The 114,492-nt window shown below is 72.8% G+C and carries 98 protein-coding genes, 2 tRNA genes and 1 pseudogene (1 of these 101 running past the window's edge); 65 read left to right on the top strand and 36 right to left on the bottom strand.

What is annotated here, in order from left to right:
• Positions 1-346: the 5' portion of a polysaccharide pyruvyl transferase family protein gene (locus ACZ5GT_RS12015; protein ID WP_469019652.1), read on the bottom strand. Its footprint begins 1,067 nt before the window's first position; 346 of the gene's 1,413 nt are visible here — the first part of the coding sequence; it begins with the start codon at positions 344-346; its stop codon lies beyond the left edge, outside the window.
• Between the two features lie 212 nt (positions 347-558).
• On the opposite strand from ACZ5GT_RS12015, the gene proB reads away from it, so the two are divergent.
• From proB to ACZ5GT_RS11990, 5 genes are all read left to right on the top strand, one after another.
• A complete protein-coding gene (gene proB, locus ACZ5GT_RS12010; RefSeq protein ID WP_469019679.1) occupies positions 559-1,665 on the top strand; it encodes a glutamate 5-kinase in 1,107 nt (368 codons plus the stop codon).
• 141 nt (positions 1,666-1,806) lie between these two features.
• On the top strand, positions 1,807-2,268 hold the full coding sequence (locus tag ACZ5GT_RS12005; protein WP_469019672.1) for a hypothetical protein: 462 nt from the start codon (positions 1,807-1,809) through the stop codon (positions 2,266-2,268).
• A 61-nt stretch (positions 2,269-2,329) separates the two neighbouring features.
• Entirely contained in the window at positions 2,330-3,616 is a 1,287-nt protein-coding gene (locus ACZ5GT_RS12000) for a glutamate-5-semialdehyde dehydrogenase (protein WP_469019645.1), read from the top strand.
• Between the two features lie 151 nt (positions 3,617-3,767).
• Positions 3,768-4,325, top strand: a complete 558-nt coding sequence (locus ACZ5GT_RS11995) for an SCO2584 family spore wall biosynthesis protein (RefSeq protein ID WP_469019642.1) — start codon at positions 3,768-3,770, stop codon at positions 4,323-4,325.
• Between the two features lie 114 nt (positions 4,326-4,439).
• Positions 4,440-5,510 carry an SCO2583 family membrane protein gene (locus tag ACZ5GT_RS11990; RefSeq protein WP_469019639.1) on the top strand — a complete coding sequence of 357 codons (1,071 nt, stop codon included), beginning with the start codon at positions 4,440-4,442 and terminating at the stop codon, positions 5,508-5,510.
• 139 nt (positions 5,511-5,649) lie between these two features.
• On the opposite strand, the gene ACZ5GT_RS11985 is transcribed toward ACZ5GT_RS11990, so the two are convergent.
• Positions 5,650-6,774 carry a M48 family metallopeptidase gene (locus ACZ5GT_RS11985; protein WP_469019636.1) on the bottom strand — a complete coding sequence of 375 codons (1,125 nt, stop codon included), beginning with the start codon at positions 6,772-6,774 and terminating at the stop codon, positions 5,650-5,652.
• A 91-nt stretch (positions 6,775-6,865) separates the two neighbouring features.
• On the opposite strand from ACZ5GT_RS11985, the gene ACZ5GT_RS11980 reads away from it, so the two are divergent.
• The 13 genes from ACZ5GT_RS11980 to ACZ5GT_RS11920 all read left to right on the top strand — a co-directional run bounded on the left by ACZ5GT_RS11980 (position 6,866) and on the right by ACZ5GT_RS11920 (position 20,393).
• On the top strand, positions 6,866-7,060 hold the full coding sequence (locus tag ACZ5GT_RS11980; RefSeq protein WP_469019688.1) for a hypothetical protein: 195 nt from the start codon (positions 6,866-6,868) through the stop codon (positions 7,058-7,060).
• Between the two features lie 119 nt (positions 7,061-7,179).
• Positions 7,180-7,344, top strand: coding sequence for a hypothetical protein (locus ACZ5GT_RS11975; RefSeq protein WP_324785662.1), 165 nt, complete (start codon positions 7,180-7,182; stop codon positions 7,342-7,344).
• A 70-nt stretch (positions 7,345-7,414) separates the two neighbouring features.
• Complete coding sequence (gene nadD / locus ACZ5GT_RS11970; protein WP_469019632.1) at positions 7,415-8,146, top strand: nicotinate-nucleotide adenylyltransferase; 732 nt, start codon at positions 7,415-7,417, stop codon at positions 8,144-8,146.
• A 17-nt stretch (positions 8,147-8,163) separates the two neighbouring features.
• Positions 8,164-9,951 carry an LCP family protein gene (locus tag ACZ5GT_RS11965; protein WP_469019625.1) on the top strand — a complete coding sequence of 596 codons (1,788 nt, stop codon included), beginning with the start codon at positions 8,164-8,166 and terminating at the stop codon, positions 9,949-9,951.
• Between the two features lie 691 nt (positions 9,952-10,642).
• Positions 10,643-11,866 carry an ROK family protein gene (locus tag ACZ5GT_RS11960; protein WP_469019619.1) on the top strand — a complete coding sequence of 408 codons (1,224 nt, stop codon included), beginning with the start codon at positions 10,643-10,645 and terminating at the stop codon, positions 11,864-11,866.
• On the top strand, positions 11,863-12,795 hold the full coding sequence (locus tag ACZ5GT_RS11955) for a carbohydrate ABC transporter permease (protein ID WP_469019612.1): 933 nt from the start codon (positions 11,863-11,865) through the stop codon (positions 12,793-12,795). Before ACZ5GT_RS11960 ends, ACZ5GT_RS11955 begins: the two co-directional genes overlap by 4 nt.
• 118 nt (positions 12,796-12,913) lie before the next feature.
• A complete protein-coding gene (locus tag ACZ5GT_RS11950; RefSeq protein ID WP_469019606.1) occupies positions 12,914-13,705 on the top strand; it encodes a carbohydrate ABC transporter permease in 792 nt (263 codons plus the stop codon).
• Positions 13,706-13,769: 64 nt separating this feature from the next.
• The gene (locus ACZ5GT_RS11945; protein WP_469019599.1) at positions 13,770-15,038 is read left to right on the top strand and encodes an ABC transporter substrate-binding protein; all 1,269 of its coding nucleotides are present in this window, start codon (positions 13,770-13,772) and stop codon (positions 15,036-15,038) included.
• Positions 15,039-15,148: 110 nt separating this feature from the next.
• Positions 15,149-16,258, top strand: a complete 1,110-nt coding sequence (locus ACZ5GT_RS11940) for a glycoside hydrolase family 15 protein (protein ID WP_469019592.1) — start codon at positions 15,149-15,151, stop codon at positions 16,256-16,258.
• On the top strand, positions 16,255-18,492 hold the full coding sequence (locus ACZ5GT_RS11935) for a glycoside hydrolase family 31 protein (protein ID WP_469019586.1): 2,238 nt from the start codon (positions 16,255-16,257) through the stop codon (positions 18,490-18,492). Before ACZ5GT_RS11940 ends, ACZ5GT_RS11935 begins: the two co-directional genes overlap by 4 nt.
• A gap of 610 nt (positions 18,493-19,102) precedes the next feature.
• Positions 19,103-19,546, top strand: a complete 444-nt coding sequence (rsfS, locus tag ACZ5GT_RS11930) for a ribosome silencing factor (protein WP_324785665.1) — start codon at positions 19,103-19,105, stop codon at positions 19,544-19,546.
• Positions 19,546-20,214 (top strand): histidine phosphatase family protein, encoded by a 669-nt coding sequence (locus tag ACZ5GT_RS11925; RefSeq protein WP_469019496.1) that lies wholly within the window; start codon positions 19,546-19,548, stop codon positions 20,212-20,214. The genes rsfS and ACZ5GT_RS11925 overlap by 1 nt, the downstream gene beginning before the upstream one ends.
• A gap of 106 nt (positions 20,215-20,320) precedes the next feature.
• Positions 20,321-20,393, top strand: a tRNA-Ala gene (locus ACZ5GT_RS11920).
• A gap of 85 nt (positions 20,394-20,478) precedes the next feature.
• Here ACZ5GT_RS11920 and ACZ5GT_RS11915 read toward each other — a convergent pair.
• Entirely contained in the window at positions 20,479-21,426 is a 948-nt protein-coding gene (locus tag ACZ5GT_RS11915) for a helix-turn-helix transcriptional regulator (protein ID WP_469019493.1), read from the bottom strand.
• A gap of 120 nt (positions 21,427-21,546) precedes the next feature.
• Between ACZ5GT_RS11915 and ACZ5GT_RS11910 the strand changes: the two genes are divergently transcribed.
• From ACZ5GT_RS11910 to ACZ5GT_RS11895, 4 genes are all read left to right on the top strand, one after another.
• Complete coding sequence (locus ACZ5GT_RS11910) at positions 21,547-23,022, top strand: MFS transporter (protein WP_469019491.1); 1,476 nt, start codon at positions 21,547-21,549, stop codon at positions 23,020-23,022.
• Positions 23,023-23,091: 69 nt separating this feature from the next.
• Positions 23,092-23,265, top strand: a complete 174-nt coding sequence (locus ACZ5GT_RS11905; protein ID WP_469019488.1) for a hypothetical protein — start codon at positions 23,092-23,094, stop codon at positions 23,263-23,265.
• A 3-nt stretch (positions 23,266-23,268) separates the two neighbouring features.
• On the top strand, positions 23,269-23,502 hold the full coding sequence (locus ACZ5GT_RS11900; RefSeq protein WP_003976229.1) for a hypothetical protein: 234 nt from the start codon (positions 23,269-23,271) through the stop codon (positions 23,500-23,502).
• Positions 23,503-23,610: 108 nt separating this feature from the next.
• Positions 23,611-23,683 (top strand) — tRNA-Ala (locus ACZ5GT_RS11895).
• Between the two features lie 137 nt (positions 23,684-23,820).
• On the opposite strand, the gene ACZ5GT_RS11890 is transcribed toward ACZ5GT_RS11895, so the two are convergent.
• Both ACZ5GT_RS11890 and ACZ5GT_RS11885 read right to left on the bottom strand, forming a co-directional pair.
• Positions 23,821-25,437 carry an NADH-ubiquinone oxidoreductase-F iron-sulfur binding region domain-containing protein gene (locus ACZ5GT_RS11890; RefSeq protein ID WP_469019485.1) on the bottom strand — a complete coding sequence of 539 codons (1,617 nt, stop codon included), beginning with the start codon at positions 25,435-25,437 and terminating at the stop codon, positions 23,821-23,823.
• Positions 25,434-26,750 (bottom strand): cytochrome b/b6 domain-containing protein, encoded by a 1,317-nt coding sequence (locus ACZ5GT_RS11885; protein WP_469019483.1) that lies wholly within the window; start codon positions 26,748-26,750, stop codon positions 25,434-25,436. The genes ACZ5GT_RS11890 and ACZ5GT_RS11885 overlap by 4 nt, the downstream gene beginning before the upstream one ends.
• A gap of 408 nt (positions 26,751-27,158) precedes the next feature.
• On the opposite strand from ACZ5GT_RS11885, the gene leuS reads away from it, so the two are divergent.
• The 7 genes from leuS to holA all read left to right on the top strand — a co-directional run bounded on the left by leuS (position 27,159) and on the right by holA (position 37,425).
• Positions 27,159-30,047, top strand: a complete 2,889-nt coding sequence (gene leuS / locus ACZ5GT_RS11880) for a leucine--tRNA ligase (RefSeq protein WP_469019480.1) — start codon at positions 27,159-27,161, stop codon at positions 30,045-30,047.
• A gap of 187 nt (positions 30,048-30,234) precedes the next feature.
• Positions 30,235-30,975 carry a hypothetical protein gene (locus ACZ5GT_RS11875; protein ID WP_469019476.1) on the top strand — a complete coding sequence of 247 codons (741 nt, stop codon included), beginning with the start codon at positions 30,235-30,237 and terminating at the stop codon, positions 30,973-30,975.
• A 72-nt stretch (positions 30,976-31,047) separates the two neighbouring features.
• Positions 31,048-31,893, top strand: coding sequence for a DegV family protein (locus tag ACZ5GT_RS11870; RefSeq protein ID WP_469019472.1), 846 nt, complete (start codon positions 31,048-31,050; stop codon positions 31,891-31,893).
• Positions 31,894-32,412: 519 nt separating this feature from the next.
• On the top strand, positions 32,413-33,195 hold the full coding sequence (locus ACZ5GT_RS11865; protein WP_469019467.1) for a ComEA family DNA-binding protein: 783 nt from the start codon (positions 32,413-32,415) through the stop codon (positions 33,193-33,195).
• The gene (locus ACZ5GT_RS11860; RefSeq protein WP_469019461.1) at positions 33,192-35,789 is read left to right on the top strand and encodes a ComEC/Rec2 family competence protein; all 2,598 of its coding nucleotides are present in this window, start codon (positions 33,192-33,194) and stop codon (positions 35,787-35,789) included. Before ACZ5GT_RS11865 ends, ACZ5GT_RS11860 begins: the two co-directional genes overlap by 4 nt.
• A 98-nt stretch (positions 35,790-35,887) precedes the next feature.
• Complete coding sequence (locus ACZ5GT_RS11855) at positions 35,888-36,133, top strand: hypothetical protein (RefSeq protein WP_360745943.1); 246 nt, start codon at positions 35,888-35,890, stop codon at positions 36,131-36,133.
• Positions 36,134-36,441: 308 nt separating this feature from the next.
• Positions 36,442-37,425, top strand: a complete 984-nt coding sequence (holA, locus tag ACZ5GT_RS11850; RefSeq protein ID WP_469019449.1) for a DNA polymerase III subunit delta — start codon at positions 36,442-36,444, stop codon at positions 37,423-37,425.
• Between the two features lie 211 nt (positions 37,426-37,636).
• On the opposite strand, the gene rpsT is transcribed toward holA, so the two are convergent.
• The gene (gene rpsT, locus ACZ5GT_RS11845) at positions 37,637-37,903 is read right to left on the bottom strand and encodes a 30S ribosomal protein S20 (RefSeq protein WP_469019443.1); all 267 of its coding nucleotides are present in this window, start codon (positions 37,901-37,903) and stop codon (positions 37,637-37,639) included.
• Positions 37,904-38,123: 220 nt separating this feature from the next.
• Between rpsT and lepA the strand changes: the two genes are divergently transcribed.
• From lepA to ACZ5GT_RS11820, 5 genes are all read left to right on the top strand, one after another.
• Positions 38,124-39,992 (top strand): translation elongation factor 4, encoded by a 1,869-nt coding sequence (lepA, locus tag ACZ5GT_RS11840; protein WP_469019440.1) that lies wholly within the window; start codon positions 38,124-38,126, stop codon positions 39,990-39,992.
• Positions 39,993-40,297: 305 nt separating this feature from the next.
• Positions 40,298-42,172 carry an AMP-dependent synthetase/ligase gene (locus tag ACZ5GT_RS11835; protein WP_469019437.1) on the top strand — a complete coding sequence of 625 codons (1,875 nt, stop codon included), beginning with the start codon at positions 40,298-40,300 and terminating at the stop codon, positions 42,170-42,172.
• Between the two features lie 311 nt (positions 42,173-42,483).
• Entirely contained in the window at positions 42,484-44,592 is a 2,109-nt protein-coding gene (locus ACZ5GT_RS11830) for a SpoIIE family protein phosphatase (RefSeq protein ID WP_469019434.1), read from the top strand.
• 660 nt (positions 44,593-45,252) lie between these two features.
• Complete coding sequence (hemW, locus tag ACZ5GT_RS11825; protein WP_469019430.1) at positions 45,253-46,485, top strand: radical SAM family heme chaperone HemW; 1,233 nt, start codon at positions 45,253-45,255, stop codon at positions 46,483-46,485.
• Positions 46,486-46,586: 101 nt separating this feature from the next.
• Positions 46,587-47,159 (top strand): Uma2 family endonuclease, encoded by a 573-nt coding sequence (locus ACZ5GT_RS11820; RefSeq protein WP_469019425.1) that lies wholly within the window; start codon positions 46,587-46,589, stop codon positions 47,157-47,159.
• Here the strand turns inward: ACZ5GT_RS11820 and ACZ5GT_RS11815 are convergent.
• Together ACZ5GT_RS11815 and ACZ5GT_RS11810 are read right to left on the bottom strand one after the other, a co-directional pair.
• The gene (locus tag ACZ5GT_RS11815) at positions 47,143-47,949 is read right to left on the bottom strand and encodes a DUF3097 domain-containing protein (protein WP_469019418.1); all 807 of its coding nucleotides are present in this window, start codon (positions 47,947-47,949) and stop codon (positions 47,143-47,145) included. The genes ACZ5GT_RS11820 and ACZ5GT_RS11815 overlap by 17 nt on opposite strands.
• A 31-nt stretch (positions 47,950-47,980) precedes the next feature.
• The gene (locus ACZ5GT_RS11810; protein ID WP_469019411.1) at positions 47,981-48,712 is read right to left on the bottom strand and encodes an MBL fold metallo-hydrolase; all 732 of its coding nucleotides are present in this window, start codon (positions 48,710-48,712) and stop codon (positions 47,981-47,983) included.
• 151 nt (positions 48,713-48,863) lie between these two features.
• On the opposite strand from ACZ5GT_RS11810, the gene hrcA reads away from it, so the two are divergent.
• The 10 genes from hrcA (at position 48,864) to ACZ5GT_RS11760 (ending at position 59,662) form a co-directional block, all read left to right on the top strand.
• Positions 48,864-49,880 (top strand): heat-inducible transcriptional repressor HrcA, encoded by a 1,017-nt coding sequence (gene hrcA, locus ACZ5GT_RS11805; protein ID WP_469019405.1) that lies wholly within the window; start codon positions 48,864-48,866, stop codon positions 49,878-49,880.
• Positions 49,881-51,014, top strand: coding sequence for a molecular chaperone DnaJ (gene dnaJ, locus ACZ5GT_RS11800; protein WP_469019400.1), 1,134 nt, complete (start codon positions 49,881-49,883; stop codon positions 51,012-51,014).
• Between the two features lie 78 nt (positions 51,015-51,092).
• Entirely contained in the window at positions 51,093-52,166 is a 1,074-nt protein-coding gene (locus ACZ5GT_RS11795) for a nitronate monooxygenase (protein WP_469019397.1), read from the top strand.
• Positions 52,163-52,921 (top strand): 16S rRNA (uracil(1498)-N(3))-methyltransferase, encoded by a 759-nt coding sequence (locus ACZ5GT_RS11790; protein WP_469019394.1) that lies wholly within the window; start codon positions 52,163-52,165, stop codon positions 52,919-52,921. Before ACZ5GT_RS11795 ends, ACZ5GT_RS11790 begins: the two co-directional genes overlap by 4 nt.
• 32 nt (positions 52,922-52,953) lie before the next feature.
• Positions 52,954-53,346 carry a VOC family protein gene (locus ACZ5GT_RS11785; protein WP_469019391.1) on the top strand — a complete coding sequence of 131 codons (393 nt, stop codon included), beginning with the start codon at positions 52,954-52,956 and terminating at the stop codon, positions 53,344-53,346.
• Positions 53,347-53,466: 120 nt separating this feature from the next.
• The gene (locus tag ACZ5GT_RS11780) at positions 53,467-54,012 is read left to right on the top strand and encodes a hypothetical protein (RefSeq protein WP_469019387.1); all 546 of its coding nucleotides are present in this window, start codon (positions 53,467-53,469) and stop codon (positions 54,010-54,012) included.
• A gap of 84 nt (positions 54,013-54,096) precedes the next feature.
• Positions 54,097-57,294 (top strand): S41 family peptidase, encoded by a 3,198-nt coding sequence (locus tag ACZ5GT_RS11775; RefSeq protein ID WP_469019382.1) that lies wholly within the window; start codon positions 54,097-54,099, stop codon positions 57,292-57,294.
• A gap of 92 nt (positions 57,295-57,386) precedes the next feature.
• Entirely contained in the window at positions 57,387-57,740 is a 354-nt protein-coding gene (locus ACZ5GT_RS11770; RefSeq protein ID WP_324784312.1) for a histidine triad nucleotide-binding protein, read from the top strand.
• Positions 57,741-57,746: 6 nt separating this feature from the next.
• Complete coding sequence (locus tag ACZ5GT_RS11765; protein ID WP_469019379.1) at positions 57,747-58,652, top strand: ribonuclease Z; 906 nt, start codon at positions 57,747-57,749, stop codon at positions 58,650-58,652.
• A 20-nt stretch (positions 58,653-58,672) separates the two neighbouring features.
• Positions 58,673-59,662: an adenosine deaminase gene (locus tag ACZ5GT_RS11760; RefSeq protein ID WP_469019376.1), complete on the top strand. Its 990-nt coding sequence runs from the start codon at positions 58,673-58,675 to the stop codon at positions 59,660-59,662.
• Positions 59,663-59,689: 27 nt separating this feature from the next.
• Here ACZ5GT_RS11760 and ACZ5GT_RS11755 read toward each other — a convergent pair whose 3' ends face one another.
• Positions 59,690-60,493 carry an IclR family transcriptional regulator gene (locus ACZ5GT_RS11755; RefSeq protein ID WP_469019373.1) on the bottom strand — a complete coding sequence of 268 codons (804 nt, stop codon included), beginning with the start codon at positions 60,491-60,493 and terminating at the stop codon, positions 59,690-59,692.
• A gap of 105 nt (positions 60,494-60,598) precedes the next feature.
• On the opposite strand from ACZ5GT_RS11755, the gene ACZ5GT_RS11750 reads away from it, so the two are divergent.
• Both ACZ5GT_RS11750 and ACZ5GT_RS11745 read left to right on the top strand, forming a co-directional pair.
• A complete protein-coding gene (locus ACZ5GT_RS11750; protein ID WP_469019370.1) occupies positions 60,599-61,888 on the top strand; it encodes a glucarate dehydratase family protein in 1,290 nt (429 codons plus the stop codon).
• A gap of 111 nt (positions 61,889-61,999) precedes the next feature.
• The gene (locus tag ACZ5GT_RS11745) at positions 62,000-63,130 is read left to right on the top strand and encodes a carbohydrate kinase family protein (RefSeq protein WP_469019365.1); all 1,131 of its coding nucleotides are present in this window, start codon (positions 62,000-62,002) and stop codon (positions 63,128-63,130) included.
• Positions 63,131-63,703: 573 nt separating this feature from the next.
• On the opposite strand, the gene ACZ5GT_RS11740 is transcribed toward ACZ5GT_RS11745, so the two are convergent.
• From ACZ5GT_RS11740 to ACZ5GT_RS11720, 5 genes are read right to left on the bottom strand one after another with little or no spacing between them, the layout of a single operon-like run.
• Positions 63,704-64,057, bottom strand: coding sequence for a cytidine deaminase (locus tag ACZ5GT_RS11740; protein WP_469019360.1), 354 nt, complete (start codon positions 64,055-64,057; stop codon positions 63,704-63,706).
• A gap of 55 nt (positions 64,058-64,112) precedes the next feature.
• Complete coding sequence (locus ACZ5GT_RS11735; protein WP_469019355.1) at positions 64,113-64,472, bottom strand: MmcQ/YjbR family DNA-binding protein; 360 nt, start codon at positions 64,470-64,472, stop codon at positions 64,113-64,115.
• On the bottom strand, positions 64,469-65,776 hold the full coding sequence (locus tag ACZ5GT_RS11730; RefSeq protein WP_469019350.1) for a hemolysin family protein: 1,308 nt from the start codon (positions 65,774-65,776) through the stop codon (positions 64,469-64,471). Before ACZ5GT_RS11730 ends, ACZ5GT_RS11735 begins: the two co-directional genes overlap by 4 nt.
• Positions 65,773-66,270, bottom strand: coding sequence for an rRNA maturation RNase YbeY (gene ybeY / locus ACZ5GT_RS11725; protein ID WP_324784306.1), 498 nt, complete (start codon positions 66,268-66,270; stop codon positions 65,773-65,775). Before ybeY ends, ACZ5GT_RS11730 begins: the two co-directional genes overlap by 4 nt.
• Positions 66,271-66,283: 13 nt before the next feature.
• Positions 66,284-67,357, bottom strand: a complete 1,074-nt coding sequence (locus ACZ5GT_RS11720; RefSeq protein ID WP_469019346.1) for a PhoH family protein — start codon at positions 67,355-67,357, stop codon at positions 66,284-66,286.
• A gap of 399 nt (positions 67,358-67,756) precedes the next feature.
• On the opposite strand from ACZ5GT_RS11720, the gene ACZ5GT_RS11715 reads away from it, so the two are divergent.
• The 3 genes from ACZ5GT_RS11715 to ACZ5GT_RS11705 all read left to right on the top strand — a co-directional run bounded on the left by ACZ5GT_RS11715 (position 67,757) and on the right by ACZ5GT_RS11705 (position 71,184).
• Positions 67,757-68,233, top strand: a complete 477-nt coding sequence (locus tag ACZ5GT_RS11715) for a hypothetical protein (protein ID WP_360746018.1) — start codon at positions 67,757-67,759, stop codon at positions 68,231-68,233.
• A 277-nt stretch (positions 68,234-68,510) separates the two neighbouring features.
• Positions 68,511-69,857 (top strand): WxL domain-containing protein, encoded by a 1,347-nt coding sequence (locus ACZ5GT_RS11710; protein WP_469019342.1) that lies wholly within the window; start codon positions 68,511-68,513, stop codon positions 69,855-69,857.
• Positions 69,858-70,068: 211 nt separating this feature from the next.
• Positions 70,069-71,184: a DUF916 domain-containing protein gene (locus ACZ5GT_RS11705; RefSeq protein WP_469019339.1), complete on the top strand. Its 1,116-nt coding sequence runs from the start codon at positions 70,069-70,071 to the stop codon at positions 71,182-71,184.
• On the opposite strand, the gene ACZ5GT_RS11700 is transcribed toward ACZ5GT_RS11705, so the two are convergent.
• Complete coding sequence (locus ACZ5GT_RS11700; RefSeq protein ID WP_469019336.1) at positions 71,078-71,416, bottom strand: P-II family nitrogen regulator; 339 nt, start codon at positions 71,414-71,416, stop codon at positions 71,078-71,080. The two genes, ACZ5GT_RS11705 and ACZ5GT_RS11700, sit on opposite strands and share 107 nt — an antisense overlap.
• Positions 71,413-72,723 (bottom strand): ammonium transporter, encoded by a 1,311-nt coding sequence (locus ACZ5GT_RS11695; protein WP_469019333.1) that lies wholly within the window; start codon positions 72,721-72,723, stop codon positions 71,413-71,415. Before ACZ5GT_RS11695 ends, ACZ5GT_RS11700 begins: the two co-directional genes overlap by 4 nt.
• A gap of 174 nt (positions 72,724-72,897) precedes the next feature.
• Here ACZ5GT_RS11695 and era point away from each other — a divergent pair, with 174 nt between their 5' ends.
• On the top strand, positions 72,898-73,857 hold the full coding sequence (gene era / locus ACZ5GT_RS11690) for a GTPase Era (protein WP_469019330.1): 960 nt from the start codon (positions 72,898-72,900) through the stop codon (positions 73,855-73,857).
• 73 nt (positions 73,858-73,930) lie between these two features.
• On the opposite strand, the gene ACZ5GT_RS11685 is transcribed toward era, so the two are convergent.
• From ACZ5GT_RS11685 to ACZ5GT_RS11670, 4 genes are read right to left on the bottom strand one after another with little or no spacing between them, the layout of a single operon-like run.
• On the bottom strand, positions 73,931-75,202 hold the full coding sequence (locus ACZ5GT_RS11685) for an MFS transporter (RefSeq protein ID WP_469019325.1): 1,272 nt from the start codon (positions 75,200-75,202) through the stop codon (positions 73,931-73,933).
• A complete protein-coding gene (locus ACZ5GT_RS11680; RefSeq protein ID WP_469019321.1) occupies positions 75,199-76,506 on the bottom strand; it encodes a GH1 family beta-glucosidase in 1,308 nt (435 codons plus the stop codon). Before ACZ5GT_RS11680 ends, ACZ5GT_RS11685 begins: the two co-directional genes overlap by 4 nt.
• A 57-nt stretch (positions 76,507-76,563) precedes the next feature.
• Positions 76,564-76,830: a protealysin inhibitor emfourin gene (locus tag ACZ5GT_RS11675; RefSeq protein WP_469019318.1), complete on the bottom strand. Its 267-nt coding sequence runs from the start codon at positions 76,828-76,830 to the stop codon at positions 76,564-76,566.
• A 21-nt stretch (positions 76,831-76,851) separates the two neighbouring features.
• The gene (locus ACZ5GT_RS11670) at positions 76,852-77,925 is read right to left on the bottom strand and encodes a M4 family metallopeptidase (RefSeq protein WP_469019315.1); all 1,074 of its coding nucleotides are present in this window, start codon (positions 77,923-77,925) and stop codon (positions 76,852-76,854) included.
• A gap of 319 nt (positions 77,926-78,244) precedes the next feature.
• On the opposite strand from ACZ5GT_RS11670, the gene leuA reads away from it, so the two are divergent.
• The 4 genes from leuA to ACZ5GT_RS11650 all read left to right on the top strand — a co-directional run bounded on the left by leuA (position 78,245) and on the right by ACZ5GT_RS11650 (position 85,984).
• Complete coding sequence (gene leuA / locus ACZ5GT_RS11665) at positions 78,245-79,966, top strand: 2-isopropylmalate synthase (protein ID WP_469019312.1); 1,722 nt, start codon at positions 78,245-78,247, stop codon at positions 79,964-79,966.
• A gap of 185 nt (positions 79,967-80,151) precedes the next feature.
• Positions 80,152-80,847, top strand: coding sequence for a TerB family tellurite resistance protein (locus ACZ5GT_RS11660; RefSeq protein ID WP_469019309.1), 696 nt, complete (start codon positions 80,152-80,154; stop codon positions 80,845-80,847).
• A gap of 203 nt (positions 80,848-81,050) precedes the next feature.
• Positions 81,051-83,219 (top strand): CATRA conflict system CASPASE/TPR repeat-associated protein, encoded by a 2,169-nt coding sequence (locus ACZ5GT_RS11655; protein ID WP_469019306.1) that lies wholly within the window; start codon positions 81,051-81,053, stop codon positions 83,217-83,219.
• 374 nt (positions 83,220-83,593) lie between these two features.
• On the top strand, positions 83,594-85,984 hold the full coding sequence (locus ACZ5GT_RS11650; RefSeq protein ID WP_469019303.1) for an ATP-binding protein: 2,391 nt from the start codon (positions 83,594-83,596) through the stop codon (positions 85,982-85,984).
• On the opposite strand, the gene ACZ5GT_RS11645 is transcribed toward ACZ5GT_RS11650, so the two are convergent.
• Entirely contained in the window at positions 85,948-86,898 is a 951-nt protein-coding gene (locus ACZ5GT_RS11645) for a helix-turn-helix domain-containing protein (protein ID WP_469019300.1), read from the bottom strand. The genes ACZ5GT_RS11650 and ACZ5GT_RS11645 overlap by 37 nt on opposite strands.
• Before the next feature lie 248 nt (positions 86,899-87,146).
• Between ACZ5GT_RS11645 and ACZ5GT_RS11640 the strand changes: the two genes are divergently transcribed.
• From ACZ5GT_RS11640 to ACZ5GT_RS11630, 3 genes are read left to right on the top strand one after another with little or no spacing between them, the layout of a single operon-like run.
• The gene (locus ACZ5GT_RS11640) at positions 87,147-87,866 is read left to right on the top strand and encodes a hypothetical protein (protein WP_469019297.1); all 720 of its coding nucleotides are present in this window, start codon (positions 87,147-87,149) and stop codon (positions 87,864-87,866) included.
• A gap of 30 nt (positions 87,867-87,896) precedes the next feature.
• The gene (locus ACZ5GT_RS11635) at positions 87,897-88,070 is read left to right on the top strand and encodes a hypothetical protein (RefSeq protein WP_360746063.1); all 174 of its coding nucleotides are present in this window, start codon (positions 87,897-87,899) and stop codon (positions 88,068-88,070) included.
• A 27-nt stretch (positions 88,071-88,097) separates the two neighbouring features.
• Complete coding sequence (locus tag ACZ5GT_RS11630; protein WP_469019293.1) at positions 88,098-88,484, top strand: hypothetical protein; 387 nt, start codon at positions 88,098-88,100, stop codon at positions 88,482-88,484.
• A gap of 166 nt (positions 88,485-88,650) precedes the next feature.
• On the opposite strand, the gene ACZ5GT_RS11625 is transcribed toward ACZ5GT_RS11630, so the two are convergent.
• The 4 genes from ACZ5GT_RS11625 to ACZ5GT_RS11610 all read right to left on the bottom strand — a co-directional run bounded on the left by ACZ5GT_RS11625 (position 88,651) and on the right by ACZ5GT_RS11610 (position 94,667).
• Positions 88,651-89,367, bottom strand: a complete 717-nt coding sequence (locus ACZ5GT_RS11625; RefSeq protein WP_469019290.1) for a hypothetical protein — start codon at positions 89,365-89,367, stop codon at positions 88,651-88,653.
• A 10-nt stretch (positions 89,368-89,377) separates the two neighbouring features.
• Positions 89,378-89,749 (bottom strand): CATRA system-associated protein, encoded by a 372-nt coding sequence (locus ACZ5GT_RS11620; RefSeq protein WP_469019286.1) that lies wholly within the window; start codon positions 89,747-89,749, stop codon positions 89,378-89,380.
• 33 nt (positions 89,750-89,782) lie between these two features.
• Positions 89,783-93,568: a CHAT domain-containing protein gene (locus tag ACZ5GT_RS11615; RefSeq protein WP_469019283.1), complete on the bottom strand. Its 3,786-nt coding sequence runs from the start codon at positions 93,566-93,568 to the stop codon at positions 89,783-89,785.
• 163 nt (positions 93,569-93,731) lie between these two features.
• A complete protein-coding gene (locus ACZ5GT_RS11610; RefSeq protein WP_469019280.1) occupies positions 93,732-94,667 on the bottom strand; it encodes a dihydrodipicolinate synthase family protein in 936 nt (311 codons plus the stop codon).
• 95 nt (positions 94,668-94,762) lie between these two features.
• Between ACZ5GT_RS11610 and ACZ5GT_RS11605 the strand changes: the two genes are divergently transcribed.
• Entirely contained in the window at positions 94,763-95,206 is a 444-nt protein-coding gene (locus ACZ5GT_RS11605; RefSeq protein ID WP_469019273.1) for a phosphatase domain-containing protein, read from the top strand.
• Here the strand turns inward: ACZ5GT_RS11605 and bla are convergent.
• The 3 genes from bla to ACZ5GT_RS11590 form a co-directional block, all read right to left on the bottom strand.
• Positions 95,203-96,084: a class A beta-lactamase gene (bla, locus tag ACZ5GT_RS11600; protein WP_469019667.1), complete on the bottom strand. Its 882-nt coding sequence runs from the start codon at positions 96,082-96,084 to the stop codon at positions 95,203-95,205. The genes ACZ5GT_RS11605 and bla overlap by 4 nt on opposite strands.
• 145 nt (positions 96,085-96,229) lie before the next feature.
• Positions 96,230-97,909 carry an NAD(P)/FAD-dependent oxidoreductase gene (locus ACZ5GT_RS11595; RefSeq protein ID WP_469019268.1) on the bottom strand — a complete coding sequence of 560 codons (1,680 nt, stop codon included), beginning with the start codon at positions 97,907-97,909 and terminating at the stop codon, positions 96,230-96,232.
• Positions 97,885-99,600, bottom strand: coding sequence for an NAD(P)/FAD-dependent oxidoreductase (locus ACZ5GT_RS11590; protein ID WP_469019262.1), 1,716 nt, complete (start codon positions 99,598-99,600; stop codon positions 97,885-97,887). Before ACZ5GT_RS11590 ends, ACZ5GT_RS11595 begins: the two co-directional genes overlap by 25 nt.
• 123 nt (positions 99,601-99,723) lie before the next feature.
• Between ACZ5GT_RS11590 and recO the strand changes: the two genes are divergently transcribed.
• The 3 genes from recO (at position 99,724) to ACZ5GT_RS11575 (ending at position 101,998) form a co-directional block, all read left to right on the top strand.
• A complete protein-coding gene (gene recO, locus ACZ5GT_RS11585; protein WP_469019256.1) occupies positions 99,724-100,473 on the top strand; it encodes a DNA repair protein RecO in 750 nt (249 codons plus the stop codon).
• Positions 100,474-100,502: 29 nt separating this feature from the next.
• The gene (locus ACZ5GT_RS11580; RefSeq protein ID WP_469019253.1) at positions 100,503-101,354 is read left to right on the top strand and encodes an isoprenyl transferase; all 852 of its coding nucleotides are present in this window, start codon (positions 100,503-100,505) and stop codon (positions 101,352-101,354) included.
• A gap of 107 nt (positions 101,355-101,461) precedes the next feature.
• The gene (locus ACZ5GT_RS11575; protein WP_469019249.1) at positions 101,462-101,998 is read left to right on the top strand and encodes a YcxB family protein; all 537 of its coding nucleotides are present in this window, start codon (positions 101,462-101,464) and stop codon (positions 101,996-101,998) included.
• A 1-nt stretch (position 101,999) separates the two neighbouring features.
• Here the strand turns inward: ACZ5GT_RS11575 and ACZ5GT_RS11570 are convergent, their stop codons facing one another.
• Genes ACZ5GT_RS11570 through ACZ5GT_RS11555 form a run of 4 tightly spaced genes read right to left on the bottom strand, consistent with a single transcriptional unit; the run spans position 102,000 to position 105,132 of the window.
• Positions 102,000-102,422: a Fur family transcriptional regulator gene (locus ACZ5GT_RS11570; RefSeq protein ID WP_469019246.1), complete on the bottom strand. Its 423-nt coding sequence runs from the start codon at positions 102,420-102,422 to the stop codon at positions 102,000-102,002.
• 57 nt (positions 102,423-102,479) lie between these two features.
• Positions 102,480-103,382 (bottom strand): metal ABC transporter permease, encoded by a 903-nt coding sequence (locus ACZ5GT_RS11565; protein WP_469019240.1) that lies wholly within the window; start codon positions 103,380-103,382, stop codon positions 102,480-102,482.
• A complete protein-coding gene (locus ACZ5GT_RS11560) occupies positions 103,382-104,158 on the bottom strand; it encodes a metal ABC transporter ATP-binding protein (protein WP_469019235.1) in 777 nt (258 codons plus the stop codon). Before ACZ5GT_RS11560 ends, ACZ5GT_RS11565 begins: the two co-directional genes overlap by 1 nt.
• A gap of 17 nt (positions 104,159-104,175) precedes the next feature.
• Positions 104,176-105,132 carry a metal ABC transporter substrate-binding protein gene (locus ACZ5GT_RS11555; protein ID WP_469019232.1) on the bottom strand — a complete coding sequence of 319 codons (957 nt, stop codon included), beginning with the start codon at positions 105,130-105,132 and terminating at the stop codon, positions 104,176-104,178.
• Positions 105,133-105,295: 163 nt separating this feature from the next.
• Between ACZ5GT_RS11555 and ACZ5GT_RS11550 the strand changes: the two genes are divergently transcribed.
• Complete coding sequence (locus ACZ5GT_RS11550) at positions 105,296-106,678, top strand: glycine--tRNA ligase (RefSeq protein ID WP_469019229.1); 1,383 nt, start codon at positions 105,296-105,298, stop codon at positions 106,676-106,678.
• Between the two features lie 138 nt (positions 106,679-106,816).
• Here ACZ5GT_RS11550 and ACZ5GT_RS11545 read toward each other — a convergent pair whose 3' ends face one another.
• The gene (locus ACZ5GT_RS11545; RefSeq protein ID WP_469019226.1) at positions 106,817-108,022 is read right to left on the bottom strand and encodes an MFS transporter; all 1,206 of its coding nucleotides are present in this window, start codon (positions 108,020-108,022) and stop codon (positions 106,817-106,819) included.
• Positions 108,023-108,082: 60 nt separating this feature from the next.
• On the opposite strand from ACZ5GT_RS11545, the gene ACZ5GT_RS11540 reads away from it, so the two are divergent.
• Both ACZ5GT_RS11540 and ACZ5GT_RS11535 read left to right on the top strand, forming a co-directional pair.
• A complete protein-coding gene (locus ACZ5GT_RS11540) occupies positions 108,083-108,487 on the top strand; it encodes a MerR family transcriptional regulator (protein WP_469019222.1) in 405 nt (134 codons plus the stop codon).
• Positions 108,488-108,578: 91 nt separating this feature from the next.
• Complete coding sequence (locus ACZ5GT_RS11535) at positions 108,579-108,809, top strand: hypothetical protein (RefSeq protein ID WP_469019220.1); 231 nt, start codon at positions 108,579-108,581, stop codon at positions 108,807-108,809.
• A gap of 17 nt (positions 108,810-108,826) precedes the next feature.
• Here the strand turns inward: ACZ5GT_RS11535 and ACZ5GT_RS11530 are convergent.
• Both ACZ5GT_RS11530 and ACZ5GT_RS11525 read right to left on the bottom strand, forming a co-directional pair.
• A pseudogene (locus ACZ5GT_RS11530) lies at positions 108,827-109,012 on the bottom strand (IS630 family transposase); the annotation flags it as partial.
• Positions 109,013-109,036: 24 nt separating this feature from the next.
• Positions 109,037-110,482 (bottom strand): MFS transporter, encoded by a 1,446-nt coding sequence (locus tag ACZ5GT_RS11525; protein WP_469019219.1) that lies wholly within the window; start codon positions 110,480-110,482, stop codon positions 109,037-109,039.
• A gap of 105 nt (positions 110,483-110,587) precedes the next feature.
• Here ACZ5GT_RS11525 and dusB point away from each other — a divergent pair, with 105 nt between their 5' ends.
• Positions 110,588-111,730: a tRNA dihydrouridine synthase DusB gene (dusB, locus tag ACZ5GT_RS11520; RefSeq protein ID WP_469019216.1), complete on the top strand. Its 1,143-nt coding sequence runs from the start codon at positions 110,588-110,590 to the stop codon at positions 111,728-111,730.
• A 100-nt stretch (positions 111,731-111,830) separates the two neighbouring features.
• Here the strand turns inward: dusB and ACZ5GT_RS11515 are convergent, their stop codons facing one another.
• Positions 111,831-113,642: an alkaline phosphatase family protein gene (locus ACZ5GT_RS11515; protein ID WP_469019213.1), complete on the bottom strand. Its 1,812-nt coding sequence runs from the start codon at positions 113,640-113,642 to the stop codon at positions 111,831-111,833.
• Between the last annotated feature and the right edge of the window lie 850 nt (positions 113,643-114,492).

Here is a 114,492-nt window from a genome sequence, read left to right as displayed (position 1 = left end):
TGCCCAGCACCACCACCGGGATCCGCAGTCGGCTGATCAGCCGGGTGAGCCGCTGCAACCCGGCCTCGAACGACGGCCGGAAGGCGTTGGCGAGGGGCACCACGAAGACGTCGTACTCCTCGTTGATGCGGGCCGCCTCGGCCGCGTGCGCCTGTATGCCGTTCGAGACGACCTCGGTCCCCGGCGCCTCGAGGATCTTGTGAGCCGCGTCACTGAAGATCAGGTTTCCGGCGTTGGTGGCGATCACGTCCCGATGGAGGGCCTCCTCCACGGGCACGGCGTCGTACGGGCTCTTGCCCGAGCGGATGAGGATGCGCTTGGCGGGGCGAACTGTCTTCTGTGGCACGGTGTTCAAAATATGTTGGTCAGGTCTTTAACTTCTATAAGCAACCAGCGCAACCTTTTTGCCCTTCACGGCGTGTGAACGAGCCGTCACCCGACGCCTGTCCGGGGACTGGACCGCCGCGCGGCGAGCGGCCCCCTTCGCGTAGATTGCCTGGTGGTGGAGTGCGCGAACGCGAGGGGATGACAACCGAGGTGAGCACGGCAAGGCAGGGCGTGCGCGAGGCCCGCAGGGTCGTCGTCAAGGTGGGGTCCTCGTCGCTCACCACGGCGTCGGGCGGCCTGGACGCCGACCGTGTGGACGCGCTCGTCAACGTGCTCGCCAAGAGCCGCGACCAGGGGGAGCGGGAGATCGTCCTGGTCTCCTCCGGCGCCATCGCCGCCGGGCTCGCCCCGCTCGGCCTGCGCCGCCGCCCCCGGGACCTGGCCCGCCAGCAGGCCGCCGCCAGCGTCGGACAGGGCCTGCTCGTCGCCCGCTACACCGCCTCCTTCGCCCGCTACGGCGTCCGCGTTGGCCAGGTCCTGCTCACCTCCGACGACATGAGCCGGCGCGCCCACCACCGCAACGCCTCCCGCACCCTCGACAAGCTGCTCGCCATGGGCGCCTTCCCGGTGGTGAACGAGAACGACACCGTCGCCACCGACGAGATCCGCTTCGGCGACAACGACCGCCTCGCCGCCCTCGTCGCCCACCTGGTCCACGCCGACCTGCTGGTGCTGCTGTCCGACGTGGACGGCGTGTACGACGGCGACCCGTCCCGGCCGGGCACCTCGCGGATAGCCGAGGTGCGCGGGCCCGCCGACCTCGCGGGCGTCGAGATCGGCAGCGCCGGCAAGGCGGGCGTCGGCACCGGCGGCATGGTCACCAAGGTCGAGGCCGCCGGGATCGCCGCCGCCGCCGGCATCCCCGTCGTGCTGACCAGCGCCGTCCACGCAGCCGAGGCGCTGTCCGGCGGCGACACCGGCACCTACTTCCACCCCACCGGCAGGCGCTCCGCCGACCGGCTGCTGTGGCTGCAGCACGCGTCCACCCCGCAGGGTGCGCTGACCCTGGACGACGGCGCGGTGCGCGCGGTCGTGGACCGGCGCAAGTCGCTGCTGCCGGCCGGGATCGCCGCCGTCGAGGGCGACTTCAGCGCCGGTGACCCGGTCGAACTGCGCGACACCGAGGGGCGTGCGGTGGCGCGTGGGCTGGTCAACTTTGACGCCAAGGAGATCCCCCAGCTGCTCGGCCGCTCGACACGCGAACTGGCCCGGGAACTCGGCCCGGCCTACGAGCGGGAGGTCGTACACAGGGACGACCTGGTGGTCCTGCACCCGTAAACGCCCGAAACGTCCGCTCCCGGTGGTGGACGTTCCGCAAAAGTGCCACACGACGGTCTGCGGCCTGCTCAACTTTGACCCAGGGACACATTCCGCACGAGCACTGCTCGACCCTGCGTAAAGGAGGCCGTCGTGAGACGAGTGCGCCCTGGGACGGCGTCCCGCAGTGCCGGCGCCGGCGGCGCCCCCTTCCGCACGGCCGCCGGCGAACGCGCTCTGACCAGCGTCGCCGCGGGCGGCCGCTACGAGGAACCGGCGGACCTGCCGCGCCTGTGGCACGTCACCCTCAGCGTCTCCGGCGCCCAGGCGCCCCTGACCGAGGTGCGGCGCGGCCTCGAACAGCTCGCCCACGACCACCCCTTCCTGCTCACCAGCAGGTACGCGGGCGACCACGCCGAGATCCGCTACTGGGAGGAGGCCCGCGACCTGCACGACGCCGCCGCCGTGGCCCTGCGCCTGTGGGGCGAGCACCGGCAGACCGCCAAGCTGCCGCCCTGGGAGATCGTCGGCCTGGAGGTCGTCGACCGCGAGACCTACCACCAGCGCGTCGCCGAGGGCTACGGCCCGCCGCCCGCGTCGTCGGTGGGAGTTCATCCCTTTTGAACCCGTCTCGATGCGTGGGATGAGCCGTGAACGCGCGCGTGCGGAGCACTACGCTGCGGGCATGACCACGCTTTCGCCGTACGACTCCATGTCCCCGGTCACCCAGGCCGCCTACCGCGCCAAAGCCGCCGCCGCCGACCTCGCCCCGCTGCCGCGCGCGGTGAAGGACGACGCGCTGCTCGCCATCGCGGACGCGCTGGAGGTCCGTACGAGCGAGATCATCGAGGCCAACGCCAAGGACGTGGCCAAGGCGCGCGAGGCCGGCACCAGCGAGGCGATCGTCGACCGGCTCACGCTCACCCCCGAGCGGGTGCGCGCCATCGCCTCCGACGTCCGGGACGTCGTGGCGCTGCCCGACCCGGTCGGCGAGGTGGTCCGCGGCTCCACCCTCCCCAACGGCATCGACCTGCGCCAGGTCCGGGTCCCGCTCGGCGTCGTCGGCATCATCTACGAGGCCCGCCCGAACGTCACCGTCGACGCCGCCGCCCTGTGCCTGAAGTCCGGCAACGCCGTCCTGCTGCGCGGCTCGGCCTCCGCCTACGAGTCGAACACCGCCCTGGTGCGGGTCCTCCGCGACGCCGTCGGCGGCGCTGGTCTGCCCGCCGACGCCGTGCAACTGGTGCCCGGCGAGAGCCGGGAGAGCGTGCGCGAGCTGATGCGCGCCCGCGGCCTGGTCGACGTCCTCATCCCGCGCGGCGGCGCCTCGCTGATCCGGACGGTGGTCAACGAGTCCACCGTCCCCGTCATCGAGACCGGCACCGGCAACTGCCACGTCTACGTCGACGCCCACGCCGACATCGACATGGCCGTCGACATCCTGATCAACTCCAAGGCGCAGCGGGTCAGCGTCTGCAACGCCGCCGAGACCCTCCTCGTCCACCAGGACATCGCCGCCGAGTTCCTGCCGCGCGCCCTCGACGCCCTCGCGGACGCCGGGGTCACGGTCCACGCCGACGAGCGCGTGATGGCCTACGCCAAGGACTCCTCGGCGACCGTCGTCGAGGCCACGGCCGAGGACTGGGAGACCGAGTACCTCTCCTACGACATCGCCGCCGCGGTGGTGGACTCGCTGGACAAGGCCGTCGAGCACATCCGGCTGTGGACCTCCGGCCACACCGAGGCGATCGTCACCACCTCGCAGCAGGCCGCCCGCCGCTTCACCCAGCTGGTCGACTCCACCACGGTCGCCGTGAACGCCTCCACCCGCTTCACCGACGGCGGCCAGTTCGGCTTCGGCGCCGAGATCGGCATCTCCACGCAGAAGCTGCACGCGCGCGGCCCGATGGGCCTGCCGGAGCTGACCAGCACCAAGTACATCGTCACCGGGGACGGTCACGTGCGGCGCTGAGAAGGGCCCCGGCAGGGGCGCGTCGACGGGGGCGCATATGCGGTCGGCACGCGCGTCCGGTACGCGCCCTCACCCCGGGCAGGCGTCTCATCAGGCGGATGAATTTCCATACCGTCTGCCCAAAATGACCCCCCAGGTCTACTCTGGATCCGTGCCGGAGGACGTGGGGGGCACGCCGTTCCCTGACGGCTGGGAGCCCGACGACGACCACGACCGCGGGGTGTCGGACGAAGAGTTCGCCTCCGTGGTCTTCGACGAGGCCTTCGTACGAGCGGCCGCGGTGCACGAGCCGACCGCCGTGGAGCGCCTCCTGGCCGCCGCCCAGGCGAGAGCGGAGGCCTCCGAGGCGGAGGCCCGCCGGACCCACGGCAGAGGCGAGCGCTACCAGGACGGCTACGGCCGCGCCGGTTTCGGTCATGATCCGGAATTCGACGATCTGGACGACCCTGACGCCTTCGAGGGCCGCTACGGGCCGTACGGCAGGCAGGTCCGCTGGCATCGCCCGGTCGCCTGGATGCTCGCCCTGGTGATGGGGATCGGCATGGTCGCCCTGGCCTTCGCGGCCGTCTACCGGGGCGCCTCCTCCAGCCGTGAGGACCAGGTGCCGTCGCCCGCCTCGACCGGCCTGGAGCAGAGCGGCGCGGCGCCTCCCTCGGCGTCGGCCGACCACTCCCAGCCGGCGGTCCCGGTCATCCCGCGCAGCCCCTAGGGGCCACCGGGGTCGGTCAGGGGCTCGGCGGAAGGGTCCTGGCCCCCGAATCCGTCACAACTTGTCGTGTACCAGGGCGTTTACCGGAGCGCCGGGAGACCTACCCTGAAAGGTATGGGAGGGCCTGGAGACCCACCTGAGGGGACACCCGAGGGCGCCCCCGGGGGTGGGGAGGACGAGTACCGGTCCGTCGTCTTCGACGAATCGTTCGTCCGTGCTGCCCGCCTGCAGGAGTACTCCGCGCGGGAGCGCATGGCCGACCACGCCCCCGCGGTACGCCGCCGACCGCCCATACGCCGGGGACTGTCCCGGCAGGCCCTGGTCCTCGTCATGCTGATCGCCGTCGCCTTCGGCACGGCGATCTACATGGGCGTACGGCATCCGTACCAGGCCCCGGGCGCGCGGCAGCCCGTCGAGCCGCTGCGGATGACCGTGATCCCGCTGTCCCCGCAGGGCAAGGTGCCCGGAGCCGCCGATCCCGAGTACCTGTACGAGCACAGCCCCGCCGCGCAGTTCCGCGTCGGCGCCGAGGGAATACCGCTGCCCGCCTCGCGGCGCACCGCGCACTTCTCCGACAGCCAGGTCGTGGCCGCCCTGACCACGGCCAAGGACTACATCGTGCGGTCCTCGCTCTACCCCGAGGTGCTCAACGGGCAGAGCGTCCGCCCCGTGCGCATCATGCTCGACGCCGACCAGCTCGACCAGTTCGACCAGAGCTTCGCGCGGCCGACGGCCGACGGGCGGCACGAGCCGACCGGATGGCTGGTCCGCTTCGACCCGACCGGCGCCGAGCTCGCCGACGGCAGGATCCGGGTGCAGGGCTCGCTGCAGGCCGCCGAGACCGACTCCGCCACCCTCGAGGTCACCGCGGACCACACCTTCGTCTACGCGCTGCGGCCCACCGGAGCCGGCGCGAAGGCCGACGCCTCACTGTTCACCGTGCGGCGCGAGCTGCACTTCCGCTTCGACCGCGACGACCTGCGCCTGCACCAGGCCCAGCTCCTGGTCTCCTACGTGCAGGCCGGGCCGCTGTCCTGCGCCGAGGACTCGGCCAACCACCTGCGCCCGCTGCTGGCCGGCCAGACGGCCAAGGCGGGCGGCCCGGCGGGCACCGACCCGTACGCCACGGACGGCGCGACGGCGCTGTGCGGCTCCCTGGCGAGGAGCGCCCAGCCGAGGGTGTGACCCGGCGGCCCGGACCGCCTCCGGCAGGCGCAGAGGCAGGCGCAGGCGCAGGCCGTCGCGACCGTAGGTCGGCCGTCCGGGCCGGACCGCGTCCCCGCCGGCTGCCGGGGTCGGCCGGGCCGTCGTCGGCTGTTCGGGGTCAGTCGTCGTCCTGTGCGGGGCCGTCGGCCGGCGGCTGGTCCTTCGGCGACCCGTCCTTCGGCGGCTGGTCCTGCGGGGGAGCGGACGTGAACCCGCCGAAGCCGCGCCGGACCCGGTCGCCCAGGTCCCCCGCCCCGCCGGCGATGTCGCTGACCAGCTTCATCAGCGGGTCCTTGGAGTTCTTGACGCTGCTCGAGTAGTGCGCCGCCGACTCGCGGAGCGAGTCCGTGACCGACGTGTCCTTGTCCTCGTCGCGCCGCGGGTAGTGGCCGTCCATGATCCGCTGGTGGTCGCGGGACGCCGCCCACTTCTTCAGCTCGGCCGCCCGGATGGTGGTGAACGGGTGGGAGCGCGGCATCAGGTTCAGGATCTTCAGCACGGAGTCGCGCAGGTCGCCGCCCGCCTCGTACTCCTCGGCCTGCTGCAGGAACGCGTCCACGTTCATCTGGTGCAGGTGGTTGCCGCCCGCGATCTTCATCAGGCCGCGCATCGACGCCTGCAGGTCCTGGCCGACCAGGAGGCCCGCCCGGTCGGCGGACAGCTCCGACTTGCGGAACCACTCGCGCAGCGCCGTCACGATCGCCATGATCGCGAGGTTGCCCAGCGGGATCCAGGCGACCCGGACCGCCAGGCTGGTCAGGAACAGCAGGATGGTGCGGTACACGGCGTGGCCGGACAGCGCGTGGCCCACCTCGTGCCCGATGACGGCCCGCATCTCCTCCTCGTCCAGCAGCTCGACGAGGCCCGTGGTGACCACGATGATCGGCTCGTCCAGGCCGATGCACATCGCGTTCGGCTGCGGGTCCTGGTTGACGTACATCGGCGGGACCTTCTCCAGGTCCAGGATGTAACAGGCGTCCCGCAGCATGTCGTGGAGGTGCGCGAACTGCTGGTCGGACACGCGCACCGAGTCGGACAGGAACAGCAGCCGCAGGCTGCGCTCCGGAAGCAGGCCGCTGAGCGCCTTGAACACCGTGTCGAAGCCGCTCAGCTTGCGCAGCGCCACCAGCGCGGAGCGGTCCGCCGGGTGCTCGTAGGCGCGTGAGGAGATGCCCGGAAAACGTGTGCGCTGCCTGCTCGGTGCTTTCTCGTGCCCGTCGTTCTGGTGGCGGTCGTCGGACATTGGTCCCCCATGTACGTGTGAGTGGCCCTGTACGGTCCCTCGTGCGGTCCTTCGCGCCCCCGAAGCAGGGCCCAGCCTAGGCGGAGTTACCGTGGACGGCACCACACCGAAGGAGTCCGTCTTCATGGAGCACACGCCCGCGGCCGTCTGGCTGGCCGAGGCCACGAGCGCCGCCCAGCGGCAGGGGGCGGGCAACCTGCTCCGGGTCGTACTGATCGTGATGATCGTGGGATGCGTGCTGACCGCCTGGTTCCTGCTGCGGGGCTACAAGCGGAAAGACGACTGAACACCGCCCGGGGTTCCCCGACGCTCCCCAACGGTGGAGTCGGCGTGATCGCCGGCGGGACCCCCGCTTACCATGGGCCGACGTCTTTATCCCGCCCACACGCGATAGGTCCTGCCGAGATGAGCTTCCACAGCACCGCTGCCCAGTTGGTCACCCTCGCCGCGGAGGGTGAGGAGCACGGCGGCAACCACGAGAGCCTCAGCCCCTATGTCACCGGCGGCAGCGCCCTGCTCATCCTGCTGCTCCTGCTGTGGGTCACCACCCGCTTCAACCGCGACCGCTGACACCGTCGCGGGCCGCTGACGGGGAACTGGCGGCCGGAGCCATCGGGCCGGGCCGGTAGGGTCTGCACGCATGGGAGAGCAGGACACGCCTACCGGTCCGGCGAACGACACGGCCGACGGCACGCAGACCCGCCCGGCGGGCGGCACCGGACCCCGCCCGGCCGACGGCACCGGACCCCGTCCGTCCGGCAACGGCAACGGCCGCTCCGAGCCGGGCAAGCGCCGCCTCGGGGTCATGGGCGGAACGTTCGACCCGATCCACCACGGGCACCTGGTGGCGGCCAGCGAGGTCGCCGCGCAGTTCGACCTCGACGAGGTGGTGTTCGTACCGACCGGCCAGCCGTGGCAGAAGACCCACCGTCACGTCTCCCCGGCCGAGGACCGCTACCTGATGACGGTCATCGCGACCGCCGAGAACCCGCAGTTCTCCGTGAGCCGCATCGACATCGACCGCGGCGGCCCCACCTACACCGTGGACACGCTGCGCGACCTGCGCGCCCTCAACCCCGACACGGACCTGTTCTTCATCACCGGCGCCGACGCGCTCGGCCAGATCCTGACCTGGCGGGACTCCGAGGAACTGTTCTCCCTCGCGCACTTCATCGGCTGCACCCGGCCCGGCCACCACCTGTCGGACCACGGGCTGCCCGAGGGCGGTGTCTCGCTCGTCGAGGTGCCCGCGCTCGCCATCTCCTCCACGGACTGCCGTGCGAGAGTCGCCAAGGGCGACCCCATCTGGTACATGGTGCCGGACGGAGTCGTGCGCTACATCCACAAGCGCAAGCTGTACCGCGGCGAGTGAGCCGAGAGGGGCTACCGGTGAACGACCGATACGACGCTGGGTACGGGGGCGACCAGTACGAGCTCGTCGGATACGACGAATACGGGCAGCCTGTGTACCGCCAGGTCCCGCCCCAGCAGGCTCCGCAGCAGACCTACCCCCAGCAGGCTCCGCAGCAGGAGTACGGCGCCTACGACCCGTACGGGCAGGCGCAGCCGCAGGCCCCGCAGCAGGGCTACGGCTACGACCCCTACGCCACGGGCGTCCAGCAGCCGGCGCCGCAGTACGACCCCTACGGCACCGCTCAGCAGCCGCCCGAGCCTTCCTACGACCCCTACGGCACGCCTCATGACGGCGGATACGACCCCTACGGGCAGGGCCAGGGCCAGGGCCAAGGACAGGGACAGGGCCGGACCCGGACGCAGGGACAGGAACAGGGGCCGGGCGGCGCGGTCACCGGCCGGCAGCCGCGGGTCGCCGAGCAGACCGCCCACATCCCGCAGCAGCCCGGCCCCGCCGATGTCGACGAGCCCGCGGCCCCGCCCGAACGCGACTACCGCACCGAGCAGTTCGCGTTCGTCGAGGAGCCCGAAGGCGACGCCGAGGACGTCATCGACTGGCTGAACTTCACCGAGAACCGCACCGAGCGCCGCGAGGAGGCCAAGCGCCGCGCCCGCAGCCGCCTGATCGCCCTCGTCGTGGTGCTGGCCCTGGTCGCGGTCGGCGGAGTGGGCTACCTCTGGGCCGCCGGGAAGCTGCCCGGCCTGTCCGACCCGGACACCAAGACCGGCGGGACGACGGCCACGGGGGCGCAGAACCGCGACGTGATCGTCGTCCACCTGCACAACACCAAGAAGGGCGGCACCTCCACGGCGCTGCTCGTCGACAACACCACCACCGAGCGGGGCACCACCGTCCTGCTGCCCAACTCGCTCGCCGTCACCGACGACGACGGCTCCACCACCACCCTCGCCAAGTCGGTCGCGGACGACGGCTCCTCCGGCACCCGCGACGCCCTCGACACCGTCCTCGGCACCGAGATCCAGGGCACCTGGCGGCTGGACACCCCCTACCTGCAGAACCTCGTCGACATCGTCGGCAACATCGAGGTCGACACCGACACCGACGTGCCCGACCCGGCCGCCGGCAAGAAGGGCGCCTCGCTCCTGGTGCACCGCGGCGAGAACCAGACCCTCAGCGGCAAGATGGCCGTCGCCTACGCCACCTACCGCGCCTCCGGCGAGACCCAGAACGCCCAGCTGGAGCGGTTCGGGCAGGTCATGCAGAGCGTGCTGCGCAAGCTGTCCTCCGATCCGACGGCCGCGACGACCACCGTGCAGACCCTGGCGCAGATCCTGGACCCGTCGCTGACCGACAAGGACCTCGGAACCTTCCTCGCCAAGCTCGCCGACCTCGCCAAGGGCGGCGACTACAAGACCACCCTGCTGCCCGTCCAGGCCGACGGCACCCTCAGCGCGCAGACCGGCGCCGGTGTGGTCAAGGACGTGCTCGGCGGCACCGCGAAGAGCCCCGCCAAGGACGCCGCCGTCCGGGTCTCCGTCCAGAACGCCACCGGTGTGAAGGACAACACCCAGAAGGCCCGCGTCGTCCTGCTCAACGGCGGCTTCACCTTCCTGGACGGCGGCACCGCCTCCGCCGCGGCCGCCTCGAAGGTGCTCTACACGGACGCCGCCGACAAGGAGAACGCCACCGAGGTCGCCAAGACGCTGGGCCTGTCCACCGGCTCCGTCACCAAGGGCAAGATCACCTCGAGCGCGGACGTCCTGGTCGTCCTCGGCCAGGACTACCGCCCGTCGTCGTCCTAGGGCCCGTGTGCCCCGCGCCGACCACGCGTCGCTGTGAAGACGCCGCATCGACGGAGTCGTTCCGGAGAACGGGGACCAGGCTGCCGGCCTTCGGGAGCAGGGCGGCCGGGGCGGCCGTCCCGTCGTTTTCGACGCCGGTCCCCATCGTGATCGCACCGTCGAGCGCACGGTCGGCCGGCTGAAGGGCTGGCGCGGCATCGCCGCACGCTTCGGCGAGACGTCCGGGAGCCCCGTTGCCGGCCTCGGACTCCGCGTCTCGGCGATCCGGCTCGCAGATCTTCTGCAAGCCGCCCATTGACCACGACGTCACACAGGCTCCGGATCGCCCGTGGGTTCCTGGCCGGTCCCTCGCCGAGCTGCTCGCGCCCACCGGACGCAGTGCCCGATCCGGCCGTGCGCCCCGCCCGCGGGATCGGCGCGGTGAAGCGGCGCGTCCACCACGGCGCTCACGGCCCGCCTTCGGTCCCGCGCCGCCCCCGGGGCCTACCCGCAAGCCTCGGGCCGCCTCACAGAAGCAGCTTCGGGGGCTCCCGCACGCGGCGGGAAGGCCGTCCCAGCTGAAGAAGGCTTCCGGCGCTTCGTCGCGCCCTGAGCGCACATCGGAAACCTGACGGAAACAGGGGGTTGACGTGGCTGATTTCCGCCCTCTAACCTTCGACAAGTTTCTTTAGTTGATAAAGAAAGAGGGCGAATGAACGGGTTGGCGGGCGAGGATCTCACCAGCACGGCTGTGCTGGCGCTACTGGGCAGGACCGGGCCGATGTCGCGGGCCGCACTCGCCCGGGAGCTGGGTATGAGCCCGGCGACGGTGACTCAGGTGACGCGGCGTCTGCTGACGCAAGGCGTGATCGAAGAGCTCGACGAACAGGAGCCCTCCAGGGGAGGCCGGCGCGGTCGACTGATCGGCCTGGTCGGCAATGCCGGTCGGGCGCTCGGGGTCAAGGTGGCGGCCGACCACGTCGTGCTGGTCGACATGCGTCTGGACGGGCAGGTCACGGACACCGTGGCGGTTCCCCTCGATGCCACGGCCCTGGAGGCGGTGCCCGCTGTCGTGGAACTGCTGCGTCCGTTCACCGAGCCGGCCGACGACGTGCCGCCACTGCTGGGGATCGGGGTGGGCGTGCCCGGCACCGTCGACCGTCCGGACAGCGGGATCGTCGACGCCGCGATGCTGGACTGGCGGCAGGTGCCCCTGGGGCCCATGCTCGGCGCGGCTCTGCGGCTTCCGGTCCTGGTGGAGAACGACGTCAACGCTCTGGGCAGCGCGGAGCGGCTCTACGGGCGGGGGCGCAGTCTGAACGACTTCCTGGTGGTCACCGTCGGCCGCGGCATCGGGCTGGCAGTCGTCGCAGGTGGCCGTGTCTATCGCGGTGCCCACGGGGGCGCCGGGGAACTCGGCCACGTCCCGGTCCGACCGGACGGTCCACTGTGCACGTGTGGCAACAAGGGATGCCTGGAAGCCCTGATCAGTGATGACGCCCTGCTGCGCACCGCATGCGCGGCCGGTCTGGTCTCCGTGGACGCCACGCCCGCTGATCTTGCCGACATCGCGAACGGAGCCGATGACCGGGCCGAGCGGGCCCGCGCCGTCCTGCGTGATGCGGGAGAACTCCTGGGCCGCCAGCTTGCCGGGCTGACCGCGGTCCTGGACCCGGAGGAGATCGTGGTCATGGGGGAGGGGACGCGCTCCTGGTCCTGGTGGGAGCCGGGGGTCCGCGCGGCCTTCGAACGCCACGGGCCCCGTCGCGCCCGGGAACTGGCGATCACCGTAGAGCCGTATACGGACACCATCTGGGCGCAGGGGGCCGCCGCTCTCGTACTCGCTGCCTGCTTGGACGGGGGAGTGGGCGATGTCCGTCCGCATCGTCTGGTCCCCTCGCTCGGCGGCGAGAAGGCCGGAAGGCGGCTGCCATGACGGTCACCGGGATGTCCGCGCGCTCCGGCAAGGGCCAGGTGCCCGGCGCGGCTCGCCGTGACAGGTGGCGCAACCGCGGCGCGGTGCTGTTCTTTCTGGCGCCGAGTGCCGTTCCGCTTGTCCTGTTCACCCTTTGCCCGATGATCTCCTCCCTGTGGATCAGCTTTCACTCCTGGGACCTGGTGTCCCCGATGCACTGGGTGGGTCTGGCCAACTACACGCACCTGCTCGGCGACGGCGACACCCGTGCCGCCTTCGCCCATACCGTCTACTTCATCACCGGCTATCTGCCGCTCGTGTACGTGGGTGGCCTGGCGCTGGCGCTCGCCCTCAACCGCCGCATGCGCGGGCGGAGCATCCTGAGGGCCGTCTACTTCCTCCCTGTCGTCACCAGTTGGGTTGCGGTGTCGCTGACGTGGAAGTGGATCCTCAGCCCCAATGGGGGCCTGGTTAACCAGGTGCTCGGCGCTGTGGGCCTGCCGGCCCCCGACTGGTGGGCATCCCCGACATGGGCCCTGCCGTCGGTGATCCTCGCGTCGGCTTGGAAGGACCTCGGATTCGTCATGGTCGTCCTGCTGGCGGGACTGCAGGAGATTCCCCGGGAACTGTACGAGGCGGCCACGATCGACGGGGCCGGCGCCTGGCAGCGGTTCAGGCGCATCACACTGCCGCTGCTTTCGCCCTCCACCTACTTCATCGTGCTCATCTCCCTGATCAACGGCTTCCAGGTGTTCGACCAGGTCTTCGTGATGACCGGCGGCGGCCCTGCCGGATCCTCCCGGCCTGTCGTCGAGGAGGTGTACGACCTGTCCTTCCGCTACGGGCAGGTCGGCAGCGGCTCCGCTCTGTCGTGGCTGCTGTTCGCGGTGATGATGGCCGTCACCGCAGTCATGGCCCGCATACAGCGACGGTGGGTGACCCATGCCTGAGCTGAGCGAGACCCACACCCGGCGCCCCGCCGCCGCGCCTGTCCCCTCGGGCGCTCCCCTGCGCCGCGGGACTGCCCGGAGCCGTCTCTCACCGTCCCGCCGACGCCTGAAGCCAGGGTTGGTCACCATCATGGTCGTCCTCGGGGCGGCCGGGATGCTCTTCCCGTTCCTGTGGACCCTGATCACCTCGCTGCAGCCGAACGGCAGCGGCATCTCGGCCCCCTCGCTGGTGCCAGGCACCGTCAGCGGGGACGGCTACCGCACCCTCCTTCACGCCCTGCCCTTCACCCGGGTCGCCGTCAACAGCCTGTGGCTGGCACTGGTCTCGACCGTCGTCCAGATCGTCACCAGCTCCATGGCCGCGTACGCCTTCTCCCGATTGCGCTTCCGCGGCCGCGGCCTCGTGTTCGGCTGTTACCTCGCCACCATGATGATCCCGCTGCAGGTCCTCATCGTCCCGCTCTTCGCGGAGATGAAGGCGCTGAACCTGGTCGACACCTACGCCGCCGTTCTTGCCCCGACCCTCGCCTCCGGTTTCGGAGTCTTCCTGCTGCGCCAGGCGATGGACGGCGTGCCGCGGGAACTGGACGAAGCGGCCCGTCTCGACGGCGCCGGACACCTGTGGATCTTCGGCTGGGTAGTGCTCCCGCTGGTGCGCCCGGCGCTGGCGACCTTCTCCGTCTTCGCCTTCATGGCCAGCTGGAACAGCTTCCTGTGGCCGTTGGTCATCATCCGGTCGCCGGAGTTCATGACTCTGCCGCTGGCGCTGGCCGGCCTCCAGGGCCAGTTCAGCACTCAGTGGAACGTGGCCATGGCCGGCTCGGTCCTCGGCACCCTCCCGATCGTGGTCCTCTACCTCTTCACCCAGAAGTACGTGGTGCAGAGCGTCGCCCGGTCAGGGCTGAAGTAGCCGCCGGACCCCATTCGACCCCCCACTTCTCACTGCCTCACGCCCCGCCATTCAGGAGAAGCTCATGCAAACCACCCGATTCACCCTCGCCGCCGGCATCGCGGCACTGGCTCTCACCACCGCCTGCTCCCAAGGCTCCGCGACGAGATCCTCCTCTGCCGACGGCGTGACCACCGTCCGCTACATGACCTTCTCCGCCGGCACCGACCACGCCAAGGATCTCGACGCCATCGTCAAGGCGTTCGAGAAGCAGAACCCGGCCATCAAGGTCCAGGTGCAGTCCGTGCCCTACGCGAACTACGCCACCACCCTGCAGACCGCGATCTCCGGCGGCACCGCGCCGGACACCTTCGAACTCGACCAGCAGAGCCTGGCCACCTACGCATCCTCCGGCGCCCTCCTCGATCTGGCCGGACCGGCCGCCAAGGACCCCGCCTACCGCTCCTCCGTGTACGCCCCGGCCAACCTGAAGGCCGCACAGTACAAGGGCAAGCAGTACGCGCTGCCGGAGTCCTTCTCCACCGTGGTCCTCATCTACAACAAGACGCTCTTCGCCAAGGCCGGCGTCCCCGCTCCCACCGCGAGCTGGACCTGGAAGGACGAGCAGGCCGCCGCGCGCAAGCTCACCGACCGGGGCAAGGGCGTGTGGGGCGACTACCAGCTCATCACCTACAACGAGTTCTCCAAGGCCCTCGACCAGGCGGGCGGCTCCTTCCTGTCCGCCGACGGCACCAAGGCGACCTTCGACAGCCCCCAGGGCGTCACCGCCGCGAAATGGCTGATCGACAAGAACAAGACGACCATGCCCGACGTGGCGAAGACCGCGAACACTCCGGACTACGACACCAACCTCTTCAAGGCCGGCAAGCTCGCCATGTGGCACAACGGCAACTGGCAGTTCAGCGCCCTGCAGGACGTCCCCTTCGACTGGGACGTGGCCGTCGAGCCCGGTGACACCCACAAGGCCAGTGCGGTCTTCCAGAACTCGGTCGGCATCTCCAAGACCACCGGGCACGCCGATGCCGCCTTCAAGTGGCTGGCTTACCTCACCGCCTCCGACGTCACCGCCAAGACCCGCGTCGACTCCTCCTGGGAGCTCCCGCCGCTGGCCGACACCAGCAAGGTCGCCGGCTACCTGGACGCGGGCAAGCCGGCCAACCGCCAGGCCGTCTTCGACTCACTCGAGCACCAGGCCACGGCGCCCGTCATAGCCAGGCAGCAGCAGATGCAGGACATCGTCAACAACGCTCTCAGCAACGCCGCCGCCGGCCGGACGGATGTCACCAAGGCGCTGTCCCAGGCTGCCCAGCAGGTCACCGCGCTGCTGAAGTGATGCTTCGGGTTGCCCGCTGGACACCTGACCGTCCCGCGGGCAGCCCGAACCCCTGCCGCCGTACCGGACATCCCCCCACATCCGCGCCATCCGCACAGGAGAGACACACCTTGCCCACCCCTGCTACGCAGTCGCCCGGTCATGCGCGCCTCGCTCGCCGCAGCCTGGAGGTGATCACCACCGAGCAGGCGCCCTCCGGGGCCTACCCGGCCTGTCCGGACTACGAGGTCTACCGCTATTCGTGGTTCCGTGACGGCTCCTTCATCGCTGAGGCCGCCTCGCGCGGCGGCGCCGTCGACTCCGCCGACGCCTTCCACCGGTGGTGCGCCAACGTGGTCACCGACCGCGCCGACCGCATCGGGCGGATCGTCGCCGCGAGGGCGGCCGGTGAACAGCCCGCGGAGGCCGACCTGCTGCCCACCCGCTACACCCTGGAAGGCGCGGACACCGGTGACGTCGGCTGGTGGGACTTCCAGACCGACGGCTACGGCACCTGGCTGTGGGCGCTCACCGAGCATCTGCGCCGACACGGCAGCGATCCGGCCCCCTACCGCGAGGCGGTCCGCCTGACCGTCGGCTATCTCGCCGCAACCTGGGACCTTCCTTGTTACGACTGGTGGGAGGAGTACAGGGAACACCGGCACGGGGCGACGCTCGGCGCGATCCGCGGCGGGCTCGCCGCCATCCACGCGGCGGGGCTCGACGACACCGGGCTGTGCGAACGTACGGTCGCGCAGATCGACACACTCGTACGCGACGACGGCCTGTACGACGGTGGTCTGGCCAAGTGGCTGGGCGGCGACACGGTGGACGCCAGCCTGCTGGCCTGCCTGACCCCGTTTGCCTCCGTCGACCCGGCCGGACCGATCGCAAGGGCGACACTCGCCGCGATCGAACGCGACCTGGTGGAGCCCGAAGGCGGAGTGCACCGATACCTGCAGGACGTCTTCTACGGTGGCGGGCAGTGGCCCGTCCTCGCGGGGCTGCTCGGCTGGCACTACGCACGCGTCGGCCGCGTCGACGACGCCCGCCGCGAGCTGGATTGGATCGCCTCCCGGGCAGCCGACGGGCTGCTGCCCGAACAGGCCCCCGGCGTGCGCCTGCTGGCGCCGGAACACCTTGCCCGGTGGGAGGAACGCTGGGGGCCCAACGCCACCCCGCTGCTGTGGTCCCACGCGATGTACCTGATCCTCGCCCACGAATTGGGAGTCCTCGTATGATCCGCCACCGTCCGCACGGCTCCGGCCACGCCTACGAGCCGACCGACGATCAGCGCGTGCCCGTGATCCCCCTCGCCGGCGAGCCCTTCGAGGTACGCGCCTCCACGGGGTACGACGTCGAGGCCGTGGTCTGCGAGTGGGACGACGGCGACGGCGTCGTCGAACTGACCGCCGTCACCGAAAAGGCCGCCCAGCGCATCGGCGACAGCGGTGGCGATGACGACAGCCATCTCGCCGCGGCGGCCGCGGGCCGCCGCGGAGACCGCCACCGCTGGGTGGTACGCCCCGCCCCGCTCGCCGAAGGCGCGAGCGCCCGCTATCGCTTCGTCGCCCGGCACCGTGACGGCCGTATCCGCAGAACGTCCTGGCACACCGTCGCCCCGGCCGTGTGGCGCGCGGGGGCCGGACGACTGCGGGTCATCGCGCATTCACAAGCCGACCGCCTGGTCGAAGGTTCGGATTCCAGCCTGGTGGCCGCCGACGGCACGGTGTTGCGGATCCGCTTCGCGCTGCGGCTGGCGCCCGGCGCACACGTGGTCGGCTTCGGTGAACGCTACAACGCCGTCGACCAGCGCGGGCGCACCCTGGACGCCCAGGTCTTCGAGCAGTACAAGGGACAGGGCTTCACCCACCGTACCTACCTGCCGATGCCCTTCGCGATGGTGCTGGGCGGGGACAACTGGGCCTTCCACGTCCGCACATCCCGCCGCACCTGGTACGACGTCGGCGCGAGCGACCCGGACCTGCTGTGGGTCGAGGCGCAGACCCCGCCGGACGGCTCACTCGAGACGGTCTGCTTCAGCGGCGCCCCGCACGAGTTGCTGTCCGCCTTCCTTGACGAAATCGGCCGGCCCGAGGAACTACCCGACTGGATCTTCCGCCTGTGGGCCAGCGGCAACGAGTGGAACACGCAAGCGCGTGTGATCGCCGAGATGGACCGCCATCGCGATGAGGACATCCCCGTCGGCGTGCTGGTCATCGAAGCATGGAGCGATGAGTCGACCTTCACCGTCTTCCGGGACGCCCGGTACACGGTCACCGAGGACGGCGCTCCGCACCGCCTGGCCGACTTCACCTTCCCCGCGGACGGCGCCTGGCCCGACCCCAAGGGCATGGTCGACGAACTGCACCAGCGCGGCATCAAGGTGCTGCTCTGGCAGATCCCGCTGATGAAGATGCGCCCGGCGCCCCGCGGCCAGGCCGCCGCGGACGCCCGCGCGATGATCGACCATGGATACACCGTCATGGAAGAGGGCGGCAAGCGGCCCTACCGCAACCGGGGCTGGTGGTTTCCCCAAGCGCTGATGCCGGACCTCACCAACCCCGAGGCGCGCCAGTGGTGGCTCTCCAAGCGCCGCTACCTGGTCGAGGAGGTCGGCATCGACGGCTTCAAGACGGACGGCGGCGAGCACGCCTGGGGCGAGGACCTGCGCTACGCCGACGGGACCACCGGCGCGCAGACCAACAACCTGTTCACCGTCGAATACCCGCGTGCCTACGGCGAGTTGTTGCGCGACAGCGGCAAGGCCCCGGTCACCTTCAGCCGTGCCGGGTTCACCGGCTCGCAGAACGCGGGCGCTTTCTGGGCCGGCGACGAGGACTCCACCTGGGACGCCTACCGGCATTCCCTCAACGCCGGCATCACCGCCTCGGCCTGCGGGATCGTCTACTGGGGCTGGGACATCGCGGGCTTCTCCGGCGACGTCCCGGACGCCGAACTGTACGTCCGGGCCATGGCGGCGTCGTGCTTCATGCCGATCATGCAATACCACTCGGAGTTCAACCACCACCGGCTGCCGCTGCGCGACCGCACCCCGTGGAACATTGCGGACCGCTCCGGCGACCCGCGCGTCCTGGAGATCTCCCGCAAGTACGCCCGCCTGCGCGAGCGCTTGGTGCCGTACCTGGCGCAGGAGACGCGCACCGGCCTGGCACAGGGCAGGCCGCTGATGCGGGGGCTCTTCTTCGACGACGCCGCGGACGACCGGATCTGGGACTTCCCCGACCAGTTCCGGCTCGGCTCGGCCCTGCTGGTGGCGCCGGTCACCACACCCGGCGCCGGCAGCAGGACCGTGTATCTGCCCGACGGCGAGTGGGTCGACGTCTGGACCGGCCAACGGCATAAGGGCGGGCAGGTCGTGGAGCGGGCCACCCCGCTGGATGTCATCCCCGTGTTCGCGACCGCGGACCGGTGGGCCGGCCTCGAAGCGGTCTTCGCCACCACCGGCGACTGATCCGGGGAACGGGTGCCGCAGGCCCCGGGCCCGTGGCCGTGCACCTGCCCTGCCCCCGGGTCGGCGCAGCACCTGTGGATCTGCCAGGCAGGTGCCGCGCCGGGCGGCTCGGTGCTCACCGCCGCGTGCCGCTGTCGGTGCAGCGCCCGGGGCACTCCCCCCCATCCGGGGCGTTACGGCCGCGTCGGGTCTGGAACGACTGGGCCAGCAACCCGGCTTCGATATCGCCAGGGCCCGTGTGACGCAGGCGTGGCCCCACGCCGACCACCGGGGGAACGACAGCCGCGGAGGCCTTCCCACCCTCGACGATGGTGACCACCGTGACCGCAGCACCGCCGAACATCGGTCGGTCGGCCGAGGAAGCGGCGCGGCATCGCCACCCGCTTCGACGAGACGTCCGAGAGCCACCTCGCCGGCCCCGGACTCCGCGCCCCGGCGATCCGGCTCGGAGGTCTCCGGCCGGCAGCCGGTTGATCGCGACATCACACAGGCTCTGGCCGGCTGTGCCAGGTCCGCGGGCGCCCCACGTGATGCGTACATATCACGTGGGGCGCCGAGGCCGGTCCGTGAGACCCTTGACGCCAAGTGACCGCCGACCGAAAGCCGCCTAGTGACCGCCACTGACCGCTCCCTGGAGCTCATCAACACCGCCGCGCAGGCGGCCGCCGACAAGCTGGCGCACGACATCATCGCCTACGACGTCAGCGACGTGCTGTCGATCACGGACGCCTTCCTGCTGGCCTCCGCCCCCAGCGACCGCCAGGTCAAGTCGATCGTCGACGAGATCGAGGAGCGGCTCCTGAAGGAGCTCGGCGCCAAGCCGGTGCGCCGCGAGGGCGACCGCGAGGCCCGCTGGGTGCTGCTCGACTACGTCGACATCGTCGTCCACGTGCAGCACAGCGAGGAGCGCGTCTTCTACGCCTTGGAGCGGCTGTGGAAGGACTGCCCCGAGATCGAACTGCCCGAGGACGCCAAGGCCACCCGCGGCAAGGCCGAGGAGCACGCCAAGCTGAAGGCGGCAGAGGAGGCTGCGGAACCGGGCGGTGAGTGGTGATGAGCACCACCGACCAGGTGCCCGGCTCCGCGGGCCGGGGCCGCCGCCTGATCCTGTGGCGGCACGGCCAGACCTCCTGGAACGTGGAGCGGCGGTTCCAGGGCACCACGGACGTCCCGCTCACCGAGACCGGCGTCGCCCAGGCCCGCCGCGCCGCCCGGCTGCTGGTCTCCCTCAGGCCCGACGCGATCGTCGCCTCCGACCTCCAGCGGGCCGCCCGGACGGCCGGTGAACTCGCCGCGCTCACCGGCCTGGAGGTCACCCACGACGAGGGGCTGCGCGAGACCTACGCGGGCAAGTGGCAGGGCCTGACGCACGAGGAGATCATCGAGCGGCACGGCGAGGAGTACGCCGCGTGGAAGCGCGGCGAGCCGATCCGCCGTGGCGGCGGCGAACTGGAGACAGAGGTGGCCGAGCGTGCCGCCCCCGTCGTGCTGCGGCACGCCGAGAAGCTCCCCGACGACGGCACGCTCGTCGTGGTCAGCCACGGCGGCACGATCCGCACCACCATCGGACGCCTCCTCGGCCTGGAGGCCCGCCACTGGGAGAGCCTCGGCGGTCTGTCCAACTGCTGCTGGTCCGTGCTCGGCGAGGGCGTCCGCGGCTGGCGTCTGCTGGAACACAACGCCGGCACCCTGCCTGAGCCGGTCCTCGGCGACGACGACTGAGCCACGGCCCGGGCCGTCGCCCCCGGCCCGGACCCGGATTTCACTTTCCGGCAGGTCGCAGGCTAAAGTTCTTCTTGTTCGCCCCGCCGAGCGGGAAGAACAATGAGGGGCTATAGCTCAGTTGGTAGAGCGCCTGCATGGCATGCAGGAGGTCAGGAGTTCAATTCTCCTTAGCTCCACGGACCGGCAACTCCGTGGTCGACACACTGTCGAGTTGTCAAAGATCGTCGATGAGATCCCGTCCCCTCAGGGGGCGGGATCTTTTCATTGCCCCCGCTCATTGCCCCGCGCCCGCACCACCTGCGTCTGCCCCCGCGGCTGCGCCCGCGCCGTCGTCGTTGCTGTCGCTGTCGTCGGCGCCGTGGGCGGCCACAGGGCCTCCCTGCGCTCCAGCAGCACCGCCGTGCGCCGCGCCGTCTCCTCGTCGTCCGGCGTGTAGACGACGATCCGGCACTCCGGCATGCCGTTGACCGACAGCGACACCGAGGTCATCCGCAGCTCGCCCAAGTCCGCGTGCCGGAACACCTTCACCCGCCGCCCCGGCTGCGCCACGTCGCCGGCCTCCCACAGAGCCGCGAACAGCGGGCTCGCCGCGGACAGATCGCGTATGAAGCACTCCCAGGCCGGCTCCCCGGCGTGCAGCCCGTAGGCGGCGCGCAGGGTCGCCACCATCACCGGCAGCTCCCGCTCCCGGAACAGCAGCGGGCAGTTCTCCTCGTCCGCCGTGAACAGCCTCCACAACGCGTTGGGAGGATGGCCGGCCGGTATCGGCGCCGGATAGAACAGGTCCCGGTAAACGGAGTTGGCGGCCAGGATGTCGTACCGGGAGTTGTAGACCACCGCCGGGCGCGGGGCCAGGGCGTCGATGATGCCCTGGATCTCCGGGCCCACCGTCTGCGCGAGCTCCTCCGGCGCGGGCGTGTACGGCACCTCCGCCAGGTGGTAGAGGTGCTCGCGCTCCGGCGGGTCCAGCCGCAGGGTGCGCGCCACGGCGTCCAGGACCTGCCCGGAGGCGTTGATCGGCCGGCCCTGCTCCAGCCACGTGTACCAGGTGACGCCGACGCCCGAGAGCTGGGCGACCTCCTCGCGGCGCAGCCCCGGAGTGCGCCGCCGCAGCCCCGGCGGCATGCCCACGTCCGCCGGTGTCACCCGGGCCCGCCTGCTGCGCAGGAACGCGGCCAGCTCGGGCCGCCGTCGCTGTACCGTCCCCATCGTCACGCCCCCCTCGTCACGACCATCGTCGGTGTCCGCCGCGTCGCCTGCCAGGTGCTGTCAGTACCAGCATCGGCGGGCTCTCGGCACCCGTACCGGAGTCTCGCCAGGCTCAGCGGCATGACGACCATTCCCAGGACCACCTCCGGGACGGATGCCGGTACGCGGCCGGCTCCCCGTCCCGCATCCAGTAAAGCCCCCGCCACTGACAACCGGCCCCGGGCGGTGCTCGCGCTCGTGCTCGCGGCCCAGTTCATGGCGCTGCTCGACGTGTTCATCGTGAACGTCGCGGCCCCCACCATCGGCACGGAACTGCGGGCGTCCGGAGCCGACCTGCAGCTGGTGATCGCCGGATACGCCGTCACCTACTCGGTCCTGCTGATCACCGGCGCCCGGCTCGGCGACCGGCTCGGGCACGGCCGGGTGCACCTCGCCGGGCTCGCCCTCTTCACCGCCGCCTCGCTCGCCTGCGGGCTGGCCCAGGGAGCCACCGAACTGATCGTCTTCCGGCTGGTGCAGGGCGCCGGCTCGGCGCTGATGATCCCGCAGGTGCTCAGCCTCATCCAGCGCACCTTCACCGGCGAGGCCCGGGCCCGGGCGCTCGGCGCGTACTCGGCGGTCCTCGCGGTCGGCGCCGCCGCCGGGCAGGTGGTCGGCGGGATCCTGGTCAGCGCCGACCTTTTCGGCACCGGCTGGCGGCCGGTGTTCCTCGTCAACGTGCCGGTGGGCCTCGTTCTGATCGCCGTAGGCAGGCGTGTCCTGCCGCGCGGCGCGGGAGCCGAGCGGGCACGCGGGCTGGACCTGCCCGGCCTGGTGCTGCTCGGCGCGGCCGTGTCGCTGTTCACGGTGCCGCTGGTGCTCGGCCAGGAGGAGGACTGGCCGCTGTGGTCCTGGCTGTCGCTGGCCGCCGCAGTCGTTCTGTTCGCCGCGTTCTGCCGCTACGAGTCCCGGCTCGCCCGGCGCGGCGGCGCCCCGCTGATCGCGCCCCGGGTGCTGCGCCACCCCGGCATGAGCCTGGCGGTCTTCCGCGCCTTCGCCGTCATGGCCGTCAACGGCGGCTTCCTGTTCGCGGTCACCCTGCACGTCCAGGGCGGCCTCGGCTACAGCGCCCTGCGCTCCGGTCTCACCTTCGCGCCGACCGCGGTGGTCTTCGGGCTGGTCGGTCTGACCTGGCGGTCCTGGCCGGCGCCCTGGCAACGCCTGCTGATCCCCGCCGGGTTCGTGGTCACCGCGCTGTCGGTGGCGGCCGTGGGGCTGGTGCTCAAGGGCGGCGACGACGGCGGCGCGCCGCTGTACGTCGCGTACGCCGGCGTCGGCGCGGGACTCGCGCTCGGCTTCAGTCCCACCCTGACCCGCGCGCTCGCGACCGTACGGCAGGAGGACGCGGCGGACGCCAGCGGACTGCTGGCGACGGTCACCCAGCTCGGACAGCTGACCGGAGTGGCCGCGTTCGGCACACTGTTCCTGAACCGGCTTGAGTCACTCGGGGCCTTCAAGGCGTATACCTCTGCGGAGGCGCTTCTGGCGTGCATGTTCGCGCTGGCCGGGACGGCCGCGGCGGGTGCCGTGTCCGGACTGGTACTGAGGCGTCGCTGACCGTATCGGTCCGGCCGTGGCAGAATCAAACGGCCGGAAGGGGGCGCGACCCGACGGGAGGGAGCAGTGATGCCTGCGAGCATCCTCGAGGAGGTCGGTCACCTTCTCGAAGCGGCGTCGACCCAGGACACGATCACCCGGCTGAGCTGCCCTTCCTGCGGTTCCGTGCACGTCGCCCAGGTCCTCGGCGACAACGGCGGGATCTCCTACGTGTGCACGGCCTGCGGCCACAGCTGGAGCTGAGCGATGGGTGCACACCGACGGAAGTGCGACTGGTGCGGCAGCGGTACGCCGATCGTCCGCGACATGGAGCCGGTCAACCCCGACTACCAGTACTGGTGCGAGGAGTGCGCGCGGGCGCTGATCATAAAGGGCGACCCGATCGAGACGTACCGCGAACTCGAGGGCGAGCCGATCTACGGCCGGCTCCTGGAGGAGCACTGCACCCTCAAACGCTTCTACTCGTTCGTCACCGCCTGACCCCGGCGGGCGCCCCAAAGGGCGCCGACGAAATCGATTTGGTGTTGGCCGGGGTCGACCGTGTAATGTTGGCGTCGCCGCCGGGGAAACCCGGTGGGACACCGGCAAGGGGCTATAGCTCAGTTGGTAGAGCGCCTGCATGGCATGCAGGAGGTCAGGAGTTCAATTCTCCTTAGCTCCACAGCGATCGAGGGCGGGTCATCCGATGGATGGCCCGCCCTCGGTGCGTCTCAGCGCGTCTCCGCGCGTGCGGACAGCGAGACGGGACGGCGGGCCACCCCCCAGCAGGGGCGGCCCGCCGTCCCGTTCGCGTCCGTCTCAGCGGCCCAGCGCCCGCCGTCCCCGGCCCTGCGACAGCACCGGCAGGTTGCGGGAGGGGGCCCGGTCGCGCGGGGCCTCCTCCTCGATGCGCAGGGCGAGCGCGGGGCAGCGGCGCACCGCGCGCAGTGCCTTGGCCTCCGCGTAGCGCGGCACCTGGGCCTGCGCCACGGTGGGGAAGCCGTCGGCGCCCAGCTCGAACACCTCCGGGAGGATGTCCGCGCACAGGCCGTGTCCGCGACACAGCGTCCAGTCGACGTAGATCTTCTGGCGGCTGGCACCGGTGTCCTGCGGCGCCTCGGCGCCGCCCGGGATGCCCGTGGGGGCCCTGCCCCCCTCGAACAGCGGCAGGACGCCCTCCACGGGCCGTCCGCAGCCGTTGCCGAGGACGTGCGCGGCGAGGTCGTCGGTGAAAGCCTTGATGGTCGACTCCAGGAACATCGCGGAGCCGTCGGGGTGCGAGCACGCGCCGCGCCGCTTGACGTTCTTGGCGACCTGCTTCAGCGCCTCCAGCGCGGCCGGGCCGCCGCCGTTGATGATGTCCTCCATGCCGCGCGCGGCGGCGGGCAGGCCGAGGTAGCAGGGGCCGCACTGGCCCGCGCTCTCCTCCGCCAGCCACTGCGCCACGCGCAGCGACTCGCCCAGCGGGCAGGTCTCCTGGCTGATCGGCAGGATCGCCCCGGCGCCCAGCGAGCCGCCCACCGCGTCCAGGGAGTTGCGGGAGACGATCGCCTCGTCGACGGTGGCCGCGTCGATCCACTTGCCGTGGTAGCCGCCGGTCAGCACCCCCTGCGGCACCGGCGGGGCGCCGGCCAGCTGCAGCACGTAGCGCAGGGGCACGCCGGTGGGGACCTCGATCACCATAGGGCGGGCGACCGCGCCGGAGACCGTCAGCATGACGGTGCCCGGCTCGTCGTACAGGCCGGTGTTGCCGTAGCGCTCCGGGCCGATGCGGGCGGCGATGGCGAGCTGCGCGAACGTTTCGGCGTTCGACAGCAGGGTGGGTGCTCCGCCGACGCCGTTCTGCGAGGCGCTGACCTTGCGGCCGGGCGGGATCGCCGGGCCGCCGTCGACGGAGCGGATCAGCGACGCGGCGGCGCCGGTGACCATTCGCACCGGGTTGCGCTGCACGAACGCGCGCAGCGCCGAGCGGCGGCTGTTGCTCAGCCCGCGTTCGGCGAGCGCGGCCTCCATCGAGCGCTGGGTGGACTCCCGGGTGACCCCCACCACGAGCGTGCGGGCGCCCAGGGCCTCGGCGCACAGCAGCGCGCCGTCCAGGATGAGGTGCGGGGCACGGTTGATGAGCACCGTGTCCTTGCGGCAGGCGGGTTCGTCCTCGCTTCCGTTGACGACGACGACCGGCCGTACGCCGCGCTTGATCGCCGCCTCGGCGACCGAGCGCAGCTTCTTGTGGAACGGGAAGCCGGCGCCGCCGCGGCCCTTGAGGTTGATGCTCTCGGAGAGCTGCGCGAGCTGCTCGCCGCCCAGCGGTTCGAGCGGCCCGTGCACCTTCAGGTGCATGGGCAGGTCGAGCCGCTCGACAAGGTCGAAGCCCGAAGTGAGCTGCGGAAGGCCGACCACGCGGACTTCCGGGACGTCGGGCAGGGCCTCGTTCACCTATAGCCTCCGGAAGGCGTGTTCCAGGGTTCGCCCGAACCCGGTGCGTCGAACGACGCGCCGGGAGCCGGTTCGCCCGCGGGACCGCTGTTGTACGTGTTGTTGCTGTTGTACGTGTCGTACCGGGCGTTCGTCTCACCGGTGTCGTACACATCACTGCCCTGGTAGGCGGCCGCGCCCGCGCTGCCGTAGGCGGGGATGTTGAATCCGGTGTCCTGGAGCGGGTCGTAGGCCGACGGCGGCGCCTCGCCGACCGGCGGCGGCGACGGGACCGGCCAGCTGCCCGAGGTGCTGCCGCCGGTGTCCGCGCGGGGCATCGCCTGCGTCGGCTGCATGTCCATCGACAGGTCCATGCGGGCGGTCTGGTCGGCCGGGAAGGACTGCGCCCCGCGCGGGGTCGCGACGGCGCGATAGGCGGCCGCGAAGCCGTTCGAGGGCTCCGGGGTCATGGTGCGCGAGGCCGGCGCATCGAACTGGGAAGCCTCGTACCGGGGGGCCGCGGCGGACGCCGTCTCCGCGCGGGAGGACGACCTCGGCCCGCGGGCGTTGCCGTAGCCCGGCAGCGCGGAGGCCGCCTCGGCCATCCGGGCCCGGCTCGCGTCCAGCTCGTCGCGGCCCGCGCGCTCCTCCGTGCCCAGGAAGGCGGCGATCCGGTCGGCGACCTTGCGCTTGAACGGGCGCGGGGCCGCGCGCAGGGCGAGCGCCGCGGCGACGGCGACCAGGCACAGCTCGTAGGACACCATGAAGAACGTCTTGGCCGGGCGTCCCGCGAACAGGCCGTGCACCAGGGCCGCGCACCAGGCGGGATAGGCCAGCATGTGCATCGCGCGCCAGCGTGCGGCCACCGGTGCCGGGGAGGCGAACTGGTTGCGCAGGGCACCGGTGACGCCCACGAAGATCATGAGCAGGCCGGCCAGGGAGCCGAGGCCGATGAGTCCGGCGCTGCCCTGGACGCCGAGGCTGAAGGGGATCAGCGCGGCGATCAGCTGGGTGTGGTCGAGCGCCAGCTTGATGGTGATGTGCACCAGCAGGAACGCGATGGAGGCGACGGCGGTCACCCGGTGGATGCCCTGCGCCACGATGCGCTGGCGGATGTTCAGCACGAGCCGGTCCTGGGCCACCAGCCCCCAGATCACCGAGCAGGTCAGGCTCACCAGGGACAGGACGCCCGCGCCGAAGTTGAGGAAGTCCTGGAGCCAGCCGCCTCCGAACAGCACGACGACGGGTATGAGCAGCAGTACGACAGCCGACGCCACCCCGTAGGCCGACCGGCCCGGTTTGGGGAGGGAGCTGTTGCTACGACGAGGGTTCATGGGGGCAACTCCGAGCAGTTTCGGGAAAGCGGTCCCGCTGCCGAACTTTAAGTGGCGCCATACCGGTGGGTACGAGGTTTGGGCTATTGAGTTGTCGCGCGGGCGGTGCGCGGTCGCTGTGATGTCCTGTAGTTGTCGTTACGCGAAGTAACTTCTGGCTCCGGCTCCGAGAGACACCGGGGGCCAAGGAGGCATACGTATGTGCGTCGCGGTCTGCTCAAGGGCTGCGGTACTCTAACGCCATGCGTGCCGTACGCCTTCTGCTTAGCGAGCCGCGCTGATCAGTCCCGACCGCCGGGCGAATCGGATGGTCGGCATCGGCGCGGCGTCCCCTCCTGTGCGAGGGGATTTTTCGTTTCCTGGGAAGCGCAGCCGCCGGCAGAGACGATCGATGGAGCTTTGAGGACCATGAGCGAGACGAACCCAGCTGCCACCGCTGCGACGCCGGCGGAGGTCGCGCCACACCGCTACACGGCCGCCGTGGCCGCGGAGATCGAGGCACGCTGGCAGGACTTCTGGGACGCCGAGGGCACCTACGCGGCGCCGAACCCCAAGGGCGACCTGGCCGGCGACCCCGAGGTCGTCGCCCGGCCCAAGAAGTTCATCATGGACATGTTCCCCTACCCGTCCGGCGCCGGCCTGCACGTCGGCCACCCCCTGGGCTACATCGCCACCGACGTCTTCGCCCGCTTCCAGCGGATGACCGGCCACAACGTCCTGCACACCCTGGGCTTCGACGCCTTCGGCCTGCCCGCCGAGCAGTACGCCGTACAGACCGGCACGCACCCGCGCGTGTCCACCGAGGCCAACATCGAGAACATGAAGGCCCAGCTGCGCCGGCTGGGCCTGGGCCACGACAAGCGCCGCTCGTTCGCCACGATCGACCCGGACTACTACAAGTGGACCCAGTGGATCTTCCTGCAGATCTACAACTCCTGGTACGACGACGAGGCGGCCAAGGCCCGTCCGATCTCCGAGCTGATCGCCCAGTTCGAGACCGGTGAGCGCACCGTGCCCGGCCACACGCGCGCGTGGCACGAACTGAGCGCCGCCGAGCGCGCCGACGTGCTGGGCGAGTTCCGCCTGGCCTACGCCTCCGACGCGCCGGTCAACTGGTGCCCCGGCCTGGGCACCGTGCTGGCCAACGAGGAGGTCACCGCCGACGGCCGCTCCGAGCGCGGCAACTACCCGGTCTTCAAGGCCAAGCTGCGCCAGTGGAACATGCGGATCACCGCGTACGCCGACCGGCTGCTGGACGACCTGGAGGAGCTGGACTGGCCCGAGGCCATCAAGCTGCAGCAGCGCAACTGGATCGGCCGCTCCGAGGGCGCCCGCGTCGACTTCCCCATCGACGGCGAGCGGATCACCGTCTTCACCACCCGCCCCGACACCCTGTTCGGCGCGACCTACATGGTCCTGGCGCCCGAGCACCCGCTGGTGGAGAAGTTCACCCCGGAGGCCTGGCCCGAGGGCACCCACCAGGTGTGGACGGGCGGCCACGCCACGCCCGCCGAGGCCGTCGCCGCCTACCGCGCGCAGGCCGCCTCCAAGTCGGACGTGGAGCGGCAGGCCGAGGCCAAGGACAAGACCGGCGTCTTCATCGGCGCGTACGCGACCAACCCGGTCAACGGCGAGCGGATCCCCGTCTTCATCGCCGACTACGTCCTGATGGGCTACGGCACCGGCGCGATCATGGCCGTGCCCGCGGGCGACCAGCGCGACTTCGAGTTCGCGCGCGCCTTCGAACTGCCGGTCCACTGCATCGTCGAGCCGACCGACGGCCGCGGCACCGACACCTCGACGTGGGAGGACGCCTTCGCCTCCTACGACGCCAAGATCATCAACTCGTCCAACGACGAGATCTCCCTGAACGGCCTGGGCGTCGCCGACGCCAAGGCGCGCGTCACCGAGTGGCTGGAGCGCCGCGGCATCGGCGAGGGCACCGTCAACTTCCGGCTGCGCGACTGGCTGTTCAGCCGCCAGCGCTACTGGGGCGAGCCCTTCCCGATCGTCTACGACGAGGACGGTGTCGCGCACGCGCTGCCCGAGTCGATGCTGCCGCTGGAGCTGCCCGAGGTCGAGGACTACAGCCCGCGCACCTTCGACCCGGACGACGCCGACACCCAGCCCGAGACCCCGCTGTCGCGCAACGACGAATGGGTCCACGTCACCCTGGACCTGGGCGACGGGCGCGGCCCGCGCGAGTACCGCCGCGAAACCAACACCATGCCCAACTGGGCCGGCTCCTGCTGGTACGAGCTGCGCTACCTGGACCCGCACAACGAGCACCAGCTGGTCGACCCCGAGATCGAGCGGTACTGGATGGGCCCGCGGGACGGGCAGCCGCACGGCGGCGTCGACCTGTACGTCGGCGGCGCCGAGCACGCCGTGCTGCACCTGCTGTACGCCCGCTTCTGGTCCAAGGTGCTGTACGACCTGGGGCACGTCTCCTCCGCGGAGCCGTTCCACAAGCTGTTCAACCAGGGCATGATCCAGGCCTACGTCTACCGCGACAGCCGCGGCATCGCGGTGCCGGCGGCCGAGGTGGAGGAGCGCGACGGCGCCTACTACTACCAGGGCGAGCAGGTCTCCCGGCTGCTGGGCAAGATGGGCAAGTCCCTGAAGAACGCGGTCACCCCGGACGAGATCTGCGCCGAGTACGGCGCCGACACGCTGCGCCTGTACGAGATGGCGATGGGCCCGCTGGACGTCTCCCGGCCGTGGGACACGCGCGCGGTGGTCGGCCAGTTCCGGCTGCTGCAGCGGCTGTGGCGCAACATCGTCGACGAGACCACCGGCGAGACCACGGTCGTCGACGCAGAGGCCGACGAGGAGACGCTGCGCGCCCTGCACAAGGCGATCGACGGCGTGCGCCAGGACCTGGAGGGCCTGCGCTTCAACACCGCCATCGCCAAGGTCACCGAGCTGAACAACCACCTGACCAAGGCCGGTGCCGCCGTGCCCCGCTCGGTCGCCGAGCCGCTGGTGCTGATGGTGGCCCCGCTGGCCCCGCACATCGCCGAGGAGCTGTGGCGCCGCCTGGGCCACACCGACTCGGTGGTCCACCGGGACTTCCCGGTGGCCGACCCGGCGTACGTCGTCGACGAGACCGTGACCTGTGTGGTGCAGATCAAGGGCAAGGTCAAGGCGCGTCTGGAGGTCTCGCCGGCCATCTCCGAGGAGGAGCTGGAGAAGGTCGCGCTGGCCGACGACAAGGTCGTGGCGGCGCTGGGCGGCGCCGGGATCCGCAAGGTCATCGTGCGGGCGCCGAAGCTGGTGAACATCGTTCCCGCGTGATCGCCCTCTCGCGTGACCGATCCGGCGTGCCGATCCGTGTGATCGTCCCTGCGTGATCGGCCGACCGCCTCATCCGGGTGGTCCCCTACGGGCAGGTTCGGGGTTTTTCTGGAACTCCGGGCCTGCCCTTTGCGTTTACCGTGGAAGAGCGGCGCGGTGCGCGCCGTGACGCCGGAGGAGGAGCGCAGTGGAAGCAGTGATCGCAGTCTTCGCCCTGCTTTTCGTGCTCTTCGTGGTGCTCGGCGCCTACGTCACGGTGAAAGCGGTCGGCGCGGCCAAACGGGGCGTGGATCGCACCCTCGGCCAGGCCCGGCGCACGGTCGAGGACCACGCGCTGCGGGCCAAATCCTTTGCCCAGCCCGGTCCGGCCGGCGAGCTGGCGCAACTCCGGCTGAAGCTGCGGGCGTCGATGCGGGCCACCCGGGACGCGCTGCACGCGGGCGTGCCCGAGGACGCGTCACTCAAGGAGGCCCTGGGCCTCTTCGAGCGTCTCAGCGCGCACGGGCACGAACTGGACGACGAACTCAGGCGCCTGGAGTCCGAGCCGGACCGCAAACGGCTCGCCGAGCGGCTGCCCGCCCTGCGCGAACGCGCCGAACGCGTCATCGGCTCGGCGGACTCGCTGCGCTGGGCGGCCCGCGACCGGGCCCGCCGCTTCGCCGACGACGAACTGGACGCGCTGAGCACGCAGATCGACCTCGAGGCGGGCGCCCTGCGCCACTGGACCGAGCCGGAACACACTCCCGCCTCCGCCCCTGCCGCACGGCCCCGCACCGCGGCCGCCGACGGCCCGACGGCCCGGCAGACCTCTCCCGAGCCGCCCGCCCCGGGCCAGGCCCAGGAGCCGTCCCGGCCCGCCATCACCCCTCCGGTACGGCCTCCCGTCCACCCCTGGCAGAAGAAGGCCCGCCCGGAGACGACGACGTGATCCGGTCAAGGTATGCCCAGGTGAGAAGGGTCGTGCTGCCGTCCGGGCAGTACGCCAGGTAACCTCCAGCTCATGTCCCGCCATGTCGCGATCGTCACCGATTCAACGGCCTACCTGCCGCCGCGGACGATGGAGCGCCACGGCATCACAGCGGTCCCCCTGACGGTGGTCCTGGGCGACCGGGCGCTGGAGGAGGGCACGGAGATCTCCACCCGCTCCCTGGCCCAGGCGCTGCAGAAGCGACGCCCCGTCACCACCTCCAGGCCCAGCCCGCAGGTCTTCGCCGAGACCTACCGCAGGGTCGCCGAGTCCGGGGCCGCCGGCATCGTCTCCCTCCACCTGTCCGCCGAACTCTCCGGCACCTACGACGCGGCCGTCCTCGCGGCGCGCGAGGCCCCGGTCCCGGTGCGGGTGGTGGACACCGGCATGATCGCGATGGCGCTGGGCTTCTGCGCGCTCGCCGCGGCGAAGACCGCGGAAGGGGGCGGCACGGTGGACGAGGCGGTCACGGCCGCCGAGAAGCGGGCCTCGGGCACGTCCGCCTTCTTCTACGTCGACACCCTCGACTACCTGCGCCGCGGTGGGCGGATCGGCGCCGCCCGCGCCCTGCTCGGCTCCGCGCTCGCCGTGAAACCGCTGCTCCAGCTGCAGGACGGCCGCATCGAGCCCCTGGAGAAGGTGCGGACGGCGTCGAGGGCGATCGCCCGGCTGGAAGAGATCGTGGCCGACCGGGCCGGCGGCGCCGAGGTCGACATCGCCGTCCACCACCTCGCCGCCCACGACCGGGCGGAGGCCCTGGCGGACCGTCTCCGGGCGCGGGTGCCCGGCCTGGCCGACCTGCACGTGAGCGAGGTCGGCGCGGTGATCGGGGCGCACACGGGGCCCGGACTGCTGGGGGCCGTGGTCTCACCCCGGTGACCGGGGCGCGTCCCCGTCCCCGTCTCCGCCGACGCCGCTGCCGCTGCCGGCTCCCTTTCACCCGTGTGGGTGGCCGAGTTGTCCACAACCGGGCAGTAGTCCACGGATTCCGGGCAAGATCATCGCGCGGTGGGCGAGGTGCCAGATCCTCGACGCATGGCACTTCGATCACGTTCACGCACAGCGACCGCGACCAGTGGCCCGGGGCGGGGCCCTGCCTCAGACGGCCGGGTCCGCCATCGCCGCGCGCCCGCCCTGGGCGCCGCCCGGCACCGGCGCGCCTCGGCGGACGAACTCCGCCGGCGTGCCGGGGCGCTCTTCCCCGAACGCGCCCTCCCGGCGGGGGAGCCGGGGACCGGACCGCCGGGCGCGCGGTGGTGGGGAGGGGCCACCGGGAACACCGGGAACACCGGGAGCATCGGCCCGTCCGCGGACGCGTCGAGCAGGGGCCTGTCCTCGGACGTGCCGTCCGAGGATGATCCGCCGCCGGTCGCGTCTTCGGAGACGGAGGTGGAGACAGTGGAGACAAGGGCAGACGCCGAGTACGCGGACGGGGACTGGCGGGGGCGGGCCGGGGCGGCGCTGCGGGAGCGGATGCCGTTGTGGGTGCAGGCGCGGTGTGGGCTGGAGCGGCGGGGCGTGGTCGCCCTCGCGGCGCTGCTCGTCCTGACGGCCGTGTTCGCCGTCCAGCACTTCTGGGCCGGCCGCACGCAGTCCGTGCGGGCGCCCGAGGTGGTGCGGGCGGTGGCTGCCGCCGGGGCACGGGCCACGGGCGGCGCACGCCCGTCCGACGGCCCGGCGGGGGCGGCGCCGAGTGCCGGGGGATCGGCTGGGGCCGAGATCGTGGTGGACGTCAGCGGCAAGGTGCGCGACCCGGGAATCCACCGCCTGCCCGCTGGTGCGCGGGTCGTCGACGCCCTGCGGGCGGCGGGCGGGGTGCGCCCTGGCACGAAGACCGAAGGGCTCAACCAGGCCCGCTTCCTGGCCGACGGTGAGCAGGTCGTCGTCGGCGGACCGGCCCCCGCGCCGGGGCCGGACGGCGGACCGGCCGGATCGGCGGCGGGAGCGGGAGCGGGAGCGGTGGTGGGGGCAGGGGCTGGGGCGGCCGGTGCGCCGGTGTCCCTCAACACGGCCACGGCGGACCAACTCGATACCCTGCCCGGCGTGGGACCGGTGCTGGCCCGGCACATCGTCGACTACCGCACCCGGCACGGCGGCTTCCGCTCGGTCGACGAACTGCGCGAGGTCAACGGCATCGGCGACCGCCGCTTCGCCGACCTGCGCGATTTCGTACGGCCATGAGCCCCGGCCACGACAACCCACCCGCCCACGACAACCCGCCCGGGCAGGCTTCCGGCGCCGGGGTGGGCGGCCGCCGCCGCCCGGTGTCCCGTCGAGCCGTTCACGCCGGGTCCGGGCGGCGGCTCGGGGACGCCCACCCGCGCCAGGAAGGGCCTGCGGACCTGCGGCTGGTGCCGCCCGCGGTCGCGGTCTGGGCCACGGCCGCGCTGACGCTGGACGCCCGGTGGGGGTGGGTCGTCGGCGTCGTGGCCGGCTGCCTCGTGGGGGCCGGTCTGCTGCTGCCGATGCGCGCGGCTGTCCGTGCCCATGCCCGGACCTCGCGTGGCGCCTGGCCGCGCGTCTCGCTCGCCGCCGTGCTGCTCTGTGCCGCCGCGGCCGCCGTCTCGGCCGGGTTGCACGGCGCCGATCTGCGGCGCGGCCCGGTGCCCGCGCTGGCGCGGCAGTACGCCAGGGTGACCGCCGAGGTGGAAGTCGCCTCGGATCCGCGGCTCACCCGGCCCCGGATCACGGGGGACCGCGCGGCTCCGGCCGCCGTGCTGATCCGGGCCGACGTGCGGCGGGTGACCGAGGCGGACGGGACGGCGGCGACGACGCGGACACCGGTGCTGCTCGTCGTTGACGTCCGCACCAGAGGCACGGGCCCGGCCGACGCCGCTCGCGCGTCGCCGTGGCTGGGGCTGCTGCCCTCCACCCACGTCCGGGTCATGGCGCGGGTGGTGCCCCCGCTGGCGGGTGGCGGCAGCGTCGCGGGTGTGCTGCGGGTACGGGGACAGGCCGTGCCGGACGTGGTGGCGGAGCCGTCGCGGGCGCAGCGGTTCGCCGGGCGGCTGCGCGCCGGATTGCGCGAGGCGACCGACGCGCTGCCCGCGGACGCCCGGGCGCTGCTGCCGGGCCTGGTCGTCGGGGACACCTCGCGGATCACCCCGGAACTGGACGAGGCGTTCAAGGAGACCGACCTGGCGCACATGCTCGCCGTGTCCGGGAGCAACCTCACGATCATCCTCGCCCTGCTCGTCGGGCCGCCCGGCCTGGCCCGGCTGGCGGAGCGGCGCGGGCTCGCACCCCGCCTCGGCATCCCACTGAGGACGACCGCGCTGCTCGGCGGGGCTCTCACACTCGCATTCGTCGTCGTGTGCCGGCCGGACCCGAGCGTGCTGCGGGCGGCGGCCTGCGGAGCGGTCGCGCTGCTCGCGCTGGCGACCGGCCGCCGCAGATCCCTGATCCCCGCGCTGGCGACGGCCGTTGTGCTGCTGGTGCTGTACGACCCGTGGCTGGCCCGCAGTTACGGCTTCCTGCTCTCCGTGCTGGCCACCGGCGCCCTGCTCACCCTCGCGCCGCGCTGGAGCGAGGCGCTGCGGCGGCGCGGACTCCCGCCGAGAGCGGCCGAGGCGCTGGCCGCGGCGGGCGCCGCGCAGGCCCTGTGCGCACCGGTCGTCGCCGTGCTGTCGGCGCGCGTGAGTCTGGTGGCGGTGCCGTGCAACCTGATCGCGGAGCTCGCGGTGGCGCCGGCCACGGTGCTGGGGTTCGCCGCGCTGGCGACGGCGCCGGTGGCGTTGCCCGTCGCCAAGGCGCTCGCTCGGTGCGCGAGTTGGCCCGTCGAGTGGATCGCGGGCGTGGCCCGTGCGGGGGCCGCGCTGCCCGGCGGGGGAGTGGACTGGCCGGGGACCTGGGGCGGCGCCGCACTGCTCGGCCTGGTCACGCTTGTCGTCCTGGTCCTCGGCAGGCGGCTGCTGAGGCATCCGTGGTGGTGCGGCGCCCTGGGGGTGCTGCTCGCCTTGGTGGTGGTGCAGCCGCCGCCGCTGACCAGGGTGATCACGGGCTGGCCGCCGCCGGGATGGCGGCTGGTGATGTGCGACGTGGGGCAGGGGGACGCGATGGTGCTCGCGGCGGGGGCGGGCAGCGGCGTCGTGGTGGACGCCGGGCCCGACCCCACGCTGGTCGACCGCTGCCTGCGCACGCTCGGCATCACGAGGATCCCGTTGGTGGTGCTGACCCACTTTCACGCCGACCACGTCGCCGGGCTGCCCGGCGTGCTGCGCGGGCGGTCGGTGGGCGGGATCGAGACGACCGGCCTGGAACAGCCCGCCGATCAGGTGGAGTTCGTGCGGAAGGAGGCGGACGCCGGGCACGTCCCGCTGAGCCGCGCCGTCGCCGGGGAACAGCGGCGCACGGGTCCGCTGACCTGGCAGGTGCTGTGGCCCCCGGCCGGCCCGACGCCCGCCCCGGACGGGCCGAACGATTCCAGCGTCACCCTGCTGGTCCGTTCTGCGGGGCTGCGTCTGCTGCTGCTCGGGGATCTCGAACCCCCGGCACAGCAGGCGCTGTCGAGGTCGCCGGAGGGCGCGCTGCTGGACGGGGTGGACGTACTGAAGGTCGCGCACCACGGTTCGGCGTACCAGGACCCGGAGCTGATACGCCGGGTCGCACCGCGGCTGGCGCTCATCTCCTGCGGCGCGGACAACCCCTACGGGCATCCGGCGCCCAGCACCGTGGCCGCGTTGCGGGCAGGCGGCGCGGTGGTGGTGCGGACGGACCGGGACGGGGCGCTCGCGGTGGCCGGGGCCGGCACCGAGCTGCGGGTCGCGGGAGACTGACGGCATGTCGCGGAGACCGACGGAGGCTGACGGCGTGTCCCTCCCGCCCATGTGCCGAGTCCGACCGCGCGCCGGGCGGGGTGGCGGACAATGGGCTCGTGAGCGACGTGAGACATGTGCTGGTGCTGCCCGACCGCGACGCCGCGCAGGAGGCGGCCCGGGCGTTGGGAGAGCGGTTCGGGACAGACGAGGAGCCGGAACTGGTGCGCGACGCCCTGGCCGGTGAGGACGACGCCGAGGACGCGCAGTGGCTCGTCGTTCTGCGGGACGCGGAGTCGCGGCTGGACGCGGCGGAGCTGGACGCGTTCGCCGGGGAGTGGGACGGCTGGCGCGAGGAACCGTAGGCCGCCGGTCCGCCGGTCCGCCGGTCCGCCGGTCCGCCGGTCCGCCGGTCCGCCGGTCCGCCGGTCCGCCGGTCCGCCGGTCCGCAGGGCGGCCGTGCCGAGGGTGGCGCGGGCCGCAGGCGGACCCGGCCCCGGGGAACCCTGGGGTGACAGGAAACCTGGGGTGACAGGAAACCTGGGGTGACAGGAAACCTGGGGTGACAGGAAACCTGGGGCAGGAACCCCGGGACGAGGGGCCGTCGGGTGGGCAGGGGCGGCGGGGTGGTGCCCGGGACCCGATGTCGGTGCCGCGTGCCATGCTTGTCGCGATGGCCAGGAAGACTGCGAACGACGACCCTCTCGCCCCGGTGACCCTTGCCGTGGGCCAGGAGGACCTCCTGCTCGACCGTGCTGTGCAGGAGGTGGTGGCCGCCGCGCGGGCCGCCGACGCCGACACGGACGTACGAGACCTCACCTCGGACCAGCTGCAGCCCGGCACGCTCGCCGAGCTGACCAGCCCCTCGCTGTTCGCCGAGCGCAAGGTCGTGGTCGTGCGCAACGCGCAGGACCTGTCCGCCGACACGGTCAAGGACGTGAAGGGTTACCTCGGAGCGCCCGCCGAGGAGATCACCCTCGTGCTGCTGCACGCGGGCGGCGCCAAGGGCAAGGGACTGCTCGACGCGGCCCGCAAGGCGGGGGCGCGGGAGGTGGCGTGCCCGAAGATGACGAAGCCCGCCGACCGGCTGGCCTTCGTGCGGGGGGAGTTCCGGGCCACCGGGAGGTCCGCCACCCCCGAGGCGTGCCAGGCGCTCGTCGACGCCATCGGAAGCGACCTGCGGGAGCTGGCGTCCGCGGTCTCCCAACTGGTCGCCGACGTCGAGGGGACCATCGACGAGGCGATCGTCGGGCGGTACTACACCGGGCGGGCCGAGGCGTCGAGCTTCACGGTCGCCGACCGCGCCGTGGAAGGGCGGGCGGCCGAGGCGCTGGAGGCGCTGCGCTGGGCGCTGGCCACGGGCGTCGCGCCGGTGCTGATCACCAGCGCCCTGGCGCAGGGCGTGCGGGCGATCGGCAAGCTGTCCTCCGCGCGCGGGGGGCGGCCCGCCGATCTGGCGCGGGAGCTGGGCATGCCGCCGTGGAAGATCGACCGGGTGCGGCAGCAGATGCGCGGGTGGACCCCGGACGGGGTCGCGGTCGCCCTGCGCGCGGTCGCCGACGCCGACGCCGGAGTCAAGGGCGGCGGGGACGACCCCGGCTACGCCCTGGAGAAGGCCGTGGTCACCATCGCCCGCGCCGCGCGCAGCCGACGCTAGGAGCCCCGGCCCCGGCCCCGTCCCCGGGCAAGGACGAAGGCCCCGCCTCCCTGCCCCTGGGGAAGGGGAGAGGAGGCGGGGCCTTCGGTGAAGCCGGTGAGTCCGTACCCGCGTGGCGAACGCAGGCCGCGTACGGACTCGGGATGCCGGACGGGAGCGGATGAGAGAGGGCCCGCTCGATTCCCTCCGGCGGTCAGATCAAGAGATGGTGTCAGCCCTGGAGGGACGCGACCTTGGCAGCCAGCGCCGACTTCTTGTTGGCGGCCTGGTTCTTGTGGATGACGCCCTTCGCGACGGCCTTGTCGAGCTGACGCGCGGCAGCGCGCTGGTACTCGGTGGCCTTCTCGACGTCACCCGCGGCAGCGGCCTCGCGGGCCTTGCGGATCGCGGTCTTCAGGGAGGACTTGACGGCCTTGTTGCGCAGCCGGGCCTTCTCGTTGGTCTTGATCCGCTTGATCTGGGACTTGATGTTCGCCACGAATGAGCCTTCTCAGGTTCAGGCACGGGGCCGCAGGGGTCCCGTGCCAGGTGATTTCTTGGGTGTGCCTCGCGCTGAGAGGGCATGAGACACAGCCACCCAGGCTACCAGCGGCCGCCCGAGTGGCCCAAACCGGTCGCCGGTCGGCGCGCGTGGGACCATGGAGGCTACGTATCGATCCGACCCGAGGCATAAGGCGCCTCAAGAGACAGGACCCTGCGTGCCCGCGACCCCTAACAATGTGCCCGAGCCGAGCCGTACCGACCCGGCTCTGATCCGCAATTTCTGCATCATCGCGCACATCGACCACGGCAAGTCCACGCTCGCCGACCGGATGCTCCAGCTGACCGGCGTCGTCGAGCAGCGGCAGATGCGCGCCCAGTACCTCGACCGCATGGACATCGAGCGCGAGCGCGGCATCACGATCAAGTCCCAGGCCGTGCGCCTGCCCTGGGCTCCCACCGACGACCCGGGCAGCACGCACATCCTCAACATGATCGACACCCCGGGGCACGTCGACTTCACGTACGAGGTCTCGCGGTCGCTCGCCGCCTGCGAGGGGACCGTCCTCCTCGTCGACGCCGCCCAGGGCATCGAGGCGCAGACCCTCGCCAACCTCTACCTGGCGATGGAGAACGACCTCACGATCATCCCGGTGCTCAACAAGATCGACCTGCCGGCCGCGCAGCCGGAGAAGTTCGCCGAGGAGCTCGCCAACCTCGTCGGCTGCGAGCCCGGTGACGTGCTGAAGGTCTCCGCCAAGACCGGTCTGGGCGTCGAGGCGCTGCTCGACAAGGTCGTCGCCGAGATCCCGGCCCCGGTCGGCGTCAAGGACGCCCCCGCGCGCGCCATGATCTTCGACTCCGTGTACGACTCCTACCGCGGCGTCGTGACGTACGTCCGTGTCATCGACGGACAGCTCAACAAGCGCGAGCGCATCCGGATGATGTCGACGGGCGCCACCCACGAGCTGCTGGAGATCGGCACCAACTCGCCGGAGATGCTGCCCGCCGACGGTCTCGGCGTCGGCGAGGTGGGCTACCTGATCACCGGTGTGAAGGACGTCCGCCAGTCCAAGGTCGGCGACACCGTCACCAGCCAGCACAAGGGAGCCACCGAGGCGCTCGGCGGCTACAAGGATCCCAAGCCGATGGTCTTCTCCGGCCTGTATCCGCTGGACGGCTCCGACTACCCCGAGCTGCGCGAGGCGCTGGACAAGCTTCAGCTCAACGACGCCGCGCTGGTCTACGAGCCGGAGACGTCCGCCGCCCTCGGCTTCGGCTTCCGCGTCGGCTTCCTCGGTCTGCTCCACCTCGACGTCATCCGGGAGCGCCTGGAGCGCGAGTTCGGTCTCGACCTGATCGCCACCGCGCCCAACGTGGTCTACCGCGTGATCATGGAGGACGGCACCGAGACGGTCGTCACCAACCCGAGCGAGTTCCCCGAGGGCAAGATCGACGAGGTGTTCGAGCCGGTCGTGCGGGCGACGATCCTCGCGCCGACCGAGTTCATCGGCGCGATCATGGAGCTGTGCCAGACCCGGCGCGGCGCCCTGCTCGGCATGGACTACCTGTCCGAGGACCGCGTCGAGATCCGCTACACCCTGCCGCTCGCCGAGATCGTCTTCGACTTCTTCGACCAGCTGAAGTCCAAGACGCGCGGTTACGCCTCGCTCGACTACGAGCCCACCGGCGAGCAGTCCAGCTCGCTCGTCAAGGTCGACATCCTGCTGCACGGCGACAAGGTGGACGCCTTCTCCGCGATCACCCACAAGGACCAGGCGTACGCGTACGGCGTCCGGCTCGTCGCCAAGCTCAAGGAGCTCATCCCGCGGCAGAACTTCGAGGTGCCGGTGCAGGCCGCCATCGGCTCGCGGGTCATCGCCCGCGAGACCATCCGCGCCATCCGCAAGGACGTCCTCGCCAAGTGCTACGGCGGCGACATCTCCCGCAAGCGCAAGCTGCTGGAGAAGCAGAAGGAGGGCAAGAAGCGGATGAAGATGGTGGGTTCGGTGGAAGTTCCGCAGGAGGCCTTCATCGCGGTCCTGAGCAGCGATGACAGCGCGGGGCCGGCCAAGGGCAAGAAGTAACCGCCGCTCGCCGTCGCCGGCACGGCAAACCGGGCGCAACGGGGCCCGCCGCACGAAAGCGCGGCGGGCCCCCGCGCGTGCGCGGCGTCGCTCTCTGTGCGAAGTGACAGTCCGCCGCCCCTTACGAACCGGGCGGTCGGGCCGTACTCTGATCCCTGCTCGTTAGTTACTCGCGAGTTAAACAACGTGTCGCGGGTAAGAACCAGCCGTACTGAGTCAGCCCCGCTGAGTCAGTCGTACCGAGCCAGCCGTACTGAGCCAGCCATACTGAGCCAGCCGCACCGTCGCGGGTCCCGGAGGATGTCGTGAGCGACACACAGACACTGATCGAGAACCGTCCGCCGTCCGTGGCGGCCCTCTTCCTGGAGCGTGTGGCGGCCACTCCGGACGCCGAGGCCTACCGCTACCCCGTTCCGTCCGCGTCCGGCACGGGTCCCGACGACTGGAAGTCGCTGACCTGGGCGCAGTCCGCCGAGCGGGTGTACGCCATCGCGGCCGGGCTGATCGAACTCGGCGTGCAGCCCGAGCAGCGCGTCGCCCTCGCCTCCTCCACCCGCCTCGAGTGGATCCTCGCCGACCTCGGCATCATGTGCGCCGGGGCGGCCACGACCACCATCTATCCGCAGACCAACGCCGAGGAGTCGGCGTTCATCCTCTCCGACTCCGCGAGCCGGGTGCTGATCGCGGAGAACGCCGAGCAGCTGGCCAAGGCGGAGCAGAAGCGTGCCGAGCTACCCGAGCTGACCCACGTCGTGGTGATCGACGCGGACGGCGTCGAGACCGGCGACCGGGTGCTCAGCCTCGCCGAGCTGGAGAGCCGCGGAGTGGCGTACCTGGAGAAGAACCCGGACCTGATCCGGGAGCGCGTCAGCAAGATCACCAAGGATCAGCTCGCCACGCTCATCTACACCTCCGGCACCACCGGCCGGCCCAAGGGCGTCCGCCTCCCGCACGACAACTGGTCGTACATGGCCAAGGCGATCTCCGCGACCGGGCTGATCAGCGCCGAGGACGTGCAGTACCTGTGGCTGCCGCTCGCGCACGTCTTCGGTAAGGTGCTGACCTCCGGCCAGATCGAGGCCGGTCACGTCACGGCCGTCGACGGCCGCGTCGACAAGATCATCGAGAACCTGCCGGTCGTGCAGCCGACGTACATGGCCGCCGTGCCGCGCATCTTCGAGAAGGTCTACAACGGGGTCGCCGCCAAGGCCCGCGCGGGCGGCGGCGCCAAATACAAGATCTTCCAGTGGGCCGCCGAGGTCGCCCGCGAGTACGCCAAGACGGCCCAGGACAACTTCCGGCGCACCGGCACCGCCTCCGTCCCCTTCGGGCTCGGCGCCAAGCACAAGGCCGCCGACGCCCTGGTCTACGCCAAGATCCGCGAGGCCTTCGGCGGCAGACTGCGCGCCTGCGTCTCCGGCTCCGCCGCCCTCGCCCCGGAGATCGGCTACTTCTTCTCCGGCGCCGGCATCCACATCCTGGAGGGCTACGGCCTGACGGAGTCCTCGGCCGCCTCCTTCGTCAACCCCGGCGAGGCCTACCGCACCGGCACGGTCGGCAAGCCGCTGCCCGGCACCCAGGTGCGCATCGCGGACGACGGCGAGATCCTGCTGCGCGGCCCCGGCATCATGGAGGGCTACCACGGGCTGCCCGAGAAGACCGCCGAGGTGCTGGAGCCGGACGGCTGGTTCCACACCGGCGACATCGGCGAGCTGTCGCCCGACGGCTACCTGCGCATCACCGACCGCAAGAAGGACCTCATCAAGACGTCCGGCGGCAAGTACATCGCGCCCGCCGAGGTCGAGGGTCAGTTCAAGGCCGTGTGCCCGTACGTCTCCAACATCCTGGTGCACGGCGCCGACCGGAACTTCTGCACGGCTCTCATCGCCCTGGACGAGCCGTCCATCCTGGAGTGGGCGAAGGACAACGGGCTGGCGGGCAAGCCGTACGCCGAGGTGGTGGCCGCGCCGGCGACCGTCGAGATGGTCCAGGGCTACGTCACGCAGCTCAACGAGGGGCTGCAGCGCTGGCAGACGATCAAGAAGTTCCGCCTGCTGCCGCGCGACCTCGACGTCGAGCACGGCGAGATCACGCCGAGCCTGAAGCTGAAGCGGCCGGTCGTCGAGCGGGAGTACAAGCACCTCATCGACGAGATGTACGCCGGCGCGCGCGAGGCGTGAGCCGGCGGACGCCTGGCGGCGGTCGGCGGGCGGGCGGCGGGCGGGCGGGGCGGGCGGATCACTCGGCCGGTCCGCCCGTCCCACCCGCCCCGCCGTGACACGTCGCGCACCTGTTCGCGGTGGTCAGAAGGCGCGGCTCGGATGCTCGGACCCGCTCGGGATTGCGCACCTCTTCGAGCACCCGCGGAGCAGTTTCCGCACCCATCATGACCTACTTCGGTAACCCGCTGCTTACGGGCGCATTCGCTCTGTCACCCTGTGGGTGTCGATCGACTGAGGCGTATGCGTACTGACCGCTCGGGGAGCTGGACATGGAGGTCGTTCCGAGGCGACGAGGGACCGTTTCCGGTGTCGCCGGTGTCGCCGGTGTCCCTGAGGTCTCCGGTGTCCCCGGGGTCCCCGATGTACCCGGTGTCACCGGGGTCCCCGGTGTCTCCGAAGCACCGGCGCGCCGCGGCGGGTCCCGGCCCGCCGAGGACGTCGCGGCGGGCGCGACCCTGCCCCCCGGCCCCGACACGCCGCGCTCCGCCCGCGAGATCGTGCGCGCCGCGCTCACCGAGGCGGCCCGGGCCGGGCGGCCCGGCACCGAGCACCTCACCGAGCTTCTCGTCGAGGACGTCCTCGTCGTCGTCAGCGAACTGGTCACCAACGCCGTCGTGCACGCGGGCACCGAGGTCGAGGTGATCTGCCGGGCGGAGGAGGCGCCCGGCGCCGTCGTCGTGGAGGTCTCCGACCGCCATCCCTCCCGCGCCCCGCGCGACCCGGTCACCGAACCGGCGCACGAGACGGAGTACGGCCGCGGCCTGCACCTGGTCGCCACGCTCGCCGAGTCCTGGGGCGTCACCTTCCGCAGGGGCACCAAGACGGTGTGGGCGCGGCTGCCCGCCGAGGCCGGCACCCCCGCGGGCCGGACCGGTGGGCCGGCCGACCGGCCCGTCCCGCAGCACGATCTCGCCGTCGCCGGGTTCCTCGCCCCCGAGCCGCCCCTGCTCCAGGCACCGCTCCAGACCTCGCTCCAGGCACCGCTCCAAAACCCGCTCCCCACGGCCCTCCAGCTCCCGCTCCCGGCCGTGCTCCGGGCGGCGGACGCCCGGCGCGCCGAGCGCGACCGGGACTGGCTGGGCCGCGGCGCCCTGTCGTTCCTCGCGGAGGCCTCCGACCTGCTCGCCGGGCAGCTCGACGAGAACCTGGTCGTCGCGCTCGCCGGCCAGCTGATCGTGCCGCGGCTCGCCGACTGGTGCGCGGTCTGGCTGGAGGACGAGATCACCGGCCGCGCGGGCCGGGCGGCCGACGGGACCCCCGGCGCGGGACCGCGGCTCGCCCGCGTCTGGCACAGCAGCGAGAACCGCATCGAGGAACTGCGCCGCGTCCTGGAGAAGGCCCCGCCCCGCCGCCGGGAGGCCGCCGGGAGGTCGGGCCCCGCGCCCTACGCCTGGCCCGGCGAGGCGCTCGGCCCCGGCGAGGCGGCCGGCACGGCGCTCGCCCACCCGCTGATCGCGGGCGGCCGGCCGCTGGGCACCCTCGTGATCGGACGCGCCGGACTGCTCAGCTTCCCCGACGAGATCACCGGACTCGTCGAGGACTTCAGCCGCCGGGTGGCGCTGGCCGTCGGCGCGGCCCGCCAGTACGCCCGCCAGGCCACCATCAGCCGCGTCCTGCAGCGCGGCCTGCTGCCCACCGCCGTCGCCGAGATCCCCGGCGTGCGCAGCGCCCTCGTCTACGAGCCCTGCGACAAGGGCGGGCCCAGCGGCGACTTCTACGACCTCTTCCCGGCCGGCGACGGCCGCTGGTGCTTCGCGGTCGGCGACGTGCAGGGCAAGGGCCCCGAGGCCGCCGTCGTCATCGGTCTCGTCCGGCCCTGGCTGCGGCTGCTCGCCCGGGAGGGCTGCCGCGTCGCCGACGTACTGGACCGGCTCAACCGGCTGCTCCTCGACGACGCGATGGAGGCCGCGGACGCCGCCGCCCGGGCCCTGGTGCGGCCGCCCGGCCCCGGCGACGGCCCGCAGACCCGCTTCCTCTCCCTCCTGTACGGCGAGCTGATTCCCTTCGAAGGCGGCGTCCGCTGCACCCTCGCCTCCGCAGGACACCCGCTGCCGTTGGTGCTCGCGCCCGACGGCGGCGTGCGCACCGTCGCCCGGCCGCAGACGCTGATCGGCGTCGTCGAGGACGAGACGTACACCAGCGAGACGTTCGACCTGCGGTCCGGCGACAGCCTGCTGTGCGTCACCGACGGCGTGACCGAGCGGCGATGCGGCTCGCGCCAGTTCGACGACGCCGACGGGCTCGCGACGGCGCTCGCCGGGTGCGCCGGGCTGGGCGCCCGCCGCATCGCCGAGCGCATCCGGCGGCTGGTGCACGCGTTCGGCGGCGACGCCCCGGCGGAGGACGACCTGGCGCTGCTGGTGCTCCAGGCGGAGTAGCCGGCGGCGCTGTCGGTGCTCCAGGGCAGAACAGCGGACGCCCGCCGTGACCGGGCCCGCGCCCACGGCCCGGCCCGGGCCCGCGGCCCATGGCTCGGTCCGGGCCTGTGGCCCATGGCCCGCGGCCTGCTGCCCGGCCCGGGCCCGCGGCCTGCGGCCCTGGACCGGGCTCCGCGCCCCGGACCGGGCCCCGCGCCGGTGCGGGACAATGGGCCCGCGCCCACGGCCACGTCCCACTGCCCGGGCCCGCGCCCACGGCCCACGGCCCGGGCCCGCGGCCCGGCCCGGGCCCGCGGCCCGGCCCGGGCCTGCGGCCTGCGGCCTGCGGCCTGCGGCCTGCGGCCTGCGGCCTGCGGCCTGCGGCCTGCGGCCCTGGACCGGGCTCCCCGCCCCGGACCGAGCCCCGCGCGGGTGCGGGACAATGGGCCCGCGCCCACGGCCACGGCCCACGGCCCGGGCCCGTGGCCCATGGCCCGGGCCCGTGGCCCATGGCTCGGTCTGGGCCTGTGGCCCATGGTCTGGGCCTGTGGCCCACGTGTGGCCCATGGTCTGGGCCCATGGCCCGCGGCCTGCGGCCCGGCCCGGGCCCGCGGCCTGCGGCCCTGGACCGGGCTCCGCGCCCCGGACCGGGCCCCGCGCCGGTGCGGGACAATGGAGCACATGCCTTCCGCACTCCCCGACGGCGAGCCCGTCCCCGCCGACGGCGCGTTGCCCGCGCCCGCGCTCGCCGGGGCGGCCGACCGCCCCCTCGGGTTCTACCTGCACGTCCCGTACTGCGCGACCCGCTGCGGCTACTGCGACTTCAACACCTACACCGCGACCGAGTTGCGCGGCACCGGCGGCGTCCTCGCCTCCCGCGACAACTACGCGGACACCCTGACCGACGAGATCCGGCTGGCCCGCAAGGTGCTCGGCGACGACCCGCGGGAGGTCCGCACGGTCTTCGTCGGCGGTGGCACCCCGACCCTGCTGGCCGCCGCCGACCTGGTACGGATGCTGGGCGCGATCCGCGACGAGTTCGGCCTCGCGGCGGACGCGGAGGTCACCACGGAGGCGAACCCGGAGTCGGTCGACCCGGCGTACCTGGCCGCGCTGCGGGAGGGCGGCTTCAACCGCGTCTCCTTCGGCATGCAGAGCGCCCGGCAGCACGTCCTGCGGGTCCTCGACCGCACCCACACCCCCGGCCGCCCGGAGGCCTGCGTCGCCGAAGCCCGCGCGGCCGGCTTCGCGCACGTCAACCTCGACCTGATCTACGGCACCCCGGGCGAGTCGGACGACGACTGGCGGGCCTCGCTGGACGCGGCGATCGGTGCCGGTCCCGACCACGTCTCGGCGTACGCCCTGATCGTCGAGGAGGGCACGCGGCTCGCCCACCGCATCCGCCGCGGCGAGGTCCCGATGACCGACGACGATGTGCACGCCGACCGCTACCTGATCGCCGAGGAGACCCTGTCGGCGGCCGGCTTCGGCTGGTACGAGGTCTCCAACTGGGCCACCTCCGAGCAGGCCCGCTGCCTGCACAACGAGCTGTACTGGCGCGGCGCCGACTGGTGGGGTGCGGGCCCCGGGGCGCACTCGCACGTCGGCGGGGTGCGCTGGTGGAACGTCAAGCACCCCGGCGCCTACGCCGCCGCCCTCGCCGCCGGGCGCTCGCCGGGGGCCGGCCGCGAACTGCTGTCCGACGAGGACCGGCGCGTGGAGCGGATCCTGCTGGAGCTGCGGCTGCGGGAGGGGGTACCGCTGTCCCTGCTGAAGCCGGACGGCCTGGCGGCCTCCCGGCGCGCGCTGGCGGACGGACTGCTGGACAGCGGACCGTACGACGAGGGACGGGCGGCCCTCACCCTGCGCGGACGGCTGCTGGCGGACGCGGTGGTCCGTGACCTGGTGGACTGATCACCCGGCGGGGTGAATCAATGCGGAACGCCGGTCCGGTCCCTAACCTGGTTCGTAGGCTGCCGCCGTACACGCGGCGGCGAGAGCGGAGGACCACGGAGATGACCGCTGTGGATGATCGCCGGGTGCATGAGGCATTCGAGAACCTGGAGGTTCCCGAGGGCTTCAAGGCTGAGCTCATCCGGGGGGAAATCGTGATGATGGCCGTGCCCGACAAGGTCCACAACCGCATCGTGCAGTCGGTGCAGGACCAGATCCCCTCCGGGCGGTGGGAGCGGCTGCAGACGCAGGACATCGCGTTCCCGGACGAGGACAGCGAGCCCCAGCCGGACCTCGTGGTCATGGAGATCGGCGCCGACGACACCCCGGGCCGGCTGGTCCCCGCGGACGCCGTGACGATGCTGGTCGAAGTGGTCTCCAAGAGCAGCGTCCACCGGGACTACGTCGAGAAGCGGTCGATCTACGCCGCGGGCGGAATCCCGGTCTACCTGGTCATCGATCCCTTCCGGGCCAAGTGCCTGGTGCTGGCGGAGCCGACCGGGAGGGGCCTGGCGGCGGACTACCAGTACGAGCGCACCCGCAAGTTCGGCGACCCGGTGCCGTTGCCGATCGTGGGGGTCGACCTCGACACCGGCGGATTCGGCACCCTGCCGCCGCTCACGGCTGGGCCGTGACGAAGTCGATCAGCTCCTCCACCCGCCCCAGCAGTTCCGGCTCCAGGTCCTTGTAGGACGTCACCCGCGCCAGGATCGCCTGCCACACGGCGCCCGTGTTGTCCGACGGCCAGCCCAGCGCGCGGCACACGCCCGTCTTCCAGTCCTGCCCGTGCGGGACGCGCGGCCAGCCCGCGATGCCCAGGGACGACGGTTTCACCGCCTCCCAGACGTCGATGTACGGATGGCCGACGACCAGCGCGTGCTCGCTGGTCACCTGCTCGGCGATCCGCCACTCCTTCGAGCCGGGGACCAGGTGGTCGACCAGGACGCCCAGCCGGGCGTCCGGGCCCGGCGCGAACCCGGCCACGATCGACGGCAGGTCGTCCACGCCCTCCAGGTACTCCACCACCACGCCCTCGACGCGCAGGTCGTCGCCCCACACCTTCTCGACCAGCTCCGCGTCGTGCCGTCCCTCGACGTAGATGCGCCCGGCGCGGGCCACGCGCGCGCGTGCGCCGGGCACGGCGACCGAACCGGACGCCGTACGGGTGGGCCGCAGCGGGGCGGAGGGCGGCCTGACGAGGGTCACCACGCGGCCCTCCAGCAGGAACCCGCGCGGCTCCAGCGGGAACACCCGGTGCTTGCCGAAGCGGTCCTCCAGGGTCACCGTGCCCGCCTCGCAGCGGATCACCGCCCCGCAGAAGCCGCTCCCGGGCTCCTCCACCACCAGGCCCGGCTCCGCCGGCACCTCCGGCACGGGCTTCGGCTTCTTCCACGGAGGGGTCAGGTCCGGAGAGTACTGGCGCATTCGAACGACGATAGGAGAACCGTCCCGCCGATCACCGCGACACGCCGAAACGGGCCGCCAGCGCCTCCCGCTGCGCCCGGACGAACGCCGCGTCGACCACCGCACCGTGACCGGGAACGTACAGCGCGTCCTCGCCACCGAGGGCGAGCAGCCGGTCCAGCGCGGCCGGCCACCGCGACGGCACCGCGTCCGGGCCCGCCTGCGGCTCGCCCGACTCCTCGACCAGGTCCCCGCAGAACACCACCTCCGGCGAGCCCGGCACCAGCACGACCAGGTCGTGGGCGGTGTGCGCCGGACCCACGTTCGCCAGCAGCACCTGCCGGCCGCCGCCCAGGTCGAGCGTCCACTCGCCGCTGACGTGATGGCGGGGCGCGGCGAGCGCGTCCACCGCCTCCTCGGCCAGCCGCGCGTCCAGCCCGCACCGCACCGCGTCCGCGCGCAGTTCCTCGCGCCCGTGCCGCCCGGTGAACACCGCTTCGGCGCCCACCGCCCCGAACACCTCCGCGCCCGCGAACGCCGCCGCCCCGAAGACATGGTCGAAATGGGGGTGGGTGAGCGCGAGATGGGTCACACGGCGACCGGCCAGCCGCTGCGCCTGAGCCCGCAGCCGCGCCCCCTCCGCCAGGCTCGACCCCGCGTCGACCACCAGCGCCGTGTCCGCCCCGACGACCAGCCCGGCCGTGCAGTCCCAGCCCGGCAGCCGGCACCGCCCGACCCCGGCCGCCAGCCGCTCCCACCCGAGCTCTTCCCAAGTCACCGTCATACCGCGACGCTAGCCGTACGGACCCGCCCCGGCAGGCCCGACCTTGCCCAGTCAGTACCCCACCGCCGTACACTGGGCCGGGGAACGCTGGCACTCGCACGCGCAGAGTGCCAGGCAGGCGTCAGGGGACGACTTTCTGGAGGTGTGCGCCATGCTGAGTGAACGACGGCTTCAGGTGTTGCGCGCCATCGTCCAGGACTACGTCGGCACCGAGGAGCCGGTCGGGTCGAAGGCCCTGACCGAGCGGCACAACCTCGGCGTGTCCCCGGCGACCGTGCGCAACGACATGGCGGCCCTCGAGGACGAGGGGTACATCGCCCAGCCGCACACCAGCGCCGGGCGCATCCCCACCGACAAGGGCTACCGGCTGTTCGTCGACAAGCTCGCGGGCGTCAAGCCGATGACCCCGCCCGAGCGGCGCGCGATCCAGAACTTCCTCGACGGCGCCGTCGACCTCGACGACGTCGTGGCGCGCACGGTGCGGCTGCTCGCGCAGCTCACCCGGCAGGTCGCCGTAGTGCAGTACCCGTCGCTCACCCGGTCCACGGTCCGGCACGTCGAACTGCTGTCGCTCGCCCCCGCGCGCGTGATGCTCGTGCTGATCACCGACACCGGCCGGGTCGAGCAGCGCATGGTGGACTGCCCGGCGCCGTTCGGCGAGGCGTCCCTCGCGGACCTGCGGGCGCGGCTGAACAGCCGGGTCGCGGGCCGCCGGTTCGCGGACGTCCCGCGGCTGGTGGAAGACCTCCCCGAGGGCTTCGACGTCGAGGACCGCGGCACCGTCTCGACGGTCCTGTCCACCCTCCTGGAGACGCTCGTCGAGGAGAACGAGGAGCGGCTGATGATCGGCGGCACCGCCAATCTGACCCGCTTCGGACACGACTTCCCCCTCACCATCCGGCCCGTCCTGGAGGCCCTGGAGGAGCAGGTCGTCCTCCTCAAACTCCTGGGCGAGGCAGGCGATTCGGGCATGACCGTGCGCATCGGGCACGAGAACGCCTATGAAGGACTCAACTCCACGTCCGTGGTCTCGGTCGGCTACGGTTCGGGCGGCGAGGCAGTCGCCAAGCTCGGCGTGGTCGGACCGACCCGCATGGATTACCCGGGAACGATGGGAGCGGTACGCGCAGTGGCACGGTACGTCGGACAGATCCTGGCGGAGTCGTAAGTGGCCACGGACTACTACGCCGTTCTCGGCGTGCGCCGCGACGCGTCGCAGGAAGAGATCAAGAAGGCCTTCCGGCGGCTCGCACGCGAGCTGCACCCGGACGTCAACCCCGATCCGAAGACCCAGGAGCGGTTCAAGGAGATCAACGCCGCCTACGAGGTGCTGTCGGACCCGCAGAAGAAGCAGGTCTACGACCTCGGCGGCGACCCGCTCTCGCAGTCCGGCGGCGCCGGCGCGGGCTTCGGCGCGGGCGGCTTCGGGAACTTCTCGGACATCATGGACGCCTTCTTCGGTACGGCGTCCCAGCGCGGCCCGCGCTCGCGCACCCGGCGCGGCCAGGACGCGATGATCCGGCTGGAGATCGACCTCGACGAGGCGGCCTTCGGCACCACCAAGGACATCCAGGTCGACACGGCGATCGTCTGCTCCACCTGCAACGGTGAGGGCGCCGCGCCGGGCACCTCCGCCCAGACCTGCGACATGTGCCGCGGCCGCGGCGAGGTCTCCCAGGTCACCCGGTCCTTCCTGGGCCAGGTCATGACCTCGCGCCCCTGCCCGCAGTGCCAGGGCTTCGGCACGGTCGTGCCCACCCCCTGCCCGGAGTGCGCGGGCGACGGCCGGATCCGCTCCCGCCGCACCCTGACCGTCAAGATCCCGGCCGGCGTCGACAACGGCACCCGCATCCAGCTCGCGGGCGAGGGCGAGGTCGGCCCCGGCGGCGGCCCGGCCGGCGACCTGTACGTCGAGATCCACGAGCTGCCGCACGCGATGTTCCAGCGGCGCGGCGACGACCTGCACTGCACGGTCACCATCCCGATGACCGCGGCCGCCCTCGGCACCAAGGTCCCGCTGGAGACCCTCGACGGCCTGGAGGAGGTCGACATCCGCCCGGGCACCCAGTCGGGCCAGTCGATCCCGCTGCACGGCCGGGGCGTCACGCATCTGCGCGGCGGCGGCCGGGGCGACCTCATCGTCCACGTCGAGGTGCAGACCCCCACCAAGCTCGACGTCGAGCAGGAACGTCTGCTGCGCGAGCTCGCCAAGCTGCGCGGCGAGGAACGCCCGCAGGGCCAGTTCCAGCCGGGCCAGCAGGGCCTGTTCTCCCGGCTCAAGGACGCCTTCAACGGGCGCTGACGACACGGGACGCCCCTGGCCCCGGCCAGGGGCCCGTCCCGATTCGGACTTGTTCACGGGACGTGACAACATGCCGTCATGTCCTCCGCACTGACCGATCTCTGCCCCCATCCGATCGTGCAGGCCCCCATGGCGGGCGGCGTCTCCGTGCCCCACCTCGCCGCCGCCGTCAGCGCGGCCGGCGGGCTCGGTTTCCTCGCCGCCGGGTACAAGACCGCCGACGGCATGTACCAGGACATCAAGCAGCTGCGGAGCATCACCGACCGGCCCTTCGGCGTGAACCTCTTCATGCCGCAGCCCGACCACTCCGACCCGGCCACGGTGGAGCTCTACGCCCACCAGCTGGCCGGCGAGGCGAGCTGGTACGACACCGAGCTCGGCGACCCCGACAGCGGCCGCGACGACGGCTACGACGCCAAGCTCGCCGTGCTGCTCGACAACCCGGTGCCGGTGGTCTCCTTCCACTTCGGCGTCCCCACCCGCGACGTCCTCGACGCTCTGCGCCGCGCCGGCACCTTCACTCTGGCCACCGCGACCACCGCGGAGGAGGCCCTCGCCGTGCAGCGGGCCGGCGCCGACGCGGTCATAGCCCAGGGCGTCGAGGCCGGCGGCCACCAGGGCACCCACCGCGACGTCCCGGAGAACGACCGCGCCGGCATCGGCCTGCTGTCCCTGGTCGCCCAGATCCGCGAGACCGTGAGCATCCCGGTCGTCGCCGCCGGCGGCATCATGCGCGGCAGCCAGATCGCCGCCGTCCTCGCCGCCGGCGCGAGCGCCGCCCAGCTCGGCACCGCGTTCCTGGCCACCCCGGAGTCCGGCGCGAGCGCCGTGCACAAGCAGGCGCTGACCAACCCGCTGTTCGTCCGCACCGAGCTGACCCGCGCGTTCTCCGGCCGCCCGGCCCGCGGCCTGGTCAACCGCTTCCTGCGGGAACACGGCCCGTACGCGCCCGCCGCCTACCCCGACGTCCACCACCTCACCGCGCCGCTGCGGAAGGCGGCGGCGAAGGCGGGCGACGCGCAGGGCATGGCGCTGTGGGCCGGACAGGGCCACCGGATGGCCCGGGAGCTGTCCGCGGGACAGCTGGTGGAGGTGCTGACCGCCGAACTCGAGGAAGCGAGAGCGACGCTGTCGGAAGGCGGTGTGCGATGACGGCCCCGGTGTTCGTGATCGATCCGCTGGTCCTGCCGGACCACCGCGGCGGGGAGTACGTCCTCGACGGCCCGGAGGGACGGCACGCCGTCTCCGTGAAGCGGCTGCGGCCCGGCGAGGAGGTCGTCCTCACCGACGGCCGCGGACACTGGACGGAGGGCGTCGTCAAGGCCGCCGAGGGCAAGGACCGTCTCGTCGTCACGGCCCTCGGGAGCGTCCGCGAGGAACCCCCGGCACAGCCCCGCATCACCGTCGTGCAGGCCCTGCCCAAGGGCGACCGGGGCGAGCTGGCCGTGGAGACGATGACCGAGACCGGCGTCGACGCGATCGTGCCGTGGACGGCCTCCCGCTGCGTCACCCAGTGGAAGGGCGAGCGGGGCCTGAAGTCCCTCGCCAAGTGGCGGGCGACCGCCCGGGAGGCCGGCAAGCAGTCCCGCCGGGTCCGCTTCCCCGAGGTCGCGGACGCGGCGACGAGCAAGCAGGTCGCCGCACTTCTCGCCGAAGCCGACTTCGCCGCCGTGCTGCACGAGGACCGCGCCTACCCCAGCGAGCCGCTCGCCACCGCCGAACTCCCCGCCGAGGGCGGGATCGTGCTGGTCGTCGGCCCCGAAGGGGGCGTGTCCCCCGAGGAGTTGGCGCTGTTCGAGCAGGCGGGGGCGAAGGCGTACCGGCTCGGCCGCAGCGTGCTGCGCACCTCCACCGCCGGCACCGCGGCGACCGCCCTGCTCCTCGGCCGCACCGGCCGCTGGTCCTGACCGCCCCCTCGCGACAGCCCCAGGGAGACCCCGTGGAACTCGCCCAAGTCCGGCTCCTCGTCAGCGACTTCCCCGCCTGCTACCGCTTCTACGCCGACGTCCTCGGGCTGAAGCCGCAGTCGGGGGCGACCCGGGGACCGTACGAGAAGTTCAGCCCGGCCGCCGGCTCCGCGGGCATCGCCCTGCAGGACCGGGCGATGATGGCGGAGATCCTCGGCGAACTGGGCGGACCCGCCAACGGACACCGCTCCCTGGTGGTGCTGCGCGTCGACGACCTGAACGCCTACTGCGAGCAGATCACCCTCCGCGGAGCGACCCTGCTGCACGGCCCGGCCGCCATGACGGACCGCATGCGCGTCGCCCATCTCAAGGACCCCGAGGGCAACATGGTGGAACTGCAGGAATGGCTCCTGCTGCGCACCTGACGGCTGGACCCCCTGCCGGTCCCGGACGGCGCGTGAGCGCCCCGCAAGAGCCGCCCGGGGGCGCTTTCGTGGCCGTATGCGCTCTACCGCGCCGGCCCGGTCGGTGGCAGGCTGCCCTTCATGGGGGCGTTGAGGCGTGACTGGCGCCGGCCACGCGGGTCGCGGGCGGCCGCCGTGGCCGGGATCGTGGTGGCGGTCGTCGGCGGGATCGTGGCGTGCGACCCGGGCGGACTGAGCTCCGCCGCGGTCGCCTACACCACCGACCAGACGGCGACCAAGGCGCTGGAGCGGCAGAAACTCGACGTGCAGTGGCTGAGCTGCACGGCCAACTACGGCAATGACTCCAAGAGTTCCACGCCCACGGCGAGCGAGACCGGCGTCGCGAACGTCGACTGCCAGGGCAAGACCAAGGACGGCCGGGAGATCACCGTCACCGGCACCGTCACCCGCGCCGTGAACGGCTCCTGCGTGCGCGGCGACCTCACCGCCAAGGTGGGCGGCAAGGTGCGCTTCCACGTGAGCGGGCTCGGCAACTGCGACGCCACCCCGTCGCCGGTCGGCAACAACCCCGCGGGCGGGCAGCCCGGGCCCACCGCCACCGTAACGGTCACCCGGACCGTCTGGTGCGAGAGCGACCCGCAGTGCCGGCCGGTCGAGGGCAAGTGACGGCCCGCGGGGCGCGCCGGCCGAGTGATCCAACGACCCAACGACCCCCTGTCGCACGGCGCCGCGGCTGCATAGAGTGATCGGGTGACACAGCCCGCAGCGCCCGCGTATCTCCGCCACCCGCATCTGCACGGCGATTCGGTCGCGTTCACCGCCGAGGACGACGTGTGGCTCGCCCCCCTCGGCGGCGGCCGGGCGTGGCGGGTCAGCGCCGACAACATGCCGGTCGGCCAGCCACGCATCTCGCCCGACGGCACCACCGTCGCCTGGACCTCCACCCGCGACGGCGCCCCCGAGGTGCACGTCGCGCCGGTCGACGGCGGCCCCGCCACCCGCCTGACGTACTGGGGCAGTTGGACCGCCGTGCGCGGCTGGACACCCGACGGGCGGGTCCTCGCGATCAGCGCCGAGGGACAGGCGAGCGCGCGCCGCACCTGGGCCCGCGCGATCCCGCTCGACGGCGGACCGGCCACCACGCTCCCGTACGGGCCGGTCGGCGACGTCGCGTACGGGCCGAGCACCGTGCTGCTGTCGGCGCCCATGGGCCTGGAGGCCGCCCGCTGGAAGCGCTACCGCGGCGGCACGGCCGGCAAGCTGTGGATCGACCGCGACGGCGACGGCCTCTTCGTACGGCTGCACGAGGACCTGGACGGCAACATCGAGTGCCCCGTGTGGGCCGGGGAGCGCATCGCCTTCCTGTCCGACCACGAAGGCGTCGGGGCGCTGTACTCCTCGCTCGCCGACGGCTCCGACCTGCGCCGCCACACCCCCGTCGAGCACGGCTTCTACGCCCGGCACGCCTCCGGCGACGGCACCCGCGTCGTCTACTGCTCCGCCGGCGAGCTGTGGATCCTGGACGACCTCGACGGCGCCGAGCCGCGCCGGCTCGACATCCGCCTCGGCGGGCAGCGCACCGACCTGCAGCCGTACCCGGTCAACGCCGCCCGCAGCTTCCGGTCCGCCGCCCCCGACCACACCGCGCGCGGCAGCGCCGTCTGCGTGCGCGGCGCCGTGCACTGGGTCACCCACCGCTCCGGCCCGGCCCGCGCGCTGGCCGCCGAACCCGGCGTACGGGCCCGGCTGCCGCGCGCCTTCCGCACCGACGGCGAGGAATGGGCGGTGTGGGTGACGGACGCCGAGGGCGACGACGCCCTCGAGTTCGCCCCGGCCACCGGCCTCGCGCCCGGCGCCACCCCGCGCCGGCTCGCTGCCGGGCAGCTCGGCCGGGTCCTGGAGCTCGCGATGGCGCCCGACGGCAGCCGCGCCGCGGTCGCCTCGCACGACGGACGGCTGCTCATCGTCGAACGCGACAGCGGCGAGGTGCGCGAGGTCGACCGCAGCGCGGACGGCGAGGTGTCCGGGCTGGTCTTCTCGCCCGACTCGGCGTGGCTCGCCTGGTCCCACCCCGGCCCGCGCCCGCTGTCCCAGCTCAAGCTCGCCAACACCGCCGACCTGTCGGTCACCGAGGCCACCCCGCTGCGCTTCCAGGACTACGCCCCCGCGTTCACCCTCGACGGCAGGCACCTCGTCTTCCTCTCCAGCCGCTCCTTCGACCCCGTCTACGACGAGCACGTCTTCGACCTGGCGTTCGTGGTCGGCTCCCGCCCATACCTGATCACCCTGGCCGCGACCACGCCCTCGCCGTTCGGCCCGCAGCGGCACGGCCGCCCCTTCGACGCGCCCGACAAGGACGAGACCCCCGACAGCGAGGGCGTCCCCGCCACCCGCATAGACCTCGAGGGCCTCGCCGACCGCATCGTGCCCTTCCCGGTCGAGGCCGCCCGCTACTCCGGCCTGCGCGCGGCGAAGGACGGCGTGCTGTGGCTGCGCCACCCGGTGCAGGGCGTCCTCGGCGCCTCCCGCGCCACGCCCGACGACACCGACCCCGGCAGCGACCTGGAGCGCTACGACCTGCTCCAGCAGCGCGTCGAGCACCTCGCCTCCGACGTCGAGGACTTCGAGGTCAGCGGGGACGGCAAGCGGGTCCTGCTGTGGACCGGCGACCGCCTGCGGGTCGTGCCCAGCGACCGGCGCGCCTCGGGCGACGAGGACAGCGACAGCAACGTCACCGTCGACCTCACCCGGGTCCGGCAGACCGTCGACCCGGCCGCCGAGTGGCGGCAGATGTACGAGGAGACCGGCCGCGTCATGCGGGACCACTTCTGGCGGCCGGACATGGGCGGCGTCGACTGGGACGGCGTCCTCGACCGCTACCGGCCCGTCCTGGACCGCGTTGCCACCCACAGCGACCTGGTGGACCTGCTGTGGGAGGTGCACGGCGAACTCGGCACCTCGCACGCCTACGTCGTGCCCCGCGGCGGTTCGGGCGGCGCCCGCCAGGGGCTGCTCGGAGCGGACCTCTCCCGGCACGAGGACGGCAGTTGGCGCGTCGACCGCGTCCTGCCCGCGGAGACCTCCGACCCGGACGCCCGGTCCCCGCTCGCCGCGCCCGGCGTCGCGATCCGCGCGGGCGACGCGATCGTCGCGGTCGCCGGCCGCCCGGTGGACCCGGTCACCGGCCCCGGCCCGCTGCTGGTCGGCACCGCGGGCAAGCCCGTGGAGCTGACCGTCTCCCCGGCCGGCGGGGGCGAGCTGCGGCACGCGGTCGTCGTGCCGATCGCGGACGAGACGCCGCTGCGCTACCACGCCTGGGTGGCCGGCCGCCGCGCCCACGTCCACGAACGCTCCGACGGCCGCCTCGGCTACCTCCACGTCCCCGACATGATGGCCCCGGGCTGGGCGCAGATCCACCGCGACCTGCGGGTCGAGGTCGCCCGGGAGGGGCTCGTGGTGGACCTCAGGGAGAACGCCGGCGGTCACACCTCCCAACTGGTCGTCGAGAAGCTGGCCCGGCGCGTCGTCGGCTGGGGCGTGCCACGCGGTATGCGGCCCTACAGCTATCCCATGGACGCGCCCCGCGGCCCGGTCGTCGCCGTCGCCGACGAGTGGTCCGGCTCCGACGGCGACATCGTCAACGCGGCGATCAAGGCGCTCGGCATCGGCCCGGTGGTCGGCACCCGCACCTGGGGCGGCGTCATCGGCATCGACAGCCGCTACCGGCTGGTCGACGGCACACTGATCACGCAGCCCAAGTACGCGATGTGGCTGGAGGGCTACGACTGGTCGGTGGAGAACCGCGGCGTCGACCCCGACATCGAGGTGGTGCAGCGCCCGCAGGACTGGCAGGAGGGCCGGGACGCCCAGCTCGACGAGGCGATCCGGACGGCGCTCCAGGCGCTGGACACCAGCCCGGCGAAGACCCCGCCCGCCCTGCCGACCTGACGGTGCGGCGACCGCCCGACGGGCCCCGGATCACCCGCAGCGGGCGACGATACGATGCCTCACGTAAAGCGCCGCCGACACTCGGAGGGACCATGGCAGGGGAGCCGCAGGACGACTGCCTGTTCTGCAAGATCGTCGCGGGGACCGTCCCGTCGACCGTCGTCCGCGAGACGGAGACGACCGTCGCCTTCCGGGACATAAACCCGCAGGCCCCCACGCACGTCCTGGTGATCCCCAAGGCGCACTACCGGGACGCCGCCGCGCTCGCCGCCGGTGCGCCGCAGCTCGCCGCGGACGTGCTGCGCGAGACCCAGGCCGTCGCCGACGAGGAGAAGCTGGACAGCTACCGCGTCGTCTTCAACACCGGCAGCGGGGCCGGCCAGACCGTCTGGCACGCCCACGCCCACGTTCTCGGCGGCCGTGGCCTGCAGTGGCCGCCCGGGTGAGGCGCCGTGTCCGTCCGTGAACTGGTGGTCCTCGGCACCGCGAGCCAGGTCCCGACCCGGCACCGCAACCACAACGGCTACCTGCTGCGGTGGGACGGCGAGGGCCTCCTGTTCGACCCCGGTGAGGGCACCCAGCGCCAGATGCTGCGCGCCGGGGTCGCGGCGCACGACCTGAACCGGATCTGCGTCACGCACTTCCACGGCGACCACTCCCTCGGCCTGGCCGGCGTCATCCAGCGGATCAACCTCGACAAGGTCCCGCACCGGATCACTGCCCACTACCCGCGCTCCGGGCAACGCTTCTTCGACCGGCTGCGGTACGCCACCGCCTACCGCGAGACCGTCGCCCTGACCGAGGCCCCCGTGGACGCGGACGGCGTCCTCGCGACGACACCGGCGTACACGCTCGAGGCCCGCAGGCTGTCGCACCCCGTCGAGTCCTACGGCTACCGGCTCGTCGAGCCCGACGCGCGCCGCATGCTGCCCGACCGGCTGGCCGCGCACGGCATCAAGGGCCCGGACGTCGGCCGCCTCCAGCGCGAAGGCGTGCTCGACGGCGTCCGCGTCGAGGACGTCAGCGAGACGCGGCGCGGACAGCGGTTCGCGTTCGTCATGGACACCCGGCTGTGCGACGGCGTGCCCGCCCTGGCCGAGGGGTGCGACCTGCTCGTCATCGAGTCGACGTTCCTCGACGAGGACACCGCCCTCGCCGCCGAGCACGGCCATCTGACCGCCGGGCAGGCGGCCCGGGTGGCGCGGGACGCGGGGGTGCGCCACCTCGTGCTCACCCATTTCAGCCAGCGCTACACGGAACCCGAGGAGTTCGAACGCCAGGCCCGCGAGGCCGGCTTCGAGGGTGAACTGACGGTGGCGCACGATCTCCTGCGCGTCCCGGTTCCGAAGCGCAGATGAAGCACCCTTACGATGCTTTGATGCCCCTCCCGAAAGCAGAGCTGCACCTTCACATCGAAGGCACCCTGGAGCCCGAGCTGGCCTTCGAGCTCGCCGCCCGCAACGGCGTCGACCTGCCGTACGCGAACACCGGCGAACTGCGCGAGGCGTACCGGTTCCAGGACCTGCAGTCCTTCCTGAACCTGTACTACGAGCTCATGACCGTCCTGCGCACCGAGCGGGACTTCGCCGACCTCGCCGACGCCTACCTGGCCCGCGCCGCGGCACAGGGCGTGCGGCACGCGGAGATCTTCTTCGACCCGCAGGCGCACCTGGCCCGGGGCGTGGAGATGGGCACCGTCGTGGAGGGGCTGTGGCGGGCGCTGGGCGCCGGCGAGTCGGCGCACGGCGTGTCGACCCGGCTCATCATGTGCTTCCTGCGCGACGAGACGGCCGAGTCGGCCATGCAGACCCTGGAGGCCGCCCGCCCCCACCTCGACCGGATCACCGGCGTCGGCCTGGACTCCGCCGAGGTCGGGCACCCGCCGGCGAAGTTCCGCGAGGTGTACCGGGCCGCCGCCGAACTGGGGCTGCGGCGCGTCGCGCACGCCGGTGAGGAGGGACCGCCGGAGTACATCACCGAGGCGCTGGACGTGCTCGGCGTGGAGCGCGTCGACCACGGCCTGCGCTGCATGGAGGACCCGGCGCTGGTCGAGCGGCTGGTGCGCGACCGCGTCCCGCTCACCCTGTGCCCGCTGTCCAACGTCCGCCTGCGCACCGTGGACACCCTCGCCGACCACCCCCTGCCGGCCATGCTCGACGCCGGCCTGCTGTGCACGGTCAACTCCGACGACCCGGCCTACTTCGGCGGCTACGCCGGCGACAACTTCGACGCCGTCCGCACCACCCTGGGCCTGCCGCAGGAGAAGCTGCGCGAACTGGCCCGCAACTCCTTCCTCGCGTCCTTCCTGGACGACGACGAGGAGCGCCGGGCACGCTACCTGGCCGAGGTGGAGGCGTACGAGTTCTAGCCCGGTGGCGACCTCACCCGCCGGGGCTCAGCGCCACTGCACGGTTCCGCCGCCGGCCGGGACGGTCGCCTCGATCTTCGTCCGGATCTCCCGCATCACCGCCACGATCCGCTCCTCGTGCTCCGGCGTCAGCCGGGCCACCGGCACCGAGCAGCTGACCGCGTCCCGCGCGGGGGAGTCGTAGCGCAGGGCGAACCCGAAGCCCACGATGCCGGGCACGCCCTCCTCGCGGTCGACCGCGTACCCGCGGGCGCGGACCCCGGCGAGGTCGGCGGCCAGTGACGCGCGGCCGGTGTGCGTGCGCGCGGTCAGCGCCTCGTACGGCCCCGGGGGCAGCTCGGCGTCGGGGCGCTCGGCCAGCAGCGCCTTGCCCAGCGCGCCCGCGTGCGCCGGCAGCCTGCGGCCGACCCTGCTGATCGTCCTGAGGTACTCGTGCGACTCCCGGGTCGCCAGGTAGGCCACGTCCCGGCCGTCCAGCCGCCCCAGGTGGACGGTCTCGCCGAGCGCCTCCGACGCCTCGTCGAGGTACGGGCGCACGGCGCGCACGCGCGGGTCGGAGTCGAGGTAGTTGGTGCCGGTGAGCAGGGCGCGGATGCCGATGCCGTAGAGCGAGCCGGTGACGTCGGTGCGCACCCAGCCCCGGCCGGCCAGCGTCTGCAGCAGCGCGTACATGGAGCTGCGCGGCACCTCCAGGGCGTCCGCCAGCTCCTGCAGCCGCGCCGGCCGGTCGCCGCGCGCGGCGAGCAGCTCCAGCAGCTCCACCGTCCGCGCCGCCGACTTCACCTCGCGGACGCCTCCGGCGCCTCCCGCGCCGCCTGCTGTCTCCGGCATGCGCCGATCGTACGGGGCCGGACGCGCCGTTGACGCCCCGTGTCCGGCTGCCTAACCTCATCTCCATACGTGGATGTCGTCTACATAGGGAGATGAAGCGCCCCGGTGAACCTCACCATCGCGGACGTCCGCCTCACCCCGGTCCTGGTCGCCGACCCGCCCCTGCTCAACACGCAGGGCGTGCACCAGCCGTACACGCCCCGGCTGATCGTCGAGGTGGAGACCGCCGACGGGGTCACCGGCGTCGGCGAGACCTACGGCGACACCAAGTACCTGGAACTCGCCCGCCCGCTGGCCGCCCGGCTGACCGGCCGCCGGATCACCGACACCAACGCCCTGCCCGCCGTCGCCGACGCGGTCGCCGTGGACGCCTCCCGCGTCTCCGGCCGGGTCGACGTCGGCGGGCTGCGCGGCGTCCAGACCGCCGACAAGCTGCGCCTGTCCGTCGTCTCCGCCTTCGAGGTCGCCTGCCTCGACGCCCTCGGCAAGGCGCTCGGCCTGCCCGTGCACGCCCTGCTCGGCGGCAAGGTGCGGGACGCCGTCGAGTACAGCGCCTACCTCTTCTACCGGTGGGCCGCCCACCCCGACGGCGTGCCCTGCGAGAAGGACGACTGGGGCGCCGCCGTCGACCCGGCCGGGGTGGTCGAACAGGCCCGCCGGTTCACCGAGCGGTACGGGTTCACCTCCTTCAAGCTCAAGGGCGGCGTCTTCCCGCCGGACGAGGAGACCGCCGCCGTCCGCGCCCTGGCGGAGGCGTTCCCCGGGCACCCGCTGCGCCTCGACCCCAACGGCGCCTGGTCCGTGCCGACGGCCCTGCGGGTGGCGGACGAACTGGCCGGCGTCCTCGAATACCTGGAGGACCCGGTCCTCGGCACGCCCGCCATGGCGGAGGTCGCCGCCCGCACCGGCGTGCCGCTCGCCACCAACATGTGCGTGACCACGTTCGACGAGATCGAGGAGGCGTTCACCGCGGGCGCCGTCCAGGTGCTGCTCTCCGACCACCACTACTGGGGCGGCCTGCACGCCACCCGCAGGCTCGCCGCCGTCTGCCACGCCTTCGGCGTCGGCGTGTCCATGCACTCCAACACCCACCTGGGCATCAGCCTGGCCGCGATGACCCACGTCGCCTCGACCGTCCCCGGCCTGCGCCACGCCTGCGACACCCACTACCCCTGGCAGTCGGAGGACGTCCTCACCGAGCGGCTGACCTTCCACGGCGGCAAGGTCACCGTGCCGGACCTGCCCGGCCTCGGCGTGGAACTCGACCGCGACCGGCTGCGCTCGCTGCACCGGCGCTGGCTCGACGACGACGGCGCACTGCGCGACCGCGACGACGCGGCCGCCATGCGCGTCGCCGAGCCCGGCTGGGCCGCCCCGTCCGTCCCCCGCTGGTGACGCCGGCGCGGGCCGGGCCGGCGCCCGCCCGGCCCCGCGTGGCGCGCGCGCCCTCGCTGTCGGTCCTGTGGTGCACACTGTCCTGATCCGCACCATGCCAGGGAGTGCACCGTGACCGCGACCGACGGAAAGGGACCCTCGCCCCTCACCCGGGCGACGCAGAGCTGGGCCCATCTCGATCCCCTCGCCGCCCTGCGCACACCGGACGACCCGCCCTGGGACGTGTACCTGACGGGCACGGTCTTCCTCGACATCATCTTCACCGGGCTCGACTCCGCGCCGGTCCGCGGCACGGAGTCCTGGGCGCGCGGGATGGGCTCCAGCCCCGGCGGCGTCGCCAACATGGCCACCGCACTGGCCCGCCTCGGCCTGCGCACCTCCCTGGCGGCGGCCTTCGGCGACGACCACTACGGGGAGTACTGCTGGGACGTCCTGCAACAGGGCGAGGGCATCGACCTGTCCCCCTCCCGCACCGTGCCCGGCTGGCACTCCCCGGTCACCGTCTCGATGGCCTACGAGGGCGAACGCACGATGGTCTCCCACGGCCACGAACCGCCGCCGGAGGAACCCGCCCCCGACTGCCCGCCCCGCGCCCGCGCCGCCGTCGCCTCCCTCACCCCCGGCCGCAGCGCCCCCTGGATCGCGCAGGCCGCGCGCAAGGGCACCCGCGTCTTCGGCGACGTCGGCTGGGACGACACCGGCGCCTGGGACCTGGCCGGCCTGACCGACCTCCGGCACTGCGAGGCGTTCCTGCCGAACGCGGAGGAGGCCATGCGCTACACCGGCACCGGCTGCCCGCGCGCCGCCGCGCACGCCCTCACCGAGTACGTGCCGGTCGCCGTCGTCACCCTCGGCGCGGAGGGCGCGTACGCGGTGGACCGGCGCACCGGCGAGAGCGCGGAGGTGCCCGCCATCGCCGTGGAGGCCCTCGACCCCACCGGCGCCGGGGACGTCTTCGTGGCCGGCTTCGTCACCGGCTCGCTGGCGGGCTGGCCGCTGGCCGACCGGCTCGCCTTCGCCGGCCTGACCGCGGCCCTGTCGGTCCAGGAGTTCGGCGGCTCCCTGTCGGCCCCCGGCTGGTCGGAGATCGGTGCCTGGTGGCGCAAGGTCCAGTCGGTCGACGGCCAGGACCCGGCAGCCCTGCGCCGGTACGCCTTCCTGCAACGCCTCCTGCCGGCGGAGGCGAGACCCTGGCCACTGCAACGAGCGGTCCCGACCATCGGCTTCGGCCGCTCGGGCTGACCCTCGCGCCCTCGCGCGGTCAACGCCCCGGGTGTGCCGTCCGGCGAGGGCGTGTCGCGGGCTGCTGTCCGGCCGGGGGAGCACGCGGCGCGTCGCGCAGGTTGTCGTCCGCCTGCCCGGGTGGGGCCAGGCGCGTCTTGGGGTGCCGCCCGCCTGCCCGGGTGAGCGCCCAGGGTGCGCGGGGGTGCCGTCCGCCGGGGGGACACGTGGCGCGTTGCGAGGGTGCCGCCTGCCCGGGGGAGGGTCGTCGTGCGGGCGGCCGGCGCTGTGCGGGCGGTTGCCGCGCTGGGCCGGGCTGGGCCGGGCTGGAGGACGCGGCTGGGTGCGGTTTCAGCCGCCGTGACCCTCGCCCGGAGGGAGTCGTCCGGTGCGAGGGCCGTGTCGGGCGAGGGGCGTGGGGGCCGGAGCCGGTCGGGGTGAGGCTCGTGCGGACCGGGAGGCCCGTGTCGGAGACCACGGGAGGCCCGTGTCGGAGACCCCGGGCGTCCCGCCCGGGAGAGGGCCGCTTCGCGGGTGACGACGGCGTTGTGCGCGCCGTCGTCGCGCTGGACCGACCGCGGTCCGGGCGGGCTGTCAGCCCGCCGTGACCGTCGCCCGCAGGGAGCCGTCCGGGGCGGCGACCAGCACCGGCGTCGCCGCGCCGCCCAGGTCCCGGACCGCGGCCAGATCGCCGGCCGACGCCGTCTCCGCCTCCGTCACCACGGCCGCCGCCTCCAGCGACTTCGCCCCGGACGCCACCGCCATCGCCACCGCCGTCTGCAGCGCGCTCAGCTTCAGCGACGCCAGGTCCACCGTCCCGGCGACATAGGTACGGCCGGTCTCGTCCCGCACGGCCGCCCCCTCGGGCACACCGTTGCGGGCCCGCGCGGAACGGGCCAGGGTGACGATCTTGCGGTCCTCGGGGTCAAGCGCGTTGCTGTCGGTCATGCTCCGAGCATACGAACACCCGCGCCGGTCATCAGCCCACGGGGTGGCCGTCGGCTCAGGGGCGGTCGAGACGGAGCCGGTCCGCGCGCGGCAGCCCCGCCACCACCAGGTCGTAGGAGTCCTCCACGAGCTCCCGGACCAGGCGGTCGGGGAGCCCGCCGTCGACCGTGACCGTGTTCCAGTGGCGCTTGTTCATGTGCCAGCCGGGAACGATCAGACCCTCGTGCTCCGCGCGCAGCCGCACCGCGTCCTCCGGATCGCACTTCAGGTTCACCGTCAGCGGCCGCGCGTCCAGGCTCGACAGGGCGAACATCTTGCCCAGCACCTTGAAGACCGAGGTGTCCGGGCCGAACGGGAAGTCCTCCACGGCGGCGTTGAAGGACAGGCACAGGGTGCGCAACCGCTGCGGGGTCACTCCGGCTTCTTCTCCTCCTCGGCCGGCCCGGCGGGGCCGACCGGCTCCACCAGCACCGTCACGATCTTGTTCCGGCGTCCGGCCGCCGCCTCCGCGGTCAGCCGCAGCTCCCGGCCGTCCGGCAGCTCGACGACGCTCGACGCGCCCGCGATCGGAACCCGGCCCAGCGCCTTGGCGAGCAGACCGCCGACCGTCTCCACGTCCTCGTCGTCGTACTCGTCGAGGCCGTACAGCTCGCCGAGGTCGGTGATGTCGAGGCGGGCGGTGACCCGGTAGCGGTCGTCGCCGAGGTCCTCCACCGGCGGCAGCTCACGGTCGTACTCGTCGGTGATCTCGCCGACGATCTCCTCGAGGATGTCCTCGATGGTGACGATGCCCGCCGTGCCGCCGTACTCGTCGACGACCACGGCGACGTGGTTGCGCTCCTTCTGCATCTCCCGCAGCAGATCGCCCGCGTTCTTGGTGTCGGGCACGAAGAACGCCGGCCGCATGGCCGTGGACACCAGCTCGTTCTCGGCGTCCCGGCTGATGTGCGTCTTGCGGGCCAGGTCCTTCAGGTACACGATCCCGACGATGTCGTCCTCGCTCTCGCCGGTGACCGGGATGCGCGAGAAGCCGGAGCGCAGCGCCAGCGTCAGCGCCTGCCGGATCGTCTTGTACCGCTCGATCACCACCAGGTCGGTCCGCGGGACCATGACCTCCCGCACGAGCGTGTCGCCGAGTTCGAAGACCGAGTGCACCATCCGGCGCTCCTCGTCCTCGATCAGCGACTCCTTCTCCGCCAGGTCCACCAGCGCCCGCAGCTCCGCCTCGGAGGCGAACGGGCCGCGGCGGAAGCCCTTGCCGGGGGTGAGCGCGTTGCCGATGAGGATCAGCAGCGACGGGATCGGGCCCATGATCCGGGCCAGCGGCACCAGCACGTACGCCGCCGCCGTCGCCGTGTTCAGCGGGTGCTGGCGGCCGATGGTGCGCGGGGACACGCCGACGGCGACGTACGACACCAGGACCATCACGCCGATCGCGGCCAGCAGGGCACTGGTCGTGCCCCGAATCGACTGCAGGCAGGCGTACGTCACCAGGGCGGCCGCCGCCATCTCGCAGGCGACGCGGACCAGCAGGGCCACGTTGAGGTAGCGGGTGGGGTCGGCGGCGACCTGTGCCAGTTTGGCGCTGCCCCGCCGGCCCGAGCGCACGGCCTCCTCGGCGCGGAAACTGGACACCCGCGCCAGGCCCGCCTCGGCGCAGGCGGCCAGCCAGGCGACGACGACCAGCGCGATCGCGCCGGCCACGATCTGCGGGCTCATGACACGGTCGGGGCCGGGGACGGGCCGGTCAGGCCCCGCTCCGCGCGCCAGCCGTCCACGATGGCGGCCTGCAGGCCGAACATCTCGGCCTTCTCGTCCGGCTCCTCGTGGTCGTACCCGAGGAGGTGCAGCACGCCGTGGACGGTGAGCAGGTGCAGCTCCTCGTCCATGGAGTGCTGTGTGGGAGCCTCGGCGCCCTGCTTCGCGGCGACCTCGGGACACAGCACGATGTCGCCGAGCAGGCCCTGCGGGGGCTCGTCGTCGTCCTTCGACGGCGGACGCAGCTCGTCCATCGGGAAGGACATGACGTCCGTCGGCCCCGGCAGGTCCATCCACTGCATGTGCAGCTGCTCCATGGCGTCGGCGTCCACGACGATCACCGAGAGCTCGGAGAGCGGGTGGATGCGCATCCGCGCGAGTGCGTAGCGGGCGATGTCGAGGATCGCCTGCTCGTCGACCTCGGTTCCGGACTCGTTGTTGACGTCGATCGACATGGTGCTGCTCGGTCTACTTCCCCTTGTGCCCGGACTGCCTGCCCCGGCCGCCCTTCTGGGTGCCGTTCTCGGTGCCGTGCTTGCTGTCGTACTTCTCGTAGGCGTCGACGATACGGCCCACCAGCTTGTGCCGTACGACGTCGTGCGAGGTGAGCCGGGAGAAGTGGACGTCCTCGACGCCGTCGAGGATCTCCTGCACCTGGCGCAGACCCGACTTGGTGCCCTCCGGGAGGTCGACCTGCGTCACGTCACCCGTGATGACGATCTTCGAGTCGAACCCGAGCCGGGTGAGGAACATCTTCATCTGCTCGGGCGAGGTGTTCTGCGCCTCGTCCAGGATGATGAAGGCGTCGTTGAGGGTGCGACCGCGCATATAAGCCAGCGGGGCCACCTCGATCGTGCCCGCCGCCATCAGGCGGGGGATCGAGTCCGGGTCCAGCATGTCGTGCAGTGCGTCGTACAGCGGGCGCAGGTAGGGGTCGATCTTCTCGTAGAGGGTGCCGGGCAGGAAGCCCAGGCGTTCGCCCGCCTCGACCGCGGGACGGGTCAGGATGATGCGGTTGACCTGCTTGGACTGCAGCGCCTGCACCGCCTTGGCCATGGCGAGGTAGGTCTTGCCGGTGCCGGCGGGGCCGATGCCGAAGACGACCGTGTGCTTGTCGATCGCGTCGACGTACCGCTTCTGGTTGAGGGTCTTGGGGCGGATCGTGCGGCCGCGGGAGGACAGGATGTTCTGCGTCAGTACCTCGGCCGGGGTCTCGTGGCCGTCGCTCGTCCCGTTCTCGCTCGCCTTCAGCATGGCGATCGAGCGTTCCACTGCGTCCTCCGTCATCGGCTGCCCGGTGCGGAGCACCAGCATCATCTCGTCGAACACGCGTGAGACGAGGGCGACCTCCACCGGGTCCCCGACCACGCTGATCTCATTGCCCCGGACGTGGATGTCGGCCGCCGGGAAGGCTTTCTCGATCACGCGCAGGAGAACATCGCCGGACCCCAGGACCGTCACCATGGGGTGCTGGGCGGGGACGGTGAACTGTGCTCGTGCCTGTTCCTGCGCGGAGGTGTGAGCTGTGGGTGTCTCAGTCATGGGCCGGCTCTGTAGGCCTGCGATTCCTCCTCGTCACGGCCGCCTGGCTGAGGGCGGCCTCGCGATTCCAAGGGTACGACGCGCTACTGACAACGCCGTAGGGCTTTTCGGCACCGGAACGGAGGCCGGGGGCGCCGTGTGCCCTGTGCGGTGCGCCGGGTTCCGGTCCGGGCGGAAGTGGTCCGGAATCCGCCCTTGCCGTTCTCGGCCCCGGGCGCATCAATGGGGACGACAGTTCCGGCGGGCCGTCAGGTCCACCCCCGGCGGTCACCCCCGCGGTCACCGCCGACGGTCGTCACCGCCCGCGCAGCGTCCCGCACCACGCTCGCCGACGGCCCGGCCGGATTCCTCCCGTCCATCCCCATGGCATTCCCAGACTCGGGAAGGGAACCGGATCCCATGAGAGCCAAACGAATCGGAACAGGTGCGGCACTGACAGCGGGGGCCCTCGCGGTCGCCGGGCTGGCGTTCGCGCCCGGCGCGCTGGCGGTCACCCCGCAGTCGGCGGCGATCACCGCCAACTGCGGCGCCTTCGGCGGCGGCGCCGCCACCCTCACGGCCACCCAGAGCGGCACCTCGGCCACCCTCACCCTCTCGTCGACGGCGATCACCACCCCGCTCGCACTGTCGGCGAACTCGATCAAGTCCACGCTCACCATGACCAAGGCGGGCGGCGGCACGTCCGTCTTCAGCGGGACCGTGAACCCGGCCATGGCCGCCGGCTCCGCGGTCACCGTCGGCCCTCTCCCCGGCACCGTGGCCTCCGGCGACAGCCTCGACATGTACGGCGGCTCGCTGAAGATGGTGATCTTCGGCATCACCGTCACCTGCACGGCGACCGCCAACCAGTCGCCCGGCCCGTTCGTGTTCGACTGACGTCCGGCTGATCCGCGACTGACGTCCGGTTGATCCCCGGCTGACGTCCGGTCGATCTCCGGCCGATCCCCCCGGGCCCACCGCACCCCCGGCCTCCCGATGCGGCAGGAGAACGCGAGACGGCGATGCATCCGACGACGCGTCTGGCGACGTATCTGACAGCTCGTCAGTTTTCCTGCCGCATCTCCATTGACTTCTCACCTCGTCTCCACATCAATGGCCCCCTGCCCGGGCGCGGAGAGCCGCTGCGCCCGCATCCCTTCAGGAGGGGGCAAGGATGGGTTCCAAGGGTCGAAGCCCCTGGAGGTCCAGGGGATCCCGAAGACGGCGTCTGATCCCGCTGCTCGGCGTGGCCGCTCTCGCGGTCGCGGCGAACGGCGCGCTGGCCTGCCCGGCCGGCGCGGCGGGTACCGACGTGGACTACGCGACGCACTGCATCCCGCCGGCGATCGCGGGACTTCCGCCGATCGACGGCACCACCACCGCGAACGTCTCGGTGGACAAGGAGAACGCCAAGGTGGGCGACACGGTCACGGTGACCTACACGGTGGTGAAGCCCGCCGCCGGCAACCCCACCGAACTGGCCCTGCCGGCCGACATCATGACGCCGACCGGCAAGGTGACCCTCGGCGGCGCCCAGAGCGGCGACGTCACGGTCACCGGCCCGAAGAAGAACGACCCGGTACCGGGCAAGGGGGCCTTCCCGTCCTTCTCGATGACCGGGACGTTCACCGTCACCCACGCGGGCACGATCACGCTCTCGCCCGGTGACTACAACATCCACACCAGCTACATCATGGAGCTGGACACCCCCTGCACGGTGACGAACCCGCCCGCACCGGTCTCGGAGAGCGTCACCGCGACCGACGCGACGCAGCCCAACACCCGTGCGATCAGCCTGGGTTCGGCATCCGGCAAGCCCGGTGACAGCGTGACCGTCACCGGCAGCGACTTCACGCCGGGCGCCACCGTCACCCTCGCCGGGCGGTCCGGGGCGGCCCAGACCGCGGACACGGCGACGGTGACCGCCACGTCCACGGGCACCTTCAGCGGTTCGCTCACCGTCAACGACAGGACCACGACGGGGATCGTGGCGTACGAGGGCAGCGCGTGGAGCGATGGCAAGGGCGCGGGACCGGCCGCGTACACCGTCGTCGACGACACCCCGGTGCCCGCCGGGAGCCAGAAGCTGACCACCACCGTGAAGGCGGGGACGCTGTCCATGTCCCAGGCCGGGGACGCGGTGTCCCTCTCGGCGGTCGATTTCGGCCGGGGCGGCGCCTCCACCGGGAACCTGCGGACGGTGACCGTCAAGGACTTCCGCGGTGGACCCGCGGGCTGGTCCCTGACCGGCAAGGTCACCGACTTCACCGGACCCGGTGCCAAGATCGACGCCGGGAAGCTGAGCTGGACACCCGCGTGCGTCACCAAGGCGGGCAGCCCGAGCACCTGCCAGGCCGGCTCCGCGGGCACGGTGGGCGGCTCGGGGGCGACCCTGGCCTCCGCTCCCGACTCCACGCTCACCGGCGGTGAGTTCACGGCGGACGCCCGGCTCTCCCTGGACGTACCGGCGTTCACGCCTCCGGGGTCGTACTCCGGCGTGCTGACGCTCACGCTCACCTGACCGCAGGCACCGTCCACCGCACGCACGCACGCACGCACGTACCGTCCGAGCACCGTCGTGTCAGGCGGCCGGGCGGCCGCATCGCCGGCCCGCACCCGCCCGTCCGCCCCGGCACAGCCGCACAGCCGCACAGCCGCAGTGCCGCACAGCCGAAAGCGCCGCAGCGCCGCACGACCGCACCTGTCGCGACGTCCGTGGGAGGCCCGCACCCATGCGCAAGCCGTACGTCCGCCGCCTGTCGCTCCTGCCGTTGTTGTCCCTGCTGTCCCTGCTGCTGGGCGTGGTGCTGCTGCCGGTGACGGCCGCCGTCCCCGCCCGCGCCGCGGACAACGGGAGCTGGTCGGTCCACCCCGCCGCCTCCGCCGTCGCCGCGCGGCCGTACTTCTATCTCTCCGCCGATCCCGGGCAGACCCTCGAGGACGAGGTCGTCGTCGCCAACAAGACGGCCCGGCCCCTGACCTTCCGGCTCTACGCCGCCGACGCCTACAACACCGCCCGCGACGGCGGGTTCGCGGTGCGCACGGTGCAGGAGCGGATGCGGGGCGTGGGCGCGTGGGCGAGGCCCGCGAAGTCCCGGGTGACGGTCCCCGGGCACCGGTCCGTCACCGTGCCGTTCACGCTGCGGGTGCCCGAGGGCGCCGAGCCGGGCGACCACCCCGGGGCGATCGTCGCGCTGGACGAGCGGGTGGAGAAGAGCGGCGGCTCCCTGGCGCTCGGGGTGCGGCGGGCCGTCGGCGCCCGGATCTACCTCAGGGTGGGCGGCCCCGCGCTGCCCGCGATCGCCGTGGAGAACGTGCGGGTCAGCCACCACCAGCCGCTCCTGCCCGGCCTCGGCGACAGCACCGCGACGATCTCCTACACCCTCCACAACACCGGCAACGTCACCCTCGGCCCCGAGGTGGAGTTGACGGCGCGCGGGCTGTTCGGCCGGACGCTGCTGGCGCGGAAGGTGACCAGGGTCCCCGCCGAGCTGCTGCCGGGGCAGCGGGTCCGGCTCACCGAGCCCTGGTCCGGGGCACCGCAGCTGGACCGGGCCGATGTCACGCTGACGGCGCGCGCGAACGGCACCCGGGAGTCGGGCGGCGCGTCGTTCCTGGCGCTGCCGTGGCCGGCGGTGGCTCTGCTGCTCGCCGCGGCGGTGGCGGGCGGAGCGCTGCTGGTGCGGGCCCGCCGGCGCGGCGGGCGGCCCCGGTCGGCGCGCCGGCGCCTTGCCGCGCCGCTCAGAGGGCGTCGGGGCCGCGTTCGCCCGTCCGTACCCGCACGACCGTCTCCACCGGCACCGCCCACACCTTCCCGTCCCCGATCTTCCCCGTCTGCGCGGCCTTGACGATCGCGTCGATCACGGCGTCGGACTCCGCGTCCTCGACGACGACCTCGATGCGGACCTTGGGGACGAGGTCGACCTGGTACTCGGCGCCGCGGTAGACCTCGGTGTGGCCGCGCTGACGGCCGTACCCGCTGGCCTCGGTCACGGTCAGCCCGTGCACGCCGAGCTCCTGCAGAGCGGTCTTCACCTCGTCGAGGCGGTACGGCTTGACGACCGCGGTGATCAGCTTCATGCCTGGTTTTTGACCTTCTGCGCGGGGGAGAGGACGGACGGGGCGACCGGGGCGCCGTGCCCCAGGACGCCGTGATCGTATGCCGTCTCCGCGTGCACCGTAAGGTCCAGGCCGGTGTACTCCTGCTCCTCGCTCGCGCGGAAGCCCATGATGACGTCGATCAGCTTGCCGAGGCCGTACGTGACGCCGAAGGCGTACGCCCCGACGACCGCCACGGCCACCAGCTGCCGGCCGAGCTGGGCGAGCCCGCCGCCGTAGAACAGGCCCTCGGCGCCGCCGGTCATCGCCTTCTCGGCGAAGACGCCGATGAGCAGGGTGCCGATGACACCGCCGACCAGGTGGACGCCGACGACGTCGAGGGAGTCGTCGTAGTTCAGCTTGAACTTCCAGCTCACCGCGTACGAGCAGACGACGCCGGCGGCCAGGCCCACCACCAGCGCGCCGAGCAGCGAGACGGACCCGCAGGACGGCGTGACGGCGACCAGGCCGGCGACCGCGCCGGACGCCGCGCCCAGCGTCGTCGGGTGGCCGTCGCGCTTCTGCTCGACGAAGAGCCAGCCGAGCAGGCCGGTGCAGCCGGCGGCGAGGGTGTTGAGGAAGGCGGCGGCCGCGAGGCCGTCGGCGCCGAGGGCCGAACCGGCGTTGAAGCCGAACCAGCCGAACCACAGCAGGCCCGCGCCCAGCATGACCATGGGCAGGTTGTGCGGGCGCATGGCGTCCTTCTTGAAGCCCAGCCGCGGACCGAGGACCAGGCACAGGGCGAGCCCGGAGGCGCCGGAGGTGATCTCGACCGGCAGGCCGCCCGCGAAGTCGAGGGCGCCGAGCTCGTGCACGATCCAGCCGCCGGGGCCCCACACCCAGTGGGCGACTGGAACGTATACCAGCAGCGTCCAGACGGGTACGAAGACCAGCCACGCCCCGAACTTCGTCCGGTCCGCGATCGCGCCGCTGACCAGGGCGGCCGTGACGATCGCGAAGGTGAGCTGGAAGGTCGCGAAGAGCAGGGTGGGCACGCTGCCGTGCACGCTGGCCGGTCCGAGATCCGCCATCCCGGCGTCCCGCAGTCCGCCGATCAGGCCGCCGCCGGCGTCGTCGCCGAAGGCGAGGGAGTATCCGGCGACGAGCCACACCACCGTGACGAGGGCGATCGACACGAAGCTCATCATCAGCATGTTGAGGACGCTCTTCGTGCGGACCATGCCGCCGTAGAAGAGGGCCAGGCCGGGCGTCATCAGCAGGACGAGGGCGGTGGCGGCGAGCAGCCAGGCGGTGTCGCCGGTGTCTGCGTGCGCGGCGGCGAGGGTCACGGTCGTCTCCAACGGTGCGGGGGCTCGTCCGAGGGTCACCGCCGTGCGTTTCCGGATGTGTACGGATGTGTTTCCGTGGCGTTTCGTTGCGTCGGGGTTTCCGGGATCTCACGGTGCGGGGGCCCGGCGGGCAGCGGTGCGGCGGGGCGTTGTGGATCAGGGAGAATGGGCCGCATGAGCGTTCGCAGCCAGTCATCCGAGCCGTCGGAAATGCCGGAGGCCGTCCACCGGGCCGGCTTCGCCTGTTTCGTCGGCCGCCCCAACGCGGGCAAGTCCACCCTCACGAACGCTCTGGTCGGGCAGAAGGTGGCGATCACCTCGAACCGGCCGCAGACGACGCGGCACACGGTGCGCGGGATCGTGCACCGGGAGGACGCCCAGCTGATCCTCGTGGACACCCCCGGCCTGCACAAGCCGCGCACGCTGCTGGGCGAGCGCCTGAACGACGTGGTGCGCGCCACCTGGGCCGAGGTGGACGTGATCGGCTTCTGCCTGCCGGCCGACCAGAAGATCGGTCCCGGCGACCGGTTCATCGCCAAGGAACTGGCCGGCATCCGCAAGACGCCGAAGGTCGCGATCGTCACCAAGACCGACCTGGTCGACTCCAAGGCCCTCGCCGAGCAGCTGATCGCGATCGACCAGCTCGGCAAGGAGCTGGGGTTCGAGTGGGCGGAGATCGTGCCGGTGTCGGCGGTGGGGGACAAGCAGGTGAGCCTGCTGGCGGACCTGCTGATCCCGCTGCTGCCGGAGGGCCCCGCGCTCTACCCGGAGGGCGACCTCACGGACGAGCCCGAGCAGGTGATGGTGGCCGAGCTGATCCGCGAGGCGGCCCTGGAGGGCGTCCGTGACGAACTGCCGCACTCCATCGCGGTGGTCGTGGAGGAGATGCTGCCCCGCGAGGACCGTCCCGCCGACAAGCCGCTGCTGGACATCCACGCCAACCTTTTCATCGAGCGCCCCAGCCAGAAGGGCATCGTCATCGGCCCCAAGGGCAAGCGCCTGAAGGAGGTCGGCATCAAGAGCCGCAAGCAGATCGAGGCACTGCTCGGCACCCCGGTCTTCCTGGACCTGCACGTGAAGGTCGCCAAGGACTGGCAGCGCGACCCCAAGCAGCTGCGGCGCCTGGGATTCTGAGGCCCGGTGCGCGTCGGGTGGCATGTCCTGCGGACGCGCCACCCGCACCCGGGCTCTGCCCGGTGGCCGGTGTTCAGTCCACGCCGCGGATCCGGCCCACGAGTACCGCGCCCGCCAGCCCGATCACGGCCGCCACCAGGTACAGCACCCGGTAGCCGCCCAGGTACGTGACGATCGGCGCGGCGAGTACGGGGGCGGCGACCTGGGGCAGGGCGTTGGCGACGTTGATGACGCCGAGGTCCTTGCCGCGGTCCAGCGCCTTCGGCAGTACGTCGGTCATCAGCGCGAAGTCGACCGACGTGAACACCCCGAAGCCGACCCCGAGAACCGCCGCCGCGGCGATCGCTCCCGGCCAGGTCTGCCAGCCCGCCAGCGCGGCCGTCGCCACCGCCATCAGCACGCCGGACCAGACCACGAAGGGCTTGCGCCGGCCCACCCGGTCCGACCAGACACCGCCGACGACGACCGTGGCGAGCAGCGTCAGGCCGTTCACCGCGGTCAGGATCAGCACGCCCTCGTCGGGGTCGGGGCGGTGCAGCCGGTCGCGCAGGTAGTACAGCAGGTACAGCAGCACCAGCGCGTTGCTGAGGTTGATCAGGAAGCGGGTCAGCCACGCCCAGGCCAGGTCGGGGTGGCGGCGCGGGCTCAGCCAGAACCCGGCCAGGAAGCCGCGCCACGTCCAGGCGGGCCGGTCGGCCGGCGCCAGCCGCAGGTCCGGGTGGCGCAGCACGTACGGCGCCACGCCCAGCAGCGTGAACACCGCGCACGCCGCGTACCCGGCCGCCACGCCCCCGGCCGCCGTCGCGAGCCCCGTGCCGCCGACCACGCCCAGGATCTGCGCCGCGCCCAGCCAGCCGCCCACCGAGCCGCGTTGCCCTCTGGGCACCCGGTCCGGGACCGCCGCCGTCACCGCGGCGAAGGCGGCGTTCAGCGTCAGCTGCACCAGGCACCAGCCCACCGCCATCGTCGCCACGCCACTCGCGCCCGCGAGCAGCAGCAGCGACAGCGCGCCGCCCGCCGCGCCGGCCACGATCCACGGCGTGCGGCGGCCGAAGCGGGCCGTCGTACGGTCCGACAGCGCGCCGAAGAGCGGGTTGGCGAACAGGGACACCAGCGCGCCGGCTCCGGTCACCCACGCCAGCATCGTCTCCTTGGACATGCCGGAGCCGGGCGCGAAGTCCTTCGCCTGGGAGGCCAGCAGGATCTGCAGCGGGCCGTACCAGCCCACCCAGATCGCGCCGTTGGCGAGCGAGAGCGCCGCGATCCAGCGGCGGCCGACCTTCTCGACGGGTTCGGCCAGCGCATCCGCGGGCAGAGTGGGCCGGGCGGGCCGGGTCCCGGTCATCTCCGCGCCCGCAGCACGTCCCGGAACCAGGCGTAGGAGGCCTTCGGTGTCCGCCGGAGCGTCTCGAAGTCGACGTGCACCAGGCCGAACCGGCGCGCGTACCCCTCGGCCCACTCGAAGTTGTCGAGGAGCGACCACACGAAGTAGCCGCGCACGTCCACCCCCGCCTCCAGCGCCCGGTGCAGCGCCCGGATGTGGCCGTCCAGGTAGGCGATGCGGTCCTGGTCGTCGACGCCCTCGTAGGAGCAGCCGTTCTCGGTGATGACGACCGGCGGCAGGCGGTCGCCGTAGCGCTCGCGGAAGCCGGTCAGCAGCTCCGTCAGGCCCTCCGGGACCACCGGCCAGCCGAAGTCGGTGACCGGCACGCCCTCGATCTCCCGCACTGAGAAGGGCAGTTCGGCCGGGATGGGCACCCCGCCGAACTCGCCGTCCGTGCCCTGCGGGGCGCCCACCCGGGTCGGCGCGTAGTAGTTGACGCCGTACCAGTCCAGCGGCTCGGAGATGACCTTCAGGTCCGATTCGAGGTCGGCCGACGGCATCATCTCGCCGATGCCGTCCGGGTAGCGGCCGAGCAGCAGCGGGTCGGCGAACAGGCGGCCCAGCAGCAGGTCGTAGAAGTCGGCGGCCTCCACGTCGGCCGGTTCGGCGGACGCCGGCCAGGTCGGCCCGTGCGAGTTGGCGATCCCGATGTCCCCGGCGCCGGCCGCGCGCAGCGCCCGCACCGCCAGGCCGTGGGCCAGCAGTTGGTGGTGGGCCACCGGGAGCGCGTCGAACAGCAGCCGCCTGCCCGGCGCGTGGACGCCGAGCGCGTGGCCGAGCAGGGTGTGCTCGGCGGGCTCGTTGAGGGTGATCCACTTGTGCACCCGGTCGCCCAGCCGCTCGGCGACCACCGTCACGTACTCGGCGAAGCGGGACGCGGTGTCCCGCTCCAGCCAGTCCAGCGCGACCGGCAGGTCCCAGTGGAACAGGGTCGGCACCGGCTGGACGCCCGCCGCGCACAGCTCGTCCACGAGACGGTCGTAGAAGTCCAGGCCGCCGGGGGAGTTCACGCGCGGCCAGGAGACGGAGAAGCGGTACGCGTCCACGCCCAGGCCGGCCAGCAGGGCCACGTCCTCGTGGTAGCGGTGGTAGTGGTCGCAGGCGACCGCCGCGGTCGAGCCGTCCTTCACCCGCCCCGGCTCGGCCGTGAAGGCGTCCCACACGGACGGTTCGCGCTCGCCGGCCGCGCCCTCGATCTGGTGGGCCGAGGTCGACACGCCCCACAGGAAGCCTGCCGGGAACTGGGATATCAGGTCGCTCGCCATGCGCGGATCATCGCTACCGCCGGTAACGGAAGTCAACGGGCGGGCGCGAACAACGAGTTACGCACCCTCCTTCAGCACCCGGGAGACCAGCTCGCGCTGCTCGTCGGTCAGCCGCGGGTCGGAGGCGTACACCGTCGTGCCGTCCACGGTGATCTGGTAGTTGAAGCCGTCCGGGACGCCGACCGGGGGTGTGCGCCGGCCGGACGCGAGCACCCGCTCGGCCAGCGACTGCCAGTCGCCCGCGTCCGGCCGCCCCGAGGTGTCCACCTCGGCGTACCGCTCGATGCCCGCGAACCCGCCGGTGCGCCTCACCTGAATACGCATGGGTCCCTGTCTAGTACGGAACTACGCGCCGCGCACCCCGACCTGCTCCCAGCACTTCTGCACCGCCCGCAGTTCCTCACCCTGCCCGTAGCGCTCCCGGGCCGCCTCGACGGTGAGCGCCGCGAAGTCCGCGAACAGCGCGTCCTGCTTCAGCTTGCCGCCGGTCAGCACGTCGTACCAGATCTGTCCGGCCCGCTCCCAGGCGTGGCCGCCGAGGGCGGTGGCGACCAGGTAGAAGGCGTGATTGGGGATGCCGGAGTTGATGTGGACGCCGCCGTTGTCGCGGCCGGTGCGCACGTAGCCGGCCATCGTCGCCGGCTGCGGGTCCTTGCCGAGGACGTCGTCGTCGTACGCCGTGCCCGGCTCCTTCATCGAGCGCAGCGCCCGGCCGGTCACCCGCGGGGCGAGCAGCCCGGCGCCGATGAGCCAGTCGGCCTCGGCCGCGGTCTGGCCCAGCGTGTACTGCTTGATCAGCGAGCCGAAGACGTCCGACAGCGACTCGTTGAGGGCGCCGGGCTGGCCGAAGTAGGTGAGGTTGGCCGTGTACTGCGTGACGCCGTGGGTGAGTTCGTGGCCGATGACGTCGATGGGGATGGTGAAGTCGAGGAAGACCTCCCCGTCGCCGTCGCCGAACACCATCTGCTCGCCGTTCCAGAAGGCGTTGTCGTAGTCGCGGTCGAAGTGGACCGTCGCGTCGAGCGGGAGGCCTTCGCCGTCGATCGACCGGCGGCCGAACGCCCGGAGGTACATCTCGAAGGTGGCGCCGAGGCCCGCGTAGGCGCGGTTGACGGTGGCGTCCCTGCCGGGCTCCTCGCCCTCGCCGCGGACCTGATGGCCGGGCAGCTCGGTGCCGTGCCGGGCGTCGTAGACGGTGCGGTGCGGCGCGTCGGGCGCCGCCGCGGCGGGCGGGGCGACGGCCGGGGCGCCGATGACGGTGGTCAGCCGCCGGCGGGTGCGCTCGTAGGCGTCGCGCTCCAGGGTCCTGCGGGCGGGACGCGCGAGCGCGGGGTCCTCGTGCCGGGCCAGCCGGTCGAGGACGTGCGGCGGTACGACGGTGCAGAAGACGGGCTCGAAGCCCCCGTTGGTCTTCGTCATGCCCGGCACCCTTGCACTCGGTCACCGTGATGTCACCACCCGCCACCATGATTGGTGAAATATCGGGACAGTGAGCCGCACACTCCGTGACAGAGTGGTATAGAGCACTTTTTGTCCCGGATGTCGTGCGAGTCCCGCATACTGATACGGCGCCCCGCGTCCGGAGGGGCTCGGCTAGCATGCGGAGCATCATGCGTTTCGGGCTGCTTCTTCTTAGCTGCCGCGGCGAGGGCCTGTAGTCCAGGTCGACTCCCTCCCCGCGGAGCTTCGCGTTGCGTCGTCGGCCGTCCTTCCGGACATCCTGAGGAGCCCCGCAGACATGGCGAACCGCCAGCAGCCCAGCACCATGCCGATCCACAAGTACGGCCGCTACGAGCAGGTCGACATCCCCGACCGCACCTGGCCCGACCAGCGGATCACCGTAGCCCCCCGGTGGCTGTCCACCGACCTGCGTGACGGCAACCAGGCCCTGATCGACCCGATGTCGCCCGAGCGCAAGCGCCGGATGTTCGACCAGCTGGTCAAGATGGGCTACAAGGAGATCGAGGTCGGCTTCCCCGCCTCCGGCCAGACCGACTTCGACTTCGTGCGCTCGATCATCGAGGAAGAGGGCGCGATCCCCGACGACGTCACCATCTCCGTGCTGACCCAGGCCCGCGAGGACCTGATCGAGCGGACCGTGGAGTCCCTGAAGGGCGCCAAGCACGCCACCGTCCACCTGTACAACGCCACCGCGCCGGTCTTCCGCCGCGTGGTCTTCCGCGGCTCCAAGGACGACATCAAGCAGATCGCCGTCGACGGCACCCGCCTGGTGATGGAGTACGCCGAGAAGCTGCTGGGCCCGGAGACCGACTTCGGCTACCAGTACAGCCCGGAGATCTTCACCGACACCGAGCTGGACTTCGCGCTGGAGGTCTGCGAGGCGGTCATGGACGTCTGGCAGCCCGGCCCGGGCCGCGAGATCATCCTCAACCTGCCGGCCACCGTGGAGCGTTCGACGCCGTCCACGCACGCGGACCGCTTCGAGTGGATGCACCGCAACCTGTCGCGGCGCGAGTACGTCTGCATCTCCGTCCACCCGCACAACGACCGCGGCACCGCCGTCGCCGCCGCCGAGCTGGCCGTCATGGCCGGCGCCGACCGCGTCGAGGGCTGCCTGTTCGGCCAGGGCGAGCGCACCGGCAACGTCGACCTGGTCACCCTGGGCATGAACCTGTTCTCGCAGGGCGTCGACCCGCAGATCGACTTCTCCGACATCGACGAGATCCGTCGTACGTGGGAGTACTGCAACCAGATGGAGGTCCACCCGCGCCACCCGTACGTGGGCGACCTGGTCTACACGTCCTTCTCCGGCTCCCACCAGGACGCCATCAAGAAGGGCTTCGACGCCATGGAGGCCGATGCGAAGGCCAAGGGCGTCACCGTCGACGACATCGAGTGGGCGGTGCCCTACCTGCCGATCGACCCCAAGGACGTCGGCCGCTCCTACGAGGCCGTCATCCGCGTCAACTCGCAGTCCGGCAAGGGCGGTGTCTCCTACGTCCTGAAGAACGACCACAAGCTGGACCTGCCGCGCCGGATGCAGATCGAGTTCTCGAAGATCATCCAGGCGAAGACGGACGCCGAGGGCGGCGAGATCACGCCGAAGGAGATCTGGGCGGTCTTCCAGGACGAGTACCTGCCCAACCCGGACAACCCCTGGGGCCGCATCCAGGTGCGGACCGGCCAGTCGACCACCGACACCGACGGTGTGGACACCCTCACCGTCGAGGCCACCGTCGACGGCCAGGACACCGTCCTGACCGGCTCCGGCAACGGCCCGATCTCCGCCTTCTTCGACGCCCTGCAGTCCATCGGCATCGACGTACGCCTGCTGGACTACCAGGAGCACACGATGAGCGAGGGCGCCTCCGCGCAGGCCGCCTCGTACATCGAGTGCGCGATCGACGACAAGGTGCTGTGGGGTATCGGCATCGACGCGAACACGACGCGTGCGTCGCTGAAGGCGGTCGTCTCCGCCGTCAACCGCGCGGCCCGCTGACCCCCGCTGACCGGGCATTTCGGGGCCCCGGCCGCCTGACACGGCGACCGGGGCCCCGTCGCATGTCGGCCATCCTCCCGTGCAGGTCACGGAAAGGTCTCGTCCAAGGTGCTGACTGAGCCTCCCCGATGTGGCTAACATCACGGAGGCGCGGCAATGTTGCCGTGGGGTTACGGAGGTGCGACGTGCTGCCAGGACGGGGACGAGACGGCCGTGCCGCCAGGCCTGCGCGCATCCTGGGCACCCGTACCGCGTGGACGCCCGTGTCGGACGGCGAGTTCTTCTGCCCCGGCTGCGGAGGCGACCGCAACTACCAGCGCCTCACCGGCCGCCGCCGCCTCACCGTGCTGGGCGTCCCGGTCGCGCCGCGCGGCGAGACCGCGCCGGTCGTCGAGTGCGCCGCCTGCCGCCGCCACTTCGGCACCGACGTCCTCGACCACCCCACCACCGTCCGCTTCTCCGCGATGCTCCGCGACGCCGTCCACACCGTCGCCCTCGCGGTGCTGTCCGCGGGCGGCACCTGCGCCCGTACGGCCCTGGAGGCGGCGACCGGCGCCGTCCGCGCGGCCGGCTTCGACGACTGCACCGGGGAGCAGCTGGCCGCGTTGGTCGAGGCGCTGGCCGCCGACACCGGGCGGGTGCAGGGCCCGTCCTGCGGGGCCGGCCTCGCCATAGAACTGCACGAGGCCCTCGACCCGCTCGCCCCGCACCTCGCCCCCGTCGGCCGTGAGGCGGTCCTGCTGCAGGGCGCCCGCATCGCCCTCGCCGACGGCCCCTACACGCCCGCCGAACGCGACGTGCTCGCCACCGTCGGCGCGGCCCTGACCATCTGCGCCGACGACGTCAGCCGCCTGCTGGAAGCGGCCCGCACGCCGTCCTGACACGTCCCGGGGAGCGACCGCCCCGCGACTCGCTCCTGGGCCCGACGGTGCGGTGGTGCGGCGGCGCCGACCGCGCCGCGCGGCACCGGGGGCCAGGACCTCCGCGTCCATACCCGTACCGGGTGAATCCGCCCTAGACTGCATGGACTCAACGGTGGCGAGAACGCCGGGAGCGGCGACGCGAGGCGGGGGTGTACCGGCACGTGCCCGAGAGAGAAGCGACCGCGCACGAGGTCACCGGACGGCAGGTCACGGAGCAGGAGACCGCGGTCCACGTCTTCGTCCCGCTGGACGGCACCCGCGTCGAGGAGGGGATCGCCTCGCTGCGCGCCATGTGGGGGCGCTTCCGCGAGCTGCAGCACGCCGACAGGCCGCTGTACGGCACGCTGCCGGTCCAGGTGCCGGACACCCTGCCCGCCCCGTCCCCGCGCGGCTCGCTCGTGGTGGCGGGCGTGCAGTCCGCCGACCGGCTCGACCAGGCGATCCTGCGGCTGCACGGGGAGATCCTCAATCTGTCGGTCCTGCTGGGCGCCGGACCGGACCGGGAGTGGTCCGGGTTGCGGGAGCGGCTGGAGACGGTCACCGGCCCGATCGGGGCGTGCCATCTGGGTGCGGTGACGCTGGAACTGGGGAAGCTGCCGGAGGGAACCCCCGGGGACGTCGACCTGTCGGAGCCGGAGGGCGGCGACGAGTCGCAGCGGCACCGGGTGCTGCGGCTGGTGGGGCGGGCCGGCGCGGACGCGCGGCTCGGCGCCCTCGCGTGGTCGGACGACCGCCGCCCGGAGATGCCGCACTTCGTCCGCTACCTCATGCACATGACTGCCCTGCGCCACCAGTGGGCGGCGCACCACTCGCTCGGCGAGGCGAGGGCGGCGGGCCGGGGCGGGCCGCTCGCCGTGGTGCGGCTGCCGTACTCCGGTCCGCGGCACCAGGTCCTGAGGGACGCCGGGGCCGAACTCCGGTTGATGCGGCACGGGGCGGAGACGCTCCTGGACAACGCCCGGCACGCCCTGGAGGACGCGGGTCTCGACGGGGAGGCCGTGCCGCAGGCGGACCAGCGGTTCGCCGCGTCGTTCGTCCAGCGGCTGGACGACCTCCTCGTCCTCCGGGAACTGGCGGCCGCCGAGGAGCCGTCGCCGCGCCCGGCCGAGCGGAGTCCCCGGGCGGCGGGCCGGGTCCGGGTGCTGGCCGTCGTCGACGAGTGGTTCCCCGCGCACGGTGGCCTGAGCGCGTTCAACCGCGGGCTGTGCATCGCGCTCGCCGCGGCCGGCGCGGACGTCCGTGTCCTGGTGGTGTCCTCCACCGAGGACGAACGCGAGGACGCGGCCGGGCACGACGTGCGGCTCGTCGACGCCGCTCGGCCGGATGTCCCGGAGAAGGTGCCCCTGTTCCTGCGGCCGCCGTTCACCGATGGATTCGAGCCCGACCTGGTGCTCGGCCACGGCAGGGTCAGCGGGCCGGCCGCCCGGGTGCAGGTGGAGCAGCATTTCCGCAACGCGGAGCGACTGCACTTCCTGCATGTGGAACCGGACCGGGCGGAGGCCCAGAAACCGGACCCCGAAGGCGACCTCGCCGTCCGCTCCCAGGAACGCACGGAGCGGGAACTCGGACTCTGCGAGGGGGCTTCGCGGTCGGTGGCGGTCGGCCCCCGGCTGGCGAGGAACCTGCGGCGGCACCTGCGCACCCGGGCTCTGGCCCCCCTGGTGCGCGTCGACCCGGGTTTCGACGGGAGGCCCGCCGCCTCCTGCCCCGGCTCCGACGAGATCCCGCAGATCCTGATGATGGGCCGGCTGGACGACGCCTCGCTCAAGGGGCTCGACATCGCCTGCCGGGCGCTGGGGGCGGCGGCGCCCCCCAGAGCGGAGCACGGTTCCTGGGAACTGCTGATCCGCGGCGTGCCCGACCGGAAGTCGCGGGAACTGCGCGAGCAGGTGGAGGACTGGATCGGCACCCCCGCGGTGGACGTGACCCTGCGCCCGTTCTCCGCGGACCCCCGGCACATCCAGGAGGACGTGGCACGGGCGAGCCTCGTCCTCATGCCGTCCCGCGCGGAGGCGTTCGGCCTGGTCGGTCTGGAGGCGATCGGCGCGGGGGTGCCCGTGCTGGTGAGCGCGCGCAGCGGGCTCGGCGTGCTGTTGCTCGACCAGCGTCTGCCGGTCGCCGACCAGGCCGTGGTGGACGTGGCGGCCACCGCGCGGGACCTCGAGGCGGACGTCCGGTCGTGGGAGAAGTCCATCCACGCCGTCATGCGGAACCTGCCGGCCGCCTTCCGGGACGCCGCCGAACTGCGCGGGGAGATGGCCGCCCGGTGCACCTGGGCCACGGCCGCCGCCACCGTGCTCGACTGCGTACGCCCCCACGGAACCGCCTGATCCGGGTCCGTCCCCGAGACCGCCCCGCCCCGGGAACCGCCTCCACTCCGGGTCCGTCCCCGAGACCGCCCCGCCCCGGGAACCGCCTCCACTCCGGACCGCCCGTGTCCCCTGCCGCTCGGACCCGCCCGACGCGCGACCGGCCCCCCGCGTCCCGCCGGTGGACGCAGAGGGCCGGGGTCGGTGCGGCGCGGTGTTCAGTGGGTCTGCACGGCTGTCGTCCTCCTGCGGCCGGCCGAGGACCGTTATCCCCTCGGCGTTCGATCCGCAGGCAAACACGCGGATCCGTCCGGCCGCCCGCGAACCTGGAACACACTGGAAACGTCTGGATCCGCGCGGTGCGGACCCGTGAACGTCCCCGCGGAGGAACGGTGGTGAACGAAGTCCCCCGGCTGCCCGGCCAGGACGGGAAGGCACTCGGACAGCGGCTGGCGGTCGAACTGACCCGCGCTGTCGTCCAGGCCGAGAAGCGGTTGGGCAGAACACTGGACCGCCGGGAACTCGCCAGGCGCCTCAACGTCTCCACCAGCAGCCTGTACGCCTACCTCAACGGCACCACCCTGCCCGGAACCCGGGTCTTCGACGCTCTCCTCGCGGCGCTGGGGGTCCCCGGACCCGAGGCCGGCCGGCTCGCCACCCTGCGGGACGAGGCCGACGCCGCCCGGCGACTTCGCCCGGCCGCCGCCCGCTCGCACCCCGGCCAGTCCTCCACCGCCCTCCCCGTGCCTCGTCAACTCCCGCTGAGCCACCCGCTCTTCGTCGGACGGGACGCCGAACTCGCCCGGCTGGACGGGTTACCGAGCCCGCCCGACGACCCGGCCCGGGGCGGGGCTGTCGTCGCCGTCGTCGAGGGCACCGCGGGCGTCGGCAAGACCGCGCTCGCCCTGCACTGGGCGCACCGGGCACAGCACCGCTTCCCGGACGGCCAGCTCTACGTCAACCTGAGGGGCTTCGGCGACGAGGCGGTCATGGACCCCGGCGAGGCCCTGCACGGCTTCCTCCAGGCCCTCGGCATCACCCCCGCCGCCGTCCCCGCCGACCCGGCCGTCGCCTCCGGACTGCTGCGCACCCTGCTGGCGGGCCGCCGGGTGCTGCTGGTCCTGGACAACGCCCGCTCCGCCGACCAGGTACGGCCGCTGCTGCCCACCCACCCCGGTTCCGTCGCCCTCGTCACCAGCCGCAACCGCCTGGACGGCCTCGTCGTACGCGAGGGCGCCCTGCGGATAGCCCTCGACGTACTGCCCCGCTATGTCGCCCGCACCCTCCTGGAGCGGCAGCTGGGCGCCGACCGGCTCGCCCTGGAGCGGCGGGAGGCCGACGAACTGGTCGACCTCTGCGCCCGGCTGCCGCTCGCGCTGAGCGTCGCCGCCGCCCGCACGGCCGCCGCCCCGGTCGGCTCGGTCGGCGCCTTCGTCCGCGAAGTACGGCGCGCGCGGGCGCCGTTGGACCTGTTCGGGGTGCATGACGCGGATGTCGACCTGCGGACCGTCTTCCACGGTTCGTACGCCCTGCTGCCGCCGCCCGCCGCCCGCCTCTTCCGGCTCCTCGGCTGCCACCCCGGACCCGAGATCGACGTCACGGCCTGCGCGGGCCTCATCGGCGCCACCGAACCGCCCACCACCCTCCTCGAGACCCTCACCGCCGCCCACCTCGTCCGCCAGCACACCCCGGGCCGCTACACCCTGCACGACCTGCTCCGGCTCTACGCCGCGGAACTCCTCGACAGCGCCCCGCCGCAGGAGCGCCGGGACGGCACCGAGCGGCTGCTGCGGCACTGTCTGGACACCGCACGCCTGGCCGACCACCACCTCGAACCCTGGCGTCCGACGCCCGGCGGCGCGCCGAGACCCGGCGCCGCGCAGCCGCCCATCGCCGACCACGCCGCGGCGGCCGGCTGGTTCGAGGCGGAACTGGCCTCGCTGCAGGCCCTCATCGCCCAGGCCGCCGCCACCCCGGGCCTGGAGCCGTACGCCTGGCGGCTGGCCGATGCCTGCGCCGTCCATCTGCGCCGCTCCGGCCGCCGTGCCCAGCGGGCCGCCGTGCACGCACTGGCCCGGGACGCCGCGGGCCGGGCCGGGGACCGCGCCGCGCACGCCGTCGCCACCCGCCGTCTCGCCGACGCCCTCTCCCGCCTGAACCGCCGGACGGAGGCGCTGGAGCTGCTGTACGAGACCCTGCGCGCCTGCCGCGAACTGGGCGACGACGAGGGCGCGCGGGAGGTACGGCTCTCCCTGGTCCGGGTGTACGACGCCTGCGGCGACCCGCGCAGGGCGCTGCCGCACGCCCGGCTCGCCCTCGCCATGGCGCGGCGCACCGGAGACCCGCTCGCGCTCGCCGACGGCTTCACCTCCGTGGCCCAGCAGTGGGAACGGCTGGGAGAGCACACCGTCGCCCTCGACCACGCACGCCGGGCGCTGGACCTCTACACCCGGCTCGGCCACCTCGACGGACAGGCGGGCATCCTGATCGGCATGGGCCGCGCCGAACAGGGGCTCGGCCGGCCCGCCGCCGCGATCGGCCACTACGAGCTCTCCCTGGCCCTCGACCGGGCCCTGGGCGACCGCTACCGCGAGGCCCACGCACTCACGCACCTCGGGGACGCCCACGCGGCACTCGGCCGGGGCGAGGACGCGCGTGCCCTGTGGGAGGAGGCGCTGGCGCTCTTCGAGGACCTGCACCACCCCGACGCCGAGCCGCTCCGGGCCAGGATGCGCGGGATCGCGGCGGACTATCCCGTGCCCGCCTCCAGCCAGCACAACCCGTAGCCGTAACCCACCTTCATCGCCGCGAACTCGACGTCCACCACGCCCTGTTCGTCCGGGCGCACCACCGGCGTGCCCGGGTTCCGCTGATAGATCACGGCGGTCGGCACCCCCACCAGCCGCCACACCGTGCGCGGCGGCCTCGCCCGGTCGAAGCGGACCCGCAGCCGGAAGTGCTCGCTGCGGGTCAGCGGCACGTGGACGAAGTGCGGCGCCATCGGCTGGGCCGGCGGTATCAGCAGCCGCAGTTCGTACACGTGCCGCGTCCCGGCCTTCAGCGGCGCGGGCGGCACCAGGAACCGCTCGAAGTAGCTCTCGTACTGCGGCCCGCCGTTCTCCAGCCGTCCACCCCGGACGGCGGAGATCTCCAGCCCGTGCCGGGGCGTCGTGTCACCGGCGCGCCGGGGCACGCTGACCCCGACCGGTATCCGCGCCAGCCCGTCGCAGGTCGCCACCACGATCCGGCGCTCCAGCGCCTCGGGGGTCGGGGTGTCCAGCCTGAGCAGGGTGGACACCGACTCGGTGTACCAGCCGTGCGGCTCGGTGCGCGCGCAGTCCGCCGGGCACTGCTCGGCGTGCACGCCGGTCGCCCGGTCCGCCGGGCCGTCCCAGGGCGGCGGGGTGACCCCGGCCGGGCCGTCCGGGCAGTCGGGGTCCATGGCCCGGCGCACCTGCGCCCAGTACTCGCCCCACCGCCGCACATCGCCCCCGCAGGCGCCGACGATCGCCAGGGTGACCGGACGGGTGGGGTGCTTCTCGCCCCGCATGGCGTCGCTGACGGTCGTCCTGCCGTAGCCGGTGCGGCGGGCCAGCTGGTCCAGGGTGAGTCCGGCCGATCCGCGCAGATCCCGGAGCCAGTACGCGAAGAGCCGGGCCGGTGACCCGTCCAGCACGATCTCCTTCTGCGGACGCCCCATCGTGCGTGACTCCCCTTCTCCGCACCCGCGTTGCCGCCGCTCTCGCCGCTCTCGCCGCCGAGTCTCGCACACGCCCGGGCGAGTCGTCCCGGTCCGGTCGGCCTGCCCGCCGGCCGCCCTGGTTTTCCGGGGATCGTCCGGTTCGCCGGAGAACCGTTGAGGGCGGCTGCGGCCCTTGTTAGACAGGTTGCGCCCGGTTCCGGTGCTCCCGCACCGGCCGATTCCTGCTCTTGCGCCAGGAGAGGACCATGGCTCTGTTTCCCAGGACGTCCCGCGCCACACCGCTGCCGGGCGACGTGGTGCCGCTGATGGAGCGGTTCGGCCGCTTCGAGTTCGACCCCGTCGGCACCGACATCGACGCCTCCGACGTCTGGGGCGAACTCCAGGCGCCGTTCCTGCCGTTCGCGCAGTCGGACCCGCACGGCTTCGCCCGCGCGCTGGCCGACGCCGTGCTGCCGGTCGGCGGGTTCGCCCTGTTCGGCGCCGCGCGCACGGTGTGGAACCTGGTCGGCTCCGACTTCAGCAGCCCCGCCTACGACGCCGTACGGATGGCCGCGCTGGAGTTCTTCCGGGCGAACGGGGTGCCGAGCAACCGTCTGTCCGCCGCCGACTGGCGCTTCTGGCAGGAGAACCGCTCCGAGCCCTGGCTCGTGGGCCGGCCCCGGCCGACACCCGAGGAGGCGCGGATCGCGCCCCTCACGCCGGGGGAGCTGCGCCGGATCGCGCAGGTCACCGAGGATCCGGACGCCAACGTCGTGTACGTCGCCGCCGCCCCCGACGGCCGTGTCAAGGCCGTCGTCGACGCGCCGGCCGGCGACCCCGGCCCCACCCGCCGCCGCTTCGACTGGACGTCGGCGGACACCCTGCACGACCTCTACACCTGGATCGGCGAGGCGTTCCAGACCCCGGTCCACTGGGTCGCCGACGAACTGCGCCCGTTCATCCCCCTGCCTCCGTCCCGTATCTGAGGCGACCGGCTCCCGAGGAGAGAGAGAAACATGGCCAAAGGCCGCAGCTGCCAGGTCTGCCGGCAGCGCATGAGCGTCAAGAGCGAACAGCGGCAGCCGATGGGCTCGTGGGTCGTCTACGAGTGCCGCAACCCCGCCTGCAAGAACTGGATCGAGAGCGGTCGGCGCTACCGGTTCAGCGAAAAGGTCTTCGAGGACAAGTGAACGAGCGGAACGAGTAGGGAGCAGGGCATGGCCAAGTCACCGGTGGAGATAACGACCCGGCTGTCGATGGCGGAGGCGGCCGACGCCTTCCGCGCGGCGATGCGGGTGAGCTGGTGGAGCGAGAACATCACCGGCGCGGGGACCACCTTCGAGGAGCCCACGGGCTCGGTCTTCGACACAGTGGCCGAGGACCGGCCCGACTTCGCCGTGATGGCGGTGCTCGGGGGCCGGGGAGCGGAGATCCAGAAGTCCGCGGTGCACATGTACATGTGGAACCGGGGCGCGCACCGCGAGATCACCCTGGGCGTCGGCCGCAACCTCGGCGCCTTCGGCATCAAGGCGAACCGCAAGATCCGCCGGTACGTCGACGCGCTGTCGGACCTCGATCCGTCCATGGAGTACTCGGGGATCTGAACGGCCTCGACGGCCGGCTCCGGCCCCGAGGACGGACGAGCACCCGGTGCGGGGGACCGGGTGCTCGTCGCCGTGTGCGGCCCTGCCGTCCGGGTGCTCGTCGCCGTGTGCGTTGCCCGTCCGTCCGGGTGCTCGTCGCCGTGTGCCGCCCTCCCGTTCCGGGTGCTCAGCCGGCCGTGGCGAACGCCTCCGCGGACACGTCCCGCTCGAGCACCGACCGGTGGAACGAGTAGACGTCGATGTGGGAGACCTTCACCAGCAGGCAGTACCGGTCCACCGACGCCACGGACCGGGCCACCCGCGCGTACTCGCGCCGCATGAAGTGGACCGCCGCCTGGTTCGCCACCGAGCTCTGCCCGCACACCAGCAGGACCGGCCGGCTCGACTCCGGGGGCGTGAACTTGGCGACCACCGCGTACTCCTGGCGCCCGCGGTCGAAGTAGTAGCGCTCGCCGCCGACCACGATCGCCACGGAGTCGGGGCGGTCGCTGAACGGAACGATCGTCACCCCGGGCAGATGGGCCGTGAGATGCCCGCCGGTCCGCGGATTGGAGCCGCCGATCGGCCCGCCGACACAGAACTCGGTACGGTCCCCGTTGCTGCCGCGCAGATCGCCGGACTCCACGCTCACCCGGCAGCCCAGTTCGCTCAGCAGCACGGTCAGTTCGACGACCGCCCGCAGATCCCGCTGCTGGGTCGTGCCCGGCTGCCCGTGCTTGGTCCCGACGACGATCACACAGGGCTCGCCCGGCCGGGTGCCGAAGAAGGCGGCCCTGCGATACAGCTCCCTGGTCCGCCGTCCCCGCTCCCACAACGACCCCAGACCGAGACCGACGAGGCTGGTCAGCAGACCGATCACGACATTCGCGAGTACCGACAGCATCGGCGGTCCGTCAGGTCCGCTCGGCGGGCGCGGGCTGCGGTCCGCCGGGCGGGGAGTCCGGGTCGAGCGCGTGCACGAGGGCGACGACACGCTCCCGGTACGGCTCGGGCAGCGACACCTTCCCGTCGTCGGACGCCCCGTCCCGGGCGCCCTCGATCCGGGTGACCCGGCTGCCCGACAGCTCCTCCAGCTCGACCGTCAGCGCGTCCACCGCCGGCGAGTCCCCCGCGGTGACGGCCGCCGACAGCTCGTCGAGCAGTTCGGCGATCTCCTCCCAGCCCTCGGGCGGCAGCCGCCACTCCTCCAGCATCAGCCGCAGCGCCAGCCGCGCCGCGCCGGCGGTCTCCCGGTCGATCACGGCCGCCCTGTCCGATGTGCTCACGCCCTCGTCCTTCCTCTCACCCGTCGTCACCCGTCAGCGCCCGGTGTGGACGTACGGCGCCCACACCCGCGGCGACCCGGCGTACCGCGCCCGCAGGTCCCGTACGATCCCGTGCACGGCCCGCGCGGTGTCGGTGACGTCGAGGCCGCCGCCGTACGCCCGCAGGGCGCGGTACAGACGTTCCGTCAGCCGCACCGACGCCAGATCCGTCGCCTCCCACAGCGCCCCGACCACCTGCGGATACCCGGCCGTCTGGAACGCCGACGTCAGATGGACGGCCTCGTCGGGGAGGCGGTCGGTGCGCGTGGTGTGGCAGGCCAGCAGGACGGCGAGCTGGGCGTGCGGCAGATGCCTGCGGGCCACGTCCAGCACCCCGAGCCGTCCGTCGGCGAGCTCCAGATGGCTCCTGGAGGGGTCCTCGGCGTCGCTGAGACCATGACACGCGAAGTGCACGGTGGCCGCCGAGGACAGCTCGGTGAGCACCCGCTCGACCGTCGCGTCGGCGCCCTGCACGGTCCGTAACCCGCCCACGGCGGCGGCCATCGCCTCGACCTCGGCGACGGACGCGCCGTCCCGGCCGCCGGCACCGGTGGGCCGGCGCACCGCCAGGAACGGCCCGGCGCCCCGGCCCGCCGCCGGGGCCTGCCGGGCGTGCCGCAACGCCCTGATGCTGGGCGTGTACGAGGAGGCGGCCCGGTCCAGCACCGAGCGCCCGGCGCCGAGCGCGGCTCCCCGATGATGCCCGGCGGCGTGCAGCGGCAGATGGGCCAGCGGTCCGGACGCCGACCACCACAGCCTCGGGACCGCACCGCGCGGGGCGCCCTCGGCGATCGGCCGGGTCAGGCCCGCCGCCTCCAGCACCGGTTCCGCGATGGCGTCCCAGAGCCATTCGAGGGTGCCGAACACGGTCTCGGCGGCCTCCTTGCGCCGGGCACGTGACTCTCCGGCACCCGCGGAGACCGCGGTGAGGAAACGCCGCGCGGTGTGCGCGAGCCGCCCCTCGGTGGCATCGAGCGGCACGACCTCGATGCCCTGGGTGGTGACGACGAGGGCGTCGGAGCGCAGCCGGTCGATGTTGATCAGTACGATCGGCCCCTCCTTCGCCTCGGCCCGCATCTGCTCGGCGCTGGGCGGCAGCAGGAAGTGCTCGAACCCGTCGAGCCCCCGGATCCGGGCCAGCAGCCGCCGCCACTCCTCGGCCACCGCGTGCTGCTCCCGGATCCGCGCGGCTTCCCCGTCCCCGCCGACCGCGGCCGCCGACCGCGGCGGGCCGCCCGGCCCCCCGTCCGGCGCGCCCGCCGTCTCCGTCTCCCGCAGCCGGCGGGCGAGGGCGGTGAACTCGTCCGCCGCCCGCGGATGGACGGCGGCCAGGTCGGAGACGTCGCTGCGGGCCTGGAGGTCCTGCCCCATCAGCACCGCCCGCCCCTGCTCCAGCAGCGCCGCCGCCTGCTCCGTGCGGCCCGCGCGGAGCGCCACCGCGCACGCGGTGCGGGCCAGGCTCGTCCCGGCGAGCGCGTCCGGGAGATCGGCGGCGCGGCGGGTGCCGGCCGGGCCCGGATAGCGGCGGCCGAGCAGCGCGGTGCGCAGCACGGCCTGACGGTCGTCGCGGTGCAGCGCCTGGGACACCATCAGCGGCAGCGCTTCCAGCGCGGCCTCGGCGGCATCCGTCGCCAGCGCCCAGTCGTGGCGCTCCACCGCCTCGCCGAGCGCGACCCGCGCGTTCTCGAACCGGGCCCGGGGCGGCAGCGCCCGGTCGGCGGCCGGGTCCCAGGAGACGGGCCCGTCGTCGCCGTAGCGGTACCAGGTGACCTCGTCGTGGGCGCGGCGGGCCAGTTCGGCGACGGCGGCCAGGGCGGGACGGATCTGTTCGCGCAGTGCGGCCAGCTCGGGCGAGTACTCCGGCCGGTCCGGCAGGGCTTCGAGGCTCCGCGCCGCCAGCTCGGTGAGTCGTACCGCCTCCTGGGTGCCGGCCGCGTCCCGGCGGTGCCAGGAGACGGCGGCCAGGGCCTGCGCGTAGGGGATGACACAGCCGAGCCAGCTCGCCGACATCTCCGGCATCCGGCCGACCGCCCAGGCCAGCGCCTCGCAGGCGCGGGCGAGCGTCGCCTCGTCCTGGTGCAGTGTCCCGTGGGTGTACCGGTGCGCCTCCACCGCGCACAGCAGCTCGACGTACCGCGAACTGGTGGGCGGCAGCAGGGCCAGCTGCCGGTCCCCGCACCGCACGGCCCGTTCCAGGTCCTCCGGGTCCTCGCTGAAGGTGTACTGCGCGGCCAGTAACTGCACGAGGAGGGCCGCGACGAAGCCCCGCCGCCCGTCGGGCAGCGGCCCGGCCAGCACGGCGTTCAACTGGTCCACGGCCAGGGCGAGCCGGCGTGGATCGCTGACCCCCGCGCCCAGCAGGGCGGCCCGCACGGCGGTGGCGTCCGGCGGCAGCCCGTCGAGGTCCGCCGCGGAGGGCGGCTCCGCGGGCCCGGCGTCCGCGGGCGGTCCGGGCGGCCATACGGCGCCGGCGGCCCCGGCGCGGCGGGGCCCGGTGTCCGCCGTGGCCGGCCGGGGGCCGCCGGTGAAGGGGGCGAAGTCCTCCGGGCCGGGACCGGGGGAGCGCACGCCGGGGCGGCCCGGCGGGACGTACATCCGGACGGGCGGCAGCTGCACCCCGGTCAGCAGCGGTCCCAGCATCGGACCCGCGAGCTTGAGCAGCCGGCCGCCGTTGACCGGCAGCCACCTGAGCATCCGCGCCAACTCGGCGCACGCGGCGCGCTTGTCGGCGATGTGCGGCAGCAGGGGGTGGGCGGGCGGCAGGTCCCGCTGGAGCGCGGCCCACAGCTCGTCCGAGCGCCGGAGGTCGTCCCGCGACCCGGTGAGGAGGGCCCGCGAGACGAGCAGCGCCGGCATGTTCCCGGCGTAGAGCCCGCTGTCGTCGGGTGGCGCGCAGGCCCGGAACGCCTCCAGCTGGGCGATGGCCTCGTCGACCAGCTCCTCGTCCAGATCGAGCGGCAGGCAGGCGGTGAGGGCGAGGGAGAACATCAGATGGGCCGAGGCGGCCTCGCCGTCGACCGGGCGGGTGCCGTGGCGCCGGGAGTGCTCGACCGCCCGCAGTGCCGACCGGCCGGCACTCAGCGCCAGCCGCACGCCCCGTGTGTCGCTCGGCCGGTCGCGGAAGCGGGCCAGCGCCGCCTGGACGGCGGTACAGCTGACGAGACCCGCCTCCGGATGGTCGGCGGTGATGCCGGTGAACGCCGCGTCGGCCCACCGTCCGGCGTCCTCCAGCGCCGACATGTCGCCCGACTCCAGGCGGAACAGCGCCGACTGCGCCAGCCGGACCAGCAGACAGGGCCGGACCAGGTCGTCCGCCGGAAGCCCTTCGGCCAGTCGTACGGCGTGCGGATGCGACGGCCGGGGCGGCTCGAAGTGGCGGGGCGGGGGCTCCTCCGGGTAGGTCGCCGCGACCGCCACCGGATCGTCCGCCGGCCGGCCCCCGGTCTGGGCGGCGAGATGGTGGTGGACGTCGTCCGACAACCGGTGGTCCTCGAACCGCAGCGCCAGTGTGCGCTCGGCCAGCCACAGGTGCAGCACCCAACGGTGCCGCCGCGGATCCCGCCTCTCCCCGACGTCGAGCGCGTACTCCAGGACGGCCACCGCGGCCACCGCGCAGTCCCGGCCACCCTCGCTCCAGGAAGCGCGCAGCAGCCCGGCCGCCGACGGCAGCCAGCTCTCCGGGTCCTCACCGGCGCCGGCGAGCAGCCGCTCGACGGCCGGCGTCCACGCCGCCTCACAGCGCACCAGCATCCGGTCCACGGCCGTTCGTATCTCTGACACACCGCCAGTCTTCCCGGCCGCGCCCCGCTCCGGTCGTCATCCGGAAATCTCCGACAAACAGCCCCCGGGCGGCCGGGGACGCCCCGGACGTGTTCCGGGAGTCCCGTCCGGCTCGCGGCACCGGGCACGGCAGGACACGTGTGTCCTTGCCGCGCCGGCCGCCCTACAGCAGCCCGGCCGCCGCGAGGTGCTCGCCGACCCGTTCCACCTCCCGCGGCGACAGCGGCACCTGGGGTTCCGCCGTCGCCGGGCAGTCGATGATCCCGCGCAGGTGCAGCGCCGCCTTGAACGCGCCCAGCGCCGCCGAACCGGCGCCCATCCGGGCGGGGTCCCCGGCCCGCACGATGCCGAACAGGGCGCACAACCGCTCCTGTTCGAGCCGGGCCCGCTCCCGGTCGCCCGAGCGGCACAGGCGGTCGAGGCGGACGTAGCCGTGCGGGTCGACGTTGGCGAGGCCGGGCACCGCTCCGTCGGCGCCGAGCGCGAGCGCCGAGTCCACGATCAGCTCCGAGCCGGTGAGCACGCCGAAGCCGGTGATCCCGGGATCGCTGCGGGCGCCGGTGACGACCTCGCGGAAGGCGGCCAGGTCGCCGCTGGAGTCCTTCAGGGCGGCGAGCGTGCCGTCGGCGGCCAGCTCCAGGACCAGTTCGGCGGGCAGCTTGGTGTGGACGGCGACCGGGATGTCGTAGGCGACCACCGGGACCGGGGACGCGGCGGCGACCAGGCGGTAGTGGCGGGCGATCTCGGCCGGGTGGGTGCGCGCGTAGAAGGGCGCGGTCACCACCACCGCGTCCGCACCCGCCGCCGTCACCGCCGCGACGTGGTCCAGCACCCGGGGCGTCGTCATGTCGATCGCCCCGGCCAGCACCGGCAGCTGTCCGCCCACGTGCGCCACCACCGACGCCACCACCAGGGCCCGCTGCCGGTCGGTCAGGTACGCCGCCTCCGACGACGAGCCCAGCACGAACAGCGCGTGCACGCCGCCTCCCACCAGGTGGTCGACCAGCCTGAGCAGCGAGGGAACGTCCACCTCGCGCTCCGGTGTCAGGGGCGTGCACACGGGCGGGACGACTCCGGTGAGCGGGGCGGGGAAGGTCATACGGGCTCCTTGCTCGCTGTGACGCACGGGGGCCGCGCGTCGGCTGGTCCTCCGTTCCAGCATGACGGCAGCGCGCGGAACCGTACGCTGGTCCGGTGACCGGCACCTGGCAGCCCGCGGACCCCGGTGTGCTCCGGCTGCCGTCGGGACGGCTGGTGCGGGGGCGGGGACTGCGGCGCCCCCTGGCGCCGGGGACGCCCACGCCCTCGTACGCGCTCCACCTCCTCGGCCGGCGGCCCGCGTCCGTCCCCTGGGAGTCCCGCTGGGTGCGCTGGCCCGACTTCCGGCTGCCCGCCGACCGCGCGGACGCCCGCGCCGCGCTCACCGAGGCCTGGGAGCGGGCCGCCGCCGAGCGCGTCGAGATCGCCTGCGGCGGCGGCCGCGGCCGCACCGGCACGGCGCTGGCCTGCCTGGCGGTCCTGGACGGCGTACCGGCCGCGGAGGCGGTGGACTTCGTCCGCCGCCACTACGACCGCCGCGCGGTGGAGACACCGTGGCAGAAGCGGTACGTCCGGCGGTTCCGGGCAGGCCCGCCCTAGACGAGAGCCTCGGCCAGCACGGTCGCCGTCTCGGCGATCAGCGCGTGGTCCCACGCCGCGTCCCGGTCCGGTTTCGTCACCTGGATCGCCAGCACCACGGGTGTGCCGTCCGGGGTCCACGCGATGCCCGCGTCGTTGTCGGCGCCGTAGGAGCCCGCGCCGGTCTTGTCGGCGACCGTCCAGGAGGCCGGCAGTCCCGCGCGCAGGCGGTTTCCGCTGGTCGTGTTGTTCAGCAGCCAGTGGGTGAGCAGGGCCCGGTCGGGAGCGTCCAGCGCGTCGCCGAGGACCAGCCGGGCGTACGTACGGCCGATCGCGCGCGGGCTGGTGGTGTCCGTGCGGCGCCAGGGCTCCGCCGAGTTCAGCTCGGTCTCCCAGCGGTCCAGCCGGGTCACCGGGTCGCCGAGGGAGCGGGCGAAGCGGGTGACCGCGGTGGGGCCGCCCAGCTCGCGCAGGAGCAGGTTGCCCGCGGTGTTGTCGCTGAACCGGATGGCGGCGTCGGCGAGTTCGGCGACCGTCAGGCCCTCGGCCAGGTGCGCGCGGGTCACGTCGGAGCCGTCCACCAGGTCGGCCTCCGTGTAGTGGATCCGGCGGGCGAGGACCTCGCCGTGGCGGTCCAGGTCGCGCAGGACGGCCGCCGCGGCCAGGGTCTTGAACAGGGAGCAGACGGGGAACAGCTCGTCGGCGCGGTGGCCGACGGTGCGTCCCGTGCCGACGTTGCGCGCGAACACGCCCAGCCGCGCGCCGTGCCGCCGCTCCAGCTCGCGCAAACGGTCGGCGGCGCAGGCGGCGGCGGTGGTGTCGGCGGCGTGGGCGGGCGCGCCGGCGAGCAGGCCGGCCGCGCCGGCGGTACCGGCCGCGAGCAGGGCGCGCCGGGTCATCGGGGAGCGGTGCGAGCTCAAGACCGTGCTTCTCCTTCGCTCGATACGGGTCTGCCGTCTCACCTTGACCGACGCCCGGACACCGTCTCCGGGTTGCTCCGTCGCCGGGCCGGACGCGCGCACCGCGTCCGGCCCGGCGCGGGCGTCACAGCAGCCTATTGCCCCGCAACCGCGCCTTGACCGCCTCGCGTCCGGTGCCGAGCACCAGGCGGCGGACGACCGGGTCCGCCTCCGTGGCCGCCCAGCGGACCATGCGCAGCAGCGTCTTGGGGCGGGGGTTGAGGAAGCGGATGTCCCGTTCGGCGAAGCCGAAGTGCTTGGGCACGAAGTCGGCGGCCTGGAGCCGTTCGTAGAGGAAGTCGGCCGCGTCCGGCGCGCTCACCACGCCCGCCTCGACCGCCTCGCACTGTCTGACCATCGCGTCGTACAGGCCGGCGAAGCCCTCGTGGTCGGGCCAGTACAGGCCCGGGTGCGGCACGTCCTCCAGGTCCGTGAAGTGGCTGTCCCGGCCGTCCTTGCGGTACGCGGTCAGGGCGGTCTGCATGCGGTAGACGCCCGCGTTGGCGCCCCACGCCCAGATCCGGAAGACGGCGCTCCACAGGTCGTAGTCGCACCAGGAGATGAAGGCCGAGTTGACCAGGGAGTCGTTGTAGTCGAACAGGCCCTGTTGCAGGCGGTCGACCGGGGCGAAGCGCTCGCCGGAGAAGTCGTCGTCCTTCACCGCCTTCAGCAGCCGCCACGCCAGCAGGTTCAGCGCCTCGGTGGTGTTGGACAGGCCCCGGGAGAACAGCGGGTCGATGAAGCCGGCCGCGTGCGACAGCAGGAACCAGCGGTCACCGGCCGTCTGCTTGGAGGAGTACTGCAGGCGGCCCGTGGACGTCCACTCGCGGACCGGCTTCATGCCCTCGAACTGGCGGACGATGTCCGGGTACGGCGCGGCCAGCCGCCGAAAGTCCTCCTCCGGCGTCACGCCCTCCGGCTTCGGATAGCGGCGCGGGTCGACGGTCATGCCGACGCTGCACAGCGGGTTCTTCGACCACTTGTTGTTGTCGAAGCCGATCACCCACGCCCAGCCCCGCTCGAACATGTGGTGGACGGTGCCCTCGTACCAGGGCACGGGCGGCTGCTGGCTCGCGGGAACGTGCTCGAAGAGGCGGTCGGTGGGGGTCAGGTCGACCACGTGGTTCCACACCGAACGGGAGTGGTGCTTGAACCGGCAGGGGTCCTCCCGCAGGCCGAACTTGTCGGCGACCGGCGAGCGGAACCCGCTCGCGTCGACCAGGTAGCGGGCCCGGTACGAGCCGTCCCGGCCGGCCAGCGTGACGCCCGAGCCGTCGAAGTCGATGTCGGTGACGAAGAAGTTCTGCCGGATCTTGCAGCCGTACTTCACCGCGACCTGGAAGAGGTAGGAGTCGGTGTCCTGCCGGAACAGGTGCGCCGCCTCGTGCAGCAGCTGCGGCGGGGTGTTGAACTCGTTGACCTCGCGCGGGTTCTGCGGCGCCCCCTCATGGTGCAGCAGGAACCCGAAGTGCCGCTTGACGCCGAAGCGGGGCCCGATGGCGCGCGTGGTGTCCGTGAACGACGCCAGGTGCGCGATCTCCGGGACGTCGTAGCGCTCGGCGAGCGTGCGCATCGACACCAGCGTGAACGGGATGGTCGACTCGCCGATCGCGAACCGCGGATGCGAACCGGCGTCCAGCAGAAGCGTTTTCGCGCCGTTGCGGGCCAGGATCGCGCCCAGGATCGAGCCGGCGACCCCCGACCCGAGGATCGCGACGTCGAACGTCTCCTTCTCCAGCTCTAACGTGCTGCCCTGCGACTCCATGTGCTGTCTCCTTGTCGTCGTTGTCGACGGCCGGCGAACCGCTCCCGGACGAGTCCGCCCATGGCCGACTTCAAGAGGGCGGCGGTCTCCTCGGGTGCCTCGGTACGCACCCAGCGGGCGGCCCGCAGCAGGCGTGCCGGGGTGTTGTGGAAGAAGCGGTCTGCGGGGTCGGCGAGCCCCAGCGAGGGCGGCACGTAGTCGGCCGCGCGGAGGGCGGCGAAGAGGCGTTCCGCCGCGTCCCGCGGGGAGCGTCCGCCCCGCTCGACCTCCTCGCACAGCGTGCGGGCGAGCGGGCCGAGCGAGCCGAAGTGGTCGGCGCCCGCCGGGGGCGCACCCGGGCGCCGGCCCGGCTCCAGGGCGCGGAAGACGGTGTCGTCCCCCGTCCTGCCGAACGCGGCGCAGGCGTCCTCCACCGCGAGCGCGCCGAGCACGGTGCCGAGCGTCCACACCCGGACGACGGCGTTGAACAGGCCGTGGTCGCGGAACGCGGTGAAGGACGCGTACGCGAGGTCGTCCTGCGCGGCGAGCAGCCGCCGCTGGAGGTCCGCCACGTGCCGGAAGCGCGCGGTGGACCAGTCGCCGTCGCGCGCGGCGTCGATCAGCGGCCGGGCGAGGCAGTTGACGACCTCCAGGCTGTACGCCGGACCCCGCGCGTACAGCGGGTCGACGAACCCGGCGGCGTGCGCGGCGAGGCAGTGGCGGTCGCCGACCGGATGCCGGGACGAGTACTGCGACCACCGGCCGGTGGACGTCCAGGGGCCCGCCGCGACGGCCTGCCCGAACTGGGCGCCGATGTCCGGGAACCGGCGCAGGACCGTGCGCAGCTCCTCATCGGCCGGCCGGCCCTCGACGGACGGGTGCCTGCGCGCGTCGAGGGTGAGCGCGACGGCGCACGGCGCCCCCGGCGACGCCCGCCGCTGGTTGCCGAACGGCACGACGCGCAGCCAGCCGCCGTCGAAGACGTGGTGCAGGGTGCCCTCGTGCCAGGGGCTGGGCTGGCCGTGCAGCCGCCCGGCCGGGGTCTCGTCGTACGGCAGCACGCCCGTCATGCGGGTGAACAGGGTGCGCGACCGGTGCCGCGGCGCCGGCGGGTCCTCCCGCAGCCCCAGTTCCCGGGTGAGCGGCGATCCGCGGCCGTCGGCGTCGACCACGTACCGCATCTCGCACGTGGTGCCGTCGGCGGTGCGCAGCCACGCTCCCGCCTCCGGGTCGATCCGCACCTTCTCGACGGCGGCCCCGGGTCCGGTGCGCACGTCGGCGCCGTGGTGCCGGGCGACGTCGAGCAGGTAGCCGTCGGTGTCCTCGCGCCACAGGTGCGGCGGATCGGGGACGACCTTCGGGTTGACGACCTGGTACACCTCGCCGGGGTGCTGGCGCAGGCCCTCGCGGTGCAGGACGAAACCGATGTTCCGCATGACCCCGCAGCGCGGCGAGACGTCCCGCTCGACCCCTTTCAGCGTGGCGAGCGCCTCCAGCTCGGGCACGTCGTAGCGCCGGGCCACGACCCGCAGCAGCGCGGAGGCGTACGGCACGACGGTCTCGCCGACCGCGATGTCCGGCCCGGCTTCCGGCGCCAGCAGCACCGTCCGCACGCCGGCCCGGGCCAGCACGGCCGCGAGCAGCGGGCCGGTGAACCCCCCGCCGATCACGCCGACGTCGTACACCGCACCGTTCGCGCCACTGGTCGCCATCGCGGGCCTCACTGCCGGTCGGACATCGAATGCACTGTGCGTTGAATTCTACATACGTTGAGTTAGATGGGAAAGGGAGGAGCGGGGACGGCCGCACGGCCGGCGTAGGCGAGAATGGACGGCATGAGTCTGTTCCGCGACGACGGCATCGTGCTGCGCACCCAGAAGCTGGGTGAGGCGGACCGCATCATCACGCTGCTGACGCGCGGACACGGGCGGGTGCGCGCCGTCGCCCGCGGAGTGCGCCGCACGAAGTCGAAGTTCGGAGCCCGGCTGGAGCCCTTCTCCCATGTCGACGTGCAGTTCTTCGCGCGCGGCAGCGAGCTGGTCGGCCGCGGGCTGCCGCTGTGCACGCAGAGCGAGACCATCGCCCCCTACGGCGGCGGCATCGTCACGGACTACGCCCGCTACACCGCCGGCACCGCCATGCTGGAGACCGCCGAACGCTTCACCGACCACGAGGGCGAGCCGGCCGTGCAGCAGTACCTGCTGCTCGTCGGCGCGCTGCGCACCCTCGCCCGGGCCGAGCACGCGCCGCACCTCGTGCTCGACGCGTTCCTCCTGCGCTCCCTCGCCGTCAACGGCTACGCCCCCAGCTTCAGCGACTGCGCGAAGTGCGGGATGCCCGGCCCGAACCGGTTCTTCTCGGTGGCCTCCGGCGGCTCGGTCTGCGCCGACTGCCGGGTGCCGGGCAGCGTCGTGCCCTCGCCGCGGACCCTGGAACTGCTCGGCTCGCTGCTTACGGGAGACTGGGAGACCGCGGACGCGTGCGAGCCGCGTCACGTCCGGGAGGGGAGCGGGCTGGTGTCCGCCTACCTGCACTGGCACCTGGAGCGCGGGCTGCGCTCGCTCAGGTACGTAGAGAAAAGCTAGCGGGAAAAGCCAGAGGGAGACGAGAGCACATGGTCGTACGCGGGATCCTGGGACGCCGGCGCCGCGAGTACAGGACGCCGGAACCGCACCCGTCCGGCGCCCGCCCGCCGAAGCTCCCGGGCGAGCTGGTCCCGAACCATGTGGCGATCGTCATGGACGGCAACGGCCGCTGGGCGAAGGAGCGCGGCCTGCCGCGCACCGAGGGCCACAAGGTCGGCGCCGAGCAGGTCCTCGACGTGCTCCAGGGCGCGATCGAGATCGGCGTCCGCAACGTCTCCCTGTATGCCTTCTCCACGGAGAACTGGAAGCGCTCACCCGAAGAGGTCCGCTTCCTGATGAACTTCAACCGCGACTTCATCCGCAAGTCCCGCGACCAGCTCGACGCACTCGGCGTCCGGGTGCGCTGGGCGGGCCGGATGCCCCGGCTGTGGAAGTCGGTCGCCAAGGAACTCCAGGTCGCCCAGGAACAGACCAAGGACAACGACCTGCTCACCCTGTACTTCTGCATGAACTACGGCGGCCGTGCCGAGATCACCGACGCGGTGCAGGCGATCGCCGAGGAGGTCAGGGCCGGCCGGCTCGACCCGTCGAAGATCACCGAGAAGATCATCCAGAAGCACATGTACTACGCCGACATGCCGGACGTGGACATGTTCCTGCGGCCCAGCGGCGAGCAGCGCACCTCCAACTACCTGATCTGGCAGAGCGCTTACGCCGAGATGGTCTTCCAGGACGTCCTGTGGCCCGACTTCGACCGCCGTGACCTGTGGCGGGCGTGCGTTGAATTCGCCTCCCGCGACCGGCGGTTCGGCGGGGCCATCCCCAACGAGGAGCTGCTGGCCATGGAGGGCCGCACCGAGGAGGAACCGTCGGGCAGCTGACGGCCGGCCGCCGTTTCGTGAGGGCCGCCGGGGATGTGGAAGATCCGTCCCCGGCCCCCCCGTAAGTGCTTCGACCGGCGCTGACCGGCACCGCTACGATCCGCCCCATGGTCATGGACATGGGGCGGGACGCCGGTCAGGGTGTGGTCGAGCTGGCCTACCAGCCGGTCGCGGGGGATTTCCTGGGGGCGCTGCGGGAACGCGAGCGGTTGCGGCGGCGGGTGTGGGTGCGGCGCTGGGCCGTCGGTCTCGTGGCAGCCGCTTTCGTGCTGAACGCCTCACTCTCGGTGGCGGGGAGCGAGAAACCCGACTGGTTCCTGCTCACCTGTATGCCCCTGGCCGCGGCCCTGCTGCACTGCATGCCCCGGGTCCAGGCCCGCGCCTTCCTCAAGCTCGCCGTCCGCAACGGCACGTATCGCGCGACCGTGGCGGACGCCGGGCTGACGATGGCCACCGACAACAGCACGACGTCGGTCAACTGGGCGGCGCAGCCCCGCTACCGGGAGACCGAAGACGCCTTCATCACCTACAGCGACGACAAGAACGCCTCCTGCTTCACCGTGCTGCCCAAGCGCGGCCTCCCGGACCCCGCCGACGCCGACCGGCTGCGTGCGATCCTCGACCGGCACCTGACGCGCGGGTAGCTCAGCGGCCCTCAGCGGCCCCGGCGCAGTCCGCGCACGTGCCGAAGATCTCGACGGTGTGGGCAACGTTGACATACCCGTGCTCGGCGGCGATGGCCTCGGCCCACTTCTCCACCGCCGGGCCCTCCACCTCGACCGCCTTGCCGCAGGCCCGGCAGACGAGGTGGTGGTGGTGCGCGCCGGTGGAGCAGCGGCGGTAGACGGACTCGCCGTCGGAGGTGCGCAGGACGTCGACCTCGCCCGCGTCGGCGAGGGACTGCAGCGTGCGGTACACCGTGGTGAGGCCGACCGAGTCACCCTTGTGCTTGAGCATGTCGTGCAGTTCCTGCGCGCTGCGGAACTCGTCGACCTCGTCGAGGGCTGCCGCCACCGCGGCGCGCTGCCGGGTGGCGCGGCCCTTCACGGGCGGTCCAGCGGTCGTCACCGGTTGCCTCCTTCACACTGCCTGCCGGCCATTGTGCCAGCCCGGCCCGGGCCGCGGTCAGACGCCGGCCTCGTCGGCGGCCGCCCGGGTGGCCGGAATCGCGCACTCGGCGGGGTCCCCGGCGGGCTGCGCGGCGGCGGCCGCGCGGGCGCGTCGGCGGGCCAGCGGGGCGGCCAGCGCGGTCAGCGCGACGAACGCCGCGATGGTCAGCAGCACGATCGTCGCGCCGGGCGGCACGTCCTGGTAGTACGAGGTGACGGTGCCGCCGATGGTCACCGTCACGCCGATGGCGACGGCGATCGCGAACGTCGCCGCGAAGCTGCGGCTGAGCTGCTGGGCCGCCGCCACCGGGACCACCATCAGGGCCGACACCAGCAGCAGGCCCACCACGCGCATCGCGACGGTCACCGTCACGGCCGCGGTGACCGCGGTGAGCAGGTTCAGGGCGCGCACCGGCAGGCCCGTGACCCGCGCGAACTCCTCGTCCTGGCTGACCGCGAACAACTGGCGGCGCAGCCCGACGGTGACCAGCACCACGAACCCGGCCAGCAGGCAGATCGCCGTGACGTCCGACTCCGACACCGTGGACAGGGAGCCGAAGAGGTACGAGGTGAGGTTGGCGTTGGAGCCGGTGGGGGCGAGGTTGATGAACATCACGCCGCCGGCCATGCCGCCGTAGAAGAGCATCGCCAGGGCGATGTCGCCGCGGGTGCGGCCGTACCAGCGGATCAGCTCCATCAGCACCGCGCCCAGCACGGAGACCAGCGTCGCCATCCACACCGGTGAGGCGTTCAGCAGGAAGCCGAGGCCGACGCCGGTCATCGCCACGTGGCCGATGCCGTCGCCCATCAGGGCCTGGCGGCGCTGGACGAGGTAGATGCCGATGGCGGGGGCGGTGACGCCGACCAGGACGGCGGCGAGCAGCGCCCGCTGCATGAAGGTGTAGTTCAGGAGGTCCATCAGCTCAGCAGTCCCGTGCGGATCGGTTCGGTGCCCGCGGGCGCGTGCGGGTGGACGTGGTCGTGGCCGGGCAGGGCGTGCTGGCCGACGGCCTTCGGGGGCGGGCCGTCGTGCACGACGCAGCCGTCGCGCAGTACGACCGCCCGGTCGATCAGGGGCTCCAGGGGGCCCAGCTCGTGCAGCACCAGCAGGACCGTGACCCCGGCGGCGACCTGCTCCCGCAGCGTGCGGGCCAGCACCTCCTGGCTGGCCAGGTCGACGCCCGCCATCGGCTCGTCCATGATCAGCAGCTCGGGTTCGGCGGCGAGCGCGCGGGCGATCAGCACGCGCTGGTGCTGGCCGCCGGACAGGGCGTTCACCGAGTCCTTCGCCCGGTCCGCCATGCCGACCAGTTCCAGCGCCCGGCGCACGGCCGCGTGGTCGGCCCCCCGCAGCACGCCGAAGCGGGCCCGGGACAGCCGGCCCGAGGTGACCACCTCGGTGACCGTCGACGGCACCCCGCCCGCGGCCGTCGTGCGCTGCGGGACGTACCCGACGCGGGCCCAGTCGCGGAACCGGCGCCGTGGGACGCCGAACAGTTCGACCTCGCCCGCGCTGACCGGTACCTGTCCGATGACGCTGCGCACCGCGGTCGACTTGCCGGAGCCGTTCGCGCCGAGCAGCGCGACGACCTCGCCGCGGCGCACCGTGAGGTCGATGCCGCGCAGGACGGGGCGCGCGCCCAGGTCGGCGCGTACCCCGCGCAGGGATATGACCGGTTCTTCCGTGCCGTTCATGACGCCCTCCGTGCGGGTCACTTGCTTCCCAGGGCCGTCTGCAGCGCCTTGAGGTTGGCCTGCATGACCGAGATGTAGTCCTTGCCGCGGGACGTGGACGTGATGCCCTCGACCGGATCGAGGACGTCGGTCCTCAGCCCCGCGTCCTCGGCGACGGTCTTCGCGGTCTTGTCGCTGACGAGCGTCTCGTAGAAGACGGTGGAGACGCCGTCGGCCTTCGCCATCTTCTCCAGTTCCCGCACCCTGCCCGCGCTCGGCTCGGACTCGGGGTCGAGGCCGTTGATGGCCTCCTCGGTCAGGCCGTAGCGCTCGGCGAGGTAGCCGAAGGCGGCGTGGGTGGTGATGAAGACCTTGGACTTCGTGTCCGCCAGGCCGTCCTTGAACGCGGTGTCGAGCGCGTCCAGCTTCCCGACGAGGGCGGCGGTGTTCCTGCGGTAGTCGGCGGCGTGGTCCGGGTCGGCCTTCGCGAAGGCCTTGCCGACGCCCTCGGCGACCTCGGCGTAGCGCACCGGGTCGAGCCAGATGTGCGGGTCCTTGCCGGCCGCCTCCTCGCCGTGCGAGTCGTCGTGCGCGGCCGCGTGGCCGCCGACCTCGTTGCCGTGCTCCTCGAGCGTGGTCAGCGAGGCGGCGTCGATCTTGGTCTTGACCTCGGACTGGGCCACCGCGTCGTCGACGGAGGGCTGGAGGTTCTTCAGGTAGAGCACCGCGTCGGACTCCTGGAGCTGCGCGGTCTGCCGGGCGCTGATCTCCAGGTCGTGCGGCTCCTGGCCGGGCTGGGTCAGGGTGGTGACGTTCACGTGCTCGCCGCCGATCCGCTCGGCGAGGAAGGCCATCGGGTAGAACGACGCGACGACGTCGAACTTGTCCGTGTTGCCCGCGGCCGCGCTGCCGGAGCAGGCGGAGAGGCCGGCGAGAGCCAGGGCCGTGACCACGGTCGTCGTCACCGCGGGTATCAGGGGTCGTCGAGCGTTCATGACAGTCATTTTCAACTAAGATGGAAACCGTTGTCAACAACGCCGTCGCCGGCCGCTTGAGGGGGCGGACCGATTTGGTCGAGGGGGAGCCCCCGCCGGTACTCTGAAGCATTCGCTGGAAGCATCTCGCTTCGTCGCCCGTCGTCGTAATGAAGAGAGCACCGTGGCCGCCGACAAGATCGACACCATCGTCAGCCTGAGCAAGCGCCGTGGCTTTGTATTCCCCTGTAGTGAGATCTACGGCGGCCAGCGTGCCGCCTGGGACTACGGACCGCTGGGTGTCGAGCTCAAGGAGAACCTCAAGCGCCAGTGGTGGCGCTACATGGTGACGTCGCGCGAGGACGTGGTCGGCATCGACTCGTCCGTCATCCTGGCCTCCGAGGTCTGGGTGGCCTCCGGTCACGTCGCCACCTTCACCGACCCGCTCACCGAGTGCACCTCCTGTCACAAGCGGTTCCGCGCGGACCACTTGGAGGAGGCGTACGAGGCCAAGCACGGCCGCCTGCCGGAGAACGGCCTGGCGGACGTGAACTGCCCCAACTGCGGCAACAAGGGCCAGTTCACCGAGCCCAAGCAGTTCTCGGGCCTGCTCTCCACCCACCTCGGCCCCACGCAGGACTCCGGCTCCATCGCCTACCTGCGCCCCGAGACCGCCCAGGGCATCTTCACCAACTTCGGCCAGGTGCAGACCACTTCGCGGCGCAAGCCGCCGTTCGGCATCGCCCAGATGGGCAAGTCGTTCCGCAACGAGATCACGCCCGGCAACTTCATCTTCCGCACCCGCGAGTTCGAGCAGATGGAGATGGAGTTCTTCGTCAAGCCGGGCGAGGACGAGAAGTGGCAGGAGTACTGGATGGAGCAGCGCTGGAACTGGTACACCGGCCTGGGTCTCCGTGAGGAGAACATGCGCTGGTACGAGCACCCCAAGGAGAAGCTCTCCCACTACTCCAAGCGCACCGCCGACATCGAGTACCGCTTCCAGTTCGGCGGCAACGAGTGGGGCGAGCTGGAGGGCGTCGCCAACCGCACCGACTACGACCTCGGCGCGCACTCCAAGGCCTCCGGCCAGGACCTGTCCTACTTCGACCAGGAGGCCGGCGAGCGCTGGACGCCGTACGTCATCGAGCCCGCGGCCGGTGTCGGCCGCGCGATGCTGGCGTTCCTGCTCGACGCCTACGTCGAGGACGAGGCGCCCAACGCCAAGGGCAAGCTGGAGAAGCGCACCGTCCTGCGCCTCGACCACCGCCTCGCCCCGGTCAAGGTCGCGGTGCTGCCGCTGTCCCGCAACCCGGAGCTGTCGCCCAAGGCCAAGGGCCTGGCCCAGGCGCTGCGGCAGAACTGGAACATCGAGTTCGACGACGCCGGCGCCATCGGCCGCCGCTACCGCCGCCAGGACGAGATCGGCACCCCGTACTGCGTGACCGTCGACTTCGACACCCTCGAGGACAACGCCGTGACGGTGCGCGAGCGCGACTCGATGAAGCAGGAGCGCGTGTCGCTGGACCAGATCGAGGGCTACCTGGCCGGCCGCCTGCTGGGCTGCTAGCTCACCGTCCTCGAACGCCGGACGGGCCGCATCGGTCGACTCGTCCGGCGTTCGTCGTGCCGGCCGGATCCGCTGTCGTCCGGTCACCGGTCCTCCATGCCGACCGCGCGGTGGCCCCTGCCGGGGACCGGGATGCCGTCACTCCATGCCGGGGCGTTCGGCGGGGAAGCCGTGCGCACGGGCGGCGATCACCACGAGCAGCACGGGCACCAGCAGCATCAGCACGCTCCATGGGAAGGAGCCGGGGCCGAGGGCGTCGAGCAGGATGCCGCCGGCCGCGCCGCCGCCCGCCATGAAGGCGTTCCACGTGGTGACCAGCAGAGCCTGTCCCCGGTCGCCGCCCGCGTCGGTGACCGCGGTCTGCAGCAGGGTGGCCACGCCGCCCCAGCCCAGGCCCCAGAGCACCATCGCGAGATACACCGCGGCAGCGTTGTCCGCCAGGACCACGAGCATGCCGGCCGCCACCAGGAACAGCGCGGTGCTGCCGATGGTCAGGCTCCGCAGACGGCGGTCGACCAGAGCGCCGGTGACGAAGATGCTCACCATCGAGGCGAGGCCGAGGACCAGCAGCACGATGTCGCGGGAACCGCCCATGCCGTGCCTGTCGAGGAACGTGGCGATGTAGGTGTAGAGGATGTTGTGGGCCAGCACGTACGCGGCCACCACGAACAGCACCGGAACCACGCCGGGCAGCTTCAGCGCCCCGAGGATCGACGCCCGCTCTCCGGGTCGCCGGCCCGGGTGTTCCGGCACCGAGGCGGAGATCCAGCCGAGCAGCAGCACGGAGACCAGGGCCACCAGACCGAAGGTCAGCCGCCAGCCGAACACCTCACCCAGGAAGGTCCCCAGGGGGATGCCCAGGGAGAGGGCCAGCGGGATACCGGTCATGGTGATCGCGATGGCCCGGCCCGCCAGCTGCGGGGGCGCCAGCCGGCGTGCGTATCCGACGAGTTCGGCCCACACCACGGCTGCGGCCACACCGGCGGCCAGCCGGAAGGCCATGGTCAGGAAGTAGTCGGAGGACACGGCGGTGACGACGTTGGCCGCGGCGAACGCCGTCACCGCGAGCAGCAGCAGCCTCTTGCGGCGCCAGGTCGCCGTGGCCATGGACACGGGGATCGCGGAGAGCCCCGTGGCGATCGCGTAGACCGTCAGCGTCTGACCGGCCGCGGATTCGCTGACGGAGAGACCGTGGGCCATCTCCGGCAGGACGCCGGCGGGCAGGGCCTCGGTGAGGATGCCCATGAAGGCCGCCGTGCACAGGGCCAGCAGCGGCGACATGGGAAGCTTGACGTCGTGAGCTGACCGTACGTCAGCCTGCGACTCCGTCTGGGAGGTTGACATGCCGGTTATCGTTCAACCCTCACATGTGTGTGAAGGTCAAGCCGGTATGAGGTGAGTCACATGCGCATCGGGGAACTGGCCGAACGCACCGGAACACCGCGCCGGATGCTTCGCTATTACGAGGAGCAGGGGCTGCTCGTCCCGGACCGCCTGCCCAACGGCTACCGGGAGTACTGCGAGCGAAGCGTGGACCGGGTCCTGCAGATCAGGGGACTGCTCGACTCCGGGCTGCCGACCCGCATCATCAAGCAGGTCCTGCCGTGTCTGAAGCAGCCCCGGGCCATCTACGTCGCCGATGCCACACCCGAGACGATCGCGACGCTGGAGCGCGAGCGGGACCGGATGACCCAGCGCATCGAGTGCCTGATCCGCAGCCGGGACGCCATCTCCGAGTACGTGGAGGCCGTGCGCCGGAACCAGCCGCGGGACGAGCCCGAGCCGTCCGCCCCGCTCGCCGCCGGCTAGTGCTCTGACCGGGAAGGTTCACCGGGTTGGGGCGTATCGATGGCTTCCAGCAGCAGTACAGTCGGCGCACTGAAGGAGCAGAGGAGCCCCGGTGCGCAGCAGAGACAGCAATGCTGATGGCTACGGCCCGCGGGCCGTAGCCATCAGGTGGATACAGGTCGTGCTGTTCGGAGTCGTTGTCCTGCTGGTCGGATTCCGTGTCTGGGAGCGGCACCACGGCGGAGCTTCGAGTTCGATCGTGTTCGGGCTGATGGCCGCATCGGCACTGTCCATCGGCGTGCTGGAACACTATCGGGCAAACGCCGCCAAACGATCTCGGTAACTCACCTCACAGCTGGCTCAGGCCGCCGCTGACAGGGATCGGCCATCCCAGCGGATGCCCTTCTCACTGCGGATGCGGGCGCGTTCACGCCGTTCGGCCGCCAGGACGTCATGGTGGCGGGCATTGGCGTTCCGCCGGCGCAGACAGGCATGCAGCGCCCGGGTCTGCACGGTGTGGTTGGGGTGGTTCGAGTTGGCGATGGTGACATCGGGCGCCGGGCGGAAGGCTCACGCGCCGACCCGTGCCGCCTCGCGTACCTCCGCCGACTCCAGCCGATCCGCCGTGCGTTCCGCGGTCCGCCGGGCCCAGCGGCCGCTCGTCAGGGCGCCCAGGACGAACACCGCGGCGCCGCAGGCGGTGAGGATCCACCAGCCGGGGCGGGCCGCCTGCACGAACGCCTCCCGGTACGGCGACGAGCCCACCCCGGACGCCAGGACCGCGCCGACCACCGCGACGCCCAGCGTCTGGCCGAGCTGTCGGCTCGTGGAGGCCACGGCGGCGGCGACGCCCGCCCGGTCGCGCGGCATGCCCGAGACGGCCGTGTTGGTGATCGGCGCGTTGACGAAGCCGAAGCCGATGCCGAACAGGACGTATCCGAGGAGCAGGGTGAGGTTCGACGTCTCCGCCTCGAACGCGGCGAAAAGCGCCCCGCTCGCGGTGATCGTGACCCCGGCGACCAGCAGGGACAGGCGCGGGCCGCGGTTGCCGACCAGCCGTCCGGACAGGGGCGCGCACAGGAAGCAGGGGAGCGCCATGGGCAGCATCCACAGGCCCGCGTGCAGGGCGTCGTAGCCGCGCACGTTCTGCAGATACAGCGTCGACAGGAACAGGAAACCACCCAGCGCGGCGAACGCGCTGACCGCGATCACCGTCGCCCCGCTGAACGGGGCCGAGCGGAAGAAGCGCAGGTCGATGAGGGGTTCGGTGTGACGGGGCTCGTACCACAGCAGGCCCAGCAGCGCGGCCAGCGCCACCGCGGCGAACGGCAGGACGGAGGCCGCGCCGGAGGCCGGCGCCTCGATGATCGCGTACGTCAGGGAGCCGAACAGGGCGATGACGAGCACCTGGCCGACCGGGTCGGGGCGGCGGGCCCTGGGGGCGCGGGACTCCGGGACGAAGCGCAGGGTCAGCAGCAGCGCCGCCAGGCCCACCGGCAGGTTGACCCAGAAGATCGAGCGCCAGCCGACCGAGTCCACCAGCAGCCCGCCGGCCAGCGGGCCCGCGGCCATCGAGAGGCCGACCACCCCGCCCCACACGCCTATCGCGCGGGCGCGCTCGCGCGGGTCCGTGAAGGTGTTGGTGATGATCGACATGGCGACCGGGTTGAGCATCGAGCCGCCGACCGCCTGGAGCATGCGGAAGCCGACCAGCGCCTCCAGACTGGGCGCGAGGGAGCACAGCAGCGAGCCGAGCGTGAAGACGGCCAGGCCGGACATGAAGACGCGCTTGCGGCCGATCCGGTCGGCCGTGGAACCCGCGAGCATCAGCAGCGCGGCCAGCACCAGCGTGTACGCGTCGACGGCCCACTGCAGGCCCGCCGTGCTCGCGTCCAGTTCGCGCTGCATCGACGGCAGGGCGACGTTCAGGGCGGTGACGTCGAGGCTCACGATCAGCAGGCTCATGCAACAGATCGCGAGGACCAAGAAGCGTCGGCGTTGGCTGAGTTCGGGCATACGGTCATCGTACGACGATTTCGATAGTGCGTCTAACTAATGGCCTCTGCATGATCGTTGTCCGGGCGGTCACGCGCGGCGCCCGCGGTACGGGACAATGGGGGAATGCCCACGCCCACCACGCCCCTGCGGATCGGCCCGCACAGCGTCCAGCCGCCCGTCGTCCTCGCCCCCATGGCCGGGATCACCAACGCGCCCTTCCGCACCCTGTGCCGGGAGTTCAGCGGGGGCAAGGGCCTGTTCGTGAGCGAGATGATCACGACCCGGGCGCTGGTCGAGCGCAACGAGAAGACCATGCAGCTGGTCCGCTTCGACCCGAGCGAGACGCCGCGCTCGATCCAGCTGTACGGCGTCGACCCGGCGACCGTCGGCAAGGCCGTCCGCATGATCGCGGAAGAGGACCTCGCCGACCACATCGACCTCAACTTCGGCTGCCCGGTGCCCAAGGTGACCAGGAAGGGCGGCGGCTCGGCCCTCCCGTACAAGCGCAACCTGCTGCGCGCGATCCTGCGCGAGGCGGTGTCGGGCGCCGGGGACCTCCCGGTGACGATGAAGATGCGCAAGGGCATCGACGACGACCACCTCACCTACCTCGACGCCGGCCGGATCGCCGTCGAGGAGGGCGTCACCGCCATCGCCCTGCACGGCCGCACCGCCGCCCAGCACTACGGCGGCACCGCCGACTGGGACGCCATCGCCCGCCTGAAGGAGCACGTCCCGGAGATCCCGGTGCTCGGCAACGGCGACATCTGGTCGGCCGAGGACGCGGTGCGGATGGTGCGGGAGACCGGCTGCGACGGAGTCGTCGTCGGACGCGGCTGCCTGGGCCGCCCGTGGCTGTTCTCCGACCTGGTGGCGGCCTTCGAGGGCCGCGACGACGACATCGCCCGGCCCGCCCTCCGGGAGGTCGCCGACGTCATGGTCCGGCACGCCGCCCTCCTCGGCGAATGGCTCGGCGACGCCTCGCGGGGCGTGATCGACTTCCGCAAGCACGTGGCCTGGTACCTGAAGGGCTTCGCGGTCGGCAGCGAGATGCGCAAGCGCCTCGCGATCACCTCCTCGCTGGAGGAACTCCGCGCCGGCCTCGACGAACTGGACCTCGACCAGCCCTGGCCGGCCGGTGCCGACGGCCCCCGCGGCCGCACCTCCGGCAACAACCGGGTCGTCCTGCCGGACGGCTGGCTGAAGGACCCGTACGACTGCGCGGGCGTCGGCGAGGACGCCGAACTGGACACCTCGGGCGGCTGACCCGCCCCTCGACGGTTCCCGGGGACGGGCCGCGGCCGGTCCGCCGCAGCCCTTCCTCAGCCCTTCCGTAACCCTTCCTCAGCCCTTTCTCAGCCCTTCCTCAGCCCTTCTTCGGGTGCGGGGTGGATCCGTACGCCGTCAGGAAGCGGTCGCGGAAGGAGCTCATCTTCCACACCGGGGCGTCGTGGGCCGGGCGCAGGCCGTCCGTCCAGCCCCAGGCGTCGATCTTGTCGAGCACCTTCGGGTCCTTGGCGACGATCGACACCGGCACGTCACGGCTGGCGTGGTCGCCGCTGACGCGGGCGATCGGCTGGTGGTCGCCGAGGAAGACCAGGACGGTGTCGTCGTCGCCGTAGCGCTCCAGCCACTGGGTGAGCGCGGTCACCGAGTACTGGATGGACTTGCCGTACTCCGCACGGGACTTGGCCGGGCTGGTGATGATGTCCGACGGCTTCTTGCCGGCCTTCTGGATGGCGTCGAAGACCGAACCGTCACCGAGTTCGTTCCAGTCGACCAGCTTCGGGATCGGCGCCCAGGGCTGGTGGCTGGAGGTGAGGATGATCTCCGACATCAGCGGCTTGTCGCGCTTCCTGCCGTGCTCCAGGCGCTGGAAGGCCTCCAGGGCGTACTGGTCGGGCATGGTCGACCAGCTGAACTTCGGCCCCTGGTAGCCGAGCTGGAAGGCGTTGCGCACCTTGTCCAGGCCGTAGAACTTCGCCTCCGGCCAGCCCTTCTGCACGCCCGGCATGATGCCGACGGTGTCCCAGGCGCCGGTCTTCCGGAACGCCTTGGTGAGGCTGAGGTGGTCGCTGGCCATGACCGTGCGGTAACGCTGCTGGTTGTCGATCCACAGGCCCGAAAGGGTCGTCGAGTGCCCCAGCCAGCTGCTGCCGCCGTACGTCGCCGACGTCAGCCAGCCGCTCCTGGCGTGGAAGCCGGCCTTCGCGAGGGCCGCGGTGCGCGCGTCGAGCGTGCGGTCGACGCCGGGCGCCATGATCGGGTCCTCGATCGCGCTGCGGCCGTAGCTCTCGATGAACGTGAAGATCATGTCCTTGCCGCGCAGGTCGGGCACCAGCTGGCTGCCCGGTGTGTTGCCGAAGGTGTCGCTCCTGGCCTCCTTGCCGAAGGCGGCCTCGTCCCGCAGGGTGTCCCGCACCCGGCGCACCTCGATCCGCAGGGCCGTGGCGGTGCGGTCGGAGGCGACCGGCATGCCCATGAGTTCCAGACCGAGGCCGGAGCACAGCACCCACACGACGGCGGCCGTCAGCGTCGCCCTGGTCGCCGTCCGCCGGTTGCGGTCCAGCAGGTCGCCGAGCCGGACCGTCGCCAGGGCCGTCAGCACCAGCACGAGCAGGACCAGGAGGACGACGCCGACGGCCGCGCCGGCCGCCACCGCGCCGCCCATCGAGTCCCGGACATAGGACTGTGCGTCGTCCAGCAGCTCCCAGTCCAGGACCGGGTTGAAGCCACGGCCGAGGTAGTCGGTGAACCCCATGTCCAGCAGGTTCAGGATCGTCATCGCGCCGAGCGCCAGCCCGGCCAGCGCCGCCACCGCCCGCCGCGGCCGGCGCGGCAGGGCCAGCAGCACGGCCGCCCCGATGACCGCCTCCACCGGGATCCGGGTGAACCGGTTCGGCCGCAGCGCGGCCAGGGTGTTCGGCAACAGCAGCGCCCCCAGCACCAGGGCCGCGGCCAGCGCCGTGACGGTCCAGCGGGCGGCGCGCACGGCCCGGGGATGGCGGTCGCGCAGCGCGGCGAGGCGGGCGCGCGGGGCGGCCAGGAGGGTGCGCGGAGCGGTTCGCGCGGGGGCCGCGGGCTCCTGCGCGCTCGCGGGCCCGGCCCCGGGCGACGGCTCCCCGCTCACGGGGTCGGTCGTTTCCGGCAGTTGACGAAGGCGCGTGAAGACAGGCACCCGAAGGTCCTTCCGTGCGAGGCCCGTGGCGGAGGGCGGGCCGCACCGGGGAGGCTCGGGGCCCGCCGTCCTCCCGTACGGCCTGCCCCGGGCGCCTGTTCACAGTCCCGGGCAAACACCCGGCAAACGGCTGGTCAACGCGGCCACGGACGGTGCCCGGCGCAGCGCCCGGACACCGCTGAACACGGGATTCGCGCACGCACGCGTGTGAGTACGGCACCGGCTCCGGGTGGGTGTCCCGGAGTGTGCCGTCCGTGTCCGGCGAGCACCTCCGGCGGCCGGTGCCGGTGCCGGTGCCGGTGCCGGTGCCGCGGTGCCATCGCCGGTGCCCGGTCGCCGGCGCCGTGCGGTCCGGTGCGGGGCGCATGCACGCCGTCGCCCGCGATTTGCGCGGCTACCCGTGCGGGCAGCGCACCGGCTCCCGGCGGGTGTGGCGCCGGCGCCCGGCGAGCACGTCGGGCGGCTCGTGCCGTGTGTGCGGTGGCCGGGCGCCGTCGTTCTCGTCCCGCGCGGAGCGCTTGTGCGCGGCCGGCCGCTGTCCGTGGGGGAGTGGTGCCGCCGTGGACCGGGGCGCGTGCACCCGGGCGTGCGGGTGGCGCGCTCCGTACCCGGCGAGGGCCGGACTGCGGGTGCCCGGTCGCCGTGGTTCTCGTCCCATGCGGAGCGCTTATGCGCCGCCGACTGCTGTCAGCGGGGTGAGTGGTGCGGCGGCCGAGCGGGATTCGCGTACGTACGCGTGCGGGTACGGGACCGGTTCCGGGTGGGTGTCCCGTCCGTATCCGGCGAGGACCTCCGAGGGTCATGTGGAGAAAGGGTGTCTTCCCACACGCGCCGCTTTCGGTGGCCGTAG

The sequence above is a fragment of the Streptomyces sp. NPDC031340 genome (assembly GCF_055569945.1).
This window is presented reverse-complemented; position numbering and strand designations above follow the sequence as displayed.

What these genes read in the sequence shown, in the direction of transcription:
- ACZ5GT_RS11910 (WP_469019491.1), top strand. Translation starts at nt 21,547, where the DNA reads ATGACGACCATTCCCAGGACCACCTCCGGGACGGATGCCGGTACGCGG.
- ACZ5GT_RS11990 (WP_469019639.1), top strand. Translation starts at nt 4,440, where the DNA reads ATGGGAGGGCCTGGAGACCCACCTGAGGGGACACCCGAGGGCGCCCCC.
- ACZ5GT_RS11925 (WP_469019496.1), top strand. Translation starts at nt 19,546, where the DNA reads ATGAGCACCACCGACCAGGTGCCCGGCTCCGCGGGCCGGGGCCGCCGC.
- ACZ5GT_RS11820 (WP_469019425.1), top strand. Translation starts at nt 46,587, where the DNA reads ATGACCGCTGTGGATGATCGCCGGGTGCATGAGGCATTCGAGAACCTG.
- ybeY (WP_324784306.1), bottom strand. Translation starts at nt 66,270, where the DNA reads ATGTCGATCGACGTCAACAACGAGTCCGGAACCGAGGTCGACGAGCAG.
- ACZ5GT_RS11815 (WP_469019418.1), bottom strand. Translation starts at nt 47,949, where the DNA reads ATGCGCCAGTACTCTCCGGACCTGACCCCTCCGTGGAAGAAGCCGAAG.
- leuA (WP_469019312.1), top strand. Translation starts at nt 78,245, where the DNA reads ATGGCGAACCGCCAGCAGCCCAGCACCATGCCGATCCACAAGTACGGC.
- holA (WP_469019449.1), top strand. Translation starts at nt 36,442, where the DNA reads ATGGCCAGGAAGACTGCGAACGACGACCCTCTCGCCCCGGTGACCCTT.
- leuS (WP_469019480.1), top strand. Translation starts at nt 27,159, where the DNA reads ATGAGCGAGACGAACCCAGCTGCCACCGCTGCGACGCCGGCGGAGGTC.
- ACZ5GT_RS11900 (WP_003976229.1), top strand. Translation starts at nt 23,269, where the DNA reads ATGGGTGCACACCGACGGAAGTGCGACTGGTGCGGCAGCGGTACGCCG.
- ACZ5GT_RS11960 (WP_469019619.1), top strand. Translation starts at nt 10,643, where the DNA reads ATGAACGGGTTGGCGGGCGAGGATCTCACCAGCACGGCTGTGCTGGCG.
- dusB (WP_469019216.1), top strand. Translation starts at nt 110,588, where the DNA reads ATGCCCACGCCCACCACGCCCCTGCGGATCGGCCCGCACAGCGTCCAG.
- ACZ5GT_RS11580 (WP_469019253.1), top strand. Translation starts at nt 100,503, where the DNA reads ATGGTCGTACGCGGGATCCTGGGACGCCGGCGCCGCGAGTACAGGACG.
- ACZ5GT_RS11680 (WP_469019321.1), bottom strand. Translation starts at nt 76,506, where the DNA reads ATGGCGAGCGACCTGATATCCCAGTTCCCGGCAGGCTTCCTGTGGGGC.
- ACZ5GT_RS11915 (WP_469019493.1), bottom strand. Translation starts at nt 21,426, where the DNA reads ATGGGGACGGTACAGCGACGGCGGCCCGAGCTGGCCGCGTTCCTGCGC.
- ACZ5GT_RS11545 (WP_469019226.1), bottom strand. Translation starts at nt 108,022, where the DNA reads ATGTCAACCTCCCAGACGGAGTCGCAGGCTGACGTACGGTCAGCTCAC.
- ACZ5GT_RS11705 (WP_469019339.1), top strand. Translation starts at nt 70,069, where the DNA reads ATGCGCAAGCCGTACGTCCGCCGCCTGTCGCTCCTGCCGTTGTTGTCC.
- ACZ5GT_RS11730 (WP_469019350.1), bottom strand. Translation starts at nt 65,776, where the DNA reads ATGAGCCCGCAGATCGTGGCCGGCGCGATCGCGCTGGTCGTCGTCGCC.
- ACZ5GT_RS11625 (WP_469019290.1), bottom strand. Translation starts at nt 89,367, where the DNA reads ATGCTGTCGGTACTCGCGAATGTCGTGATCGGTCTGCTGACCAGCCTC.
- ACZ5GT_RS11670 (WP_469019315.1), bottom strand. Translation starts at nt 77,925, where the DNA reads ATGACGAAGACCAACGGGGGCTTCGAGCCCGTCTTCTGCACCGTCGTA.
- ACZ5GT_RS11635 (WP_360746063.1), top strand. Translation starts at nt 87,897, where the DNA reads ATGGCCAAAGGCCGCAGCTGCCAGGTCTGCCGGCAGCGCATGAGCGTC.
- ACZ5GT_RS11715 (WP_360746018.1), top strand. Translation starts at nt 67,757, where the DNA reads ATGAGAGCCAAACGAATCGGAACAGGTGCGGCACTGACAGCGGGGGCC.
- ACZ5GT_RS11810 (WP_469019411.1), bottom strand. Translation starts at nt 48,712, where the DNA reads ATGACGGTGACTTGGGAAGAGCTCGGGTGGGAGCGGCTGGCGGCCGGG.
- ACZ5GT_RS11590 (WP_469019262.1), bottom strand. Translation starts at nt 99,600, where the DNA reads ATGGCGACCAGTGGCGCGAACGGTGCGGTGTACGACGTCGGCGTGATC.
- ACZ5GT_RS11770 (WP_324784312.1), top strand. Translation starts at nt 57,387, where the DNA reads ATGGCAGGGGAGCCGCAGGACGACTGCCTGTTCTGCAAGATCGTCGCG.
- ACZ5GT_RS11720 (WP_469019346.1), bottom strand. Translation starts at nt 67,357, where the DNA reads ATGACTGAGACACCCACAGCTCACACCTCCGCGCAGGAACAGGCACGA.
- ACZ5GT_RS11885 (WP_469019483.1), bottom strand. Translation starts at nt 26,750, where the DNA reads ATGAACCCTCGTCGTAGCAACAGCTCCCTCCCCAAACCGGGCCGGTCG.
- ACZ5GT_RS11860 (WP_469019461.1), top strand. Translation starts at nt 33,192, where the DNA reads ATGAGCCCCGGCCACGACAACCCACCCGCCCACGACAACCCGCCCGGG.
- ACZ5GT_RS11645 (WP_469019300.1), bottom strand. Translation starts at nt 86,898, where the DNA reads ATGGGGCGTCCGCAGAAGGAGATCGTGCTGGACGGGTCACCGGCCCGG.
- ACZ5GT_RS11760 (WP_469019376.1), top strand. Translation starts at nt 58,673, where the DNA reads ATGCCCCTCCCGAAAGCAGAGCTGCACCTTCACATCGAAGGCACCCTG.
- hrcA (WP_469019405.1), top strand. Translation starts at nt 48,864, where the DNA reads ATGCTGAGTGAACGACGGCTTCAGGTGTTGCGCGCCATCGTCCAGGAC.
- ACZ5GT_RS11935 (WP_469019586.1), top strand. Translation starts at nt 16,255, where the DNA reads ATGATCCGCCACCGTCCGCACGGCTCCGGCCACGCCTACGAGCCGACC.
- ACZ5GT_RS11630 (WP_469019293.1), top strand. Translation starts at nt 88,098, where the DNA reads ATGGCCAAGTCACCGGTGGAGATAACGACCCGGCTGTCGATGGCGGAG.
- ACZ5GT_RS11685 (WP_469019325.1), bottom strand. Translation starts at nt 75,202, where the DNA reads ATGACCGGGACCCGGCCCGCCCGGCCCACTCTGCCCGCGGATGCGCTG.
- ACZ5GT_RS11740 (WP_469019360.1), bottom strand. Translation starts at nt 64,057, where the DNA reads ATGACCGACAGCAACGCGCTTGACCCCGAGGACCGCAAGATCGTCACC.
- ACZ5GT_RS11710 (WP_469019342.1), top strand. Translation starts at nt 68,511, where the DNA reads ATGGGTTCCAAGGGTCGAAGCCCCTGGAGGTCCAGGGGATCCCGAAGA.
- era (WP_469019330.1), top strand. Translation starts at nt 72,898, where the DNA reads ATGAGCGTTCGCAGCCAGTCATCCGAGCCGTCGGAAATGCCGGAGGCC.
- ACZ5GT_RS11525 (WP_469019219.1), bottom strand. Translation starts at nt 110,482, where the DNA reads ATGCCCGAACTCAGCCAACGCCGACGCTTCTTGGTCCTCGCGATCTGT.
- ACZ5GT_RS11560 (WP_469019235.1), bottom strand. Translation starts at nt 104,158, where the DNA reads ATGAACGGCACGGAAGAACCGGTCATATCCCTGCGCGGGGTACGCGCC.
- ACZ5GT_RS11830 (WP_469019434.1), top strand. Translation starts at nt 42,484, where the DNA reads ATGGAGGTCGTTCCGAGGCGACGAGGGACCGTTTCCGGTGTCGCCGGT.
- ACZ5GT_RS11955 (WP_469019612.1), top strand. Translation starts at nt 11,863, where the DNA reads ATGACGGTCACCGGGATGTCCGCGCGCTCCGGCAAGGGCCAGGTGCCC.
- ACZ5GT_RS11870 (WP_469019472.1), top strand. Translation starts at nt 31,048, where the DNA reads ATGTCCCGCCATGTCGCGATCGTCACCGATTCAACGGCCTACCTGCCG.
- nadD (WP_469019632.1), top strand. Translation starts at nt 7,415, where the DNA reads ATGGGAGAGCAGGACACGCCTACCGGTCCGGCGAACGACACGGCCGAC.
- ACZ5GT_RS11565 (WP_469019240.1), bottom strand. Translation starts at nt 103,382, where the DNA reads ATGGACCTCCTGAACTACACCTTCATGCAGCGGGCGCTGCTCGCCGCC.
- ACZ5GT_RS11780 (WP_469019387.1), top strand. Translation starts at nt 53,467, where the DNA reads ATGGGGGCGTTGAGGCGTGACTGGCGCCGGCCACGCGGGTCGCGGGCG.
- ACZ5GT_RS11595 (WP_469019268.1), bottom strand. Translation starts at nt 97,909, where the DNA reads ATGGAGTCGCAGGGCAGCACGTTAGAGCTGGAGAAGGAGACGTTCGAC.
- bla (WP_469019667.1), bottom strand. Translation starts at nt 96,084, where the DNA reads ATGACCCGGCGCGCCCTGCTCGCGGCCGGTACCGCCGGCGCGGCCGGC.
- ACZ5GT_RS11790 (WP_469019394.1), top strand. Translation starts at nt 52,163, where the DNA reads ATGACGGCCCCGGTGTTCGTGATCGATCCGCTGGTCCTGCCGGACCAC.
- ACZ5GT_RS11985 (WP_469019636.1), bottom strand. Translation starts at nt 6,774, where the DNA reads ATGTCCGACGACCGCCACCAGAACGACGGGCACGAGAAAGCACCGAGC.
- ACZ5GT_RS12000 (WP_469019645.1), top strand. Translation starts at nt 2,330, where the DNA reads ATGACCACGCTTTCGCCGTACGACTCCATGTCCCCGGTCACCCAGGCC.
- ACZ5GT_RS11795 (WP_469019397.1), top strand. Translation starts at nt 51,093, where the DNA reads ATGTCCTCCGCACTGACCGATCTCTGCCCCCATCCGATCGTGCAGGCC.
- ACZ5GT_RS11905 (WP_469019488.1), top strand. Translation starts at nt 23,092, where the DNA reads ATGCCTGCGAGCATCCTCGAGGAGGTCGGTCACCTTCTCGAAGCGGCG.
- ACZ5GT_RS11610 (WP_469019280.1), bottom strand. Translation starts at nt 94,667, where the DNA reads ATGACCTTCCCCGCCCCGCTCACCGGAGTCGTCCCGCCCGTGTGCACG.
- ACZ5GT_RS11975 (WP_324785662.1), top strand. Translation starts at nt 7,180, where the DNA reads ATGAGCTTCCACAGCACCGCTGCCCAGTTGGTCACCCTCGCCGCGGAG.
- ACZ5GT_RS11700 (WP_469019336.1), bottom strand. Translation starts at nt 71,416, where the DNA reads ATGAAGCTGATCACCGCGGTCGTCAAGCCGTACCGCCTCGACGAGGTG.
- ACZ5GT_RS11755 (WP_469019373.1), bottom strand. Translation starts at nt 60,493, where the DNA reads ATGCCGGAGACAGCAGGCGGCGCGGGAGGCGCCGGAGGCGTCCGCGAG.
- ACZ5GT_RS11675 (WP_469019318.1), bottom strand. Translation starts at nt 76,830, where the DNA reads ATGCGTATTCAGGTGAGGCGCACCGGCGGGTTCGCGGGCATCGAGCGG.
- ACZ5GT_RS11540 (WP_469019222.1), top strand. Translation starts at nt 108,083, where the DNA reads ATGCGCATCGGGGAACTGGCCGAACGCACCGGAACACCGCGCCGGATG.
- ACZ5GT_RS11640 (WP_469019297.1), top strand. Translation starts at nt 87,147, where the DNA reads ATGGCTCTGTTTCCCAGGACGTCCCGCGCCACACCGCTGCCGGGCGAC.
- hemW (WP_469019430.1), top strand. Translation starts at nt 45,253, where the DNA reads ATGCCTTCCGCACTCCCCGACGGCGAGCCCGTCCCCGCCGACGGCGCG.
- ACZ5GT_RS11575 (WP_469019249.1), top strand. Translation starts at nt 101,462, where the DNA reads ATGGTCATGGACATGGGGCGGGACGCCGGTCAGGGTGTGGTCGAGCTG.
- ACZ5GT_RS11555 (WP_469019232.1), bottom strand. Translation starts at nt 105,132, where the DNA reads ATGAACGCTCGACGACCCCTGATACCCGCGGTGACGACGACCGTGGTC.
- recO (WP_469019256.1), top strand. Translation starts at nt 99,724, where the DNA reads ATGAGTCTGTTCCGCGACGACGGCATCGTGCTGCGCACCCAGAAGCTG.
- ACZ5GT_RS11945 (WP_469019599.1), top strand. Translation starts at nt 13,770, where the DNA reads ATGCAAACCACCCGATTCACCCTCGCCGCCGGCATCGCGGCACTGGCT.